Source organism: Methylophaga sp. F-2 (genome assembly GCF_056859315.1).
In genome coordinates, this window is the sequence record NZ_JBSXOF010000020.1 from 57,672 (window position 1) to 173,014 (window position 115,343).

General features: G+C 43.3%; 104 protein-coding genes and 1 pseudogene (1 of these 105 only partly in view). 87 read left to right on the plus strand and 18 right to left on the minus strand.

Features of this window, described 5'->3' with window-relative positions:
• The first annotated feature begins 224 nt into the window (after nt 1-224).
• The 3 genes from AC13DA_RS14030 to AC13DA_RS14040 all read left to right on the plus strand — a co-directional run bounded on the left by AC13DA_RS14030 (nt 225) and on the right by AC13DA_RS14040 (nt 4,436).
• The gene (locus tag AC13DA_RS14030) at nt 225-2,504 is read left to right on the plus strand and encodes a TonB-dependent receptor (protein WP_284450498.1); all 2,280 of its coding nucleotides are present in this window, start codon (nt 225-227) and stop codon (nt 2,502-2,504) included.
• A gap of 81 nt (nt 2,505-2,585) precedes the next feature.
• Nucleotides 2,586-3,266 (plus strand): Fe2+-dependent dioxygenase, encoded by a 681-nt coding sequence (locus AC13DA_RS14035; RefSeq protein WP_284450499.1) that lies wholly within the window; start codon nt 2,586-2,588, stop codon nt 3,264-3,266.
• Nucleotides 3,267-3,287: 21 nt separating this feature from the next.
• Complete coding sequence (locus AC13DA_RS14040; protein WP_284450500.1) at nt 3,288-4,436, plus strand: alpha-hydroxy acid oxidase; 1,149 nt, start codon at nt 3,288-3,290, stop codon at nt 4,434-4,436.
• Here the strand turns inward: AC13DA_RS14040 and AC13DA_RS14045 are convergent.
• Genes AC13DA_RS14045 through AC13DA_RS14060 form a run of 4 tightly spaced genes read right to left on the minus strand, consistent with a single transcriptional unit; the run spans nt 4,410 to nt 7,793 of the window.
• Entirely contained in the window at nt 4,410-6,629 is a 2,220-nt protein-coding gene (locus AC13DA_RS14045) for a PilZ domain-containing protein (RefSeq protein ID WP_284450501.1), read from the minus strand. The genes AC13DA_RS14040 and AC13DA_RS14045 overlap by 27 nt on opposite strands.
• Before the next feature lie 7 nt (nt 6,630-6,636).
• Entirely contained in the window at nt 6,637-6,906 is a 270-nt protein-coding gene (locus AC13DA_RS14050) for a BolA family protein (protein WP_284450502.1), read from the minus strand.
• Nucleotides 6,903-7,202: a YciI family protein gene (locus AC13DA_RS14055; RefSeq protein ID WP_284450503.1), complete on the minus strand. Its 300-nt coding sequence runs from the start codon at nt 7,200-7,202 to the stop codon at nt 6,903-6,905. Before AC13DA_RS14055 ends, AC13DA_RS14050 begins: the two co-directional genes overlap by 4 nt.
• 12 nt (nt 7,203-7,214) lie before the next feature.
• A complete protein-coding gene (locus tag AC13DA_RS14060) occupies nt 7,215-7,793 on the minus strand; it encodes a septation protein A (RefSeq protein ID WP_284450504.1) in 579 nt (192 codons plus the stop codon).
• A gap of 53 nt (nt 7,794-7,846) precedes the next feature.
• Here AC13DA_RS14060 and AC13DA_RS14065 point away from each other — a divergent pair, with 53 nt between their 5' ends.
• From AC13DA_RS14065 to clpB, 4 genes are all read left to right on the plus strand, one after another.
• The gene (locus AC13DA_RS14065; RefSeq protein WP_284450505.1) at nt 7,847-8,680 is read left to right on the plus strand and encodes a PHP domain-containing protein; all 834 of its coding nucleotides are present in this window, start codon (nt 7,847-7,849) and stop codon (nt 8,678-8,680) included.
• A 30-nt stretch (nt 8,681-8,710) separates the two neighbouring features.
• A complete protein-coding gene (locus AC13DA_RS14070) occupies nt 8,711-9,334 on the plus strand; it encodes an L-threonylcarbamoyladenylate synthase (protein WP_284450506.1) in 624 nt (207 codons plus the stop codon).
• A gap of 4 nt (nt 9,335-9,338) precedes the next feature.
• Nucleotides 9,339-10,001, plus strand: a complete 663-nt coding sequence (locus tag AC13DA_RS14075) for a lysophospholipid acyltransferase family protein (RefSeq protein WP_284450507.1) — start codon at nt 9,339-9,341, stop codon at nt 9,999-10,001.
• A gap of 69 nt (nt 10,002-10,070) precedes the next feature.
• Complete coding sequence (gene clpB, locus AC13DA_RS14080; RefSeq protein ID WP_284450508.1) at nt 10,071-12,656, plus strand: ATP-dependent chaperone ClpB; 2,586 nt, start codon at nt 10,071-10,073, stop codon at nt 12,654-12,656.
• A 60-nt stretch (nt 12,657-12,716) separates the two neighbouring features.
• Here the strand turns inward: clpB and cynS are convergent, their stop codons facing one another.
• The 4 genes from cynS to AC13DA_RS14100 all read right to left on the minus strand — a co-directional run bounded on the left by cynS (nt 12,717) and on the right by AC13DA_RS14100 (nt 17,210).
• Nucleotides 12,717-13,157: a cyanase gene (gene cynS / locus AC13DA_RS14085; RefSeq protein WP_007144563.1), complete on the minus strand. Its 441-nt coding sequence runs from the start codon at nt 13,155-13,157 to the stop codon at nt 12,717-12,719.
• A gap of 47 nt (nt 13,158-13,204) precedes the next feature.
• Nucleotides 13,205-14,047 carry a formate/nitrite transporter family protein gene (locus AC13DA_RS14090; protein WP_007144564.1) on the minus strand — a complete coding sequence of 281 codons (843 nt, stop codon included), beginning with the start codon at nt 14,045-14,047 and terminating at the stop codon, nt 13,205-13,207.
• A 191-nt stretch (nt 14,048-14,238) separates the two neighbouring features.
• Entirely contained in the window at nt 14,239-16,344 is a 2,106-nt protein-coding gene (locus AC13DA_RS14095; protein ID WP_284450509.1) for a putative bifunctional diguanylate cyclase/phosphodiesterase, read from the minus strand.
• 35 nt (nt 16,345-16,379) lie between these two features.
• A complete protein-coding gene (locus AC13DA_RS14100; protein WP_273178930.1) occupies nt 16,380-17,210 on the minus strand; it encodes an SDR family NAD(P)-dependent oxidoreductase in 831 nt (276 codons plus the stop codon).
• Between the two features lie 114 nt (nt 17,211-17,324).
• On the opposite strand from AC13DA_RS14100, the gene AC13DA_RS14105 reads away from it, so the two are divergent.
• Nucleotides 17,325-18,158: a CheR family methyltransferase gene (locus AC13DA_RS14105; RefSeq protein WP_273178928.1), complete on the plus strand. Its 834-nt coding sequence runs from the start codon at nt 17,325-17,327 to the stop codon at nt 18,156-18,158.
• On the opposite strand, the gene AC13DA_RS14110 is transcribed toward AC13DA_RS14105, so the two are convergent.
• Nucleotides 18,155-18,832, minus strand: a complete 678-nt coding sequence (locus AC13DA_RS14110) for a DUF4126 domain-containing protein (protein WP_284450510.1) — start codon at nt 18,830-18,832, stop codon at nt 18,155-18,157. The genes AC13DA_RS14105 and AC13DA_RS14110 overlap by 4 nt on opposite strands.
• Before the next feature lie 58 nt (nt 18,833-18,890).
• Here AC13DA_RS14110 and AC13DA_RS14115 point away from each other — a divergent pair, with 58 nt between their 5' ends.
• The 9 genes from AC13DA_RS14115 to AC13DA_RS14155 all read left to right on the plus strand — a co-directional run bounded on the left by AC13DA_RS14115 (nt 18,891) and on the right by AC13DA_RS14155 (nt 30,993).
• Nucleotides 18,891-19,649: a Nif3-like dinuclear metal center hexameric protein gene (locus tag AC13DA_RS14115; protein ID WP_007144569.1), complete on the plus strand. Its 759-nt coding sequence runs from the start codon at nt 18,891-18,893 to the stop codon at nt 19,647-19,649.
• Between the two features lie 6 nt (nt 19,650-19,655).
• The gene (locus AC13DA_RS14120) at nt 19,656-21,014 is read left to right on the plus strand and encodes a YihY/virulence factor BrkB family protein (protein WP_284450511.1); all 1,359 of its coding nucleotides are present in this window, start codon (nt 19,656-19,658) and stop codon (nt 21,012-21,014) included.
• Nucleotides 21,011-22,240: a bifunctional phosphopantothenoylcysteine decarboxylase/phosphopantothenate--cysteine ligase CoaBC gene (gene coaBC, locus AC13DA_RS14125; protein ID WP_284450512.1), complete on the plus strand. Its 1,230-nt coding sequence runs from the start codon at nt 21,011-21,013 to the stop codon at nt 22,238-22,240. The genes AC13DA_RS14120 and coaBC overlap by 4 nt, the downstream gene beginning before the upstream one ends.
• Complete coding sequence (gene dut, locus AC13DA_RS14130; protein WP_007144572.1) at nt 22,212-22,667, plus strand: dUTP diphosphatase; 456 nt, start codon at nt 22,212-22,214, stop codon at nt 22,665-22,667. The genes coaBC and dut overlap by 29 nt, the downstream gene beginning before the upstream one ends.
• Nucleotides 22,668-22,685: 18 nt before the next feature.
• Nucleotides 22,686-25,490: a phosphomannomutase/phosphoglucomutase gene (locus AC13DA_RS14135; protein ID WP_284450513.1), complete on the plus strand. Its 2,805-nt coding sequence runs from the start codon at nt 22,686-22,688 to the stop codon at nt 25,488-25,490.
• 15 nt (nt 25,491-25,505) lie between these two features.
• On the plus strand, nt 25,506-26,405 hold the full coding sequence (gene argB / locus AC13DA_RS14140) for an acetylglutamate kinase (RefSeq protein ID WP_284450514.1): 900 nt from the start codon (nt 25,506-25,508) through the stop codon (nt 26,403-26,405).
• On the plus strand, nt 26,402-27,019 hold the full coding sequence (gene slmA / locus AC13DA_RS14145) for a nucleoid occlusion factor SlmA (protein WP_284450515.1): 618 nt from the start codon (nt 26,402-26,404) through the stop codon (nt 27,017-27,019). The genes argB and slmA overlap by 4 nt, the downstream gene beginning before the upstream one ends.
• Entirely contained in the window at nt 27,016-27,456 is a 441-nt protein-coding gene (locus AC13DA_RS14150; protein ID WP_284450516.1) for a hypothetical protein, read from the plus strand. Before slmA ends, AC13DA_RS14150 begins: the two co-directional genes overlap by 4 nt.
• 213 nt (nt 27,457-27,669) lie before the next feature.
• Entirely contained in the window at nt 27,670-30,993 is a 3,324-nt protein-coding gene (locus AC13DA_RS14155) for a retention module-containing protein (RefSeq protein WP_284450517.1), read from the plus strand.
• A gap of 67 nt (nt 30,994-31,060) precedes the next feature.
• Here the strand turns inward: AC13DA_RS14155 and AC13DA_RS14160 are convergent, their stop codons facing one another.
• Genes AC13DA_RS14160 through AC13DA_RS14190 form a run of 7 tightly spaced genes read right to left on the minus strand, consistent with a single transcriptional unit; the run spans nt 31,061 to nt 38,005 of the window.
• Nucleotides 31,061-31,462: a type IV pilin protein gene (locus AC13DA_RS14160; RefSeq protein WP_284450518.1), complete on the minus strand. Its 402-nt coding sequence runs from the start codon at nt 31,460-31,462 to the stop codon at nt 31,061-31,063.
• A complete protein-coding gene (locus tag AC13DA_RS14165; RefSeq protein WP_284450519.1) occupies nt 31,455-31,748 on the minus strand; it encodes a hypothetical protein in 294 nt (97 codons plus the stop codon). The genes AC13DA_RS14160 and AC13DA_RS14165 overlap by 8 nt, the downstream gene beginning before the upstream one ends.
• Before the next feature lie 10 nt (nt 31,749-31,758).
• The gene (locus tag AC13DA_RS14170; protein ID WP_482945990.1) at nt 31,759-35,400 is read right to left on the minus strand and encodes a pilus assembly protein; all 3,642 of its coding nucleotides are present in this window, start codon (nt 35,398-35,400) and stop codon (nt 31,759-31,761) included.
• Nucleotides 35,401-35,404: 4 nt separating this feature from the next.
• The gene (locus tag AC13DA_RS14175) at nt 35,405-35,929 is read right to left on the minus strand and encodes a pilus assembly PilX family protein (RefSeq protein ID WP_284450584.1); all 525 of its coding nucleotides are present in this window, start codon (nt 35,927-35,929) and stop codon (nt 35,405-35,407) included.
• Nucleotides 35,926-37,017 (minus strand): PilW family protein, encoded by a 1,092-nt coding sequence (locus tag AC13DA_RS14180; protein WP_284450583.1) that lies wholly within the window; start codon nt 37,015-37,017, stop codon nt 35,926-35,928. Before AC13DA_RS14180 ends, AC13DA_RS14175 begins: the two co-directional genes overlap by 4 nt.
• On the minus strand, nt 37,014-37,475 hold the full coding sequence (gene pilV, locus AC13DA_RS14185; RefSeq protein WP_284450582.1) for a type IV pilus modification protein PilV: 462 nt from the start codon (nt 37,473-37,475) through the stop codon (nt 37,014-37,016). Before pilV ends, AC13DA_RS14180 begins: the two co-directional genes overlap by 4 nt.
• On the minus strand, nt 37,472-38,005 hold the full coding sequence (locus tag AC13DA_RS14190) for a GspH/FimT family pseudopilin (RefSeq protein WP_284450581.1): 534 nt from the start codon (nt 38,003-38,005) through the stop codon (nt 37,472-37,474). The genes pilV and AC13DA_RS14190 overlap by 4 nt, the downstream gene beginning before the upstream one ends.
• Before the next feature lie 289 nt (nt 38,006-38,294).
• Between AC13DA_RS14190 and flgB the strand changes: the two genes are divergently transcribed.
• The 61 genes and pseudogenes from flgB to AC13DA_RS14495 all read left to right on the plus strand — a co-directional run bounded on the left by flgB (nt 38,295) and on the right by AC13DA_RS14495 (nt 105,567).
• Entirely contained in the window at nt 38,295-38,699 is a 405-nt protein-coding gene (gene flgB / locus AC13DA_RS14195) for a flagellar basal body rod protein FlgB (protein WP_007144586.1), read from the plus strand.
• A gap of 5 nt (nt 38,700-38,704) precedes the next feature.
• Entirely contained in the window at nt 38,705-39,118 is a 414-nt protein-coding gene (gene flgC / locus AC13DA_RS14200; RefSeq protein WP_007144587.1) for a flagellar basal body rod protein FlgC, read from the plus strand.
• Nucleotides 39,119-39,131: 13 nt separating this feature from the next.
• Nucleotides 39,132-39,809 (plus strand): flagellar hook assembly protein FlgD, encoded by a 678-nt coding sequence (locus tag AC13DA_RS14205; RefSeq protein ID WP_007144588.1) that lies wholly within the window; start codon nt 39,132-39,134, stop codon nt 39,807-39,809.
• Between the two features lie 11 nt (nt 39,810-39,820).
• Nucleotides 39,821-41,176 carry a flagellar hook protein FlgE gene (flgE, locus tag AC13DA_RS14210; RefSeq protein ID WP_007144589.1) on the plus strand — a complete coding sequence of 452 codons (1,356 nt, stop codon included), beginning with the start codon at nt 39,821-39,823 and terminating at the stop codon, nt 41,174-41,176.
• Nucleotides 41,177-41,228: 52 nt separating this feature from the next.
• Nucleotides 41,229-41,972, plus strand: coding sequence for a flagellar basal-body rod protein FlgF (flgF, locus tag AC13DA_RS14215; RefSeq protein WP_284450580.1), 744 nt, complete (start codon nt 41,229-41,231; stop codon nt 41,970-41,972).
• Between the two features lie 47 nt (nt 41,973-42,019).
• Nucleotides 42,020-42,805: a flagellar basal-body rod protein FlgG gene (gene flgG, locus AC13DA_RS14220; RefSeq protein WP_007144591.1), complete on the plus strand. Its 786-nt coding sequence runs from the start codon at nt 42,020-42,022 to the stop codon at nt 42,803-42,805.
• Nucleotides 42,806-42,938: 133 nt separating this feature from the next.
• Complete coding sequence (locus AC13DA_RS14225) at nt 42,939-43,646, plus strand: flagellar basal body L-ring protein FlgH (protein WP_284450579.1); 708 nt, start codon at nt 42,939-42,941, stop codon at nt 43,644-43,646.
• Between the two features lie 12 nt (nt 43,647-43,658).
• Entirely contained in the window at nt 43,659-44,750 is a 1,092-nt protein-coding gene (locus AC13DA_RS14230; RefSeq protein ID WP_007144593.1) for a flagellar basal body P-ring protein FlgI, read from the plus strand.
• A gap of 2 nt (nt 44,751-44,752) precedes the next feature.
• Complete coding sequence (flgJ, locus tag AC13DA_RS14235; RefSeq protein WP_284450578.1) at nt 44,753-45,727, plus strand: flagellar assembly peptidoglycan hydrolase FlgJ; 975 nt, start codon at nt 44,753-44,755, stop codon at nt 45,725-45,727.
• Between the two features lie 27 nt (nt 45,728-45,754).
• Nucleotides 45,755-47,191: a flagellar hook-associated protein FlgK gene (gene flgK, locus AC13DA_RS14240; RefSeq protein WP_007144595.1), complete on the plus strand. Its 1,437-nt coding sequence runs from the start codon at nt 45,755-45,757 to the stop codon at nt 47,189-47,191.
• Between the two features lie 9 nt (nt 47,192-47,200).
• Nucleotides 47,201-48,106 (plus strand): flagellar hook-associated protein FlgL, encoded by a 906-nt coding sequence (gene flgL / locus AC13DA_RS14245; RefSeq protein WP_007144596.1) that lies wholly within the window; start codon nt 47,201-47,203, stop codon nt 48,104-48,106.
• A gap of 38 nt (nt 48,107-48,144) precedes the next feature.
• Nucleotides 48,145-48,915, plus strand: coding sequence for a glucose-1-phosphate cytidylyltransferase (gene rfbF / locus AC13DA_RS14250; RefSeq protein ID WP_284450577.1), 771 nt, complete (start codon nt 48,145-48,147; stop codon nt 48,913-48,915).
• Entirely contained in the window at nt 48,912-49,988 is a 1,077-nt protein-coding gene (gene rfbG, locus AC13DA_RS14255; protein ID WP_482945991.1) for a CDP-glucose 4,6-dehydratase, read from the plus strand. The genes rfbF and rfbG overlap by 4 nt, the downstream gene beginning before the upstream one ends.
• On the plus strand, nt 49,985-51,631 hold the full coding sequence (gene rfbH / locus AC13DA_RS14260; protein ID WP_284450575.1) for a lipopolysaccharide biosynthesis protein RfbH: 1,647 nt from the start codon (nt 49,985-49,987) through the stop codon (nt 51,629-51,631). The genes rfbG and rfbH overlap by 4 nt, the downstream gene beginning before the upstream one ends.
• 3 nt (nt 51,632-51,634) lie before the next feature.
• Nucleotides 51,635-53,155, plus strand: coding sequence for an N-acetylneuraminate synthase family protein (locus tag AC13DA_RS14265; protein WP_284450574.1), 1,521 nt, complete (start codon nt 51,635-51,637; stop codon nt 53,153-53,155).
• Entirely contained in the window at nt 53,152-54,969 is a 1,818-nt protein-coding gene (locus AC13DA_RS14270; RefSeq protein WP_284450573.1) for a thiamine pyrophosphate-binding protein, read from the plus strand. The genes AC13DA_RS14265 and AC13DA_RS14270 overlap by 4 nt, the downstream gene beginning before the upstream one ends.
• A 34-nt stretch (nt 54,970-55,003) precedes the next feature.
• Nucleotides 55,004-56,140, plus strand: a complete 1,137-nt coding sequence (locus AC13DA_RS14275) for a class I SAM-dependent methyltransferase (RefSeq protein ID WP_284450572.1) — start codon at nt 55,004-55,006, stop codon at nt 56,138-56,140.
• Nucleotides 56,141-56,144: 4 nt separating this feature from the next.
• Complete coding sequence (locus tag AC13DA_RS14280) at nt 56,145-56,825, plus strand: HAD family hydrolase (RefSeq protein ID WP_284450571.1); 681 nt, start codon at nt 56,145-56,147, stop codon at nt 56,823-56,825.
• A complete protein-coding gene (locus AC13DA_RS14285; protein WP_284450570.1) occupies nt 56,822-57,706 on the plus strand; it encodes an NAD-dependent epimerase/dehydratase family protein in 885 nt (294 codons plus the stop codon). The genes AC13DA_RS14280 and AC13DA_RS14285 overlap by 4 nt, the downstream gene beginning before the upstream one ends.
• 84 nt (nt 57,707-57,790) lie before the next feature.
• The gene (locus tag AC13DA_RS14290; protein ID WP_284450569.1) at nt 57,791-58,873 is read left to right on the plus strand and encodes a radical SAM/SPASM domain-containing protein; all 1,083 of its coding nucleotides are present in this window, start codon (nt 57,791-57,793) and stop codon (nt 58,871-58,873) included.
• A 96-nt stretch (nt 58,874-58,969) separates the two neighbouring features.
• Nucleotides 58,970-59,782: a hypothetical protein gene (locus AC13DA_RS14295; RefSeq protein ID WP_284450568.1), complete on the plus strand. Its 813-nt coding sequence runs from the start codon at nt 58,970-58,972 to the stop codon at nt 59,780-59,782.
• A 70-nt stretch (nt 59,783-59,852) separates the two neighbouring features.
• Nucleotides 59,853-61,760 carry a B12-binding domain-containing radical SAM protein gene (locus AC13DA_RS14300; RefSeq protein WP_284450567.1) on the plus strand — a complete coding sequence of 636 codons (1,908 nt, stop codon included), beginning with the start codon at nt 59,853-59,855 and terminating at the stop codon, nt 61,758-61,760.
• A 5-nt stretch (nt 61,761-61,765) separates the two neighbouring features.
• On the plus strand, nt 61,766-63,715 hold the full coding sequence (locus tag AC13DA_RS14305; protein ID WP_284450566.1) for a glycosyltransferase family protein: 1,950 nt from the start codon (nt 61,766-61,768) through the stop codon (nt 63,713-63,715).
• Nucleotides 63,712-64,590 (plus strand): SDR family oxidoreductase, encoded by an 879-nt coding sequence (locus AC13DA_RS14310; RefSeq protein WP_284450565.1) that lies wholly within the window; start codon nt 63,712-63,714, stop codon nt 64,588-64,590. The genes AC13DA_RS14305 and AC13DA_RS14310 overlap by 4 nt, the downstream gene beginning before the upstream one ends.
• Complete coding sequence (locus AC13DA_RS14315; protein WP_284450564.1) at nt 64,559-64,912, plus strand: cupin domain-containing protein; 354 nt, start codon at nt 64,559-64,561, stop codon at nt 64,910-64,912. Before AC13DA_RS14310 ends, AC13DA_RS14315 begins: the two co-directional genes overlap by 32 nt.
• A gap of 16 nt (nt 64,913-64,928) precedes the next feature.
• A complete protein-coding gene (locus tag AC13DA_RS14320; RefSeq protein WP_284450563.1) occupies nt 64,929-66,341 on the plus strand; it encodes a putative sugar O-methyltransferase in 1,413 nt (470 codons plus the stop codon).
• Entirely contained in the window at nt 66,286-67,518 is a 1,233-nt protein-coding gene (locus AC13DA_RS14325) for a DegT/DnrJ/EryC1/StrS family aminotransferase (RefSeq protein WP_284450562.1), read from the plus strand. The genes AC13DA_RS14320 and AC13DA_RS14325 overlap by 56 nt, the downstream gene beginning before the upstream one ends.
• 1 nt (nt 67,519) lies before the next feature.
• Nucleotides 67,520-68,500: a radical SAM/SPASM domain-containing protein gene (locus tag AC13DA_RS14330; RefSeq protein ID WP_284450561.1), complete on the plus strand. Its 981-nt coding sequence runs from the start codon at nt 67,520-67,522 to the stop codon at nt 68,498-68,500.
• On the plus strand, nt 68,497-69,225 hold the full coding sequence (locus AC13DA_RS14335) for a class I SAM-dependent methyltransferase (RefSeq protein WP_284450560.1): 729 nt from the start codon (nt 68,497-68,499) through the stop codon (nt 69,223-69,225). Before AC13DA_RS14330 ends, AC13DA_RS14335 begins: the two co-directional genes overlap by 4 nt.
• Nucleotides 69,226-69,668: 443 nt before the next feature.
• Nucleotides 69,669-69,815 (plus strand): annotated as a pseudogene (locus AC13DA_RS14340) (DapH/DapD/GlmU-related protein); the annotation flags it as partial.
• Nucleotides 69,816-69,836: 21 nt separating this feature from the next.
• Nucleotides 69,837-70,541, plus strand: coding sequence for a WbqC family protein (locus AC13DA_RS14345; RefSeq protein ID WP_284450559.1), 705 nt, complete (start codon nt 69,837-69,839; stop codon nt 70,539-70,541).
• A gap of 9 nt (nt 70,542-70,550) precedes the next feature.
• Complete coding sequence (locus tag AC13DA_RS14350) at nt 70,551-72,083, plus strand: glycosyltransferase (RefSeq protein ID WP_284450558.1); 1,533 nt, start codon at nt 70,551-70,553, stop codon at nt 72,081-72,083.
• Nucleotides 72,076-73,011: a sulfotransferase family protein gene (locus tag AC13DA_RS14355; protein WP_284450557.1), complete on the plus strand. Its 936-nt coding sequence runs from the start codon at nt 72,076-72,078 to the stop codon at nt 73,009-73,011. Before AC13DA_RS14350 ends, AC13DA_RS14355 begins: the two co-directional genes overlap by 8 nt.
• Nucleotides 73,008-77,519, plus strand: coding sequence for a glycosyltransferase (locus tag AC13DA_RS14360; RefSeq protein ID WP_284450556.1), 4,512 nt, complete (start codon nt 73,008-73,010; stop codon nt 77,517-77,519). The genes AC13DA_RS14355 and AC13DA_RS14360 overlap by 4 nt, the downstream gene beginning before the upstream one ends.
• A gap of 116 nt (nt 77,520-77,635) precedes the next feature.
• A complete protein-coding gene (locus AC13DA_RS14365; RefSeq protein WP_284450555.1) occupies nt 77,636-78,430 on the plus strand; it encodes a flagellin N-terminal helical domain-containing protein in 795 nt (264 codons plus the stop codon).
• A gap of 189 nt (nt 78,431-78,619) precedes the next feature.
• Nucleotides 78,620-79,411: a flagellin N-terminal helical domain-containing protein gene (locus tag AC13DA_RS14370; RefSeq protein ID WP_284450554.1), complete on the plus strand. Its 792-nt coding sequence runs from the start codon at nt 78,620-78,622 to the stop codon at nt 79,409-79,411.
• Between the two features lie 90 nt (nt 79,412-79,501).
• Nucleotides 79,502-79,900 carry a flagellar protein FlaG gene (locus AC13DA_RS14375; RefSeq protein WP_007144615.1) on the plus strand — a complete coding sequence of 133 codons (399 nt, stop codon included), beginning with the start codon at nt 79,502-79,504 and terminating at the stop codon, nt 79,898-79,900.
• A 52-nt stretch (nt 79,901-79,952) separates the two neighbouring features.
• Nucleotides 79,953-81,311 carry a flagellar filament capping protein FliD gene (fliD, locus tag AC13DA_RS14380; protein ID WP_284450553.1) on the plus strand — a complete coding sequence of 453 codons (1,359 nt, stop codon included), beginning with the start codon at nt 79,953-79,955 and terminating at the stop codon, nt 81,309-81,311.
• 31 nt (nt 81,312-81,342) lie between these two features.
• Nucleotides 81,343-81,741 (plus strand): flagellar export chaperone FliS, encoded by a 399-nt coding sequence (fliS, locus tag AC13DA_RS14385; protein ID WP_007144617.1) that lies wholly within the window; start codon nt 81,343-81,345, stop codon nt 81,739-81,741.
• A 2-nt stretch (nt 81,742-81,743) separates the two neighbouring features.
• Nucleotides 81,744-82,046 carry a flagellar protein FliT gene (locus AC13DA_RS14390; protein WP_007144618.1) on the plus strand — a complete coding sequence of 101 codons (303 nt, stop codon included), beginning with the start codon at nt 81,744-81,746 and terminating at the stop codon, nt 82,044-82,046.
• Nucleotides 82,047-82,167: 121 nt separating this feature from the next.
• Complete coding sequence (locus tag AC13DA_RS14395; protein WP_284450552.1) at nt 82,168-83,649, plus strand: sigma-54 dependent transcriptional regulator; 1,482 nt, start codon at nt 82,168-82,170, stop codon at nt 83,647-83,649.
• Nucleotides 83,650-83,778: 129 nt separating this feature from the next.
• On the plus strand, nt 83,779-84,966 hold the full coding sequence (locus AC13DA_RS14400; protein WP_284450551.1) for a sensor histidine kinase: 1,188 nt from the start codon (nt 83,779-83,781) through the stop codon (nt 84,964-84,966).
• Nucleotides 84,963-86,348: a sigma-54-dependent transcriptional regulator gene (locus tag AC13DA_RS14405; protein WP_284450550.1), complete on the plus strand. Its 1,386-nt coding sequence runs from the start codon at nt 84,963-84,965 to the stop codon at nt 86,346-86,348. The genes AC13DA_RS14400 and AC13DA_RS14405 overlap by 4 nt, the downstream gene beginning before the upstream one ends.
• A gap of 42 nt (nt 86,349-86,390) precedes the next feature.
• The gene (fliE, locus tag AC13DA_RS14410) at nt 86,391-86,726 is read left to right on the plus strand and encodes a flagellar hook-basal body complex protein FliE (protein ID WP_007144622.1); all 336 of its coding nucleotides are present in this window, start codon (nt 86,391-86,393) and stop codon (nt 86,724-86,726) included.
• 30 nt (nt 86,727-86,756) lie between these two features.
• Entirely contained in the window at nt 86,757-88,445 is a 1,689-nt protein-coding gene (gene fliF, locus AC13DA_RS14415) for a flagellar basal-body MS-ring/collar protein FliF (RefSeq protein WP_284450549.1), read from the plus strand.
• A complete protein-coding gene (gene fliG, locus AC13DA_RS14420; protein WP_007144624.1) occupies nt 88,445-89,455 on the plus strand; it encodes a flagellar motor switch protein FliG in 1,011 nt (336 codons plus the stop codon). Before fliF ends, fliG begins: the two co-directional genes overlap by 1 nt.
• The gene (locus tag AC13DA_RS14425) at nt 89,442-90,134 is read left to right on the plus strand and encodes a flagellar assembly protein FliH (protein WP_007144625.1); all 693 of its coding nucleotides are present in this window, start codon (nt 89,442-89,444) and stop codon (nt 90,132-90,134) included. Before fliG ends, AC13DA_RS14425 begins: the two co-directional genes overlap by 14 nt.
• Nucleotides 90,127-91,551, plus strand: a complete 1,425-nt coding sequence (gene fliI, locus AC13DA_RS14430) for a flagellar protein export ATPase FliI (RefSeq protein ID WP_482945992.1) — start codon at nt 90,127-90,129, stop codon at nt 91,549-91,551. Before AC13DA_RS14425 ends, fliI begins: the two co-directional genes overlap by 8 nt.
• Before the next feature lie 27 nt (nt 91,552-91,578).
• Entirely contained in the window at nt 91,579-92,025 is a 447-nt protein-coding gene (gene fliJ / locus AC13DA_RS14435) for a flagellar export protein FliJ (RefSeq protein ID WP_284450548.1), read from the plus strand.
• A 153-nt stretch (nt 92,026-92,178) separates the two neighbouring features.
• Entirely contained in the window at nt 92,179-92,457 is a 279-nt protein-coding gene (locus tag AC13DA_RS14440; protein ID WP_007144628.1) for an STAS domain-containing protein, read from the plus strand.
• 39 nt (nt 92,458-92,496) lie between these two features.
• On the plus strand, nt 92,497-92,859 hold the full coding sequence (locus AC13DA_RS14445; RefSeq protein ID WP_007144629.1) for a response regulator: 363 nt from the start codon (nt 92,497-92,499) through the stop codon (nt 92,857-92,859).
• Between the two features lie 4 nt (nt 92,860-92,863).
• Entirely contained in the window at nt 92,864-95,020 is a 2,157-nt protein-coding gene (locus tag AC13DA_RS14450; RefSeq protein ID WP_284450547.1) for a chemotaxis protein CheA, read from the plus strand.
• Nucleotides 95,021-95,023: 3 nt separating this feature from the next.
• A complete protein-coding gene (locus tag AC13DA_RS14455) occupies nt 95,024-95,530 on the plus strand; it encodes a chemotaxis protein CheW (RefSeq protein WP_007144631.1) in 507 nt (168 codons plus the stop codon).
• Nucleotides 95,530-96,312: a ParA family protein gene (locus AC13DA_RS14460; RefSeq protein WP_284450546.1), complete on the plus strand. Its 783-nt coding sequence runs from the start codon at nt 95,530-95,532 to the stop codon at nt 96,310-96,312. The genes AC13DA_RS14455 and AC13DA_RS14460 overlap by 1 nt, the downstream gene beginning before the upstream one ends.
• Nucleotides 96,299-99,067 carry a methyl-accepting chemotaxis protein gene (locus AC13DA_RS14465; protein ID WP_284450545.1) on the plus strand — a complete coding sequence of 923 codons (2,769 nt, stop codon included), beginning with the start codon at nt 96,299-96,301 and terminating at the stop codon, nt 99,065-99,067. Before AC13DA_RS14460 ends, AC13DA_RS14465 begins: the two co-directional genes overlap by 14 nt.
• 33 nt (nt 99,068-99,100) lie before the next feature.
• Nucleotides 99,101-99,937 carry a CheR family methyltransferase gene (locus tag AC13DA_RS14470; RefSeq protein WP_284450544.1) on the plus strand — a complete coding sequence of 279 codons (837 nt, stop codon included), beginning with the start codon at nt 99,101-99,103 and terminating at the stop codon, nt 99,935-99,937.
• Nucleotides 99,934-100,572 carry a chemoreceptor glutamine deamidase CheD gene (gene cheD, locus AC13DA_RS14475; RefSeq protein ID WP_284450543.1) on the plus strand — a complete coding sequence of 213 codons (639 nt, stop codon included), beginning with the start codon at nt 99,934-99,936 and terminating at the stop codon, nt 100,570-100,572. Before AC13DA_RS14470 ends, cheD begins: the two co-directional genes overlap by 4 nt.
• Nucleotides 100,573-100,579: 7 nt before the next feature.
• Complete coding sequence (locus tag AC13DA_RS14480) at nt 100,580-101,647, plus strand: protein-glutamate methylesterase/protein-glutamine glutaminase (protein ID WP_284450542.1); 1,068 nt, start codon at nt 100,580-100,582, stop codon at nt 101,645-101,647.
• Between the two features lie 39 nt (nt 101,648-101,686).
• Nucleotides 101,687-102,859, plus strand: coding sequence for a methyl-accepting chemotaxis protein (locus tag AC13DA_RS14485; protein WP_284450541.1), 1,173 nt, complete (start codon nt 101,687-101,689; stop codon nt 102,857-102,859).
• Nucleotides 102,860-102,929: 70 nt separating this feature from the next.
• On the plus strand, nt 102,930-104,330 hold the full coding sequence (locus AC13DA_RS14490; RefSeq protein ID WP_284450540.1) for a flagellar hook-length control protein FliK: 1,401 nt from the start codon (nt 102,930-102,932) through the stop codon (nt 104,328-104,330).
• A gap of 43 nt (nt 104,331-104,373) precedes the next feature.
• Nucleotides 104,374-105,567: a methyl-accepting chemotaxis protein gene (locus AC13DA_RS14495; protein ID WP_007144639.1), complete on the plus strand. Its 1,194-nt coding sequence runs from the start codon at nt 104,374-104,376 to the stop codon at nt 105,565-105,567.
• 53 nt (nt 105,568-105,620) lie between these two features.
• Here the strand turns inward: AC13DA_RS14495 and pyrF are convergent, their stop codons facing one another.
• Nucleotides 105,621-106,313, minus strand: a complete 693-nt coding sequence (gene pyrF, locus AC13DA_RS14500) for an orotidine-5'-phosphate decarboxylase (protein WP_284450539.1) — start codon at nt 106,311-106,313, stop codon at nt 105,621-105,623.
• Between the two features lie 110 nt (nt 106,314-106,423).
• Between pyrF and tgt the strand changes: the two genes are divergently transcribed.
• The 4 genes from tgt to secF all read left to right on the plus strand — a co-directional run bounded on the left by tgt (nt 106,424) and on the right by secF (nt 110,809).
• A complete protein-coding gene (tgt, locus tag AC13DA_RS14505; protein WP_284450538.1) occupies nt 106,424-107,530 on the plus strand; it encodes a tRNA guanosine(34) transglycosylase Tgt in 1,107 nt (368 codons plus the stop codon).
• A 79-nt stretch (nt 107,531-107,609) separates the two neighbouring features.
• A complete protein-coding gene (gene yajC / locus AC13DA_RS14510; RefSeq protein WP_007144642.1) occupies nt 107,610-107,945 on the plus strand; it encodes a preprotein translocase subunit YajC in 336 nt (111 codons plus the stop codon).
• A gap of 48 nt (nt 107,946-107,993) precedes the next feature.
• Nucleotides 107,994-109,847: a protein translocase subunit SecD gene (gene secD, locus AC13DA_RS14515; protein ID WP_284450537.1), complete on the plus strand. Its 1,854-nt coding sequence runs from the start codon at nt 107,994-107,996 to the stop codon at nt 109,845-109,847.
• Nucleotides 109,848-109,858: 11 nt separating this feature from the next.
• Nucleotides 109,859-110,809 carry a protein translocase subunit SecF gene (gene secF, locus AC13DA_RS14520; protein WP_273178816.1) on the plus strand — a complete coding sequence of 317 codons (951 nt, stop codon included), beginning with the start codon at nt 109,859-109,861 and terminating at the stop codon, nt 110,807-110,809.
• A 28-nt stretch (nt 110,810-110,837) separates the two neighbouring features.
• Here secF and AC13DA_RS14525 read toward each other — a convergent pair whose 3' ends face one another.
• The gene (locus AC13DA_RS14525) at nt 110,838-111,092 is read right to left on the minus strand and encodes a hypothetical protein (protein WP_273178814.1); all 255 of its coding nucleotides are present in this window, start codon (nt 111,090-111,092) and stop codon (nt 110,838-110,840) included.
• Nucleotides 111,093-111,374: 282 nt separating this feature from the next.
• Here AC13DA_RS14525 and AC13DA_RS14530 point away from each other — a divergent pair, with 282 nt between their 5' ends.
• From AC13DA_RS14530 to AC13DA_RS14550, 5 genes are all read left to right on the plus strand, one after another.
• Nucleotides 111,375-112,181, plus strand: a complete 807-nt coding sequence (locus AC13DA_RS14530) for an ABC transporter substrate-binding protein (RefSeq protein WP_273178812.1) — start codon at nt 111,375-111,377, stop codon at nt 112,179-112,181.
• A 22-nt stretch (nt 112,182-112,203) separates the two neighbouring features.
• On the plus strand, nt 112,204-113,157 hold the full coding sequence (locus AC13DA_RS14535; RefSeq protein ID WP_007144647.1) for a glutaminyl-peptide cyclotransferase: 954 nt from the start codon (nt 112,204-112,206) through the stop codon (nt 113,155-113,157).
• 95 nt (nt 113,158-113,252) lie between these two features.
• On the plus strand, nt 113,253-113,789 hold the full coding sequence (locus AC13DA_RS14540) for a hypothetical protein (RefSeq protein WP_284450536.1): 537 nt from the start codon (nt 113,253-113,255) through the stop codon (nt 113,787-113,789).
• Nucleotides 113,789-115,132, plus strand: a complete 1,344-nt coding sequence (gene mpl / locus AC13DA_RS14545; protein WP_284450535.1) for a UDP-N-acetylmuramate:L-alanyl-gamma-D-glutamyl-meso-diaminopimelate ligase — start codon at nt 113,789-113,791, stop codon at nt 115,130-115,132. Before AC13DA_RS14540 ends, mpl begins: the two co-directional genes overlap by 1 nt.
• 2 nt (nt 115,133-115,134) lie before the next feature.
• On the plus strand, nt 115,135-115,343 hold the beginning of the coding sequence (locus tag AC13DA_RS14550) for a UbiX family flavin prenyltransferase (protein ID WP_284450534.1). Its footprint extends 400 nt past the window's final position; the window shows 209 of its 609 coding nt (coding positions 1-209); its start codon is at nt 115,135-115,137; the stop codon falls past the right edge of the window.

Consider the following 115,343-nt stretch of genomic DNA (forward strand, 5'->3'; position numbering starts at 1 on the left):
TAATATGTAGTTCTAATGTTAAACAACGACGGGTGCTTGTCTAGCTTAAAGCTAACTGGTGTCAATAAACATCAAGCGTAAAAGAGCTGCTTTTATTTGCTAATAACAGGAAAAGATTTTAAATCTAATTGAGAATGTGTTGCATTTAGATTTAGTTAAAGGTAAAGTTTCGTTCCTTCTGGCGTGACAACGCGTTTGGTTTATCTTTACTAAATACGAGCAATATGAAAAATAAATTCCCCTCACGACGTCCTGTATTAAATAAATCGGTTCATCCTACGATCACCGCTTTTTTATTATCACTCCCACTCTCACCGGTTGTTATGGCTGATAATAGTGCTACTGATAACGAAATTGATCTGGATAGTATTAGCGTTGTGGGTGAGAAAGAGAACCAGTTTAATACCGAATATTCATCCTCAAATAAATTCACCGCCCCGCTGTTGGATACACCAAAAACGGTCAACGTTATTCCAAAAGCCGTTATTAGTGAGAAAGGGGTGACTACGCTTGAAGAGGCATTACGTACTGTGCCAGGTATTACTTTTGGCGCTGGTGAGGGTGGTAATCCCTTAGGTGACAGACCCTTTATTCGTGGCATTGATAGTCAGAATAGTATTTCGGTTGACGGTTTACGTGACATTGCAGCTGGTTCACGTGAAATGTTTAACGTAGAACAAGTGGAAGTGATAAAAGGTGCTGATTCAGCATTCAACGGCCGTGCAGGTGCTGGTGGGAGTATCAATATTGCGACCAAGCTTCCAAAAGCCGAAAACTTTAAGCATGCTGAAATTGGTTTAGGCACAGATAACCATTTCCGCAGCACTATTGATGTGAACCAGTTTTTTGATAATGGTGTGGCGTTTCGTTTAAATGCGATGGGGTTAAAAGAAGATATTCCTGGCAGAGAAGGACCAGAGAATAAACGCTGGGGTATTGCACCTTCTGTGACGCTGGGTTTGGACACACCGACACGAGTGACACTGGCCTGGTATCACCTAGAAACAAATGACATTCCTGATGGCGGCGTACCTTATAACTTGCCTGCTACTTTACCTACTTCAGGATCTGTGACGCTGCATCCAACCACCGGCGGAGACAGAAACAATTGGTATGGAATGACGCACCGTGACTTTCGTGACGAAACCACCGATCAGCTCACCGGTATTGTGGAGCATGATTTAAACTCTGACACCACCATCAAGAATACATTCCGTTTTGCGAAGTCCAAACAAGACTACCTCTGGACACTGCCAGATGACAGTCAAGGCAATGTGGCTGATGGTTTAGTCTGGCGTCGTGGTAATGCTAACTTTAGTAAAACAGAAACCGTACAAAATGCGACCGAGCTGAGCGGAAAATTTGACACCAGTTTCATTCAACATAGCTACACCACAGGGATAGAGTTATCTCATGAAAAATCTGAGGTAAAACGTACGGCCGTTACCTTTAACAACGCCTATGTTAATTGTGGTCAAGATGCCATTGATGCTTTTCTGTGTACAAGCCTAAGCAATCCTTCACCGAATGATCCGTGGTTATTTGACTATACCTTGCCTGAGCCGGCTAAATACAGAACAAAAACGGCCTCTGCCTATGTGTTTGATACTATGGAATTATCTCCTCAGTGGTTGCTAAATGGTGGTGTGCGTTTTGACCATTATGACTCGACTTATACCGGGGCTTCAGCGGCTACCGTGTCGCGTATTGATAATTTATGGAACTATCAATTAGGCATCGTCTTCAAGCCAGTAGAGAGCGGCAGTATCTATGCTAACTACTCAACATCAAGCACCCCTGGTAATTCTTTCCTCGGCCAAGGTCGTGAAGCAGGTTCTATTGACCCTAACGGGCGACGTGCACCTACTAATGCGGATCAACTCAAACCAGAAAAGACCCGTGCTTACGAATTAGGCACCAAATGGAATTTTGCAGATGATCGTTTATCGCTTGGTGCTGCAGTATTCCGTAATGAAGTAACAAATGTTCGAATTCAGGATCCAAACGATGCTTCACTGGCTGAAATGGGCGGAGAAAAAGTGGTCAATGGTCTGGAGCTGTCTGCGACAGGGCAATTAACACCTAAATGGGATGTGTTTGCCGGTTATACCTATATGGATAGTGAACAAAAAGATCTGGGTTTGAGTGGCGGTGTGCCCGCCGCCGGAACGGGTAAAGCGTTTCCTAATACGCCGCGCCATAGCTTCACTTTATGGACGAGCTATGAAGTCACGCCTAAGCTGACGTCTGGCATTGGCATGATTACGCAAAGTGAAATGGTCGGTGGCTACACCTTTAATGGTGATGCGCTGATTACCAGAGCTGTGCCGGGGTACACACGTTTTGATGGCATGGTGAACTATGCCATCAGTGAAAAGCTGGAAGCACAATTAAATGTGTATAACCTGCTTGATAAAGAGTATTACTCCTCTTCTTATACGACACATTATGCAACGATCGCAGCGGGTCGTTCTGCGGTGGCTACCTTGAAACTCGATTTCTAAACGCCACATTTAGTTATACTCTCTATAGCTTTGCCATCATCATGATGGCAAAGCTTTTTTGCTATAAGGGTGTCACTTATTATGCTTATTCCTATTAAAGGTCTGTTGAGTTCAGAGGAAGCTGAAAAATGTCGGCAGGCGCTGATGCAAGAGGCATGGAATGATGGGCGGCAGACGGCGGGGCATGTCGCCATCAATGTGAAAACTAATTTGCAGTTAAGTCGAGACAGTCAGGTTGCTCAGCAGATTGGCGATCTGATTCTTGACCGCTTGGGGGCTCATCCTCAGTTTATGTCTGCCGTCTTACCAGCGAAAGTATTACCGCCCTTGTTTAATCGGTACGAAAGCGGCGGCGCCTATGGCAATCATGTTGATAACGCTTTATTAACACTGCCTAATTCAAGTATTAAATTACGCAGTGATGTGTCTACCACAGTCTTCTTCAGTGAGCCTGAGCAATATGAAGGCGGTGAGCTGGTTATTCAGCATAGCTATGGTGAGGAACGCGTTAAGCTCGCAGCAGGGGATGCTATTGTTTATCCGGCAAATAGTTTGCACCGGGTTGAACCTGTCACCGAAGGCATCCGCCTGGCCGCTTTTTTCTGGTCGCAAAGTTTGGTGGCAAGCAGTGAACAGAGACAGATGTTGTACGAGCTTGATCAAAGCATCCAGACTTTGATCATGGATCATCCTGAAAGTGAGTCGATCGCCTCGTTAACCCATCTTTATCACAATCTGTTACGTCACTGGTCACAGACATAAAGTTGAATGGAACAATCCCCTATGGCTGAGGAAACCAAGCATATTCTGCAAGCTGCGTTATCGGCTATTCCGGCCAGTATCAGACGTGCGGTTGATTATGAAATCCTGGCAAAAGACTTTATTGCCGATGATATTTGGGCTTATATTCAGGATGGCGCAGATAAACCCGGTCAGGACCAAATAAACCGCCAGGCATTTGAACGCTGGCAATGGTTGCCTCGTCGTTTACAGCCTATTCATCAGGGCAGTGCTGAAAGTCATTTATTAGGTCAGTTACATGCCTACCCGATGTTGCTTGCACCTATTGCTTATCATGGTTTAGTGCATCCGCAGGGCGAGTTGGCGATGGCGCAAGCTGCAGCAGCATTACAAACAGGCTTGGTAGTCAGCTCTTTAGCCAGCAGACGATTGGAAGATATTGCGGAGACGTTTTATGCCACTGCAGCAGAAATGCAGATTGAAGCTGCCCCGTTATGGTTTCAACTGTATTGGCAAGCGGATATTGAGCAAAACAAACAACTGATTGAACGCGCCGTTAAGGCGGGCTATCAAGCTATCGTCTGGACCGTGGATGCCCAATACAAGCGTTCAGAATTTCAATTACCTGAGGGCGTGACTGCTGTTAATTTAGTGTCAGATTCTCAGGAAAAATACACCAGTCATGTGCTGGATAAACACATTGTGTTTCAATCCAGCCTGGCCCAACAAGAAACCGATTGGGCAACACTGGATTGGATAAAACAACAGACCTCACTGCCTGTGATCGTTAAGGGACTTTTAGCCCCGATTGATGTTTTAACGGCTCAACAAAAAGGCGCTGATGCGGTGGTGATCTCAAATCATGGCAGTCGGGTATTGGTGGATGCGGTCTCCCCCCTAAGTGTTTTGCCAGACATTAAAAAGGCATTAGGTAACGATGCAATGCCACTGATTGTCGACAGTGGTATTCGCTCTGGTAATGATATTGCTAAAGCACTGGCATTAGGCGCTGATGCCGTATTATTGGGACGCCCGCAATTATATGCGCTTGCGGTTGCAGGCAGCCTGGGTGTGGCTCATCTGATACATTTGTATCGTGCCGAGTTAGAAATGACTATGGCACAACTGGGCTGTGATTCTGTTGCTGCGCTTAGCCCTGATTATTTATGGGATGTGCTCCGAAGCAGATGAGTTTGCATACACTAGCTGAATTAACGGTGTAATGTCAGTCAGTTCAGCGATAGCGAATAATTCACTGAGCTGCTGGCGAATGCGTTTTATACGATGGGCTTGTTTACTACGCTGCTGATTCAGTTGTGGTAACAGATCAGTTTGTTTATCAGCTTCCCGACGACTGATTGGGCTGATATAACATTGAAAGGCATAAAATTGCTTAGCGGTCAGTGCCCGCTGTAGAAATCGATCTTTATCGTGTTGTGCAATAAATTGGTGATCAAACATCCATTGCCATTGATCCTGGCTATTTCCGAATCCATATAGCGCTGTATTGAGCGACTCCCCCTCTTTTGCTTGAAAGTTTTTAACTTGCTCATGAAGTTCTGCCAGGTGAACTTCCATCGATAACCAAAAGTTATCTGATTGCTGATGCGCATTGTTGAGTTCAGTGCAGCCAACGATATAGATGCGTCTTTGGCCTGATTCATCAGCACCTAAAAATAAAGGAATCGATTCTGCTGTGTCGAGAAGGGAAGGTATGAACAAGCGACTTTCATGGCCTTGAAGGAGATCATCCTGATTTTGCTTCAATTGTTGCTGGTTGCTGGCAATAACGTGGTTAAAAAACTGGTCCTGACTCGAGGAGCAGTGTTCCTGAATACGTTCAAAGCCGAGTTGATAACGATTTTTCCAACGTTTCTTATTCTTAAGTTGATACGGGATGCGTTGCAAACTGACTTTTTTAGTCTGGCTTTGCCAACGAGGAAAGTCCACATAAACCACTTTATCCAGACTTACCTCAATACTGAGTGGCAATGTGACAGATAAACCATGACTTGAAACATCAATGCTGGTGGTTTCCCATTGTTGTTCATTGATATGAATGGCAACTGGGGTGCGAATTTGATAGCGCTGAACTTGACGTTTAATGATATGACTCAACGCATAAGGTGTCGGTAAGTCATTTAATTCCCATATAGGAATGTCATAGCATTCGGGTTGAGCCACGATTCCTTTTTGGGCATCAGCAATATACGGTGTAAGTGATTGTTGTAAATCAATCAAATGAATGGCGTATTGTGGGCGATTCAGATTATTGGCTAACTGTTGAGCATAGCCTGGCATCTCTTCTTTTAAAGCACTTATTGAGGTCGTAGACAAGATTTCGTCAATCTGGATCGGACTTCTGAGCATCAGAAACAGCTGTTGATGATTGATTGCGGCATTGTGGAGTAACGCAATGACTTGCTTTTCTGATTTTAATGGCGAGAAACATACCTGTTTTTTATCCATCAAAATCAGTAGTTTTTCTTGTTGTTTTTGATCGGGTGCCGGCAGACTTTCAATCAGCGTGCTCAGGCTGGTTTGCCATTGTTGTGTCTGCCATTCTGCTTCTACACCGCAAAAAATAGCCTGATAATCTGGGTAGTCAGCATGTTGTACTTGCCATAATACCGGGTACGCAAGGTGATTGACCCAAAGGCGCCGATAAAAGGCTTTCTGTAAATTGAGTACCTCATACTCGGTATCAATATGCCGTTGCTTGGCTTGCTGCTCAATGAACCCAGACATCCACTGAGTAAATTCAGTGTCGGTATTTTCCTGGGTCAGGATCAGTGTTGAATAGGCTTCATCGTGCTCCAGCTTTAATATGATGTAGCGCTGAGCAGAGAGGAATGACAGTCGGTGTTTTTCTGATAGTTCACTGAACTCAACACTGACTGAGTCACCCTTGTGCAATGTGTAACTGCGTTTTAACGTGACCCGTATCGCCGTTAAGGAGATATTGACGGTGTGGCCGCTGTATAAAACATCGGCGATACGAAGTTTGACCGGCGTACTGAAGTTGAGTCGTTGTTCTGTGCGGGAGAAATTTTCATCCAATATCAGACGTTGAATGGTTGGTTTATTCTTTTCTACTGATTCTTCGAGTGTATTTGTTTGCTCTAGTTGTTTGATGGTCTTCAATACAGCTTCGTAGACAGCTACTGTATAGCGCCCCTGAGTACGATTCATCAGTTGTTTAACCAGCAGATAAGCTCTGTCATCAAGATAGTGGCGACGACCACCAAACTCGTAGGCCTGACACTCACCGCTGACTTTACCTCTTAAATCAATAATTCGCAGACAGTCTTTATTCAGACGCTGTTTCTCTAATCCCTGCAAAAAGGCTTGGTTTTTTTGCTTAAGATCAGCGTGTTCTGCCATGTCGGTATTATTGAGACTGATATTCGGCAGGCGTTTTTGCCTGAATGCTTAAGGCATGAATTTTCGATTTCATCAGCGCTTCGACCTGCTCAAAAACGAGACGATGACGTTTGATAAGGGACAAGCCTGTAAAGGCGTCGCTGACAACCAGCAGGTTATAGTGACCACCACCTGTATTACCGGCATGACCAGCATGTTTATCACTGTCATCCTCAATTTCAATGACTTCAGGGGCGAGTGTTTGCAGTGCTGTTTTGATTTCGTCAATGGTACTCATGGTAAGACTTTTTTAAAGGGTTTTACGGTGACTTTAGCGTAGACCTCGGCATCAATATACGGATCATCCGCTGCCCAGGTTTGTGCTTGTTCCAGACTATCAAACTCAGCCACGACCAGACTGCCGCTAAAGCCAGCATCGCCAGGCGCTTCACTGTCAACGGCAGGATGAGGACCTGCCAGAACTAAACGCCCCTGATCCTGTAATGCCTGAAGACGTTCTAAATGAGCGGGTCTTGCAGTAAGACGCTTGGCAAGACTGTGAGGGTAATCTTCACTAATAATGGCGTATAACATGATTGTTAGTCCCTATTTTTTCACTTCTACAGCGTGTTTTGCCAGATAGATGGATTGAGCAACAACAAACACAATGGTAAGACCCAGCATGCCAAATAATTTGAAGTTGACCCAGGTCGCTTCATCAAAGTTGAAAGCGACGTAAAGGTTGACCAAACCGGATAAAACGAAAAAAGCGACCCAGGCCAGATTCAAACGGGTCCATATTTTTGCCGGCAGTTGAATATGATCCGCCATCATTCGTTCTAAGAGCGATTTATCCGTGAACAGATAAGCCCCAATAAAGACTAATGCGAATAACCAGTTGACCGCTGTCGGTTTCCACTTAATAAAATCTGGATTGTGTAACCACAATGTCAGCCCGCCCAATACCAAAACTAAGGCCAGGGTAATTAAATGCGCACGTTCCACTTTTCTGAACAGCAACCAGGTAATACACACCTGTAATAAGCTGACCACAATCATGACCGCTGTGGCGACATAAATGCCTTCTAATTGGTAGGTAACACCATTAAATGTGTAGTCTCCGCCGCCAAACTTATAAGCAACAAAAAACAACACAATAGGCAGGAAATCAAAGAATAATTTCATTTCATTTTTTCACATCAAGCAGGATGACTGCATTCTATCGTAAAATAGTACTTATGACTCAGTTTGACTTACATACCCATTCCACAGCCTCTGATGGCTCACTGTCGCCTGAAGCCCTAGTGGCTCGCGCTAAACAACAAGGTGTCACGCACCTTGCGTTGACCGACCATGATGGAACAGAAGGTATCAGGCTGGCTATGGCAGAGGCTCAGCTGCAGGATGTGGTTTTGATTCCAGGGGTGGAAATTTCCGTCAGCTGGAATGGTGCCACAGTGCATATCGTGGGACTGCAGATAGATATCGATAATGAAGTTTTACAACAAGGTTTATCAGCATTGCGAGATTATCGCCGTCAGCGTGCGATAGATATTGCGACTCGATTAGATAAAGCCGGCATTCATGGTGCTTATGAAGGCGCCAGCCAGTATGCCTCTGAAACGATGCTTGGTCGGGTGCATTTTGCCCGCTTTTTAGTCGAAAAAGGCTACGCAAAAGATATGAAAGATGTCTTTAAGCGTTTTCTGGTTCGTAATAAACCGGGTTATGTCACGGGGCATTGGGCCAGTCTTGAAGATACCGTCAACTGGATTACCGGCGCAGGCGGGCAGGCCGTTATTGCTCATCCTGCACGTTACAAAATGACCGCAACAAAACGCCGGAAACTCGTGGCAGAATTCAAAGCATTGGGTGGTTCCGGAATCGAGGTTGCCTCTGGTGCGCAGCATCCAGAGGAAGTCAGAACAATGGCAAGGTTAGCAACCGAATTTGATTTGTTAGCTTCAGCAGGTTCAGACTTCCACAGCCCAGATAATAGTTATACTGAACTAGGTAAAATGACGGTGTTGCCGCCAAATGTGACACCCATCTGGTCTACATGGGTGAATTAAGCCCTTAATCTTTATAAGTGTGATTTTTATATGAGCCAGTTTTTTCAAATACATCCAGACAACCCTCAGGTAAGACTGATCAAACAGGCTTGCGAAATCATTCGTCGTGGTGGGCTGATTGTGTATCCAACGGATTCAGGCTATGCATTGGGGTGTCAGATTGGTGATAACGATGCAATGGAACGTTTGCGTCGAATCCGTCAGTTAGATGCCGAACATAACTTCACGTTGGTGTGTCGTGATTTATCAGAACTCTCGACCTATGCGAAATTCAATAATGCGGTGTTTCGTTTATTAAAAGCCTATACGCCAGGACCATATACCTTTGTTTTACCGGCGACCAAAGAAGTGCCTCGCAAGTTACAGCACCCCAAACGTAAAACCATTGGTTTACGTATTCCGGAACACACAATTGCGTTGGCACTGCTGGAAGAACTGAATGAACCCCTAATGAGTTCAACCCTGATTTTGCCAGGCGATGATATGCCCATGACGGATGCCGAAGATATTGTCGATGCCATTGGTAAACAGGTGGATTTAATTATTGATGGCGGTGCCTGCGGTGCCGAGCCAACCACCGTGGTTGAATTTGTCGATGACTTACCTGAAGTCACCCGACATGGTATGGGAGATACAACCCCATTCGAGAGCTAAGCACATGTGGGTAACGCTTATTCTCTTATTAGTCTTTTTTGCTGTCTGTCTATCTAAGTCACGCGCTGACTGGGGTGGTATTTATGTGAATTGGCTGGATGGTCTTACCCGTATTCTTTGTAAAGTGTTACATCGCCATCCCGGTCTGGTTTTACCCTTGCCTGAACACGGTCCTGCGATTGTTGCTGCTAATCATGTTTCTGGCCTCGATCCCCTATTATTAATTGCGGCTAGCCGTCGACCATTACGGTTTTTAATTGCGGCTGAAGAATATCATCGGCCTGTACTTCACTGGATTTTCAAAGCCGCTGGTTGTATTCCTGTTGATCGTCAAGGCCGGGCTGAACAAGCACTTCGTGCAGCGAGACGGGCTTTGGAACAGGGAGAAATCATCGCCTTATTTCCGCATGGTAAAATTCATTTAGATACCGACCCACCAAGAGCAATAAAAGCAGGTGTCATTCGCTTGGCAATATGGACAAAAACGCCAATTTATCCGGTGCGATTGGATGGGATTACAGCGCAAGGACAGGTGTTACTCGCGCCCTTTGTTCCCAGCCATGTTCAGATCCGTGTTGGCAAACCTATATCACCTTTGCAGGAAATCGATGAGCTTAAAGCTCAATTAACAAGCTATATCGAAACGTTGCAAAAACATCCGCATTAGCTCTCTTGATTTTTATCGAGGCTTCCCCCATTTCTGTATTAACTTACTTTTTCAGGGGAAATACCTCGTATGCAAATAGATAAATTAACCAGTAAATTCCAGGAAGCGCTCGCGGCTGCCCAAAGTATGGCTGTAGGGCAAGATCATCAGTTCATCGAACCCGTGCATTTAATGCTGGCTTTACTGCAACAACAAAATGGCAGTGTGAAACCTATTCTGGCTCAGAGTGGTGTTAATGTTGCGGCTTATCAAGCTGATTTAGACCAGCAGTTATCACGACTGGCTCAGGTTGAAGGTGGTAATGGTGATATCCATGTTTCACAAGATTTAAGCCGATTATTGAATCAAACGGATAAGCTGGCACAGCAACGTCAGGATCAATATATTTCCAGTGAACTGTTTGTATTGGCGCTGGCGGAAGATAAAAACCAACATGGTGAATTACTTCGCAAACATGGCGGTAACAAAACAGCGATTAATGCCGCTATTGATAAAATTCGTGGAGGGGAGCGAGTGACCGATCTAAACGCAGAAGAGCAACGCCAAGCTCTGGAAAAATACACGATTGATCTAACAGCAAGAGCTGAAGCGGGCAAATTAGACCCGGTGATTGGTCGTGATGATGAAATTCGTCGCACTATTCAGGTCTTACAGCGTCGTACCAAAAATAACCCTGTCCTTATCGGTGAACCTGGGGTGGGTAAAACCGCGATTGTTGAAGGGTTAGCACAGCGTATCGTCAATGGCGAAGTACCGGATGGTATGAAAAACAAACGGGTTTTAGCTTTGGACATGGGCTCGTTGATTGCCGGTGCCAAATTCCGTGGTGAGTTTGAAGAACGCTTGAAGGCGGTTTTGAATGATCTATCGAAACAAGAAGGTCAGATCATTCTGTTTATCGATGAAATTCATACCATGGTTGGGGCCGGTAAGGCTGAAGGCGCAATGGATGCCGGAAATATGCTCAAACCTGCGCTGGCACGTGGTGAGCTTCACTGTATCGGTGCCACAACCTTAAATGAGTATCGCCAATATGTAGAAAAAGATGCTGCGCTGGAACGTCGTTTCCAAAAAGTGATTGTCGGCGAGCCTACGGTGGAATCGACGATTGCGATCTTACGTGGTCTGGCAGAGCGTTATGAAGTGCATCATGGGGTGGATATTACGGATCCGGCGATTGTTGCCGCAGCGACGTTGTCTAACCGTTACATCACAGACAGAAAACTGCCTGATAAAGCGATTGATCTTATCGATGAAGCAGCGAGTCGTATTCGTATGGAAATTGACTCCAAGCCAGAGGTACTGGATCGGCTTGAGCGTCGTTTGATTCAATTAAAAATTGAACGCATGGCACTGAAAAAACAAAGTGATGATGCTTCCAAAAAACGGCTTGAAACGCTCGAAACTGAGATGAAAAAACTGGCCAGAGAATATACCGATCTGGAAGAGGTCTGGAAGTCTGAGAAAGCGTCGTTACATGGCAGTCAGCACGTGAAAGAAGAGCTGGAAAAAGCGCGACTGGAATTGGATGCTGCCAATCGTAGTGCCGATTATGAAAAAATGGCCAAACTACAGTATGGACGTATTCCAGAGTTGGAAAAACAGTTGAAACTGGCAACAGAAGCCGAAATGCAGGAATTCACTTTACTGCGTAATAAAGTCGGTGAAGAAGAAATTGCTGAAGTCGTCTCTAAATGGACGGGTATTCCTGTATCAAAAATGCTGGAAGGCGAACGTGACAAATTGTTGAAAATGGACGACGCCTTACACGAAACCGTGATTGGTCAGGATGAAGCGGTCACTTCAGTGGCCAATGCGATTCGTCGTAGTCGGGCAGGTCTGTCTGATCCCCATCGTCCTAACGGATCATTCTTATTTTTAGGGCCAACCGGAGTAGGTAAAACGGAGTTGTGTAAATCTCTGGCTAACTTCTTGTTTGATACACAGGATGCGATGATTCGCATTGATATGTCAGAGTTTATGGAAAAACACTCGGTTGCACGTCTGGTTGGTGCACCGCCTGGCTATGTGGGTTATGAGGAAGGTGGTTATCTGACAGAAGCCGTCAGACGCAAACCTTATTCAGTGATTTTGTTAGACGAAGTGGAAAAAGCCCATCCGGATGTCTTTAATATTCTGCTTCAGGTACTGGATGATGGCCGTTTGACGGATGGACAAGGGCGTACTGTGGATTTCCGTAATACGGTAATTGTGATGACTTCGAACTTGGGATCGAGTGTTATTCAGGAAATGGCGGGTGAAGAAAATTATGACGCGATGAAAGCCGCGGTGATGGAGATTGTGTCACAGCATTTTCGTCCGGAGTTTATTAACCGTGTGGATGATGTGGTGGTGTTCCACCCATTACAACAAGCACAAATCCGTGCGATTGCCGAGATTCAGTTATCACATCTGCGAGCAAGATTAGCAGAGCGAGATATGAAACTGATGTTATCCGATGAGGCATTGGACTTGATTGCCTCGGAAGGCTTTGACCCTGTGTATGGGGCAAGACCGCTGAAACGGGTGATTCAGCATGAGATTGAAAATCCACTGGCGCAGGATTTATTGTCAGGTAAGTTTTCTGCTGGTGATACTGTCAACATTGAAGTTGAAGCGGATAAGCTGGTGTTCAAAGAGCTCAAACTTCACTAAAACCTGGGCAAAAAAAGAAGGGAGAAAACCGTAGTTTATCTCCCTTCACCAAGGGGTAATCTACCAGGCTTTATAGGGTAAAAATTTACCATTCATGGTCACGACAACACGATCACCTTTGGGGTCGTGTTCTCGTTCTACGGACATATTAAAATCAATGGCACTCATAATGCCATCACCAAACTTTTCCTGAATGACTTCTTTCAGGGTGGGGCCATATACCCCAACAATTTCATAAAGACGATAAATCAACGGATCTTTAGGCACACTCTCATCCCAATTTTTGATTGGGTAGGCCTCAAGAGCTGTTTTGACTTCTGCTGGTAACTCCAGAAGTTCGCATAAAGCACGTGCTTTTTCTGCTGGCATGCTATTCATTCCCAGACAAGCTGAGGTGGTCCAGACTGTAGACATGCCGATGACTTCGGCAATCTTTTCCCACTGTAACTGCTTATTTTCTTTCGCCACCATAATGGCTTGTGTCATTTCCAGCTTATTCATTATGTTCCTCGCGTTTTTGGAATTAATTCATTTTCAGTAGATGAAGGTTAATTTGCCGTCACTTTGTTATCGGGCTTAATCACACGGCTACGGGTTGGGCCTGGTTTTAGATGGGTGGCATAGAGCACCATGCCCGTTAACAGCAGACCGCCAACTAAATTGCCTAAAATAACGGGGATTTCATTCCAGATTAACCAGTCAGCAATGGTGATAGGAGCGCCCATCATCATGCCAAGTGGGAATAAATACATATTCACGACAGCATGCTCAAACACCAGACCAAAGAAGATAAGAATGGGCATCCACATCGCGATAACTTTACCGATCACATCTTTTGACAGCATGGCACCGACCACACCGACAGATACCATCCAGTTACATAAAATCCCTTTAACAAATACCGTTAACCAACCTGCGGCTCCATGTTCAGCAAAGCCGAGGGTTCTGGCTTCAGCTGCTTTGGCAATGGCTTGTCCAGCCGCACCGGGCTCCGTGGTAAATGCAAAAGTCCAGGCAATGCCGATCAACACTGCTGTTGTTAAAGCGCCTAGTAAATTACCCAAAGCAACCAGTCCCCAGTTTTTTAGTAAGCCATTGAATGTTGCCCCTGGCCGTTTATCAAATAAGGCCAGAGGCACCAGAGCAAATACACCGGTTAATAAATCAAAGCCCAATAAATTGAGAATACAAAACCCGACGGGAAAGATTAAGGCGCCGACAATGGGAATACCGGTTTGGACGGCAGCCGTAACCGCAAGAGCCACAGCAATAGCTAAAATGGCGCCAGCCATAAATGAACGTATTAATACGTCACGGGTGGCCATAAATAATTTTGACTCACCCGCATCTACCATTGTTTTTACAAACTCACCTGGGCTTATATAAGACATAACCGCTATTTCTCCACACAATCACGATGATAAAAAGATAAGACTAAATTGGCATTTATTATGCCAATTTTAAAATTAATTATTTATCAATGGGTTATTGGTTTTTTTTGGAGAGAGGGTGATACGTTTTTGCACCATATTGAATGTTTTGATCCTGCATGGTGCAGGAAGACATCCAGTCGTGATGCCGTTTAATGTGTTCCGGATAACAAGTCTTGTTGAGGTTTGCCGATATAAAAACCTTGTGCAAAGTCGACGCCGTAGTTCTGCAGGATAGTAAGAATGGCTTCGTTTTCGACAAATTCAGCAATGGTCTTACGTCCTAAGCCTTTGGCGACATCTATCAGTGCCTTAACAAACAGCTGATCATCCGCATTGATATCCAGATTTTTGATGAAAATACCATCAATCTTGATAATGTCGATGGGTAATTCACGCATATAGTTGAATGAAGCAAAACCAACACCAAAATCATCCAATGAAAAACGACAGCCCAGCGCTTTTATTGCTGTCATCATCAGTTTTGCCTGATACAGATTGGCAACCGCAACAGTTTCAGTAACCTCGAAAATCAAGGCACTAGGATCGACATCAAAGCGCTTAATTAATTTTTTAAGGTATGGCAATAAAACGGGTGTATCAACAACCGCGCCGGACAGGTTGATAGCAAACTCCACTTTTGAGCCTTGTTTCTGCAATTCACCTAATTTTTTTATGCTGTGGTGCAGTACGTAATGATCGATACTTTGTATCAGTCCAACTTCTTCAGCAATCTCGATAAACTTACCTGGTAAGGTGATTTCCTGGGTTTCAGGGTTTCGCATTCTGACCAACACTTCATAATGCTGGATTTCATTATTACTCAGGTTAAGAATGGGTTGGAAATATAAAACAAATAGATGATTCTCCAAGGCTTCTTCGATTTTCTGTTTCCAGTAAACCCTTTTTTGTAGCTGTTCACGGCTTTGATCATCGAGCGAAAAAATATGATAACGACCTTTGCCGTTAGCTTTAGCCCGATACATGGCTAAATCCGCAAAGCCCATCAGCTCGTTGGTTGTGGCATCTTGTAGAGGATAATTGACGATACCGATGCTGGCGGAGATTGTATGACGCACAGATGCATAGTTCAGATGAATGGTTGAAAGCTCAGCCAGTATCTTTTCCGAGAGTGTAATCGCACCGGCCTCGTCACTTTCTGGCATGATGACGGCGAACTCATCACCACTTAAACGTGCAACAAAGTCAGTAAAACGGGTGATTCTATTGAGTGCTTTTGCAACTAGCTTGAGCGCTTCATCACCAGCTCGGTGACCGCTGGTATCATTAATATCCTTAAAGCGGTCGAGATCCAATAACAAAAGTGTGCTGTTGTGCTGATAGCGAATCGCCGTTTGCAATGATTTTTCAAACTCTTCAGTAAATTTTCTTCTATTACATAAATCGGTTAGAGGATCATGTTCAGCCATCCATACGATACGTTTTTCTGCTGCTCGAGTTTGAGTGTTATCCAGTCCTACTGAGAGGATCATGGTTTCTTCGTTATTCCTTTCTACGCGCGAATGAAACCAGGAAATTTGTTTTAAGCTACCTGCTTTATCAACAAGTTCGGCTTCTTGCTGGGCGATCTGAATATTACCAATTAATAGTTCTTTCAAAATATTATTGGTTTCAGACCAGTGACCAGGAGGGAAGAAGCGAGCCACATCCGATCCTTCCACTTCTTCACGACTAAATCCCGTTAACTGCTCTCCATAATGGTTGAACAAGTGAATCACCTGTTTATCATCGGATGTCATTACGATCATCTGTGCCGTATCAACAAGTTGAGTGATGAAGTCGCGTTCGTTCTTTAGTGCTTGATGTGCTCTAAAAACAGCTTTATTGCGCTGAGAAACTTTGTCTTCCAGAGCCTCGAGTATCGTTGCCAGATTACATAGCTCTTGTTTCAGATTGACAATGGCATGGTCTGAATTGTTTTCATTAACAGACTCGCATTGTTCGCGGGCCTCAATAAATTTTTTACTGGCAACCAAAGGAACGGAGAGGGTGAGTTGACCTATGTCATCGAAGCTCGATTGAATAGAACGAGTGAGGTGACGTGATAGAAATAGGATAAGGAATAAATAACAAACAGAGCTTATTGTCGCTGCAATCCATTTGATATGTGAGACAGTCGGGAAAAGATAAGGTATCAAAAAGAATGCGCTAACAGTGATAACAGCGGATAAAACACTGCCTGCCAGAATGCGGTTTCTGGTGATGATAACCGTGTTTGAATGTGTGGTATCTCTCATAGTGACAGCTTATTCATCATGCGCATCCTTTCAGGCTAGCTATCTGAAACCTTTCGGCACAACCAGTCTAATACAGCAGCCGGTAGCAGTCTCTTACTATATGCAAAAAGATAAGTAGGAAAAGTGACGTAGTAACGCCTTTTGGGTTTTTTTGCCTCTAGCGCATGGATACATTTTTTAACAACGGCATCTGCAGGTAGAGTAAAAGGCGCTGCTGGGCCTTTTTTCTTGAGCCTCGCTTCCATCGCTTGATAGGTTTCCTGATGGGCACTGTTTGTTTTATCAATATGCTGAAGATACTTCGCATAGGCGTTATCACGAAACCGGCTGGTTATCGGGCCAGGTTCAATCAAACTGACATCGATATTCGTGCCATGAAGCTCTATCCTTAGCGTATCGGCCAAGCCTTCTATAGCGAATTTACTGGCGTTGTATGCACCACGGTAAGCCAAAGCAACTAGTCCCAATACCGAGCTGTTATAAATAATGCGTCCATAACCTTGTCGCCGCATATGTGTGATAGCGAGGTTAGTAAGCTGTTGTGTACCAAATACATTCGTTTCAAACTGTTCTTTTAAGGCCGTTCGCGATAAGTCTTCAACAGCACCAGGCTGTCCAAAAGCGGCATTATTAAACAGTCCGTCTAATTGATTATTGAGATAGATTAATGCTTGCTGAAAACCTGTGCTAACGCTGTTTTCATTCGCCAAATCCATGATGATGGTGTAAATACCATGTTGCTCAAGTGATGTTTTATCGCTGTCATTACGGACGGTGGCGACGACTTTATAACCACGCTGATGTAATGTGATTGCAGCACATAAACCAATGCCACTTGAGCAACCTGTGATAAGACATGTTTTCATTTGATTAATTTATCTTTCCTAAACTATTTGTCACTTTATCGGATGTAGGGGTAAATGTTTAAGTATATTGTCCGATATGCTATATATTCCTTTGATACTTAACCCTGGGACACTATGCAGACGCAAGAAATAACGGATATTGATTACCAACGCTTTAAGCGTTTCTTGGAAGATGCCTGCGGCATTCTTCTCGGGGATGGCAAGCAATATCTCATTGTTAGCAGGCTGACACGACTGCTCCGTGATGAAAATATCGCTAGTCTGTCGAATTTAATTTCGGCTGTTGAGCGAGGACAGCCTCATCATCTGCGTGATGCCGTTATTGATGCGATGACTACTAACGAAACCTCGTGGTTTCGTGATGTTCAGCCATTTGAAACATTAGGTCAGGTCATTTTTCCAGAATTAGACAAACTGCGTAGTAGCTCACTCAGAATCTGGTCAGCGGCATGTTCATCCGGTCAGGAACCATACACTATCAGCATGATGTTAAGTGAGTACTGTCGTAAATTCCCATCTAACAGAATCGCTTCCAGTCAGATTATCGCAACAGATATTTCAAGCTCAATGCTGGTGCAGGCTAAAAAAGCTGAATATGAAGATGTGGCGGTTGGCCGGGGCTTATCCGATCAGCGTCGTCAGCAATTTTTCACTAAACAGGGTGATCGTTGGCGTGTAATAGATGAGGTTAAACAACGGGTTAGTTTCAGACCTCAGAACCTGCTGCAAAGCTTTGGTACATTAGGCAAATTCGATATTATTTTTTGCCGAAATGTACTGATTTATTTTTCTGCTGATCGAAAAAAAGACATTCTGCAACGGATGGCACAATCGTTAAATAAAGGTGGCTATTTATTCCTGGGAGCATCAGAAACGATCAGTGGTTATACCGATGCCTTTGATCTTGTTCGCACACCACATAGTACGGTTTATCGCAAAAAAGATTAGTGCGGATCGTGTTCAATTTTCTTGACCGGTGGGGTCGTCTCAGTTGGAATTGGCTCAACAGGATTGCTCTCAGTCGGTTTTGTTAGTCCCAGCCATGCGCCAACTTTCTGAAAAATCGCTTTTAGTAAGCGCCACAATCTTGGTAAAAGCCAAATCATCAAAACAACAAACACCACCAGTGCAATCAAAAATAATACCGGATGGTGAAGCGCCGTCCATAATCCAGCAATAACTAATAAGTCTTCGCTGATGGATGCTGCCCAGTTTGTAACAGGCTCAGGAGAGGTATTAATCAATAAGCGACTGCCTGCCTTAGTTGCATGGCTGCCAGCGGCCAGTGTACCTCCTAACAACGCTGCGGTTAGTTCCACTGCCGGGCTGACATCGCCAACCGCGCCTGCAGCTAACATCGCCCCTGCTGGAATTCTGATGAAGGTATGCATGGTATCCCAGCCGGAATCGACGCCTGGAATCTTATCAGCAAAAAATTCAACACAGTACATAAAGCCTGCTGCCGCCATCACCATGGGATCGGTGAGCAGCTGGAGTTCATCAGGCAATACAATATTGCCGGTCGTGCCCATATAGCCGAGCATAAATATGGTCGCGTAGAGATTGATCCCGCTAGCCCATGCTGCTCCCATACTGAGTGCAATAATATTGACTGCTTCCATTGATTGCTCTCCATTTTGTTATAGTGATGACTTACTTAAGCCATAGGGATTTGAGTTGATGATAACCCGAACTGAATTTCTCGCCTATATCAATCATGTTTTGGAACCTGAGCGTTTTAATGATTACTGTCCCAATGGTCTTCAGGTTGAAGGTCGGGAAGAGATTACGACGCTGGTTACTGGCGTGACAGCATCAGAAGCCTTGCTTGAAGAAGCGATTGAGTTAAATGCCGATGCGATATTGGTTCATCATGGTTATTTCTGGCGGGGAGAGGATGCCCGTATAATCGGCATGAAACAGCGCAGATTAAGACTGTTGCTTGAGAATGATATTAATTTAATTGCCTATCACCTGCCATTGGATGCGCATCCGACGCTGGGCAATAATGCACAATTGGCTGAGTTGTTAGGCATCGAAGTCGATGGACGTATTTCTGGCATGGGAGAGCCGGCAATTGGCTTATGTGGTAGTTTGCCGGAGCCCTTATCGTTATCTGCATTCAGCAGTCATGTTCGGCAAAAATTAAAACGCGATCCTTTAGTGATACAAGGGCATGACCGACCGATTACCACGGTTGGTTGGTGCACGGGCGCCGCTCAGGGGTATCTACAGTATGCTGCTGAGCTTGGGCTGGATTTGTACATTAGCGGTGAGATTTCTGAACCAACTGTACATATGGCACGTGAATTAGGCATTAACTACATGGCTGCCGGCCATCACGCGACAGAGCGATATGGGGTGAAAGCCATGGGAGAAATGCTGGCAGAACAGTTTGATATCGTTCATCATTTTATTGATATAGATAATCCGGTTTAGGTACTCATGTTGAATTCCGTCTTAAATACTTATCAGCAACAGCGTCATCGTGTTCAACGTTTTTTTGACAGCACATTGTGGGAAGACCTGCCCGAGGATGCTTCACCCTTATGGCGGTTTTGGGTTAATGCGATTCGCGTGACTTATATTATGGTTCGGGAGTTGGCGACGGGTGAGCTGAATTTGCGCGCTATGAGCTTGGTGTTTACAACCATTCTTTCTTTGGTGCCACTCATTGCCGTTGCGTTTTCGGTTTTAAAAGCCTTTGGTGTCCATAATCAAATGGAACCTATGCTGTTGAGCCTGCTGGAACCATTGGGCGATCGCGGCCCGGAAATTACCGAAAATATTATTCGTTTTGTCCAGAATGTGAAGGTCGGTGTTTTGGGATCTATTGGTGTGGCTATGTTGTTCTACACCATCATCGCACTGGTTCAGAAAATTGAGAATGCGTTTAATTTTGTTTGGCGCGTAAAGCGTTCACGCTCATTAGCTCGACGTTTTACTGACTATCTTAGTGTTGTGATGATTGGACCAGTGTTGATTTTTTCTGCACTTGGACTCGTGGCAACCGTTGTTAATCATGAATTCGTCAAGCAGTTGAGTAGTATCGAGCCATTTGGGACCTTGCTGGTCATCGGTACTAAGTTATTACCTTATTTAATGATTATTACGGCATTTACGTTTTTATATAAATTTATCCCAAATACCAAGGTAAAATTCAGCCCGGCATTGATCGGAGCATCAGTTGCCGGTGCCTTGTGGATTGGCGTGGGTACGGTGTTTGCAAAATTTGTGGCTTCCTCGTCCAACTACACGGCGATCTATTCGAGCTTTGCGATTTTGTTTTTCTTTATGATTTGGCTGTATCTGGCTTGGTTTATTTTGTTGACAGGTTCTCAGGTTGCGTTTTATCTGCAGCATCCTAAGTTGGTGAGATTGGCGGGGAAACCATTAACCTTAAGTCCACGTTTACGTGAGCGTGAAGGTTTGTGGTTGATGACGGTGATTGCAAGACGATTTTGCCAAAATTTGCCGCCGCTCACCATACAGCATCTGGAAGAGCAAACGGGACTGACCAATAATGCCTTACAGGACTTACTCAGTAGTCTTGAGAAAGGTGGGTTTCTTGTTGAAGTCGCTGGTGATGAAACTCGATATGTACCTTCATCTGATATCGCCACCATTAAAGTGGCCGCTTTATTAAATTGTTTACGTACGGCGGAAGAGAATAGTGCCTATCACGTTAAAGGTGTTCTGGATAAAGACGTGAACAAGTTACTGAAAGACATTGGTGATGCTCAGGCTGAGGTATTAGGTGATCTAACGTTACGTGAGCTTGCTATGAGGAAAGAGGGAGAATGAGCGACGTCTCATCATTAAATGGTAAGAAGATTGTTATTGGTGTCACCGGTAGCATTGCCGCTTACAAAGCAGCAGATTTAATTCGACGCCTGAAAGATTTTGGCACCGAGGTGCGTGTCATGATGACAACGGGCGCGGCTGAATTTATTACACCGCTGACATTGCAGACCTTAAGTGGTCACCCTGTGGCGATGACCTTGTTAGACGCCGACGAAGAGTCAGCAATGGGACATATTGCATTAGCACGCTGGGCTGATTGGATTCTGATTGCCCCTGCCACGGCGGACTGTCTTTCCAGACTGGTTTCTGGTCGTGCTGATGATATTCTTGCAGCCGTTTGTCTGGCAACAGAAGCGCCGATTGCCGTCGCACCGGCAATGAATAACAAAATGTGGTCAAACGCAGCAACGCAGAGCAATTTAGCATTATTAAAACAACGTGGCGTCAGTGTGATTGGTCCAGCCAGCGGTAATCAAGCTTGCGGCGAACAAGGCGAAGGTCGGCTGCTGGAACCATTAGATATTATCTATGAATTAGACCGTTTAATGGTACCGGGACTGTTGGCTGGGAAACAGGTGGTAATTACTGCCGGCCCAACCTATGAGCCGATTGATCCTGTGAGATTTATTGGTAACCGTAGCTCTGGAAAAATGGGCTTTGCTATCGCGCAGGCTGCTAAAGAAGCCGGGGCGAAGGTGACTATTATCGCCGGGCCGGTTCAATTAGCCACACCTACAGCGGTAAGACGTATCAATGTTGAAACGACAGAAGAAATGGCCTTAGCTGTTGAGGATAGTCTCGATGCGTGTGATATTTTTATCAGTTGTGCGGCTGTTTCTGATTATCGTCCCATTCAGGTTCAGCAAGAAAAAATTAAAAAAAACTCAGAGCAGTCGATACAAATAGAACTTGAACCGACGATAGACATTGTGTCTACTGTGACAAATCGACACAATAAGCCATCATTTGTCGTAGGATTTGCAGCTGAAACACAGAATTTAACGGAATATGCAAAATCCAAGTTAGCACGAAAAAAACTCGATATGATTGCGGCTAATTTGGTTGGAGAAAATCAGGGGTTTGCTGTGGATGATAATGCGTTGCATATTATCTGGACCGACGGCGAGCAAACATTGCCACTGATGCCTAAAACGCAGCTGGCAAGAGAACTAATGACATTAATAATAAAAAGATTCTATGCAAAAAATTCAATTAAAAATTCTTGATCCAAGACTGGGCGACAGCATTGCTCTTCCTGATTACGCAACGTCAGGTTCTGCAGGGTTAGATTTGCGAGCCTGCCTTGATGAGCCCGTCACACTGGCGCCTGGTGAAACCGTTTTAATACCTACTGGCCTTGCTATTCATATTGATGATGCCACGCTGGCTGCTGTGCTGCTGCCACGATCAGGCTTAGGCCATAAGCATGGGATTGTGTTAGGAAACCTGGTTGGATTAATAGACAGCGACTACCAAGGCCAGGTGTTTGTTTCATGCTGGAACCGTGGCACAGATAAATTTGAAATCAGTGTGGGAGAACGTATTGCGCAAATGGTTTTTGTTCCCGTTGTACAGGTAGGGTTTGAGAAGGTCGATGAGTTCACCTCGTCGGAGCGTGGCGCAGGTGGGTTTGGACATACTGGACGTCAGTAGTAGTCAAAGGGGATTGGCATGGCCATGATGGAAAAGCTGGGAAGCAAGTTTGTTAGTGTTCTTTTGCTACTGGTTATGCTTTTAGGTGTCAGTGCTGCAGTTGTTTTCATCAATACGCAAGCCAATACCACTCAGCAAAATACTCAGCGTGAGAAGAGTCAACAAATTGTTAATGCTGTCATAGCGAGTTATCAGCAACAAATTAAAGAATGGCAGCAAACAGCACTTAGCCTTGCCGAGTTAACCGAAACAAAGCAGCTCGCTAACACCAAGAATATTTACGATGTTGATGATTGGAAAAATCTGGCCAACCGTTTTTTTCCTTCAGCTAAGGCCATTTGTTTAATCACCAGAGAATATGATGCGCCAACAAATGAAGGGTGTTTGCCCATTTCTTACGTATCACTGAAAAGTTTGAGACAAATAACTACGCAGACGCAAGCTGATGTTGCGATGATTATGCAAGATGGAAAAGCCGATCATATTTTGCTGGCGGCGAGAGTACCTCTTGATGATAAGCAGCAATATGCAGCTGTTGCGATTGCTTTGAAACCAACGGATATTCAACTGATTAACCCAGGGCTGGTACCTGACGCATATATTGAGATCAGCCAAGGGGATTTACCAACAGGTCTTCTTACCACAATAGGTGACAGTCAATATAAACAAGCCGAACCCGTTATATCTCAACCCATACCTAACTCTTACTGGCAAGTGAAGCTGTGGTCGGTAACCACGAGTGCTGGAACACCATTATGGTTGTTTCTCGCGCCTGTTATGATTTTGATTGTACTGATATGGATGCTCAGAGATTGGTGGCAAACGAAATTATTACACTCTGATGCTAATAGATTAGAAGAACAGCTCAGAGACCTGCAAGAAGTTAAGCTGAAAACAAAGTATCCATTAGTTTTCAGTGAGTTGTATGGTGTCAGAGAGCTGATCCAACAACTTGCTATACCAGAGAAGAAACGGGCTTTACCTGTTGAAGAACCGCTTAACACATTTGTCATTGATGAAACTGAAACACTGGAACGAAGTGAAACACTTGTTGAAACGCCGCCAGAGGTTCGGGAAGAGAGTGAATCATACGATAGTGACGTGATTGATTACGACAGGCCATATGAGCAAGAATCCTTCGTTGATGAGGACTCTACCGCCCCTGAACAACACGTATCGAGTCTAAGTCTGGATGAAACCGTGGCGAATAATTCAGATTTACTTGAGCTTAAGCTGACGGATGATGAAACACCAACAGACGATGTAGAAACTTCTGTTTTTATTGAGCCTGAATTTTCAGCAACAGAAAAGTTGTCACTTGAACCTGAAATCGATCTGTCTTCAGAGCCTTATGATGAAACAAAAGAAATTTTTCACGAAGATACTCAACAGAGTCTCCCGGCAACAGAAAAGAAACTGGAATTAAATCCACCCTCAGCACAACATCTGCCAGATGAAGCTATTTTCCGAGCTTATGACATCCGTGGGATTGTGGGTGAACAGTTAACTGTGCCTGTGATGACATTGATTGGCCGAGCGGTTGGTAGTCAGATGATCGCTCAAGGTGTCACAGAGTTAGTGGTGGGCCATGACGGCCGGCTAAGTAGTCAGCCGCTGGCAAAAGCATTTATGCGTGGCGTGACCAATACCGGCTGTAACGTTATCGACCTAGGTCAAGTTCCCACTCCGGTTGTTTATTTTGCTTGTGAGTATTTAAAAACACGTTCAGGAGCGATGATCACCGGTAGTCATAATCCGGCTAATTACAATGGCATTAAATTGGTCATTGCAGGTAAGACGCTTGAAGGCGATGAAGTCCACGCACTCTATCGGCGTATTAAACAAGGTGCATTTGAGACCGGCCGTGGGAATATTACGGCGAATGATGTGACGGAAGCTTATGTTCAACGGATCAAGTCAGACATTAAACTCGAACGTAAACTAAAAGTTGTCGTAGATTGTGGCAACGGTGTCGCCGGTAAAGTATTACCAAAAGTACTAAAAGAAATTGGTTGTAATGTCATCGAGTTATTCTGTGAGGTCGATGGCCGTTTCCCAAATCATCATCCGAATCCGGGGGAACCCGAAAACCTTAAATCCTTGATCTCAGAAGTGAAGTCTACAGGTGCGGAACTGGGTATTGCTGTGGATGGGGATGGGGATCGTCTTGGCGTGGTAGATACAGAAGGAAATATTATCTGGCCAGATCAGTTGATGATATTGTTTTCACGAGCTGTTCTGGAGAAATCCCCTGGCGCCACAGTCCTTTATGATGTAAAAAGTACGAGTTTGCTTGAGGGCGTGATACGCTTTGCTGGTGGTGAGCCAATGATGGTGCCATCCGGACATTCTGTTATCAAAAACAAAATGCAGCAGTATAATGCCGCACTGGCTGCTGAAATGAGTGGACATTTCTTCTTCAATGACCGCTGGTATGGCTTTGATGATGCGACTTATGCAGCTGCAAGGCTGGTTGAGTTATTATCAGCAGATCCCATGACTCGAACGCCTACTCAATTGTTTGCTGAGATTAGTCAACGTGTTTCCACTCCAGAAATTATGGTGAATATGCCATATCCTGAAGCGAAACGTTTCATGACCACACTTCTCAGTAATTTCAATGCCGAAGGTGGTGATATTTCTACTGTGGATGGTATCCGCGTGGATTATGCTGATGGTTGGGGACTAGTGCGAATCTCAAATACACTTCCTGCTTTAACCTTAAGGTTTGAAGCGACAAATGACGTTGAATTGGAAAGAATTAAACAGTTGTTCATTGAACAAATGCAACAAGTGAAACCCACGCTAACATTAAAACTATAATTTAAGACGGATAGAATGAGTTTAAACACACAACGTGCTACCCATATTGCTCAGGTATTAACTGAAGCGCTGCCGTATATCCAGCGCTTTTCTGGCAAGACACTGGTCATCAAATATGGCGGTAATGCCATGGTGGACGAGGCATTAAAAAATAGTTTTGCCAGGGACGTGGTCTTACTCAAGGCAGTAGGAATCAATCCTGTTATTGTTCATGGTGGTGGTCCGCAAATAGGTGAATTACTGCAGCGTGTTGGTAAGCAGAGTGAATTTGTTAACGGCATGCGTGTCACAGATCGTGAAACCATGGATATTGTTGAAATGGTGTTAGGCGGTCAAGTTAACAAAAGTATCGTTAACTTGATTAATAATCATGGTGGCAGGGCCGTCGGGCTGACAGGTAAAGATGGCAGTTTAATTTTTGCTGAAAAACTACATGTTTCAAGTTCTTCTGATATTAAAGCATCGGAATTAATTGATTTGGGCCATGTTGGTAAAGTAGCCAGTATTGATACCAGCGTCATTGATATGCTGATTCATAGTGACTTTATTCCTGTTATTGCCCCAATTGGCGTAGGTAAAGATGGTGAGTCATACAATATAAACGCTGATTTAGTAGCGGGTAAAATTGCTGAGGTGCTCCAAGCAGAGAAATTGATTTTGTTAACAAACACCACTGGTTTACTCGATGCTGATGGTCAGTTGTTAACTGGTTTAAATGCTAAACAAGTCAATGACTTAATTGACGAGGGTGTTATATACGGTGGTATGCTGCCAAAAATTGGTTGTGCTCTAGATGCTGTTCAGTCGGGTGTGACAACTGCACATATTATCGATGGACGTGTTCAACACGCAGTATTGCTTGAAATGTTTACTGACGAGGGCGTGGGTACCTTGATTCGTGGAGGTGGTCGATGACTGAAGCAGTACCAACCAGTAGAGCTGAAACCAAACGTTCACGTCGTCAGGATATTCTAGAAGCACTTGCTTCTGAGTTAGAACAGAGACCGGGAGAACGGATTACAACCGCCAAACTTGCTGCAAGCTTAGGAGTATCAGAAGCTGCTTTGTACAGGCATTTTCCGAGCAAAGCGAGAATGTTTGAAGGTTTAATTGGTTTTGCTGAAGAAACAGTTTTTGGTCTGATTCAACGAATTTTACAAGATGAGCAAAATGCGTTGAATCGGATTGAAAAAATTATGACGCTTATGCTTGGCTTTTCTACAAAAAATCCAGGAATTACTAGTGTTCTAATGGGAACGGCTTTAACTGGTGAGACAGAACGTTTAAGACAACGCGTGAGTCAATTTTTTGACCGTCTGGAAATGCAATTCAGACAGATCTTGAGAGAGCGTGAGCTGACTTTGACACAGGCCGGAGGTCGACCTGTCAATGAAACTGCGAATTTACTACTCGCTGTTGTTGAGGGGCAAATGCAACAATACGTCAGAAGTAGCTACAGACAATCTCCTCTGATTGGCTGGGAACAAAAGTGGCAGTTATTAACAAAAATGCTTGAGGTTTATGCATGATAAATGTTTGTCTGGTCGGTTCTGATATAAAGAAGGAACTTGCTCTATTGCAGAGCCAGCATAACATTACGACAAATGCAATTTACGAAACTTCGTTTGAAGCATTACTGGATGCTATTGAAAAATTGAGTCCAGATGTATTAGTGATCTCCGATCAAACTAACCAGCTTTCAGCCGATGAGTTATGTTTTTACGTCAGTTTAAGGCTATCGAAAACAAAGACCATCATCATTACTGACAAACCTGCCACATACGAACAATTAAAGCTATCAGGCTTTACATGCCGAGGCTTTGTTGCATTCGAACAAAGACACGCAATTGTCAGAGCAGTAAGAGTCGTTCATGATGGGGAAGCCTGGATTCCGAGGAAATTAGTGACAGATGTGCTTGATAAACTGGCCAAAGAAGAAAAGCGACATAACCGCATTAATAACTAATTCTTTAATTCTCCCTCCATCATGGTACTAAATTTGCTTAGTTGAGGAACTTGCTAACGAAATGAGTATCACAAAAATGTGAACTCATTCACATTTACTGATGTGTTAGTACCAAAGTACAGTAGATCAAATGAGGCTCTCACGGCAATATTACGCCATGATGAATAAGTTACGCGTTCTGGTCTTCCCAGTTCAGCGATTAGGGGAATAAATATGGCTACAGAAATTGGTGTTGTAAAAGCGCTTATCGGCGCTGTAACAGTCACCTCCACGGATGGCTCTGTGAGAACATTACAAGTGGGTGATGTGGTTTATGCCAATGATTTAATTTCAACAGGTGCCGAAGGTGCTATTGAGATTGAATTTGCTGATGGCAGCGTAATGGATCTGGGTCGCAGTTCTCAAGCACTTTTAGATGCTGAAGTATTTGATCCAACAAATACGGATGTCGAGGATAATCAACAAGCCGTTACTGACGATGTTGATGCCATACAGCAAGCGATTTTAGAAGGTCAAGATCCTACTCAAGTAGGTCAGGAGACTGCTGCTGGTGCAGGTACTGCTAATGGCAACGAAGGCCATGATGCGGTGTTTATTGATTATCTAAATCCTGAACAAATTCCTGAAGCAGGTTTCGACACTATTGGCGTTAGTAATACTTTCGACTTCCCTGAGGCTGATTTACTTTTTGTTGATAATGGTGATCCTGAACAATCGGATATACCTCCCGTTACGCCTCCTTCTGGCGATATTGTTATTGAAGCCCCATCTAGCTTGGTTTCTGAAGGTGGTCTGCCTGAAGGACAGTCTGGTGGTTCTGCATCATCAACCCAAACTATCAGCCTGGATTTGGGCGGAAGTGATTTAAGCAGTATTTCGCTATCGACATCCGGAAATACGACAACCTTGTTAACCCTGGACGGTCAAGCCATTGACACTGCATGGGATAGTTCTACCGGCACATTGATTGGCTACATAAGTGGCACAGACTCAACTGATGCAAGTAACCAGATTTTTACAGTCACACTAAGTGACATCTCGAATAATCAAGCTTCATATACAGTAGAGCTTCTTAAACCTATTCGTGATGTTGATGGGGTTGCTGAAAATATTAATATTAATGTCAATGTCAGCAATAATGCTGGCGAGTCATCTTCTGCAAGTTTTGATGTAACCGTTCAAGATGATAATCCTGTTGCTAATCCTGCTCAGGAATCCATATCTGTCGGTCAGGCGGTTAATACAAACCTTCTTTTAGTTCTTGACGTCTCAAACAGTATGAATGAGACCACTGATTTTCAGGGGATGACAAAACTGGAAGTCATGATCAAGTCTAGCCTGAACTTAATTGAACAGTACGAAGCGTTGGGCGATGTCATGGTCAACTTAGTGACATTTAACAATGGTGCTGAGAATGCAACAAATATTTGGGTCGACACAGCTACCGCGAAAGACATCATCAACTCGCTCTCTGCGAGTGGAGAAACCAACTATGACGCTGCCTTAGCGGAAGCCGTTGATGCCTTCAATGACCCAGGTAAGATAGATGGTGCACAGAACATTGCCTATTTTATGTCTGATGGTGCGCCTAATGAAAGTAATCAAACAGATGCTGATGGGAATTATATCGGTGTTGGTATTGACAGCAGTGAACAACAGGCGTGGGAACAGTTTCTAGCTGACAATGATGTGACATCTTATGCTTTAGGAATGGGCGCTGATGCTGTAGCTAATGAGCTTGCGCCCATTGCTTATGATGGTGTTAAAGAAGCAGATGTTCCCGTCATTACCGTCACCGATTTTTCTCAACTTGCAGATGCATTATTGAAGACTGTGACCGGCAACAGTGTCTCGGGCGACCTACTTGACGGTGGTTTTCCCTCAAGTGCCGGAGCTGATGGTGGTTGGATTAGTCAGATCTCTATTGATGGTGTTGACTATACATTCGATCAGATAACCAATACAGCTTCAGCTGGCAGTTCTGCAGCAAGCTTTGATACAACAACTCATGTCTGGACAATTACTACCGCTAATGGCAGTGTCTTAACGGTAGATATGGACAGTGGTGAATATACATACAATGTTGGTGATTCTGCCAGTGGTAGCTTCTCAGAAGAGATCACCTATACCGTTACTGATGGCGATGGTGATACTGCCAGCAATACATTCACAGTCGATGTCGATGTTGATCTATCAACATTGGTGGTGAGTGATGATTTAGTCATTACTAATCAGGACTCTGTTGATATCCCTGACTGGGCTTTATTTGCCAATGACAGTGGTGCCGATGGTGAAACGTATACCCTGACAGACGCGACATCGACTACAGATACTGCCTCTGTGAATGGCAACAGTGTTACTTTCAATGATACAGACAGTAATGGCGGTAGCTTTAGTTATCAGAACCAAGCTGGTGGTCAGACAGACTCTGCGAATGTTTCTGTTACACACGTCAATGGCAGTATCCTTGAAGGTTCATTTAGGGATGAAATTCTGATCGGTGGCAATGATGTTGATTTTATTTCTGGCGGCGCTGGAAATGATGTACTGATTGGTGGAATAGGTGGTAGCTATGACGCTGGCTCAAGAACAGTGACAGCTACTGTTGAGTCAGGAGCCACTGGTACGGGTAATAATCAATTTTCATTTGCTTTAACTGCGTCAGCAATTGCAGCTGCTGCCGGATTATATGTAACTGAAATTCGTATCTCGCTTGCTGACTACAATGCTATTTTTGATCAGGTTGGTCAGGATAGTTATAAATTTACTTTAGGTGATGGTTCGACTATCTCTAGCGATGATATTCAGATGGTTACCGATGGTGACACTAATGAATTAGTGATCCAGTTTAAGCCTGGTACTTTTACCCATGAAGATACTCTGACTTTTGGTATTGATACTGATGGTCGAGGCATGACCACTGGCGATGATTTTGGCAGACAGGAAGTACCTTTTACCGTCTCTTTTAATGATGGCACAAGCCTAGATGGTACATATGAGCCTGATACGACTAATGGTGGTAGCTCAGGTACAGTTCAAGACAATCCCACGGTTACGGAAACATTAGATGGCGGAGCTGGTGATGACATCCTCGTTGGTGGTGACGGTGAGCATATTCTCCTCGGTGGTGAAGGTAACGATACGCTAGTTGGCGGTGGTGGCAATGACATCTTAACCGGTGGTGAGGGTGCTGATTTATTTGTTTGGCACAATGGTGATCAAGGAACTGCAGCTACACCTGCTAATGATATTGTGACTGACTTCAATGGAACTGAAGGTGATAGCTTAGATCTTTCTGATATTCTTCAGGGAGAAGAGAGCAATGATATCACCGACTATATTTCTGTCGCTGAACAAGGTAATGACGTTGTGCTTTCTCTAACACCAGATGGTGATGGCGGTGATATGACGCAGACAATCACCTTACAAAATACCAGTATTGATCAACTGGTAGGCAGTGATGCGTCAGGTATGTCTAACGCAGACATTATCAACTCTTTGATTACTAGCGGTCAGATTCAAGTAGATCAAAGTTAAGTCAGGATTTGAGAAGAATAAAAAAGCAGACATTAGTCGGCTTTTTTATTTGCATACTGAATAACAGTTACCAACAACCGACAGGACCAGTAGCACCTGTTTGAGTAATTGTTAGAGGTGTGCAGTTAGCATCATTAGCTTGAGATCCCTGAGCCGTTGCAACTAAGGTATAAGCTGTCGCTGTTGGAGCAGGGTTAGCTGCAATAATGTAATACGCTGTTCCCGTCTTAGGCGATTGATTAAAAGGTAGAGTGTTATCAGCACCTGCATAAGTGAAGTTTTCTGTGTAATAGCGCTCCATATAACTCGCCAATTCCATTAAGTCAGCTTGAGCATTAGCTCGTCGAGTTTGCCTGACTTGCTCTTGATAGGATGGATAGGCAATGGCAGCCAAAATACCGAGAATGACAACAACAATCATCAATTCGATGAGTGTAAAACCATTTTCTCTATATATTGTTTTATTCATTTAATAACCATATTTCAGTGATATAGGGGGGCTCGCCATCAGCACCACGACTCGTGTTAAAACCTATAGCTGTGTCTTCATTCACAATAGGGCCTTTTTCACCTTGTGGCGCAAGACCATGCACAACCGTATTATGGTCGATAAGATACTCTTGATTAGAAATCACTAATCTATCTGAGGATAGCGATGAGTCCGTTACTGTTCCACTCTGACTAAAAGTCTGTGCAAATACTGACATTGGTATTAATAACACAGAGAGGATGGTTAAATAATTTTTTTTAAACATACATATGTCCTCAATCAGTCAGTTGTATCCAAGATCGTCTTCCTATTGCATCCTGACTCGCAGATTCTTCTTCTAAAATAAGTTCGCCTGTCTCGGCATCGCTCATAAACTTCACTTCGGTAGAACCAGAACCTGGAACTCGTCTACTGATTTTGGGGGGAGAAATAATGCTATCATAGCCTTTACCTGCGACAACTGGCACCTCAGTATCTGGCTCACCGTCACCATCAGTATCTATATAGAGATCATTTGCATCAATAACGCCATCACCATTGATATCCAGTGGCTGATAGTTCAAAGGTAGTCCTGTGTAATAGTCTAATTCCATTAACCAACTACTACCACCAAAGTCACATGCATCTTCTGAGGGAACCAGTGACGTAAAGATCACTTTTTCGTCTCTGATAATGGCTTCAGAAACTTGTCTTTCACCACTATTTTCACCGGAAGAGGCACTCACTAAGTCAACATACCAGCCTCGGTCATCACTGGTAGCCGTACCCCAGTTGATAATTTTATCTGATTCTGAGGCTGATATTGTTCGATAGTTAGTGCCTAAAATCGTAAATTCAGCCATTGTTCTCTTATTAAGTTGGTCTCGAGAAAAAGCATAACGTGTATAGGATGATGTATCGGCATCATATACTCTCGGATCCCAAATTGCGTAAAAACTTTGTGTAACCTGGTCAATAGGGGTATTGTCGCCAACTTCAAAATATTTACCGGTACCAAATAAAAGTAAATAGCCATTTTTCTCGTTGTGTAACTCTACTTTCAGTGGGGTTGTAATTGGTTGAATGTTGTCTTTATTACAGGTTGTTCCGAAGCAGGCCGAATATAAAGGCAGTGGTTTATTGGTATCAGCATCTCTGTAAGTAAAGTCCCAGTCATTCTTATCATTACTTCCTATTTCAACGCTCCATACATTACCAAACATATCACCTGCATAAATAAGATCGGTGGTTCCATCCTGGTTTGTATCTATAGCCGTTGGTGTGGCGATACCATTAGGTCGAAATTGTTGAGTTGGATCCTCATTCTTGCCCGTTTGCGTATCAAACTTCCGAATTAGGTTACCCGTTTCTAAATCTACGATATAGATATAACCATTTCCATCTTCACTATCATGGCTAGCGTTATTTGCACTGCCATCAGCGTCATTATCAAAAATATTGTTGTAGCCGCCACTAAATAAGGCCGCCCATTTACCGTTATTCAAACGAACAATATTTGCCTGTCCCATGGTGTATCCCATATCGGGATCATTTTTATCGGTAAACTCCCACAAAACATTGTTTGCCGCTTCTGTTTCGTTTGAAAACGTCGAAGGGTCGGTGATATCTAATGCAAAATAGCCTTGACCTCCAGCTCCAAGCCCTGAAACAAGTACAGTATGCCAACGGCCATCAAAAAAGGCATCGACAACTGTTGGACTGGCATCAACGTAATATTTGTGTGAGTAGCTGGGGGATGATAATTCTTTCAAGTTGTCATAGACACTATTGGGCACATAGGCAAACTTTTCAACTCCAGAATCAGCATCAAACGCATGCAACATCCCATCATTCGCCCCTACATAAATCATAGCGGTTCGGTTCAGATAGGTGCTTACAAACTCAGAATATAGGACAGAATCTTCTGGCTCATCATCTTCTGATCTATTGCCCCATTGATCGTAATAATCTGATCTAGGAGGACCAAGTAACACTGGAGAGGAATTAATAATATCGCCAAGTAATTTAGTTCGTGTTCTATAGATACCCTCAGATTTACTCTGTTCTTTCGATTGGTTACCACGAAGATAATTCAATACATCTTCGCTGCCTAATAATAATTTTTGACTAGAATTCAATGCATTCCAGTCAAATGCATATCCATTATTACCATCAGAGGTAAATATCACTCGTTGATTAGCACTTGGAATTTTATTAGCAGCATCCCACAGTTCTGAAGGCAATAATTGTCCATCGTCGTCGAAGCCAAAGGCTAGTAATCGCCCCGTCCAATCTCCACTGTTAAAACGGGCTTGATAGACTTTACTATCACTAGTTATGGCACCAGAGTTAACGGCAACCGCTGCGGACGACGAAGTTCTAGATGTGATATTTTGTAAAATGCCAGCAAGTGATTCGGCAAACTCATCAGGATCAGCAGCACTGAAAAAATTACCATGACTATTGACTGCAGCATGCCATAAATCATCTATTTTTGCTGGGTTTGAACTTCCCGGGTCAGGCCATGATTTGGTCGGAGGGGTGGCTGAAAGCGCGTCTAAATCATTCTCTGGATCGAGTGAGCCTTTGACCCCGAGCCCCACGGTGAATGTGACCATGTGTTGCCAAAATGCTGGATCTTCCGTGTTGGTTGGTACTTCATTTTCTAAGTCTGTCCGAAGATCCCGTTTCCAGTAGTGCATGGCTGTATCAGCCAGTGTATTTGACCATGAGTCAGAGAAAGGGGGAGATGCAATGTACGTATAATCGTCATCATTGGGACCACTGATGGTGGTGCCGTTGCTATTATCGACATTTCCAAGTCCTGGGCTTCCACCATTCCAGTAGCCATCTGTAGTGAGAATATGATAGCTCTGACGACAAGTCAGGTGAGCAGAGGAGTCATCAGTACCTGGGGTTGCTCCCCATGGTCCTCTGTTGTCGGTTCTTTCGAAGTATTGGCCTACGCTGTCTGCAGCAGACCTGAGTGGTGTACCGTTATTATTGATTACATGATCGTAGAGGTTATCGAAAAATGCTGTCCTATTCGTACCACTAAATTTTCTAACACCTTTGATGAGGGCTCTGTTACTGCTTACACCATCGATAGTGCGGCTACCCTCGTTTATTGCAGCAAAACCGACACGTGAATTTTCAGATTGGGTGGCAAATGCACGGCCTACGCCAGCTCGAGCTGTCAAAATTCTTGAACGATAATATTGAAACCAATTAGCAAAGTTTTGTATTTCTTCATCACGAGTTCGAGTCGTACCGTTTGGACTAGTGAAGGTTGTACTGGCAGAAGTGGCGTCGGTAATTCTGACTCTTGTGTAGCGGGAGCGATCCAACCGTAGAGCCTCTGAGTCTGAAGCACTTCCATTATATTTATAGTATGTGATGGGCCAAAAACTATGGTTACCATTGCATGGATCGCCATAAGCACTACCAAGGCTACTGCCATGTTTGAACCAGCATGCATATTGTGTTTGTTGGTTTTTTAAGTTGATGCTTCCACGAGAAGGATCGGCCGGATTATATAGCGCTGCTGATGGATTGGCATTTCCCATACTGGAGCCATCAGCCTTGCTCCAAGGAACGTAAGTCACATCAGGATTGTAGAACACAGCATTATTGGCGGATGAGCGTGAGAAGAAGTTGTGTACGTTGTCATCATCAAAATTTGCAATTTGGTTGCTGTATGTCGCGCCGCCGTACAAATTAGATGGTCTCGGAAACAGGTAGTTTCCATAATGTACGTTCTCATCAGGCATGACTTCCCACTGCATGGAGCCTGAATCATCGAGTGTAAACATGATATTCGGAGCAACCACACCACCGAGATAAAGTGGCACATTACTGATGTTGAGATTAGCTGCTGAAGATGTCAGCGAGTAAATACTTAATAATACGAGCGCTGTGAAAGAGGATAATTTATTCATATTTTTACCTCATACGAACGACAGACTGTAAAAGGACCACGGATTGCACTGAGCCACCCACACCGCGGGCAGTAACGCGGTAGAACTTAGCGCCACCTTGTTGCTGGTCACGAGGCTTATTACCGTTACTATTTCCGGGTTTTATAATTTCTTCAATGACATAACGTGGTGGGTTGACAGCACCTTGTGGTTGGGTGGCGGCTGTGCCATTTGCAGCCCACCAGGCGGCATTACGTTGAAGCCACCAAGGGGTCGCATCTGTGCCGACAGGATCCATAGATTGCTTGGTCCAACACCCGGGGGCACCAGTATCGGAACAAATTGGCAGATTAACCCAGTTTAAGACGGTACCTTCACCGGCTCGTAATGCCACTTCAGCTGCTTTAAACGCTATATCTCTGTCAATTTGATTAGCTGCCATTTTTTCTTCCATGATGCCTGTACGCATGGCGAAGATACCTATCATGGTGAGTAATAACAGCATAATAAGACTGACAATCAAGGCCGCACCTGACTGCTGGGTTTTCATAATATACGGTTCCTGAGCGTTATCGTTTTGGTAAAGACTTGCCTTAACCTGCCGTCATTCGGGGTGATGACATTGCCCTCAAGGGTATAAGCGGCGTTCCCTAATGCCACATTATCATTTTGTTGAGGGTCGATATTGATCATGACTAAGGAGATGCGAACACTAATCACCTGCTCCCACTCAGCCACTGCATTTGCTTTGACATATTGGTCTACACTACCGTTATTACTGGTATCGACACCATACTCCACCTGCATCTGTTCGACACCTTCAATAAGTACATCGGGAGCTTTTCCCAGCACCATCTGATAAAGAGAAGGGTAATTGCTGGGGCCATTTCGAATAAAAAAAGTATGTGTAGTGATGGTATTTAACCAGCCCTGACTTAGGCCAGATAGTCCCAAGTCAACTCTACTATTTCCAGGAGTACCGATACCTGTTTCATGTTGAAGATTGCCGTCTACAGAGGGATCGTTGGTCACCTGAAAAATAACGCTTTTTTCGCAGTCAGAAGCAATCACGATATTGGCACAGTCACCGGGCTTCGCCTCTGTCGCCGGATCACATTTATCCAGAGGATTATCCTGTGGAATTTTAACTGGAGCAGAGGGACCTACACTGCTATCGAAATGACTCACTTCAATAAAGACATTGCTCACTGTACGTAAGGTAAATACATCACTACCTGCTATCGCTTGATTGATTCCAGCAGGTAATGCGGGAGACCAGCCACCGTTATTATCGGCTTCGTGGCCTAAGACTGGGGCACCCTTCATGTCCCAGAAATAATTATTTGCCGTGTTCAGATTATTGACTACAGTTCTTCCTGTACCCCCTGAATTTCTACCTGTAACCCCTCTATCCCCTGTAGGAATTGAATTGCAACCAACGTAACCGGCTCGGTCTAAAAGCGATGAAATGTGATGAATTGCATAGCGTCCATCTTCTTGCATGCGCGCTTTCATATCTTGTACACGATAGGTTTGACGCGTACTAACGAATAACTCTATTACCCCAGCAATCAGTAAAAGGCCTATGACGAGTGCCACCATCAATTCGACGAGAGAAAACCCTTTTTCTTTATTCATATTGCACTTTCCAGAATCATTGTCGAGGTCGCATAGTCACCATAATTAGTATTGTCATCACCAATTTGAATATCTGACCACCTCACCGTAATCGTACAAATGAAGGGCTGGTTCACAAGAAAGTTGCCGCACACAATTTGTCCCTCACCAGCAGGAAGATAGGCTGCTAAAGCCGCTCGCCATTCTCGAACATCCGTATCAGAAACACTATTGCCAGCTGGCGTGGCCCCATTAAAAAGGATGTCATAATTTTTAGCATAGGCTGCCGTGGTATTGGCTTTCATGCGTTCTAGTATGCTGCCAGCAAGAATATTGGCCTGGGTTTTGAGGCCTGCGGTTGAGTTAGCCTTCAGGGTGGTGACTTGTAAATGTGCCATACCAAGTAAACCTATAGCTAAGACAAATACTGCCACCATGACTTCTAGTAAGGTAAAGCCTGTTTGTTGACGTCTCATCATGGGCAAACATTCCCGATAGAAATTCTGCTACTACCAGACTGGTTCACGGTAATAATTCTTTCATTGCTGCCTGTCGAGCAAAAAGTGATATTGCCATTTGGAAAACCTAATGTGGAGAGAATTTCACCTGTCGGCATAAACCGAAATCCACTGCCTGTATTCCCAGCAGCGACTGACGTAACGTTGTCCAAGGCATTTTGTTGGGAAAGAAAGCAGTCTTGATTCTCTGCACAAACGGCCCCAACATCTCCAAGCGACTCATCAGCATCCCAGTCAGTAAATACATTCCAGCCACTACTCCAGTCACCATTCGTAATTGGTAGCATGGTGACTTGAATGCCTCTTCTGATGGCTTCGCTGCGTGCCAGTTGCATGGTGCCCATAAAATCATTTGCTGTGGTGATAAGACGGTGGTCTCGAATCATTTGAGAAAAACTCGGGGCAGCAATAGCTAATATGATGGCGGCGACCGCGAGAGTTACCATCAATTCAACTAGAGTAAATCCTTGATTAAATTTGTCTTTTACCACTTTATTCAGCCCTCTCCATGGGATCGGTTTTAGCCTTATTTATTTTCTCAGTCAAGTTTCAATCAATAGACTTTGTGGGGCTTGTCTCATATTTGAAAAAAAACTGTGAATATCAGTCATATCGTCGTTTTTAGTGTAACAACAAGGCGGCAATAGGGGGAAATCTTTGCCGCTAATTTCGACCACTACATTGCCGAACTCATGGTGACTTATCGGCAATTCATACAGTTAGTTTAGTTGGCACGTTAAATGCTGAATGACAATTGTAAATGAGGATGGAGGCGTATAAATGCCGATTAATTTTGATAGTGCAATTGGAATTCATGCTGATGCATTACGCGTGCGTTCACAGCGTGCTGAGCTACTTGCCACCAATATGGCCAATGCCGATACGCCTAATTATAAAGCCCAAGATATTGATTTTAGGGAAGCTTTGAATAATGCGATGACGGGGTCAGCGCCTGGTCAATTAAACACGACTAATCAAAAACACTATTCCACAAACCCGGAATCTAATGGTTTGATGGGACCGATTCAATACCGGGTAGCAACACAGGATTCTTTAGATGGCAATAGTGTCGATGAAGAAGTGGAGCAGGCACAATTTATGCAGAATGCTGTTCAGTATCAGGCCAGCCTGCAATTTTTGGGTGGTAAGTTCAACTCGCTGACACGGGCACTGAAAGGAGAATAGGCACTATGTCGTTATTTAATATTTTTGATATTGCCGGAAGCGGTATGAGTGCTCAGTCTCTACGTCTGAATACAACGGCAAGTAATCTCGCCAACGTCGATAGTGTCAGCAGTAGCATTAATCAGACGTATAAAGCCAGACAACCTGTGTTTGCAACCGTGTTGGATAATGCTCAAGAAGGTTATAAGCAGGGCGCTGTTCAAGTTCAGGGCATTGTCGAAAGTCAGGCTCCTGTCAGGCAGGAATATAACCCGAGCCACCCAATGGCAAATGAAGATGGCTATATTTTCCACTCAAATGTGGATCCGATTACCGAAATGGCAAATATGATGTCCGCGTCACGTTCCTATCAAAACAACGTTGAAATCGCGAATACCTCAAAACAATTGCTGTTAAGAACATTACAGTTAGGGCAATAAGGAGGGGTGAGAGATGGCTGTGAGCGGAATTAACGATAACAACCCGTATGCATTCTTGAACTCGACTAGTTCAACAGAAGAAAAAAATAAAGATGCTGGCACACTGGGGATGGAAGATTTTATGTCCCTGATGACAACGCAGTTAAAGTATCAGGACCCGATGAATCCCATGGAAAATGGTGATTTTCTTGGGCAAATAGCGTCTTTTGCTCAGGTAACAGGCTTATCTGACTTGCAGGATTCTTTTTCTACTTTTGCCAATTCGATGCAATCTAATCAGGCATTGCAGGGATCATCATTAGTTGGGCGAACAGTGCTAATCCCCTCATCAATAGGTAACTTAACAGCAACAGATGGTTTATCCGGTCGGATAAATGTTGCCGATCCTGTTACAGATTTGAAAGTGAAAATTTATGACGAGGCGGGTGTTGTAGTACGTACTATCGACATGGGCTCAGCCTCAGGTTATACCGATTTCACTTGGGATGGCTTTGATGATAATGGTGAAGCTATGCCGGAAGGTGTTTATCAATTTAAAGCCTCGGGTACGGTTGATGGCTCCAATACAGCTTTTGCTACCGGTGTTTTAGCTCAGGTGTCGAGCGTATCAATCAGTTCGACCGATGGATTGATAGTGAATCTGGCCGGAATTGGTTCGGCGTCATTTAGTGAAGTTGTTGAAATTCTTTAGGAGAATATCTTATGTCATTTAGCACAGCTTTAAGTGGTTTGAATGCGGCAACAGCCGATCTAAACGTCAAATCAAACAATATTGCTAACGTCAACACGACCGGCTTTAAGATGTCTCGTGCAGAGTTTGGTGACGTTTTTGCCGTTTCAGCCTTTGGATCAACCAATCAAACAGCCATTGGTAGTGGTGCTGTATTACAAAATGTGGCTCAGCAGTTTAACCAAGGCAATCTTGAGTTCACGGACAATTCGTTAGATTTGGCGATAAGTGGACAAGGCTTTTTTGCCTTAGCTCCCGAACTCGACAGTGGTGAGGTTATTTACACTCGGGCAGGTGAGTTCGGTGTTGATAAAGATGGATATATTGTCTCAAATGAAGGTTGGTATCTAAGAACTTTCCCTGTGGATGAGCAAGGTAACATTTCAGCAACCAGTATGAATGCGACATCGCCTATTCAATTACCGGCATCTGTTGGTGCACCTGAAGCGACTACAGAGTTGAAAATCGCCACCAATTTACCCTCTACATCTGATGGGATTATTGATAGTGGTACTGGGGGGATTTTAGCCATCGACCCAACCGACGATACAACCTACAGCTATACAACCTCAGCAACAATTTATGATTCACTCGGTAATGAACATATCGTGACTACCTATTACCAGCATATCGATGAGGCGGCATTAGATGGCGGTGTCCCTGTGGGTGATAACCAATGGCAAATGGCTGTTTACGTTGATGGTGGTGAAGTCAAAGGTGGTACGGATGGGGTTCCCTATGCTCTAGAAACGGATGCCCGTATTAGTTTTAATGCTGATGGCACATTGAATCAGGTTGATGCTGATCCAAGTACTGCAGGTATTGATCCCATTGCTCTCACCTTCACTGATGGTGGGGCGACTGAGTGGATGAGTGGTGCCGAAACGCAAACAATTACATTATCGCTTAACGGCTCAACCCAGAACTCTGGCAGTTTTAATGTGGGGGCTCTCACTGTTAATGGTTTCCCAACTGGTCGTCTGACTGGGGTGGATGTGAGTGAAGAAGGCTTAATCAGAGCTAACTATAGTAATGGTCAAGCGATCCCTATCGGGAAAATTGCTATGGGTAACTTTGCTAATCCTCAGGCGCTGAACAAAATTGGTAGTACTGCCTGGAAAGAAACCACAGATTCTGGCCCGGTCATTGCAGGAGAAGCTGCAACAGGTAGTTTTGGTCAAATTCAGGCGGGTGCATTAGAAACATCCAATGTTGATTTGACGGCTGAGCTGGTGGGACTGATTACTGCACAACGTAACTTCCAGGCTAACTCTAAAGCGATCGAGACAAATAACGCCATTACTCAGACCATTATCAACCTGCGATAACGTTTTTCTTTAAAAGTGCGCTGTCTCTGACAGCGCATTGAGGGCAGAAATAATGGACCGTAGCTTATATATCGCCATGAACGGGGCTCAACAGACTATGTTGGCCCAAGCAGCTAACGCCAATAATTTGGCAAATGTGAATACCACTGGTTTTCGGGCGGACTTTGAACAGTTTAGAAGTATGCCGGTATTTGGCGAAGGTTTACCTAGCCGTGTTTATTCAATGCTGGAGCGACCACAAACCGATTACCAAACAGGGTCTATTCAATCTACTGGACGTGATCTGGATATTTCTGTTCAAGGTGAAGGCTTTATTGCTGTTCAGGGTAAAGATGGTCGTGAGGGTTACACGCGTGCTGGTGATCTTCATGTGACGGAAGCGGGACAATTGGTTACAGGTACCGGTCTTGCCGTGATGGGTGAGGGGGGGCCGATAGCTATTCCCCCAGCCCAAACAATTGATATCGGCAGTGATGGAACGATTTCTATCCGTCCTATAGGCGAAGCGGCAAATGCACTTGCCGTATTAGACCGGATTAAATTAGTCAAACCAGATTTGCAACAAGTGTTTAAGGATTCAGATGGCCTTATGCGGATGCAGGATGGTTCTGAAGCACCTTTAGATGCGACGGTCACAGTTGCCTCCGGTACTTTAGAGGGCAGTAATGTCAATGCGGTAGGTGCTCTGGTTAATATGATCGAGTTGCAGCGACAGTATGAAATGCAAGTCAAAATGATGGATACAACACAAGAAAACAGTGCAGCATCGGCACGTTTAATGCAGATAAGTACTTAAGCAATTAGCGTTAACACGACGATTGCATAAGACTTCAGGAGACGATTATGAATCAGGCTTTGTGGATTGCCAAAACTGGCCTAGATGCCCAGCAAACACGTATGTCAGTTATTTCCAATAATCTGGCTAACGTTAATACAACCGGGTTTAAACAAGACCGAGCGGTGTTTGAAGATTTGTTATATCAAACAATAAGACAGCCAGGGGCACAATCTTCAACAAGTACACAACTGCCATCAGGCTTGATGATTGGTACAGGTGTCAGAACGGTTGCGACGGAAAAATTACATACTCAAGGTAATATTATCCAAACTGAACAAGCATTGGACATTGCCATTAATGGCCGAGGCTTTTTTCAGATTTTAATGCCAGATGGAACGCTGTCTTATACACGTGATGGTACGTTTCAACTTAACTCTGATGGTCAGGTTGTGATGTCGAATGGTAACCCCTTAGAGCCAGCTATTACGATTCCAGCAGATGCACAAAGTATTACGGTAGGGTCTGATGGTACGGTAAGTGTGACTCAGCCTGGTACGGCGACACCAACGATTGTCGGCAATATTGAGTTAGCCGACTTTGTGAATCCGACGGGTTTGCAACCAATAGGTGAAAATTTGTTTCAGGAAACCGGAGCAAGTGGCACCCCCATTACCGGTACACCTGGGTTGGATGGGTTTGGTCAGACCGTTGGCGGAGCGCTGGAAACATCGAATGTTAATGTAGTAACAGAGCTGATCAATATGATTGAAACTCAGCGTGCGTATGAAATGAATTCAAAAGCCATTTCTACATCTGATCAAATGCTGCAGTACGCCAGTCAGAACCTTTAGTCATAGCTTCGGGCTACTTGTTGTCCCCCACCAAGTAGCCCTTTTCTTTTTCACCTTCTTGGTTTTTCATTTTTTTTGGCATGAACTCTGCTTCACTTTCTAGGTGAAGTACGTATTTTTTCGGAGTGTCAAAATGAAGACAATTGCCCCATTTTTAGTGTTTATTGCTGTGGCAATGTTAACCGGCTGCTACAACAATGAGGTTAAACGAGACCCTGCATTTGCTGCGGTACGTCCAGCTCCGATTGAGCCGCAAGATAATTATGACGGTGCCATTTTTGACGCACGCAATAATATTTCCCTGTTTGAAGATTATCGTGCGAGACGCGTAGGCGATATTTTGACGGTGAAGTTGGAAGAACAGACTGACGCTGAAAAAGAGACGGAAACAACAGTGGATAAGTCGAATAATAATTCCATTGATAATCCAACCTTGTTTGGAACAACACCACAATTTAATCTCCCCGGCCAACTACCGTTAGCTAATACAAAGGATAACAACTTAGCTTTCGGCTTGAATTCAAACAGTGCGTTTAAAGGTGCTGGCGATAGTGATCAGAATAATAAATTGACCGGCAATATTAGTGTGTCGGTGGTTGAAGTATTACCCAATGGCAACATGGTCATTCGAGGTGAGCGAGTGATTACCATAAATCAAGGTAATGAATACATACGTTTGTCAGGGATGATTAGTCCAAGAGATATCGAGGCAGATAATTCTATTTCGTCTATTCGCATTGCCGATGCTCAGATTTCTTATGTGGGGGATGGCCCGACTAATGATGCCAATGTGATGGGCTGGTTAAGTCGATTCTTTGTTAGCGCATTGATGCCTTTTTAAAGGGTAAAAGTTATGAAGTTCAGAGTATTTATTGCATTCGCATTATTAGTGAGTTCAGGCCTTGCCTGCGCCGAACGGGTTAAAGATCTGGCCTCCATTGCTGGCGTGCGTAGTAACCAATTAATTGGTTATGGATTGGTGGTGGGTCTCAATGGCACGGGCGATAAGACAAAGTTCACCGGACAAAGCCTAAGAAACATGTTAGTGGAAATGGGGATTAATATCCCACCGGGCACTGACCCTAAAAGTAAAAACGTGGCGGCCGTGTCTGTACATGCCGATTTACCGCCGTTTGTTAAGCCCGGTCAAACCATTGATATTACTGTTTCCTCATTGGGTGATGCCAAGAGTCTTCGCGGTGGCAGTTTATTAATGACGCCATTAAAAGGGGCTGATGGACAAATTTATGCCATGGCACAAGGCAATTTAATTGTCGGCGGTTTTGGCGCTGATGCTGCTGATGGTTCAAGGTTAACGGTCAATATTCCCAGTGCCGGGCGGGTACCGAATGGGGCAACAGTTGAGCGAGCCGTCAGAAATGCATTGAATGTTGGGGATTCTATTATTCTTAATCTACACAGTCCCGATTTCACTACGGCCAGTCGATTAAGTGATGCCATTAACCATACATTAGGCAAAAATACGGCGTTTTCGATGGATGCGTCTTCGGTCAAAGTGAACGCGCCGCGGGATCCTAATCAGCGTGTTCCATTTATGTCCTTAATCGAGAATTTAGAGTTGAATCCAGGTGAAGCGCCCGCCAGAGTTGTGGTCAACTCACGTAGTGGCACGATTGTAATTGGGCAGCATGTGCGGGTGAGCCCTGCTGCAGTGACGCATGGTAATTTATCGGTCACTATCTCGGCTAACCCAGAAGTCAGTCAGCCAGAACCTTTTTCGCAAGGACAGACGGTTGTAACGCCTAACTATAATATTAATATTACGGAAGAAAATAGCCGGATGTTTGTCTTTAATCCTGGGGTATCGCTCGATGAAATTGTACGTGCGGTTAATCAGGTTGGTGCGGCGCCTGGTGATTTAGTGGCTATCCTCGAAGCATTGAAACAGGCCGGCGCACTTAAGGCTGACTTAGTGGTTATTTAGCGATGGCTTATGAGTCTAATATTGCCCGGTCAGCAGTTGACTTTCACGGCCTGAACCAACTACGCGAACAAGCGGTAAAAGAGGTGGATAGTCAGCAAACGTTGAAGCAGGTTGCCGGTCAGTTTGAGTCACTATTTATCAATATGATGCTGAAGTCGATGCGTCAGGCAAGTCTAGGTGACGGGGTATTTGACTCATCCCAAAGCAAAATGTATCAGGATATGGCTGACCAACAACTGGCTTCTGATTTATCTATGCGTGGTGGGCTCGGACTACAGGAAGCAATTATCCAACAGTTGGGGAGTTATCAGCTCCAGTCAGCTCAGCCAGCCAAAACGGGCCAGAGCTATAGTTACGACACAGTAACGATAAGACCTGCTCTTGCTAAAAAAGTAAACGAGCTGATGTTAAAGCAGATACGTGATATTCACGCTGAAAACATCGACACAGATTCGACAACAGAATTGAAAGATATTGGTGCCGTGGTCTTTGACACACCTCAAGATTTTGTAAAAACACTCTGGCCTTATGCACAACAGGCTGCAGATAAAATTGGTGTTGCACCTGAGGTAATTTTATCTCAAGCGGCTTTAGAAACAGGCTGGGGCAAGTATGTTCTCAAAGATAAGGCTGGAGAAACAAGTTTCAATCTGTTCAATATCAAGGCTGGTAAAAGTTGGACTGGTGATAGTGTCAGTAAAGTGGCACTCGAATATCGTGATGGTAAGGCTTATAACGAAGCGTCTCAGTTCCGCTCTTATGAGTCATATCAGGATAGTTTCAATGACTATATTGAGTTTCTGCAAACTCAGCCTCGCTACCGTGATGCATTAAAACACACGGGTAATGCTGATGCCTTTGTTGAACAATTGCAAAAAGCCGGCTTTGCAACCGACCCTAATTATTCCGACAAAATTAAACGTATTATGAATAGTGACATTCTGGCACGAATTTCGCTGGAGTCAGACCATGCATAATCACGCTGACGAGTTAAGGAGCATGCCATGAGTCTACTAGGGATTGGGACATCGGCATTATTAACGGCCCAAGGTAATTTATCGACGACCAGTCATAACATTAGTAATGTTAATACTGAGGGCTACACACGCCAGCGTGCTGACCAAGCGACACGTACACCTGATTATAAAGGGGATATCTATTTTGGTACGGGTGTTCAGATAACGTCCGTCGAACGTGTATATGACACTTTTCTCGCGAGTCAGGTCAGAACTTATACAGCGCAGGAAGCCGCCCAGAGAAGCTATCTAAGTTATTCTCAACAGGTGGATGATCTGCTCGGCTCAGAAGACTTGGGCTTGAGTACAGGTATCAGTCAATTCTTCAATGCGGTGAATGAGGTAGCAAACGATCCGACATCGATCGCTGCCAGACAATTAATGCTGACTCGTGGTGAGTTGCTAGCAAATCGTTTTAATACCATGGATTCGCAGCTGACTCAGCTGGATGAGCAAGTGGATTACGATATTACTGTTGCTGTAGATGACATCAATAATTTATCGAAAAGTATTGCCGAGCTAAATGCTGCGATCACTGCTGCTAGTGGTGCTGGTGGTACGCCAAACGATCTGATGGATAAGCGTGACAAACTGATTACGGATCTTTCAGAGATCGTCTCAGTGAACGTGATCGAACAGTCGAATGGTACAACAAATATTTTGATTGGTAATGGGCAAGCCTTAGTCGCTGGTACGAAAAGTATGACTCTGACTACGGTGACCGATACCTCAACGACCCCACCAAGATTAGGCATTGGCTATGGCGATAGCAGTACTAATATCACTAGTCAATTATCAGGTGGCACCTTAGGTGGGGCTTTGGAGTTTCGTGACACGATTATCGATGATGTCAGAGCTGAACTTGATGTGTTGGCTCAAGCGGTGGTGGAAGGTTTTAATGCTGTCCATAACAATACAACCAATATTGCCAATGGTGGGCAGGGATCGGTTGATTTAGATGGTAATGATGGCGGAGACTTCTTTGACCCGGCAAATATTACCGCCGCCACTATTTCAGTGGCAATAAGCGATCCTCGTGCCATTGCCGCCTCATCAAAGTTTGATGCGGCAACAGGCACCGTGAATATTTCTGGCTCAGGTAATAATGAAAACGCATTAGCTTTGGCTAACTTAGAGACAGATAAAACATTAGTAACTATCGCACCTGGGGTGACTCGTTCGCTATCAGAAGGGTATGCCGTGTTGGTTTCAGATGTGGCCACACGTACACAGCAAGCGGAAGCCAGTCAGGAAACACAACTTGCGTTGTTACAACAAACAGAACAGCGTTTTGATGCGGTTGGTGGGGTTAATCTGGATGAAGAAGCTGCACAGCTCATCAAGTTTCAGCAAGCCTATCAGGCTGCTTCTCAGATTATTATCGTGTCCAACACGATTTTTGATTCGCTGATTAATGCTGTTTAGGAGATTATCATGAGAATTTCGACATCCTATATTCAACAGCAAAGTGTGGACACCATGCTTGCCCAGCAGAAACAGCTGGCCGATACGCAGTTACAAGTCTCCACCGGCCAGCGAATTCTAAGGCCTTCTGATGACCCGGTAGCCGCGGTAAAGTCACTCAATTATGAGCGTGAAGTCAGCATTAATGAGCAGTATCAGGCGAATGCAGATGTGGCGAACAATAAGCTCAATGCGGCTGAAAATGCCTTAACCAGTGCGACGGATATTGTTCAACGGATTCGCGAACTCGCAGTTCAGGCGCTGAACGATACCAATGATGCTAATGCCAGAACAGGTATTGCGGAAGAAATTGATGAGTTGAATAAATCGTTGGTCAGTCTGGCGAACACGACCGATGCTAACGGCGAGTTTTTATTTTCTGGTTATCAATCTTTCACACAAGCATTCGATACCACAACATTTGCCTATGGTGGCGATAGCGGTCAACGCAGTATGCGTGTAGGAAGTGATTACTCAGTCGAAGCAACTTTTCCCGGAGATGAGCTATTTGTTATCACTAACGCTGATAGTTCAACACAAGCCATTTTTCAGACGATCGATGAATTTTCAACCGCGCTAAAAGCTAATACTATCGGTACAGCACCTAATAATGGTGAATTCTTAGATAATATGTCGACAGCCATTGATTCATTAACTACAGCAAGAACCGCTGTTGGCGCTCGAATCAATTCTATTGACCAGCAACGCAGCATTAATGAAGACAGTCTGACCAGCCTTGAAACCAGTCTGACTAAATTAAAAGACTTGGATTATGCGGAAGCCATTTCACGTTTAAACTCGCAAACGACCGGCTTACAAGCGGCTCAACAAGCCTATGTCAAAGTGCAAGGACTGTCCCTGTTTAACTTTTTATGAAACACTGACATAACACTAACTATTGTCAGTTATAAAATATGAAGGCAGTGATTCTGGCTGGTGGCTTAGGTACTCGAATTAGCGAAGAGTCTATAAATAAGCCAAAACCAATGATAGAAATAGGTGGTAAACCTATTCTCTGGCATATTATGAAAATCTATTCACATCATGGTGTGAATGATTTTATTATCTGTTGCGGTTACAAGGGCTATTTGATTAAAGAGTATTTTGCGAACTATTTTTTGCATATGTCGGACGTCACCTTTGATATGCAAAATAATAAAATGCATGTACATGAAGCTCATGCCGAACCCTGGAAAGTGACGTTGGTTGACACAGGCGATGATAGTATGACCGGTGGTCGTATCCGTCGGGTTGCTGACTATGTAAAAGATGAAGATGCCTTTTGTCTGACTTATGGTGATGGAGTTGGCAACATTGATATTACGGCGAGCATACAGTTCCATCAACAACATGGAAACTTGGCTACAGTCACAGCAACCTATCCTCAAGCAAAATTTGGTGCATTGGACATACACGGTGATCGGGTAGTGAACTTTCAGGAAAAACCGAAAGGTGACAATGGGATGGTCAGTGGTGGTTTTTTTGTGTTATCGCCCAAAGTGATTGATTATATTAGTGATGATCGAACTAGTTGGGAGGGGCGCCCACTGCAAAAGCTGGTGGCAGAGCAACAGCTACGTGTTTTTCGTCACGAAGGTTTCTGGCAACCCATGGACACGCTTCGTGATAAGCAATACCTTGAACAGCTCTGGAAGTCTGATCAGGCACCATGGAAAGTCTGGTGATTGATCCCTCTTTCTGGCAAGGAAAATCTGTTCTGGTTACCGGGCATACTGGGTTTAAAGGAAGTTGGCTCAGTCTATGGTTAAATGAACTGGGGGCTAACGTCACGGGTTATGCTTTAGCTCCGGCGACAAATCCTTCCATGTATGACTCACTTGCTCTGGATGACGAGTTGGACTCGATAGTTGCCGATATCAGTGATCTGGCTACTTTAGCTGTGACCATCAAGACATCACAGCCAGACATTGTCTTTCATTTGGCAGCACAATCATTGGTTAAACCTTCCTATGATGATCCCGTAAATACCTATCAGACGAATGTGATGGGCACAGTTAATGTGCTGGAAGCAGTACGACATTGTCCTTCTGTTAAAGCTGTGGTGATCGTCACCTCTGATAAATGTTACGAAAATTATGAGTGGTCATGGCCTTATCGTGAAAACGACCGACTGGGTGGGCATGATCCATACAGTAATAGTAAAGGCTGTGCAGAGCTGGTCACGGATTCATACCGTAAATCCTTTTTTGCCGATAATAAAACGGCCATTGCAACGGCACGTGCAGGTAATGTTATTGGCGGTGGTGACTGGTCTGACTATCGATTATTGCCAGATTTGATTAAGGCAAAACAAAACACACAACCATTAGAAATCCGGCATCCCGCCGCGATTCGTCCTTGGCAACATGTTTTAGAGCCATTATCAGGGTATCTGCAATTGGCACAGCAGTTGTGTGAAAGCGGCGTCGATGTAGCAGAAGCCTGGAACTTTGGTCCGGTACAGGAAGATATTAAACCGGTCCATTATCTTGTTGAACAAGCACAGAAAAAGTGGTCCAGCTTTGAATGGTATAGTCCGTCACAGAATGAACATCATGAAGCCAATATACTCATGCTGGATTGTTCTAAAGCACGACAAAAACTGGGATGGCAACCTGTCTGGCGAATCGATGACGCTTTATCAAAAACGTTTGACTGGTATGATGCCTTTTATTCCGGAAAAGAGATGCGTGAATTCAGTTTGCAACAGATTCAGCAATTTGTTCAGGCAGCCAATCCTCAGTTATTCAAAGCATGAATCCATTACATACACCTCACACTGAATCCTCATCGATCGCCTTAACTAGTGGCGATATTTGTGTCGTTAATAAAACGGGAATGTCACCGACGTTATGTGTTGTGGTGGCTATAGAAAATGCCACTATTGAATGTTATGAAATACTGGTATTCAACGATGATGTCTCAGACCTTGATATATTTGTTTTTGACGATGACAGTGTTAATGGTTCAGCGCGATATGTGGACTTACGCTTTCCACTCTTTGTCGGTTCACTTGATGTGGCTAGCTATCAGGGCAAAATTTCAACATTAAATCTCGAAAGACTTTTACGGGCTTTGGTGCAACGCCAGGTAAAACGTTACAGTCAAACGAAATTTCTGCACAAAGACTTTCTGCCTGGAAGCACTGCTGTTCCAGTGTCTGGCAAGGTCATGGATTCTGATGATATCGAGCACCTGGTTGATGCCTCATTGGATGGCTGGCTGACTACCGGTCGGTTTAATGCCCAGTTTGAAAAAGCGCTTGCTGAATTTATTGGTATCAAACATGTGCTGACAGTGAACTCAGGTTCCTCAGCCAACTTGTTGGCATTAACTGCGCTGACGTCACCGAAGTTAGGTGATAAAGCATTACAAAAAGGCGATGAGGTCATCACTGTCGCGGCAGGGTTTCCGACTACGGTGAATCCTATTTTACAAAATGGTTTAGTGCCTGTTTTTGTTGATATTACTCTGCCTTCCTACAATATCGATGTCAGTCAGCTTGAGGTCGCGTTATCAGATAAAACACGAGCCATTATGATGGCCCACACCTTAGGCAATACCTTCAATATTGACGCCGTTGTGGCTTTTGCCCGACAGCATAATCTGTGGTTAATCGAAGATTGTTGTGATGCTTTAGGCACCACCTATTCACCCGTTACTGAACTGACGGATTATCGTGGACAAGTAATTGCGTTAGATGAGCCCCGTCATGTGGGCACCTTTGGTGATATTGCGACGTTGAGTTTTTATCCGGCTCATCATATAACGATGGGAGAAGGTGGCGCGGTCTATACCAATAATGGCCAACTGAAATTGATTCTGGAGTCATTTCGTGACTGGGGCAGAGACTGTTTTTGTGAGCCGGGCCAGGACAATACCTGCAAAAAGCGCTTTAGTTATCAACTAGGGCAGTTGCCTTGTGGTTATGACCATAAATATACCTATTCTCATCTTGGTTATAACTTAAAAATCTCTGATATGCAGGCGGCTGTGGGTTTGTCACAGTTAGCTAAAGTCGCCGGGTTTATTGAAAAAAGAAAAGCCAACTTCCAACGTCTTTACGCAGGTTTATCTTCGCTACAGGATTATTTGCTACTGCCTGAAGCAGAGAACAATGCTGATCCGTCGTGGTTTGGTTTCGCTATTACCTTAAAGCAGAGTAATCGAGCGGACTTTATTCAGTATCTTGAACAACATAAGATCGCCAATCGATTAGTATTTGGCGGTAATCTCATCAAACAGCCTTATTTCGAACAGCAAAGCTATCGTAAAGTTGGAGAATTAACGGTCACCGATCATGTCATGAATGATTCATTATGGCTCGGCGTTTTCCCAGGACTATCTGATGAGATGATTGATTACATGATCGATACCATCCAATCTTATTTCAAAGTGTGAATGATGACGGACAAAACAACGATGTATCAAAAGTTATTCGCGCTGGAAATGGCCAACAATCACCAAGGTGATATAGCCCATGGCAAACAAGTCATTCAGCAGATGAAACAGGTGTGTGATGATTTCCCTTTCCAGTTTGCCTTTAAACTGCAGTACCGTAACCTGAAAACCTTTATTCATCCCGATTATCGCGATAGACAAGACATTAAATATGTTAAACGATTTCGTGATACGGAACTTGATGAAACCCAATTACTAGAACTAAAACAAGCGATTGATGATGCGGGTTTTATTTCCATGTGTACGCCTTTTGATGAAGATTCTGTTGATTGGATTGAGCAACATGGTTTTGACATATTAAAGATCGCGTCCTGCTCTCTGACAGACTGGCCGTTACTAGAGCGCATTGCCCAATCCTCTTTGCCATTGGTGATGTCTACAGCCGGTGCCACGATGGAAGAGATTGAAAATGTCGTGCAGTTTTTCCTGCATCGCCACAAACAATTAGCGGTGATGCACTGTGTTGGTGAATATCCAACGCCACGACAAAATCTACAATTAGGTCAAATTGCCTTATTAAAACAACGTTTCCCTGAGGTGACTGTAGGTTACTCAACTCATGAAGATCCTAATGAAACCGAAGCGGTCAAAATGGCGGTGGCGATGGGGGCACAATTGTTCGAAAAGCATGTTGGGGTAGGTGAACTCAATGCTTACTCGGCGAACCCTGAACAAGTTAGACAATGGTTACTCTCAGCTCAAGAAGCCTATGCCATGCTTGGCCTTGAGGGGGAACGTGTTGCCGTCACCGAGACAGAATTAAACACCCTCAATTCACTACGACGTGCTGTATTTGCCAAAAAGGATCTCGCTGCCGGGAAAGCCTTACATACAGAAGATTTTTATCTGGCTATTCCAAGTCAACCTGGTCAACTATTAGCCAATGATTTATCCAAGTACAAACAGTTTGAGTTAAAAACAGCTGTTAAAGCTAATGAGCCGTTGTTATTGGAAAAGCTTGAAATCACCGATACACGTGACATGGTTTCCGCTTCATTATCTAAAGTATGTGCTTTATTACGTGGAGCCGGCATTGCCATTGCTGACGGTGTGAACTGTCAGCTATCACATCATTATGGCATTGAAAAATTTGAAGAAACGGGCGCGACTATTATTGATGTGGTCAATCGTGAGTATTGTAAAAAGATTCTGGTATTACTGCCTGGACAAAATCATCCGGTGCATGCCCATCACAAGAAAGAAGAAACCTTTAATGTGCTGGCGGGTGAAATGCAGCTGCAACTAGGTGATGAATTAAAAACGATTAAAGCGGGTGAGATGGTAACTGTTGAACGCGGAGTTAAACATGCTTTCAGTAGTGAAACCGGGGCGATATTTGAAGAATTGTCGACGACACACTTTACCGATGATTCTTATTACGATGATAAAACCATTAACCAAAACAGTCGCCGCAAAACTAATCTGATCTTTCGTGCTGACTGGCTAACTACGGAGTGGGCATGAGCCAACAACGCGTTGCTGATTATATTTTTGCCCGAGTTGCCGAATTAGGCGTTAAAGAGGTTTTTTTATTGCCCGGTGGTGGGGCCATGCATTTGGTGGACGCGCTCGGACAAAATCCTGATATTAAATTTATACCGACTCACCACGAACAAGCCGCAGCGATAGCGGCTGAAGCCTACTCTCGTGTGAATGAAACACTCGGCGTGGCGTTAGTTACTACCGGGCCGGGTGCGACCAATGCGTTGACTGCCGTAGCAGGTGCCTGGATTGAGTCTGTGCCTTTGTTGATAATCTCAGGACAGGTGAAACGGGCTGATATGAAAGCCGACAGTGGTGTAAGGCAAATGGGGCCTCAGGAAGTTGACATTATCTCGATGGTTAAACCCATTACCAAATATGCCATCACCGTTGAAGAGCCAGAGAATATTGGTCTTTATCTTGATAAGGCTTTACATGAAGCGATGACAGGGCGAAAAGGCCCTGTCTGGCTGGATGTGCCTTTGGATGTGCAAGCCAGTTTAATTGAGCCGGAAGAGCTAGCCCGGGATGAATCGAATACAGACACTGAGTCAGACTGTTCACTTGAGCTGGATGAAGTTATTCAACTCATTCAGCAGGCAGAGCGTCCTATTATTCTAGCAGGTCATGGTATCCGTCTATCAGGTGCGGCTGAAGCATTCAAACAGCTCTATGAGAAAACCGGTATTCCGGTATTAACGACCTGGAATTCACTGGATCTGATTCCATACGAACATCCATTATGTGCCGGCCGTCCCGGTTCTGTGGCACTCAGACCGGCAAACTTTGCCGCCCAGAATTGTGATTTATTAATCAGTATTGGCGCGCGTTTGGATAATGTGGTCACCGCCCATAATCCGCAGAACTTTGCTCAATATGCCGACAAAGTGATTGTCGATATTGATGCGCCTGAATTAAAAAAACATCAGTTGCCAAAAGCAAGATTGATTCAGGGCAATGCCAAAACTTTTATCGAACAACTGAATACTGAACTACCAGAGCTTAAAACTGACTATTCGGATTGGATTAATAAAATAGCCGATTGGAAACAACGCTATCCACGCTGTGATGGTGAAAAATTTCCAGAGCAAGGTGATATCAGTCATTATCATTTTATTGATCGTTTATCTGCTCTCACTAAAGTCAATGAGTTGATTATTACGGGTAGCTCAGGGCTGGCGGTGGAAGTCTTCTACTCTACCTTTGTGAATAAAACCGGCCAACGAATTTTTCTTACCTCTGGTTTAGGTTCGATGGGCTATGGTTTGCCCGCGGCGATTGGTGGTTGTCTCGCGTCAGGCAGAAAGCCCGTTGTCTCGGTAGAAGGTGACGGAAGCTTGCAGCTCAATCTGCAAGAATTAAGTACCTTGAAGTCACTTAACCTGCCTATTCGAATGTTTGTGATGAACAATAATGGCTATGCCTCCATTCGAAATACTCAGCGCAATTATTTTGACGCTCGATATGTTGCTACAGGACAAGAAGCGGGCTTACTAATTCCAGATTTAGTCAAACTCGCGGAAGCGATTGGCCTTGACGCTGTTCGTATTGAGGATGCCAGTGAACTCGATGAAAAAATCCAATATGTATTGAATCATCCAGGCCCGATTCTTTGTGATGTCACGATTATCAAAGACGAAGCTTTATGGCCAAAAGTATCAGCTATTCCACAAGCTAACGGTTCAATGATCTCTATGCCGCTGGAAGATATGTCACCTTTGTTATCCATAGAGCAGCTTCAAAAAGAAATGTCAGTTCCTGTTTCTCCTAATTCAATCTTGGTTGAACGCCGTTAGTGATGTTGTTTTCTATTCAAGAATCAAAAAAAACATGAGTTTACACTGTCGAGTTTGTGATACGGCACTTAGTGCCACTCCCTCGCTTAGTTATTGTGGTATGCCAAAATCTGCCCAGTATTTTCCTGATGAATTCAATGCTGGCAATGATTCTGGTGTCGATTTGCATGTATATGAGTGTGGCGCCTGCGGCTTGATCCAGCTAAGTGCTGAGCCTGTCAGTTATTATCGGGAAGTCATACGAGCGACATCCGTTTCGTCTGAGATGGCCGCTTTTCGCCATGATCAATTTACCGACTGGGTTGAAAAGTACCAACTGCATCAGAAAAAAGTGTTAGAAGTTGGCTGTGGCAGAGGTGAGTATTTAGAGATCTTGGTACAAACAGGTGTTGATGCCTATGGTGTTGAATATGGCGAACTGGCCTCAGAGCATTGCCAATCTCTGGGACTAAATGTTGAAAGGCTATTTCTTGAAGACCGGCTTACCAGAGTTGCTGCTTACCCGTTTGATGCTTTTGTCATGCTCAACTTTTTAGAACACTTGCCATCTCCTGTTCATTCCTTACAAGCGATTGCTGACAACCTCAAAAGTGATGCGATTGGACTTGTTGAGGTACCAAACTTTGAGATGATAATGGAGCAGGAGCTTTTTTCAGAGTTTATACCTGATCATCTGGCTTACTTTACTAAAGAAACGTTGATAACTACGCTCAATTTAGCAGGTTTTGAGGTGTTGTCTTGTCAGGCGGTATGGCATGAATACAATCTTTCAGCTGTGGTGAGAAAACGTGCCAGCAAAAACCTAAAGCGGTTTGAATTGTTTCAACATGATCTAAAGCGACAACTCGATTACTACATCAACTCTTATCCCTCCAATTCTGTTGCTATATGGGGGGCAGGCCATCAGGCTTTGGCCATTATGGCGTTGGCCGATCTCAGTGGCAAGATTCGTTTTGTAGTGGATTCAGCTACATTCAAACAAAATAAATTAACACCAGCTACCCACATCCCTATCACCGCCCCAGCAAAATTAGAGCAGGAACCCATCTCGGCCATCATTATCATGGCAGGTAGTTTTTCGGATGAAATTTACACGATTCTGAAAACGATGAGATTGAATAATCCTGGTATTGCCGTGGTTGATGGTGCCAAGTTGAAAATTCTGGAGTAATGCAGTGACTGTACTGAAGAATAAAAAATATATTTTCTTTGATTTTGATGGCACGTTGGTAGATTCGGCTGCCTGTATCCTATCGAGCTATGAATTTGTGATGCAGACTTTTGATATGAAGCCCAAGGTCAAGATTGAACAAGGCATTATCGGCCCTCCCCTTCCTGAGACGATGAAAATGCTTGTGGGTGACGTTTCTGAAAAAACATTGAGTGAAATGACTCACTGCTTTAAGGAAAGGTATGACGCCATAGTTGAAAAAGAGACGCTTTCCTATTCTGGTATTGAGGCTGTTTTAAATCAATTGAAAGCCTGTCATAAAAAACTATTTGTAGCCACGAATAAGCGAACAGAGCCGACCTTTAGTGTGATAAACGAACTTAACTGGAATAGTCTGTTTGAATCGATACAATGTGTCGATATGTTACCCACAGAACACCAGAGTAAAACCAAGTTGTTATCAAATATGTTGCACGAGTACGAGGTAGAACCTTCCCAAGCTGTATATATTGGTGATCGCACAGATGATCAGATCGCAGCATTGTCAAATCAGGTTGATTTCGTTGCCGTGGCATGGGGATATGGTGATTGGTCAGGTTATGACGGCGTCTGTCTGTCGCAAGTAAATGCTCTTACTTCTTTACTTGAAGACGACTTAGCGGGAAGTCGAGAAAGCGAATTTTGAAGAAAGTATTAATTACTGGCGGCAATGGTTTTATTGCGAGAAGTCTTGCTCGTGAATTTGTAGAAAAATACGATTTAACAGTCTGCTCTAGGAATGAGCTGGACTTACTCAACGCTAATCATGTTTCAGAATTTCTTCGGCATCATCATTTTGATGTCATCATCCACACTGCTACCTATGATGCTGCTCCAAAGGGGTCAAAAAAGGACCCTTCGATGGTTCTCGAATACAACTTGAGGATGTTCACAAATCTTGTTCGCTGTGAGCATGACTATGGCAAACTGCTTTATTTTGGTTCCGGTGCTGAGTTTAGTCGCCCTCACTGGATACCAAAAATGCGTGAGACGTACTTTGATCAACATGTGCCTGAGGACCAATATGGTTATTCGAAGTACTTAATGACCAAAATAGCAGAAGCAAAAAGCCAAATTATCAACTTGCGTTTGTTTGGTGTGTTTGGGGAGCTAGATGATTGGCGTTATCGGTTTCTTTCAAATATTTGTTGTCACGCACTAAAAAACCAATCAATTACCGTGCAGCAAAATGCAAAAGTAGATTTTCTTTATATCAATGACTTGAGCAAAATCGTCCAGTGGTTTGTTGAGCATCAGCCACAACACTCTGTATACAACATTTGTTCTGGAATGGCTCATGAATACGCTGAGTTAGCAGCGAGTGTTGCGAAACTCACTTTATCAGAAGAAATCGATATTGTTATCCAGAATCAACATATTCGTCACGAGTATAGTGGCGATAATGGTCTTCTTTTAAAAGAAATACCGGATCTAAAATTAACACCAATACAAACTTCGCTGAGTTCACTTTTTCAGTGGTATCAAGCGCACCAAGATGAAATTGACCCACGTCAATTTCATTATTGAATTAATGTTAAGATGAATCTAGTCGATATGATTTACATTCAATGATTATTTCTAATCAATCAACTCCAATAGCGAGAAGAAAATATGCTTACACCAGCTGAAAAAGCGAAAAGGAGTGATCTTCGAGCAAGAAAGCCCTACATCGCAGATAAACTGGCGAATATCAAAAATATGGAAGAGCGGGGAGAAATCAGTCCCATCATCAGGCTGGAAAAAAGTTACTTGTGTAATTTCCAATGCTCACATTGCTCTGCTGAGTACTACATGGATAGACATTTAGAAAAAGTGCTTCATGTTCAGGATGAGCGTGAAAAAATTGATTTAGCGTTTATTAGAAATTTATCAAAACAAGCCGATGAATTAGGTTTAGCTCGTTTCGTTATCACTGGTGGAGAACCCCTAGTGATGCGTGATCTGGATGAAGTGGTTGAAGCGATAGATCCGGATAAACATTATGTCATTTTAGATACAAATGGCTGGTTTTTAGATGATGCAAAAGCCCAACATCTCAAGGCTATTGGTGTGGAGAAAATTCAACTTTCTCTAGATAGTTTTATAGAAGAAGAGCACGATTCATTCAGAAATAAAAAAGGCTCGTATAAGCGAGTGATGCGGGCGATTGATGCCTCATTGAATGCCGGCCTGAACTTGCTGTTATCAACCGTACTTATTAAAGGTCGTGCTCACACACAAGAATTTATTGATTTGTGTGAGTTCTGTACAGAAAAGGGTGTGGGGTTATATGTATCCTATGCGAAGCCAACTGGATCGTGTACAGAACACCCTGAGTTTGTCATCACTAAAGCAGATGCTGATCGTGTAAGAGAGCTTGAGAAAAAATATTCTGTATTCACCCATATGACACCCTCATACGGCTCATACAAAGGATGTATCACAGTAAAGGGCATAATTACGGTGACATCAACAGGGGAGATTACACCTTGCCCTTACATTGATTTTTCCATAGGTAACTTAAAAGAGACGCCATTGAAAGATATTTTGGAGCGAGGTATGCGAAATCCATGGCTTGGCCCCCATCGCCCTGATTGTTTAATTGGTGAGGATGAAAAATTTATTCGTATTCACACAGAAAAAACAGCAAACGCCAAATTTCTGCCACTTCCTTGGGGAGAAGGTTTCTCAGATAACGACTCCTTGTTTGATTAATTTATCTTGTCTGTTTAATCAGACTCTTATGACCATAGGTATGAAGTTTGCTTAGGATTAGTAGCAAAAAAGACGTTAGTCTAATCGGAATAGGTAATGACCATATTGAATTCTCAACTCTCACCACAGTTTTCAGATACCGAAGAATGCTTCGATGTTTATGGTCGATGTCTTCCTGGCAGCATACGAGCTCAAGCCCATAAAAAAACAAGACGTTACTTTATCTTAGATACACCGGAAATTGATTTACAGCAGATATACAATCGCCATCAAAGTGTTTTTGACATCGAGAAGGTGTTGGCATTTTCGGCCTTTGAGAATAAAGTAAATGCTATCAAAGCCTCCATTGCTAAGCATTCGAGCATGGAAAACATACTAAATGGACCAGGGATTCCTTTTATTCTTCCTCAGCTTCATCAGAATGATATTGGGCAACAACTGGAACAGCGTTTTTTGCCAGCCATAGCCCAACTTTTTGCGGATTACCTTCCCGACTCTGACTTTACTAATCATGTTGAAGAGTCTTTAGTGGCTAAACTCACACCAGCTGCATCTGGACGGCAGCAGTATTTACTTAACAAGGTAAGAGAATCTGCAGTTGTAGGGATGTATTTTCCTTGCTTTTTAGGCTTTTCTGTTGAGGCCGCGAGGCAGCAAATTGAATTATTTCCTGAGAATTTTCTTTTGTCCGGAGCCTATGACACAACAGCAGCTTTTATTTCGGTGCCAGAGTTATTGTTCAGGAAAGATGGTTATCCTCCGCTATTATGGTTAGCTGGTATGGAGACGGATAATCCCAAAGCGAATTATCATTTTGAAGCGTATGGTTATAACTTAACGTTTAATAAGCGACCTCATTTTAATCAGGCGGCAGAATATTGGGCTTCTGGTATCACTGTGCTGGAATGAAAACAAAATTAACTCTGATAATAATAAACAGTAAAACACATATTTTGCTGCACTACGAAAGGCAATGGCTATGAAAGTATTATTTTCGAATCCTCCATGGTACAAAGAAGCCACACCAGAGACGCCTGGCTGGCGAGGCGTAAGAGCTGGTTCCCGCTGGCCACATACTTTTCAAGTGCATTCGCACACAGTTGTAGATGGCATCATTCAGGAACATATCGGAGGCTATTTACCCTTTCCTGTCTGGCTAGCTACTGGCGCAGCCTATGCGAAGCGAGAAGGGTTTGAGACAGTTATTCGTGATTCGCTTTCAATGGGTGAAACATTTGATAGTTTCTATCAGTTCATCAAAGAAAGCCGACCTGACTTCATCGTTATCGAGAGCTCAACCCCAACTGTAAAAACCGATCTCAAGATCGTGAGTCGGATCAAGACGCTGCTTCCTGACGTCAAAGTAGCGTTTACAGGACTTCATACCGAGTTTGAAGATGAAACGTTTTTGGAACAAAACCCGGTTATCGATTTCACCATTTATGGTGAATACGAAACAACCGTAATCCAGCTTTTGTGCGCGCTCAGAGACGACCGCTCATTGGAAGATATTCCTGCGTTGATATACAGGGATAATGGAAAAATACATCGAAATGAAGCTGAAAAGGAATCAGAACAAGAAGTGTCTGAGACTATCGAAGTAAGCCAGGTGAAAAAAAATGAGTATGGCAGATTGCCAGACCTTTCCACTATGCCTTGGGCTGAACGTGAAGGCTTACCAAACCTGAATTATTTTGATGGTGTATGTGGACTTGAGCGCCCTCAATTGCAGTTAATGGCTACACGTGGTTGCCCTTACGGCTGTATTTTTTGCGCATGGCCGCAAATGTTATTCCGTAGTCCTCGTTATCGCATGCGCACGACTGACGATGTCATAGAGGAAATTAAAGCAAACCTAGAAAAGGTGCCTTACAAGAGTATTTATATCGATGATGATACGGTAAATATCAATAAAAAGTTTGTACTTGAGCTAGCCGCTAAGATGAAGTCTTCTGGTATTGGTAATCGTATCCCATGGTCAACGATGGGTAGAGCCGATTTGATGGACAGGCAGACATTGGAAGCGCTCAAAGATGCCGGGTTATTCAGTATTAAATACGGTGTAGAGTCAGCTGAGCAGGGAATTCTAGATGAAATTGATAAACGGATGAATGCCGAAAAAAATATTGAGATGATCAAGCTGACATCAGAGCTAGGTATTCGCGTGCATCTCACGTTCACATTTGGTTTGCCTAGTGATACAGCTGAAACCATTGAGAACACGATTGATATGGCCTGTGGCTTGCCAGCTGATACCGTTCAGTTCTCTATCGCTACGCCATTTCCAGGGACAGAAATGTATCGTCTTTACGATGAAAAAGGTTGGATCGTTTCCAAGGATTGGGATGATTACAATGGGTCAACTGTAGCGGTCTCAAGAACAGAAAACTTCACTGCAAAAGAGCTGGAGGCTTATGTCAAAGAGGCATATAGACGTTTCGATCAAGCTCAGGTAGAGAGAGCGTTTCCGGCAGAAGAAGTCACCATAAAACTGAAACAAACTCTTAGTCATCTAAACAAGGGCGACAGCGTAGTTGTTATGCAGTCCTCACGTGTACACCTTACTCGTTGGATCATTACCTCTCTTGCGAAGTTAGGTCTGGATGTACATGTCTTAACACCTGTGCGATTTAAAGATGAATTTTCCCCTGTGCTATCAGAAGATAAGATTCATGCTTTCTCTGGTAATAGTCATTTCCTTTGTGACATGCTCAAGCCTGAGTTGGACGTGCTGAGAAGCGATATTAACTTCAAAGGTGCATTTATCCCATACACATTTGAGAATCGAGATGGGTATCAAGAGGTAGAGAGTGTCGCTTCATACTTGGCAGGCAACATTACAGCTGGTGTGAGTCGGCGTGGTCAGATTTTTTCGTATAACTCATGAGGGTGTTGGCCATTGGAGCATTATGGGTTCCATATATACGAGAAAATTGGTTTGATGCACTTCAAGCAGTACTGGGTGAACAAGTTATTTGTGTCAATGCAGCGCCACTGTTGGTAAACAAAGAGCGTTATTCGACTCAGCCTGAGAGTTTTCATTGTGCCTATATTTATGACTTAATTCGTCGTGAGCCTATTGATTACCTTTTCTTCTATCATGATTGGATTTTTGCTGATTACCCAGATATGTTTTTTGAAAAGATACGTTCAGCAGGAATCAAGATCGTTACATTTCTTCCAGATGATGAGCCAGAGGTTTGGTACCAAAGAAACACACAGTTTGATCATCATTACGATGTGATTGCCTCTCACTCATCTCGTGGTGTAAGTAGAAGAAAGCAAAGTGGCTGGACAGATAGGGTGATATACCTGCCATGGGGCTACAATCAACGTCAATGCTATCGCTTGGATGACTCTCCGAAATCGATTGATATTGTCTTTTTCGGTAAACATAAAGTGAATGAACTTGATGACAAATCCTATTTAGAAGATGGACAGCAACGAGAAAAAATTCTTGAAGAACTAGCAACGCTTGCTAAGTCCCGTGGCTGGCTTTTTAAAATATTCGGCTATGGATGGGATAAACATCCAACACTTTCTGAGTATGCTGGTGGTGTGCCATCGCAGGAAGAGATGGTTAAAATCCTTAATTCAACAAAGATTGTTTTTAATCCTGCTTGGTCATCGGATGGGACTAATGCTGTTCAAACAAAACTTCGTCATTTCGAGGTGCCTGGCTGTGGAGCTTTCCAAATTACCAATACTAATTCGGAACTTGCAGAGCTTTATGAGCCGGATAAAGAGATCGTTTTCTATGACAATGAGCAAGCTTTATTCTCCAAAGTAGAATATTTCCTCGAAAATAATAAAGAACGAGAACAGATAGCCGCTGCGGCTTACCAGCGGAGTTTGGCTGAACATACATTGGATCATCGTGTGGGCGCGCTCTTTGACACAATGGAGAAGCTCTACCCACCAGAGAAGCAAACTTCATCACCATTACCTGACGTTGATGTTATGTCGATTACTTCACAGCAAGCATTGCAGACATTTCACAAGCAAATTAAAGATAAGACTGTGCAGTTTAGCGATGACCAGTGGATTCATATTCAAGCCGGCAGGTTTGACAAGCTCACGGTGTCCTACTCTACGTTAAGTCCTTTTTTAAAGCGGTTTCCTGATCAGATACTCGAAGTCAGTAGTTATATTGATTTTGAAGGTAATCTCACCTACAACCCGCTCCAACCAAAATTGGTTGAAAAGCACTCGACCTTGCTTGATGGCGCTGTTGACGATGAAATTCTCTTTCCACTTCTAGGTGATGAGAAGACCACAATCCTTCTCGGAATCAAGAAAAATGCCAAGATACATTTGTTAATCAACTATATTGTGCCAGGGCATAAACTTGAATCATTCCTGGATTATTTCTTTGATACAAGCAGTCAAGAGGAGCTGGCGACCATACCAACAGGGCGTATCATCACTGAAGCTGTAATTTCAGTGCCAGAATATTTGAGTTCTGCCTTTCCCTATATTGATAACTTTGAGTACGTAAAAAGGTTAAGAAGGTTACTCCCTGTTTTTGCTGAACAAAAAATGAGAGTGGTCATTTATGGTATCTCTGGAATGGGGCAGACCACACTCGATCTCATCAGTAATATCACTCCTAATCTGCAAGTTATAGGAATTGTGGACCGTTCGCTAAAATCGAGTGAGTTTATGGGGATCCCTGTCTTTGCAATGACTGAGTTAGAGCAGGTTGATATGGATATTCTCATTTTGACAGCTGGCGCTTCAGGACCAAGTATTTATCAGGATATAAACTACTTAGAAGGAAATGTATGCATCCTACCGTTATACGACCTAGCTCACCCCGTATGGAGCACAATGGGGCTATGAGTATTTTGTTAACGGGCGCCACAGGTTATGTCGGCCAACACATTAAAAGGGCATTTGATAGCGAATGGAAGATTTTAGGTGTCAGTCAGCATGGTGATATCGACCAAAATATAGCCGCTTGTGATTTGTCTGATGAAAGTGCGGTTTATGAGCTGGCACAAGCAGTCTCCCCTGATGTGATTATTCATGCGGCGGGTGATAAGAATATACAGCGATGTGAGCGTGATCCGAATCTGGCTTATCAGGCGAATGTGCAAACAACGCTCAATCTGATTAAAGCATTTCCTGAGGCAAAAATAATCTATATTTCAAGTGATTATGTGTTTTCAGGTGACCGAGGTGGATACAGAGAAAGCGATCCTATTGCTCCTCTGACAGTTTATGGTAAAACAAAGGCCTCAGCTGAATTGAATGGCTTAATCTTGAGCGACCGATTTTATGTTTTAAGACTAAGTGCACTTTATGACGGTGAAGCGACCTTCTTGAGATTTCTTCGAGAGCAGTTACAAAGCGGTAAAGCGGTCGACTGTTTCGATGATGCCTTCTACTCACCCACTTTTTATAAAGATTTCTTGAACGTTTTAGATAAACTCGTGATGACGCCAAAACTATCTAATCGGGTCTATCACGTCTGTGGACAGAGAATATCGCGATTTTTCTTTGCTAAGTTATTTGCCAGAAGTGCTGGTTTTGATGATGAATTAATTCTTCAAGCCAGTCGACTGCATGGTGAAGTGCCATTTTTATTCGGTGATTTGTCGTTAGAAAATACCATGACCTGTGAGTCACTTGATGTCACCATTGGCACACATCATGCGTACCTGAACTCATTGGAGGTACTCGATGAAAATTCTATCGCCGTATCAAACCTTTGAAGATGAACGGGGTATATTACTTGGGCTCTTGAATGAAGGTAATTGGGAGGAATTCAATTACCTAGAGACCAAATCTGGTTTATCTCGAGGCAATCACTATCATAAACTCACTAGAGAATTTTTCTTCATTATTGAAGGTGAAGGTGAAATACACATACAAGATGAGTTCGGGCTAGTGACAGAACATTCTTTTAAATCCAAAGATTTGTTTGTTATAGAGCCGGGTGAAAATCATACCTTTTATTGTAAGTCTGACACAAAATGGATCAATGCATTATCTAAAAAATTTGATAATCAGGCTCCTGATATTCATAGAAGATAAATTAGGAATTTAGAGAATGAAGTATGTCGTATTTGGAGCTGGATCCTGTTCTGTAAGAATTGAATATCAGTCGATTCAATTAGGTTTTAAGATTCTATGTTATATCGATAATGACGAGTCCAAATGGTACAAGAAACGTCTGGGTCTTGAAATTCTCCCTCCACAGGAGGTACTTGAAAAAAATTACGACAGAATATTAATTGCCAGTGAAAATCATCATGAAAAAATGACAGAGCAATTAGTCGCGATTGGTGTTGAGCGAGAAAATATTCTGATCTTCAGTCATTTAAAGAGAGAAGATATTCAAGGTGGACGTTACTTGAATTATCGCCATGATAACTTTGAAGCCAAAACACAAACTTTAGACAGTTGGATTGAGACATTTGAGCTTGGCGATGTTATTTCAGATGACTACTCACATGTGACAATGGAAACTAAAAGTCACAATGCAATCATTTCTGATTTGGTAAAGGCTTACGAATTAGCAAAGAAAAATGCAAAAGATATATCCGCACCATATCAAATAGGTCAAAATTGGGAGCAGTTCCTTAAAAATACGCGACCAGAATTCTATCGCTCTCTCAAGGAAAATAAGTCCAATTTGGCACCATTGTTAGCTAATTTTTTTCGTAATGATTTGAGCACAGGTATTTTTGGTGGCAAACAGGGGTTCGATGATTATGTGAAACATCCTGATATGTCAGCTGGTTTCAGAAGCTTATTTAATATCTGGGCATATAGCTTGGGCGAGGCACCTATCAAGGAGCTAGATTCGCCGAAAGTCGGTAATCCTTACGGTCATCTTATTGAAGATTCTCTTGTCCACCCAAATAATTTTCTCAACCATTACCGAGGTCGCTACATTAGTCAGTTAGTAGGTGAACTCGCTAGACCGGTGATTGCTGAAATTGGTGCTGGCTACGGTGGGCTTGCCTATTATTTAAAGAAATTCAGTCAGTCATGTTGTTACATAAATTTTGATTTGCCTGAAAACTTGCTCATTTCTTCATATTACCTATCAATCATTTACCCTGACTTGAAGACGCATTATTACACTGGAGAGGAAGATTTAAGAGACTTGATCACCGAATATGATATTGTGCTTTTACCACACTTTTGTTTACCTCAGTTACCGGATCTCTCGATCGATTGTTTCATCAATACTATTAGCCTATCTGAGATGAGCTTTGAAACAATAAATGAATATCTCGAACAAATTCAAAGAACAACTAATCGCTACTTTTATCATGAAAATCTCATTAATAATGGTCAAGCCTATACTTATTATCCAATCGATTGTTTTCCAGAGCTAAAAGACTTTCAGTTGTTAGCTAGACAACCTTCACGTTGGCCATTTTTTTCAGCAGCTTCACATGAGCACTGTCATATTGAACAATTATTCCTTCGTAAAAATGCGTCAGCCATCTGAGTGTAATCTGTCAGATATGGAGAACCATAGACCTTACTTAGCATTCGGTACCCCTGATTTTACGGAACATGAAATTGATGCTGTAACTAGAGTGATGCGAACAGGTTGGGTTGGAATGGGAAAAGAGACTTTAGAGTTTGAGAAAGAGCTTGCGAGTTATCTTGGTGTTAAGCATGTTGTATCCGTCAACTCGTGCACATCAGCATTATTTTTATCACTGTTGATTAGTGGGGTTGGAGAAGGAGATGAGGTGATTGTCCCCAGTCTGACATGGTGTGCTACCGCAAATTCTGCGATGTATTTGGGAGCTAAAGCAGTTTTCTGTGATGTTGATATCGAAACCATGTCAGTTACCGCCGAATCTATTCTTGCTAAGGTCACTCCTAAAACTCGTGCAGTTATCATTGTACATTATGGTGGGTTGGCCACTGATGTTGTGAAAATTCGCCAGTTTCTTCCCGAATCCATCCGCATTATAGAGGATGCAGCTCATGCTATGGGGGCTCGATATAGTGAAAATGAATATGTGGGATCATCTGGAAATTTAACCTGTTTTAGCTTTTACGCGAACAAAAACCTATCTACAGCTGATGGTGGCGCCATTGCGCTCAATGATGACAACGTTGCTGAAAAGCTTAGAAGACTTCGGATGAGTGGTATGGGCTCTAATGCTTGGTCCAGGTATTCTTCTCCCTCTTTACAGAAAATGGAGCTTCTAACAGAGCTTGGTTATAAGATGAACTACACAGATCTACAGGCAGCGATCGGCAGGGTTCAATTGAGCCGTCTGAAAGAGATGACGAGTCACCGTCATAACTTGGCACACTATTACAAAAAATGTTTGGACCAAGCTGGTATTAAGGTAGCTTTTCAGCAAGATGTATTTAGTGATAAACACGCAGTTCATTTATTTGTGGTGCGTTTTTGTCAGAAACAATTCCGACTGACGCGAGATGAACTGTTTAAATATTTAAGAGAGGCGAACGTTGGGGTCAGCATCCATTATTTACCTTTGCATATTCAGCCTCTCTACTCCCAAATGAATGAATCTTTACCTGTTACTATGAGATTATCTGAGGAAATCATGACACTACCAATGAGTGCTCGCATGACATTTGAGGATATAGATTATGTCGTCGGTACTCTCGATTCCATCCTAAATAGAAAGAATACATAAGATGAGTGTTGAGAATTTAAACACCGAATATGGCTTTGGCGGACGCTTATCATCAGTATTTCCCTCACAGATTCTGATGGACATTACCGAAGTGTGTAACCTCGCTTGCGTACACTGCCCGCATCCCAGCTTTAAAAATTCAGCACACTATGCCGGACGATTCCTAGATGTCGAACTCAATGAAAAAATGATTGATGAAGTCAAACATTATGGTAAAGGCAGCACTCAATATATCCGGTATGCCAGTAATGGCGAGCCTTTGGTTCATCCTGAAGGGTATGACATGATTGAGTCTGCCGTAAAATATTCAGGGGTTTATGTCACGCTAACGACCAATGGAACCATAATGAATGAAAAACGCACGCAGAGGCTTCTCGATGCGGGTGTACACATGATAGATATCAGTATTGATGCATATAGAGAAGAAACTTATAAAGCTATCAGGGTTAACGGTGATTTAAATGTGACACGTGATAACGTGTTGAGACTATTAAAATGGGTCAAGGAGTCAAAATCACAAACAAAGGTTGTAGTCAGTTTTGTCGAACAGCCCAATAACGCCGATGAAGTATCTGATTTTGAGAAATTCTGGTATGACGCCGGCATTGATAGGGTTGTCATCAGAAGGATGCATTCTTGTTCAGGCGCATTAGGAGAGCTTGCAACTCAACGTCGAGAAATTCAATTAGATAAGCCACGAAAACCCTGTTTGTATCCATGGGAGCGAATTGTCGTTAACGCAAAAGGAGAACTTGCTTTTTGCCCCTCTGACTGGGTGCATGGTTCAACGATACAAGATTATCGAGATACATCCATTAATGAAGTCTGGCAAAGTGATTTCTATAAGGCGCTAAGACAAGCCCATTTAAATAATGAATATTCTAGACATTCGTTTTGTGGAAATTGTCCTGATTGGGCTTCGACACGTTGGCCTCATGAAGGTCTTAGCTATGCAGACATGATTACGGAGTTTCAATCATGAGGCATGATTGGCAGTTGACGGTTTCAGCAAGTGATCAAATTTCGGATGCTGTAGAACTTATCCCTGGCTGGACTTCACAAGAACAACTGATGAGTTTATTTAACTTGACGTTAGCAACGGCTCATCTTGACGGCGATGTCATTGAAGTGGGTTCATGGTGTGGTAGATCTGCAATTGCGATTGGATTTGCTATAAAGCAACTAAAGAATGCTCACTTGCATTGTGTTGATCTTTTTCCAGCAAAAAGAGATTGGTATAAAAACGCTGATGGTAGCTACTCATTCAAAGTTCAGGTTAAGGAAAAGCTCGTAGAGGCTTACCAGGACCAGACTGTTTGGGCTGAACCTTTTCATCAAGAAGTCTTGCCTGTTTATGAGATTCATGAAGAAAGTGAAGAGATATTTCGCCACAATACAAGGCATTGCGGATTAGGTAATTATATATCTCCACATAAAGGTAATCTGACCACTTTTCTGGAGTCTGTATCGCCTGAATTTAAAGTTCGTATGGCTTTTATTGATGGGGATCATAGTTATGAATCGGTTTGCTCCGATATTAGCCTTATTGAAACGAGACTGGTGAGTGGTGGATGGTTATGTTTTGATGATGCTTTTTCTAGTTATGATGGTGTAGATAAGGCGATACGTGAAAAAATAATAAAAAGTAATCAGTTTGATGTTTATCAACAATTAACTAGAAAGTTATTTGTTGCCAGAAAGCGTTGAAAATGAAAAATCGACAAGACCTGATCAACTCTAAGTTATCTGATAGTGAAAAAGCTTATTTTTCAGACAACCATGCAACAGTGAAGGAGAGTGTTGTTGTAAGAGGGATGATGCCCACAATAGTTAATCCGTATGCCTCTACTTTGATGATCGGTATCAATACCGTTCTTAACTCTGATAACAATGCCGCCTTTGTGCCTATTTCCCATCCAGTAAAGTTTGCATTAGGAAGAAATGCAAGTATACAAATCGGTGACTCATGTGATTTGAACGGCTGTTGTATAACGGCTTATGAAAGCGTTGTTATTGGTGACTATGTTCAAATAGGTCCAGCGACATGGATTACAGATACTGATCTACATTCATTATCTCCAAGCGTACGGCGAAGGCAGTTGAACGGTGAAAAAACCGATGCTAATGAGGTGAAACGTCGTCCTGTAAATATTGGGAATGATGTGTGGATTGGGGCAGGTGTGACAATACTCAAAGGTGTTAACATTGGGGATGGGGCTGTCATAGGTGCTGGAAGTGTTGTTTTAAAAGATGTGCCACCAATGACCGTTTTTGCAGGGAATCCTGCTTCACTTGTAAGACAAGTTGAGGAATAACTCTTGAGGGTTGGCATCATTCAGTCTTGTTATATCCCATGGCGCGGTTATTTTGATTTTATTGATTCTGTTGACCTATTTATTTTTCATGATGATTTGCAGTACACAAAGGGGGATTGGAGAAATAGGAATAGAATAAAAACACTAAAAGGGATGAGCTGGCTTACGGTACCAGTGCATTATTACAAAGTAGAACAGCTGATATTGAACACAGAGATTGATTATTCAAGACCTTGGCCAAAAAAACATCTTGCTCAAATACAAGCAAACTACCGATGCGCTCCCTATATAAGCGACGTCATAGACATAATGTCTACCACTAATATACGTAAATTTCAGACAATTAGTGAGCTGAATATTTTTCTCATTAAACAAATTTGTCATTACCTAAATATTACAACGCCTCTGATTTTGTCTTCTGAGTTGAAGGTAAATGGAAAAAAAACAGAACGCTTGATTGAAATACTAAAAAAAGTTAATGCCAGTACTTATCTGAGTGGCAGATCAGCTGATGATTATCTAGAGAAAAGCATGTTTATAGAAAATGGGATTAGCTTAGAGTACAAAGCTTATGATTATCCAGAGTACGGCCAACTTTGGAATGGTTATCATGCAGGCTTATCAATAATAGATCTCATTGCGAATCAAGGCCCGGGCGCGCGAGACTTTATATCCAGTCTATCGCCAAATCAGATTATCATTCCCTGAAAACAATAAATGTTGGTACAAGACAACACTTCAATGAACTCCTTCGATATTCAACTCACTGAGCAAGCGCGTAAAGATATATTTGAGCAAAATCACCCTGATCTTAAAAATATCATTGTGAAGCTTCTGTCAGATCAGTCATTTGATGAAATCACCCTACATGAACAGGTAAATTGGCTTTTTGATAGTTTCCAAGCAGTAGTTAATTATGGTTTAAATAATGCTGAAGTAGTAAAAAGTTTGGTTGAATATCATGCTGGACGAATTTTTTCCTCACCAGAGCTTAATTTATCTGATGCATGCAGACTCTTAGAGGCCATTCATGGCCTGAATTGGGTTGGTGCTGTTAGTTTGTTCGATATGCGTGGATACAATAGAGCTGGTGTTCAGCCTTTCTACCACTATCTCAAGCAAACACAAAACAGATCAAAAATATGCACGAGCTTGCATCACCAAAACCAAGCAGAGAATTTAAATATTGTATATATGATTCATTATGCTGATGTGAACAGGGGCAATGCCTTGGGGCCCATGATGAAAGATTTAATCATCAATCATACCCAGCAGAGTGTGTTTAATATTACTTGTTTTTGTGTTCAATGGGCTGATCAACGCTATATAGATGAGTTAGTTAGTGCTGGAGTCAGGGTAAGGGTTATTCCTCAAGAAATCAGTTATAAAAGACTGGATGAGCTAAAACAAGTTTTGGGAGAGTTCAATCCTGACGTCATTATTTCTGATGTAGCTTCGCCTGTTGCAACTTGGTTGTATAGCCAACGAGTGGCTAGGCTTCAAATGTATCTTGATCCAGGATATCCCCATTGGAATATCCCTGAATTAGACTGGGTGTTATTACCAGGAAAATCATTTCAGTCAGGATTTGATATTCCAAGAAATCGTGCGAGCAGTGTTCGGATTACTATTACAGATCAGGTTTTTCCACACATTCAAGATGCAAGCATTAATATTTCAGATGACTTCGAATATAGTTTTGGTTTGTTTACTCGCCTTGTGAAAGTGAATAGTGAGTTATTACATATTATAAATGAGTTAATGGAGATATTGCCTGAGGCAAAGCTACTTATTGTTGGTAGTGGAAATAGTGATTTGATTACTAACTGGTTGTCTGACTCACGCTTTACGGCACGTGTAACGTTTATAAATTACATGGTTGAGTTGCAATGCTACAAAGACAAAGTAAAGATTTTTCTTGATACCTTTCCGTTCGTCGGAGGGTTGGCTTGTCGTGAAATGATGTCTTATGGCATACCTGTCGTATCAATGCTTGCTGGTGAGTGGGATGAGCTGTTAAAGGAACAGAGAGATTTGACAACGCTAGCCAGTTCACATACTGAATACATACAAATTGCATGTAAGTTATACAGTGACCACACATATTATGACGAGGCGCGCAAGAAATCATCACAGCTTGCAAATAAACATAATGATCCTTCAATAATGATAATGGATATTGAAAATGGCATTAAACAAGCCATTGCTAGTCTAGATTTGCGAGAACTGAAACAAAAACTCAATGGATAAGATGCAAATAGAAAAGCCAGTTTTTATCACAGGGTGTGGTCGCTCAGGGACAGGACTGTTGTTTGATTTATTAGGACAACATCCAAGTTTAGTTAAGACCATGGGATATCCTGATGGTGAGGACCATTTGGGGTGGGTGGAGCATGGGAATTGTGTCATGGCAGGTATTGGTAACCACACAGCCCCACAGTTTGGAACTGGAATTAATGGGTTTCAGGTCTGTTTACCAATGTCAGAGAATGATGTTACTGATAAGACAATTACGCGTATGCATAAGTACTATTTTGATTCGGTTCTAAATGGTAATACCTCGCTACGGGTAATTAATAAACAACCTCATCTCTCGAACAAGCTTCATTACCTTCTCAAGATATTTCCAGATGCAAAAATTATCCACATAATTCGGGATTGTCCTGCTGTGGTAGCTAGCTGGAAAGCTATCATGAATGCTATTAATAGTGTGATGTTGTATCTTCCTCCTAATGAAGAGAACCCATGTTTTTGGTTAATGCCTCGGCCAGAAGGTAAAACTGTAAGGGAGCTACTAGATAAACATCCACATATCTATCCGGGTGGGGACGGTGCTGTTTTTATTGATTATTGGTGCAAAGTGAATAAAGCAATTCCAAATGAGATGAAGACGTGCCCCAGTCAACTCTTGACTATTCGATATGAGGACTTAATTGAAAATCCAAATGAGATGTTAGAAAAAATCGATGATTTTTGTGAGTTGGCGCCATATGAGTATGACGTGAAAGATGTTCAGAAAGATACAGCAAAGAAGCATAAAACCTTGGTTGATGAGGTATTAGCAGAGAAGATACATGTGAATGCAATGGCCGTGAGGAAAATGTACGGCTACCTTTTGTCTGAAGTTAAAATGCCATACAGTTTATACATTCCTGAATCTAATAGGCACCAGCAATGAATGGTACAAAAATAAGAGTTATTACTTATTTAGCCAACCACCCTTCATTTTTAGTCGCTATACATTGTTTTTTTGAATCATGGCGGACTAACTCTGGTATTAACCCAGAAAATATCTCCCTTACACTTTATACGCTTAAAGATATATCAAAGCAGCAGCAATTATATCTTCATCATTTAGAGCAAATGTATTCGATTGAAGTAAAGATTGTACCGCCACAAAATTACGAGGTATTTGGCGACTATTGGCCATTATCTATATTAAAGGTTAGTTTTGATGACGATATTGTTATTCTTGCTTCTCCTCACATGTTGGTTGCAACTGATAGTGCCTCTATTCTGTTAGAAAGTCAGCAGGGTAATCGCTTAATCTTATCTCGTTATGCAGAAAGTAAGGTAACAACGGGTGAAAAACTATATTCACCGAGGTTGATAATTGGTACTTCAGACTTGTTTGCCATACTTCGAGATGAGTTTGTACCAGAGCTCGAGTTAAGCTTGCCATTAATTGCTGATGATTTGGAGAGTAAAAGTCCATCACTATTCCTATCAGAACTTTTTACTCGTGTTTGTCAAAGAAGTGTTGTCACAACCAGAGCTTTAGAGTGGTTTGAGCTGTGTGACTTTTTCTCAAGTGACTCTAAAGTAGAGACTTTAGAGTCAGAAAAAAGCAACTTTTATTTGGTTAGTGATAGTACGCATCTTGAATTCACTCAGAGCCAAATTTTCTACAGCAGAAGTCACCTAGACAAATTCATAGATAATTCCGAGCCTGAGGGTCCATGGCGTGCTTACCATAAAGTGCTTAAATCACTTTGGAACAATATTAAAATTAAGCATGAGACAGACGTCTCAAGGCTGAGCTTCTTCAAAACTACATCACAACCCTACTATATTTATGTCGGGGATATGGGGTTTAGTCAGAAGTCGGCAGGAATGCGTGCTCTTTACTTTTTATGTCACGCTCTCAACGAAAAAGGTGCTGAGGCATACCTGGTTGGACATGTAGAAACTAACAATAAGTTAAGAACACCATTATTGAGTGAGCAGCAACTCAACAAACACATTGAGCAAAATAGATTACCCATCGTTATCTACCCTGAAGTGATTAGCGGTAATCCACTACAATTACCGTTTGTAGTGAGGTGGTTGCTTAATAAACCTGGTTTTTTAGCAGGTGACGAGGCTTTATCTGATAGTGAGTTGATATATGCCTTCACCAGTGACTATATTCCTAAGGGGCGCTCCCTTCCTCTACTCACTGTACCTGTCGTTGACAATAATATTTTTAACAATAAAAACAACCCCGATGATAAGCATCGAGAAGGTCGTTACTTTTACGCTAATAAATATTTTCTCAAAGGTGGCGTTTTAACTCCAGATATCGGTGATGCAAAAAGCCTCGGCCAAGACGTTAAAGTTACACACCATGAGCTTGCCGAAGTCTTTCGGAAAGCTGAATTACTATTTTGCTATGAGCCTTCTGCTATTATTAGGGAGGCATTACTCTGCGGCTGTCCCGTAGTGATGATTCCTAACCCTCTTCTTGAAGATAACTTAAGTCATCCGATCGCTGGTCATGGTATTGCCAGCTTTCCAAATGAAGTAGAAATTGAGCGCGCTAAGCAGACAATCCATTTAGTAGAAGAACAAAACAATGATTTCCTGCAGTACTGCTGGGAAGGGATTGAAGAGTTCATTCGGACTAGTCAACAACTGCCACTTTCGGTCGAATTGAGCGACCAAATATGGTACGAAAAGACTAAAAAATTTCTTTCATCAGTATCTTGCAATAAACAAGTTATACCAGAGTATGAGCTAGTTGTATCTGCAAAAAGATGGCTGTCAAACTCAAACTTTGCTACATCACAAGTTTCACATCTTGCCGAGCGTATGGTGAACCAGTGGCAACAACAACCGAGTTTTCACTTACTGCTCATTGTTAATCCTGCTGAATTACAAGCACTCTCTAACACGATTGAGTCTCTTGAACAGCAGCTTTATCAGGCCTGGGGTTTGACCATCCTAAGTAATATTCCTGCTCCCGATGCTTTTTCCGATGTGCCTGAGAATATTGAGTGGGTTCAGATCACCGGTGCAAGTCTCAATGAAGATATTGAATATGCTGTTTCAGCCGCTCAGCTTGATTGGATTATGCAATTAATTCCTGGTGATAAGTTAGCGCCACATGCTTTATTGAGCTTTGCTGATACGATTAACATAGAGACAAAAGCGCAGTTTATCTATAGTGATGAAGTAGTCGATGAGTCTAAAGCTGATATTTGGTTCAAACCTGAGTTCAATCTTGATTATTTAAGGTCCTATTCATACTTAGGGCGTTCGTTTATTGTTAGTAGGGAAGCCTTTGAACAGGTCGGTGGTTATTCAAACTTGGCTTATGTGCACACCACGGATATGGCATTTAAGGTGTATGAGCAGAGTCAGCAATCAGCGTTTTCTCACATTCCAGATGTATTGCTCACATCAGTTCCATTAGACGTTAATAAAGAGCTATTGGCCGAAAATGAATGGTTGACTCGCCATGCACATCTAAACAGGCTTGGTGTTTCTGCAACGATATCGAACCCTAAAAATAAACCGCGATTCCAGACGGTCTACAGCACGAAAAACCAGCCGAAAGTTTCTATCATCATTGCTCATCATAATCACGTTTCCTTCCTTGCCCGTTGTTTGGAAGAGTTAGAGCTCAACACGACCTATATCAACTATGAAGTGGTTGTTGTAGATGTCATGAGTGATATCGAAGATATTGAGGATGTTTATGCTGAGATGTCGGAAGCGTGGGGCGAGCGGTTTGTAGCAACACGTTTTGATCAGAAAAACTACTCTGCAGCCATTAATCATGGTGTGAATATAGCGAGTGGTGATTTTGTTGTTGTGATGTCATGTTTTGCTATGGCTGTGAATGGCAATTGGTTGAACGAAATGATGCCATTAATGACAAGAGAGGATGTGGGCATTGTTGGTGCTCGTATCCTTGATGATGAAAACAAGATTATTCATGCAGGTGGCGTGTTCGGTATCACTGACGATGTGATAGGTCTATTTCAAGGTCTGGATATTACGGAACCGGGCTATATGGAACGAGCGCATTGTATTCAGCAATATTCATCAGTTTCAGCAGCCTGTTTTGCTATTGAAAAACAGACTTTTATCGAAGCTGGCGGCCTGTGTGAAAACGTATTTTCAGATACGCGTTACTCGGTAATGGATTTATGCCTCACAATTCAGCAGCAGGGTAAAAAAGTTATCTGGTCACCTTATGTCACTCTGTTTCAGGATAAAAAGTTGGCTGAACAGTCAAATGGCGTGGCTGATTACCACCCACTTAGAGAAGATGTATTGGTCGAGAAGTGGTCTCAATTATTCACTCATGATCCTTTCTACAATGACAACCTGAGTTTACGTTCCCGTTTTTTTGCACCTGAGGTAGATATTCAACGGCAGTGGGACCCACGATTTCATGACAAAACACGCGTAGTTGTATTTCCTATCAATGGTTCAGGCTCGGGTATCTACCGAATGATTGCGCCAATGCAGGCTTTGGCAGAACGAGGTGATGTAGAACTCACATGGATGCCATTTCATGAGTTTAAAGAACAGCCCTTATTGCCAACTTTATACGAACTAATAAGGCTGGAGCCAGATGTGCTTTATGTGCAACAAATGTTGAGTGACGTGACCTACGAATTTCTAAAACAAGTCAAAGCGCACACGCAAATCAAAATTGTTTTTTCCTTAGACGACTTGGTCACCAACTTGCCAAAAATGAGTGATAGAAAAAAACTGGTTTTCCGGGATATGCGTTCAAGGCTCAGAAAAACACTTGCCTTATGTGATCACACCATTGTCTCGACTCAACCATTAGCGGATTTATGCCGTCAATATACGGACAATGTCACAGTTATTCCTAATCGGCTTGAAAAACAGCGCTGGTTAAATCTAGCGTCATCAGAGAAAAATACTCATAAAAAGCCCCGAGTAGGCTGGGCTGGGGCAAATCAGCATTCTGGCGATTTGGCCTTAATGACTAATGTGGTCCAATCATTAGCAGATAGAGTAGATTGGGTTTTTATGGGCATGTGCCCACTTGAACTCAGACCCTACGTCAAAGAATTCCAACCATATGTGTCATTTAATCAATACCCCCAGGCTTTAGCCGAACTTGATTTGGATCTGGCTTTAGCGCCTTTAGAGGAACACCCTTTTAACGAAGCGAAAAGTAATTTACGCCTGCTTGAGTATGGCGTTATGGGCTGGCCAGTCATTGCCAGTGATATCTATCCATATCAGCAAGATGGCGCGCCAGTGACATTGATTCCAAATGATGAGGCGGTATGGATAGAAACTATTCTTGCCGCTTTAGCCGAACCGGAGAAAATTGCCGCTCAAGGACGGCAGCTTCAAAACTGGGTACGTCAAAAATTTATCCTCGAAGATCACTTGGATGAGTGGTTGACTGCATTTAAGTGCATTAAAAACAATTAGTTAAATGTTTTTATGTTAGCCGATTAAAAAACTGGTACGCAAACTGCTTTACTCCCATCGAGTCTGATAACCCCTTGTGGTCACAGGCAAATAATATTTGAAATGGGAGAATTCAAATGCCATTAATCGTAAATACTAACCTTGCGTCGCTTAATGCGCAGCGGAACTTAACCAAATCGCAAGGTGATCTTAATACCGCTTTACAACGTCTTTCTTCTGGTCTTCGTGTCAATAGTGCCAAAGATGATGCCGCAGGCCTATATACAGCCGAACAAATGACTGCTGATATTCGCGGCGCGAATCAAGCGGCCAGAAATGCTGCCGACGGCATTTCATTTGCTCAGGTCGCTGAAGGGGCTTTGGCTGAAATCACTAATAACCTACAGCGGATTCGTGAAATTGCTGTGCAATCTGCTAACGGTACTGTCACAGATAGAAATGGTCTTCAAGCTGAGGTTACTCAACTTGAATCGGAAAATAAACGGATTATTGATACAACACAGTTTAATGGACAAAAAGTGTTAGGTGGCTTGACGTTAACATTCCAGGTCGGCGCTGATGCTGTTGATACCGTTACCGTGACGGCAACTGCCGCCACTACAACAACAGCCGATGTTTCAACATCAGCAAATGCTTCGACGGCATTGGGTACGTTAGATACTGATATCAACAGTCTTAGCCAATTACGTGCCACGTTCGGTGCGATTCAAAACCGTTTTGAAGCCGTTATTTCCAACTTACAAAGTCTGTCTGAAAATACCAGTGCTGCCCGTAGCCGAATTATGGATGCCGACTTTGCCGAGGAAACAGCAAAATTAACGCGCGCTCAAATTTTACAGCAAGCGGGTACTTCTATCCTTGCGCAGGCGAATACCTTGCCTCAGAACGCGTTATCCTTGCTTCAGGGCTAAGCTGAAAAAAGTAAAATGTGAACTGGGTCAGACTTTTGCAAAGTCTGACCTATTTTTTTGTAAATTGTCTTAAAGAAAATCTCACTCCCTGCCGCTAATGTTTTCGGAGGCGGTAAAAACTAGAAAATTCATAGTTTGTCCGCCATGTATAAAGCGAGCATAGCTCGACCCTATGAGGGAGTAAATCTCATGGCATTAGTAGTCAACACAAACATTGCATCATTAAATGCACAACGTAACTTAAACAAATCTCAAAGCACTCTGAATACATCTTTGCAACGTTTATCTTCTGGTTTACGTATCAATAGTGCAAAAGATGATGCGGCTGGTCTTTACACTGCACAGCAAATGGAAGCGGATATTCGTGGTGGTAATCAAGCAGCTCGTAATGCAGCTGACGGTATTTCTTTAGCTCAGGTAGCTGAAGGTGCTTTGGCTGAAATCAGTAATAACTTACAACGTATCCGTGAAATCGCTGTGCAGTCTGCTAACGGTACTGTTACAGACCGTGATGGTTTGAAAGCAGAGGTGACTCAGCTCGAGGCAGAGAATACTCGTATCATATCTAGCACTAAATTCAATAACACTGCTGTATTGGGTGCACTTAGCACTGCGATACAAGTAGGCCAAGATGCAGGTGATACTGTAGCCATTACTTCAAGCGCTTTAAGTTTATCTGCAGTGGATGTTTCAACTTCAGGAAACGCATCTTCAGCGCTTACTACACTTGATGGATATATCAACACCGTGAGTAGTGCTCGTGCAACATTCGGTGCGATCCAAAACCGTTTTGAAGCTGTAATCTCAAACCTACAAAGCTTTACTGAGAATACCAGCGCTGCGCGTAGCCGTATTGTTGATGCCGACTTTGCTGCTGAGACTGCTGCTTTAACTAAAGCGCAAATTCTGCAACAGGCTGGTGTGTCAATCGTATCGCAAGCTAACGTTATTCCTCAGTCAGCGTTATCACTGTTGGGATAATAACAAAAGGATGAAACGCATGAGCCTGGTGGGTAAACTACTCTCCAGGCTTTATGCCGTTTACAAAGTATTTAGATTAGGAGGAAGACAATGGCTAATAATGATCTGTTAGTGCAATCTGCCCTTCAATCAGTGCAAAACAATGTTACTAGTCAGTCTAAACCGGTTACGCAATCTGTTCAGACTGAGACTGTTACTGAATCATCTGTTCAATCTCAAGCTTTCCAGAACCAAGCTGAGAAGCAGAATAGCCAGCAGCAACAACGTACAGACGATTTGCGTGATAAGGTGGCTCAACTCAACGATTATATGCAGAACATGAACCGAAACCTGCAGTTTAGTGTCGATGACAGTAGTGGGGATACGGTGATTAAAGTGATTGACTCAGAAACTGAAGAGGTGGTCAGACAGATCCCTTCAGAAGAGATTCTTGAGGCAAGACATGCTGCGGAAAAATATCGCGGTATATTGTTAGAAACAAAGGCTTGATTGGCTCAAAACTTGCTGCAATTTTGCAATTAAGTTTAGGCGGAGAATTGACATGGCGACAGTATCATCATTAGGTGTTGGAACAGGGCTCGATCTTGAGAGTATTGTCAGTGGCTTAATGGATATTGAACGTCAACCGCTCGATAGGCTCAAAAGTAAGCAAAATATCATCAACGCACAAATCAGTGCTTATGGTTCTTTCAAGAGCAAACTTGATACCTTCCAGACAGCAATGGCATCACTGGGAAGCGCATCAAGCTTTAAGGTCTTTCAAGCTAACTCGCAAGATGAAGACTTATTTACTGCCACTGCAACCAGTTCAGCAGCTTCAGGTTCGTATAATATCGATGTGACCCAGATAGCGACACGAGATAAACTGGCTTCATCCGCATTTACTGATTACAACAGCACTGTGGGTGAAGGTACGCTAACGATTAGTGTCGGAGCTGAGAGCTTTGATGTTGCAATAGATTCCAGCAATAGTTCTCTTGCTGGTATTCGTACTGCTATTAATAATGCTTCTGATAACACTGGTGTGACTGCATCAATCATTACAGACGATAGTGGTGCCAGACTTGTGCTCACTTCTAATGAGACCGGTACAGAGAATGCTATTAGTGTTTCTGTGAGTGGTGACAGTGATGGTAATGACTCTGATGCATCAGGGCTGTCTGCTTTTGTTTATAGCTCGGGGGGAACGCAAAATCTTTCTTCGATTTCTTCAGCGAAAGACGCGATTGTAAGTATTGATGGATTTACTGTCACTAGTAGCTCAAACTCGATTGCTAATGCTATTGATGGTGTCACGTTGAATGTAAAAGATGTGGGCAATTCCACATTAGACATTACGCGTAATGATGAAGCGATTCTTGAGTCAGTTAATGAGTTTGCATCCGCATATAATGCATTGATGACTGAAATTAAATCTCAACGAAGTGGGCAGTTAGAAGCTGACAGTACGCTGCTAACGATAGAAAGTCAGATACGTAATGTGTTTAATTCAGGTGCCAGCATCACTGGTTCAAGCTTTAGTTATTTAATCGAAGCGGGAATTTCATTGGATAAAAATGGCGTGATGACGGTGGATGAAGATAAAGTCAATGAGGTGTTAAGCTCTGACTTTAACTCATTTGCGAACCTGTTTTCAGCTGAAGGTGAAGGTTTCGCTAATCGTTTAGAATCTTTAGCAGATACATGGTTACAAACAGATGGACTGATTGACTCCAAGGAAGAAGGGCTCAATTCGCGTTTAAAAAGAATGGATTCGCAAAAAGAGCAAATGGAATCACGTCTTGAAATGACTGAAACACGCTTACGAGCTCAGTATGCAGCCATGGATACATTGGTCAGCAGTTTACAATCACAGGGCAATTATTTGATTTCGCAACTATCCGCGATGAACTCAAATTAAGTAGAATGATTCTTATATTAAGGATTGGAGTATGCAGGTAATGGTGAATAAAAAAGCGATGGAAGGGTATGGTCGTGGTGCCATAGAGTCTGAAGTAAATTATGCTTCACCCTATCGAATTATTCAGATGCTGATGGAAGGAGCACTAGCTCGCGTCGCGACTGCAAAAGGCTGTATTGCCCGCAATGAAATTGCTGAAAAAGGACATCAGATTTCATGGTGTATTCGGATTGTTGAAGGATTGAAAACCAGCTTGGATGCTGAAAAGGGTGGGGAGATTGCTGTCAATTTAGACTCTTTGTATGACTACATTACAAGGCGTTTACTTGAAGCCAATGTGAGTAATGACGTAGCCATTTTGGATGAAGTCACCAAGTTACTTGAAGAGATCAAAGCAGGCTGGGATGGTATCCCACCTGAATTTCATTAGTCATGGCTGAGATAACACAAGTCAAACAGCTCTTAACATTGACTGAGGCGATGAGCTCAGCAGTAGAAGCTGAAAAATGGTCTGAGTTGTCTACACTGACCCAGCAACGTGCAGAATTATTAGAGCAAATCTTTCCTTTTGATAATTCAGATGAACAGCCAGAAGCAGAGGCTTTGATCGAAAAAATCATCTTATTAAATCAAAATATTGAAAAACGTTGTCGTGATGCAAGGCAATCAATTCAAGCAGAATTAGGTCAGTTTAATAAAAATAAAAAAGTGGCGGCAGCCTATCAATCAAGTTAGCAACAGAATTCGTATTTATTTTATACCGTCATAATTTTGACAATACCTGCTAGAAAATGCTTAACTCCAATTACCTATGGCTTATGGCCTGTTCAGAATCAAGCGATATGATGGAGTGCGTATGAGTGCAAATAATGTATTGGTCGTAGAAAGTGATAATGACCGATGCGAGATGTTGAGCACACTCATTGAGTTTATAAACTGCCAACCGATAGTAATACGTGAACCTGATCTTTGGTTTGAGCATGTGGATGCTTTAGATGATGTGGTTATGGCTATCGTCGGAGACTGTGGTGGTCACAATCAAACCAAACAGTTGCTTAGGGAACTGGTCAATCATGAAGCGCGTGTGCCCGTATTCACTCTCGAGTCTATTGCAGGCGAATCAATAAGCTTTCCTGGCACCATTGGCGCGATTCGTTATCCGCTAAAATATCCACAGTTGAGTAATGCCCTGCAACAGGCCACCATTTATCGTGGTATGACAACGGAAGTCTCTGCCGATACTAATTTATTCAGATCACTTGTTGGCAATAGTCGTTTAATAAAAAATGTTCAGCGGATGATTGACCAAGTATCTGATTCTGAAGCGAATGTACTCATTCTGGGCGAATCTGGTACAGGAAAAGAAGTCGTTGCCCGTAACCTACATCACTTTTCATCTAGAAGAGATAAACCATTTGTGCCAGTAAATTGTGGTGCGATTCCTGGAGAATTATTAGAGAGTGAGTTATTCGGCCATGAGAAAGGCGCCTTTACCGGGGCAATAACATCAAGAAAAGGGCGCTTTGAAATGGCTGAAGGCGGCACCTTATTTCTGGATGAAATAGGTGATATGCCATTACCTATGCAGGTAAAGCTGCTTCGTGTGTTACAAGAGCGAACCTATGAAAAAGTGGGAAGCAATAAAACACAAACAGCCAACGTGCGTGTGATCGCTGCAACACATCGTAATCTTGAAGAGCATATTGCTGATGGGCGTTTCCGTGAAGATTTATTTTATCGTCTCAATGTTTTCCCGATTGAAATGCCGGCATTACGCGATAGGCCCGAGGATATACCTTTACTTATCAATGAATTGATTAAACGTATTGAGCATGAGAACAGAGGTACAATCCATCTTACTCCTTCTGCCATTACCTCCTTGTGTCGCTATCCCTGGCCTGGCAATGTGCGTGAATTAGCCAATGTCGTTGAACGTTTAGTTATTCTCTACCCTTACGGGACGGTGGATTTTGATGATCTACCTGATAAATACCGGTTGGAAGGGGATGACCTCCCAGAAGAAATCACAGCGATCATCACCGCTAGTCCGAAACAAGATATACCAAGAAATATGCCTGAGGTCAGTATTGAGGATAAACAGCCGTCTAAGCTATCTTCTCAAACAGATAGCCTGCATAGCCTCTCAGATGAGATGGTGCTGCCAGAGGATGGGATTGACCTGAAAGAGCACCTGGCAAACCTCGAGTATTTATTGATTAAACAAGCGATAGATGATGCTGAAGGTGTGGTTGCCCACGCGGCTAATAAATTAAAAATGCGAAGAACTACCTTGGTAGAAAAAATGCGTAAATACGGTATCCAGAGAGATACGGAATAGTGTTATTGCTGAATGTCGGACTTTTGACGTTTATTTGTTTAACTTATTGATAATTAATTAGATTTAATTTGGGCATGGTAATTGCTCAAGCTCTAATACGATGCAATAGTGCATGTAGGAGCAAGAAACATGAATCTGAAATTATCGGTGGGTGATGATTTACAAAAATCGCATTACCAAAAACAACCCTTTTCAAGAGACATTGATCTCAGCACTATTTCTAATGTCAGCCATATATCGGCTGAACAGACTAAAAAAGCCTCATCTCAGGCTGACCAATTAGCAAATCGCCATAGTCGTTTACTCGCGGTTCTTCCTGCTGGTGTCGTTGTATTGGATGGCTCTGGCTTTATTCAGGAAGCGAACGAAGCGGCTGTATCCTTACTAGGCGAACCGCTCTCAGGTGAACGCTGGGTCAATGTGATTGAACGCGCTTTTGATCCCAAGCCCAGCGATGGTCACGATGTTTCACTGAAAGATGGCCGTTTAGTTCATATCTCAACCAACCCGCTGGGTCATGAACCAGGACAAATCATTCTATTGCAGGATGTGACTGATACCCGAACTTTACAAAGCAAAGTGTCACATTTACAGCGACTATCCACCATTGGCGAAGTTACTGCAAGACTTGCTCATCAAATCAGAACGCCATTATCTTCTGCGATGCTTTATCTGTCTCCATTACTCAAAGAAGGGGCTGACGAACAAGTAAAACAGCGGTTTGCATCACGGGTGAAAGAGAGTCTCTCTCATATGGAGCAATTGATTCGTGATCTCTTATCTTTTTCACGTGGAAATATGGCTGCCCCCTCACCAGTAGCTCTGCAAGAGTTATTGAGCCAACTTGAGCAGCAGTTCTCCGCTCAAAATGATGTGGAAAGCAGTGATGTCAGACTGACCATTTCGAATCATGTTAATGATGGCTATATCTATGGCAGCCAATCTGCATTAATTAGTGCAATTACGAATCTTCTTAACAATGCACGTCAGGCATGTGAGCCGCATGGACATATTGAAGTAAAAGCAGATTACGCCATCAACGAAGACGATGAGCAATGTATCAGCATTAGCGTTAATGATAATGGTGAGGGCATGTCTGCTTCAGTGCTGAACCAGGTACTGACTCCCTTTTATACCACTCGTTCGAATGGCACAGGCCTCGGTTTGGCTGTCGTTCAGTCAATAGTGAAGGCCCATAGAGGTCACTTAACAATTGAAAGCGAGCCTAAAAAAGGCAGTTCGGTGACCATGTTTTTCCCTCTTTATACATCATCAAGTTCATCATCAGATGAAGTCACGCAGGAGGTTGCGTTATGAATCCATCTAATATTTTAGTGGTTGAGGACGATGCGAATCTTCGTAGAGCATTATGTGACACACTTGAGTTAGCAGGATACCGTGTGACCGGAATGGAGCATGGGCAATCAGCATTAGATAAAATCGCCAGTGAACCTGTCGGTTTATTGCTAAGCGACTTGCAAATGTCACCTATGGATGGGCATACCTTATTAAAGCGGGCAAAAGCCATGATGCCGGATTTACCCGTGGTCATGATGACAGCTTATGGCACTGTACAAAGTGCAGTAGATGCTATGCATCAAGGCGCTTCTGATTATCTATTAAAGCCATTCGAAGCGGATGAGTTATTGCAGCGGGTGCAACGCTATATTAGTGATCTTGGAACAGAAGAAGATGATATGGTGGCTCACGCTCAGGCATCTAAAGAGCTGCAAGCTATCGCCAAACGGGTGGCGGACAGTGATGCTACGGTCTTAATTAACGGGGAAAGTGGCACAGGTAAAGAAGTACTAGCCCGTTATCTTCATATACATTCAGCAAGAGCTTCTGCCCCCTTTGTTGCCATCAACTGCGCCGCTATCCCTGAAAATATGCTGGAAGCCACCTTGTTCGGTTATGAAAAAGGGGCCTTTACCGGTGCCAGTCAAGCCTATGCTGGTAAATTTGAGCAAGCAAACCATGGCACGATTTTGTTAGATGAAATTTCAGAAATGGATTTATCTCTGCAAGCGAAGTTATTGCGTGTATTACAGGAACGTGAAGTTGAACGGATTGGTGGTAGAAAAGTCATCCCACTTGATGTCCGGGTACTCGCCACTACCAACAGAACATTACGCGATGAGGTAAAAGCGGGTCGTTTTCGAGAAGACTTATTTTATCGTCTTAATGTGTTCCCACTTGAAATTTCACCACTTAGAAAACGTATAGATGACATTTTGCCACTATCTAATCGATTACTGGCTCGCCATGCCAGTCACAGTCGACGCGTAGCGCCCTTGTTGGACGAGGCAGCACAATCCCGATTGTTGTCTCACTCATGGCCAGGCAATGTCCGTGAATTGGATAATGTGCTTCAGCGTGCCTTAATACTGCAATCAGGCCAGTCAATTACGGCTAAGGATATTATTTTTGAGGCAGTCTCTGGTCAGGAGTTGGATCATACTACGGTGAAATCAGACGTTTTGCCTGTTCAGGGAGATAATAAGCCCGTGCTAGAAGGTTATGACCTTCGTTCACAGGAGCAGCGTCATATTCTAGACATGCTGGAAAAATATCAAGGTAGTCGAAGACTTACAGCTAAAGAGCTGGGAATCAGTGAACGGACTTTACGCTATAAGATTGCCAAATTCCGTGAGCAGGGGGTGGAAATCCCCGAAAAACTTGGCAAGAAGTCTGCATAGAGCAACTAACAGCGTCATTTTTTAAGCGGAGTTCAGAGAATCATGATCAAAGCTATCGATCCGAATCAATTACTTACCCAAATGCGAGCTTTGCAAGCCCAGGCATCACCTGCAACTCAACCACTTTCCGCCGATAATGCTGAAAGCAATGGTCGGGTTGATTTTGGCAATGTGATGAAACAAGCGATAGGTGAAGTCAATAATTTGCAAAAAACATCAGGCGACTTAAAAACGTCGTTTGAACTTGGCGATCCGAATGTCAACCTGGCTGACGTCATGATTGCATCAGAAAAAGCGAGTGTGGCTTTTGAAGCTACCTTACAAGTCAGAAACAAGCTGATTGAGGCTTATCAAGAAGTTATGCGCATGTCGATTTAGTCGGCGAACATTTCTGAGTAGAGACAATATATGGAAAACGCACCTGCTACTACCGGCCCTCAAGCTAATATGCCGGCAGCCCGACCAACGACGGCTTTGGGCGCCATGCAAGCTAATATTTCACGACAACCTGTAGTTAAGCAGGTTCTATTTTTATTAGCTATTGCTGCCAGTATTGCTGTCGGTGGTTATGTGCTGATGTGGTCACAAACGCCGTCTTATCAAGTGCTGTTTGGCAATATGGCACCGGCGGAGTCTTCTGAAGTTGTCGATGTTTTGCAGCAAATGAATGTGGATTACAAATTAGATCCAACCACTGGGGCGGTGTTAGTACCGGCGGCTGACCTGCAGACGTTGCGTATGAAGTTGGCTGCAGAAGGGTTGCCCAGAAGTGCGGCATTAGGCATGGAAATGCTCAATCAGGATCAGGGTTTTGGTACCAGCCAGTTTATTGAGCGGGCTCGTTATCAACGTGCCATGGAAGAAGAGTTATCCCGTTCTATCGCTGAACTGAATAATGTCAGAAGTGCACGTGTGCATTTAGCGATTCCCAAACAGTCTGTTTTTGTGCGTGATCGTAAAGATCCCACCGCATCTGTTGTAGTGCATCTATATGCAGGCAGAACATTGGATCAATCCCAGGTCGCTGCCATCACACATATGGTCGCATCCAGTGTGCCAGATATGAAAAATGCCGATGTGACGATTGTTGACCAGCGCGGTAATTTGTTAACGCAACCAGAACGGGCTGCCGGTGTTGCGATGAGTGATACTCAGCTTGAATATACCCGTAAAGTTGAGCAGATCTATATTGACCGTATCGAGAATATTCTGTCTCCCATTGTTGGGATGAGCGGTGTTCGTGCTCAAGTCGTGGCAGATATTGACTTTACAATGTCTGAACAAACGCATGAAAGTTATAATCCAGATATGACAGCCGTCAGAAGTGAACAGCTTCAGGAAGAAGAACGTGTTGGCAATGGTGGCCCGTTTGGTGTGCCAGGAGCGCTCAGTAATCAACCGCCTGGTGGTGGTGTTGCGCCTGAACAAGCGGCCCCAGATAATGCGGCAAATGGTGAAGAGACAACAACGACAACCACAACACCTGGCTCAAGCAGAAAAAGTACAACACGTAATTTTGAACTAGACAGAACGATCAGCCATACCCGCATGGCGCCTGGCAATGTTAGAAAACTAAGTGTAGCTGTACTTGTTGACGAAAAACGTAGCGTTGATGCGGAAGGCAATGTGACCTCTCAGCCGCTGTCAGAGTCAGAAATGACACGCATTAATGCACTTGTAATGGATGCCATTGGGTTCAGTAAAGCACGTGGCGACAGTTTAAATGTGGTGAATGCCCCATTCATGGCTCCTGAAGCGGTTGAAGCCTTGCCAGAAAAACCTATCTGGGAAGAACCTTGGGTTTGGAATTTAGCAAAACAAGTCGGTGGAGCACTGGTGGTTCTGTTCCTTATCTTTGGTGTTATCCGTCCCGCATTCAGAGATATGACCAAAGTACCTGTGTCTGAAAATGATGACGAAAATTTATCGCCGGAAGAAGTTTTAGCCAGAAGTAGCAAGAGTGGTGAAGAGATTGCTAAACTGACTACTGGTTCGGAGAAGATGGAAGAACAACTATCTAATGTCCGAAGTTTAGTGCAACAAGACCCTGCGCTCGTAGCGCAAGTAGTCAAAAACTGGACGGCGGGTGATGCCTAATGGCAGAAGAAGTCAGAAAACTAACAGGCACGGAAAAAGCAGCTGTTTTTCTTCGCTCTATAGGTGAAGAGGAAGCGGCAGCAATACTGAAGCATATGGGGCCGAAAGAGGTGCAGAAAGTCGGTCAGGCCATGGCGACGTTACAAAACGTGACGCGCGAAGAAGTCCAATCAGTCTTAAACAGTTTTGTGACCACTGTCGAACAAGAAACTGGCCTTGGTATTGGTTCTCATGATTATGTTCGTAAAATGCTGGTGGGTGCATTAGGTGAAGACCGTGCTGGCAGTTTATTAGATCGTATTTTATCTGGCAGTAACACCAATGGTCTGGAACAGCTCAAATGGATGGATGCCAGAGGGATTTATGAAATCATTCGTCTTGAGCATCCGCAGATCATTGCCATTGTATGTTCTTTTCTGGATGCGGATCAGGCAGCGGGTGTCTTGTCTTTATTTCCTGCAAGGGATCAGGCGAATGTGATATTGCGTATTGCCACGCTTGATGGTGTTCAGCCTTCTGCGTTGACAGAGCTCAATGAGATTCTGGAAAAACAATTCAGTGGTGCAGCAGGCGCACAATCAACGATGGTGGGCGGTCTGAAAACAGCGGCAGATATCCTTAACTTTGTTGATGGTACTTCTGAAGCGGCCATCATGGAAAAAATCAAAGAGAGCGAGCCCGATCTTGGACAAAACATCGAAGATCTTATGTTTGTCTTTGAAAATCTTATCGATGTCGATGATCGTGGCATGCAAACATTGATGCGTGAAATTCAGACTGATCAATTGCAGCTGGCACTAAAAGGTGCTGATGACGCATTGAAAGAGAAATTCCTACGCAATATGTCACAACGTGCAGGTGAAATGATGCGTGATGATTTAGAAGCGATGGGGCCTGTTCGTTTAAGCGATGTAGAAGCAGCGCAAAAAGCCATTCTTGCTACAGCACGAAGCTTGTCTGATAAAGGCGAAATTATGCTAGGCGGAGGTGCAGGTGATGACTTCGTCTGATGACACGCTTGTTACCAAACAAGCTGATGTCTTATCTGCGGATGAAATTGCTGATGCTATAAAACGCTGGGAAGCGCCAAGAATGGTGGCGGTCACGGATGTGGATGATAAGGATGCTCCGCAAGTGCTTGATGTGAAAGCCATTGAGGCATTACAACAACAAGCACAGGAAGAAGGCTACAAAGTTGGCTATGAAGAAGGCCACCAGGCTGGTTTTGCCGATGGTCAGCAAGCAGGACTGAAAGATATTCAGTTGCAAGTCGAAAAGCTTCAGCAGATGCTTAATACCTTACAACAGCCACTGACAGAATTGGATGAGATTCTGGAAAAAGATTTAGTTAACCTGGCTATTACCATGACGCGGCAGCTAGTTCGCCGGGAGTTAAAGCATCAACCAGAACACGTTATTGGCGCAATGCGAGCGGCGCTTGAAGCCTTACCGATCAGTGATCGTCAACTCAAAATTTATGTTCATCCTGACGATCTGCATATCATCCAGAAAGGGTTATCTTTAGAACACGATTCAGACAAATACCAATGGATAGAAGATCCTTTACTCACTCGCGGTGGTCTGCGCTTAGAAACCCCTGATACCAGCGTCGACGCCACGGTTGAGTCCAGGCTGAACAGCATCATCAATAAAGTGCTTGGTGATGAAAGAGATGCTGACAATGAGTAATATTGAGCGTCAGTCCCGATTACAAAATAAGTTGATGCAATATCAACAACGATTGGATTCGGATGATGAGCAGAGTGTTTTAATTGAAGGACGTTTGACCAGGATGGTTGGATTAACGCTCGAAGGCGTTGGCTTTCAGGTGCCCATTGGCAGCCGCTGTGAGATTATTGGCAAAGGACAAAAGCCCATCGAAGCAGAAGTGGTCGGATTTTCAGGTGAAACGACCTTTTTGATGCCCACAGGCGATATGCGTGGATTAGTGCCTAACGCTAAAGTCAGACCTGTACGAAGTGATTCACAAGTACCTGTAGGTGAAGCCATGCTGGGCCGGGTAGTGGATGGTGCAGGTAAACCACTCGATGGTAAAGGTCCTTTAAGAGTTCATGACAAGGTGCCTTTACACGGTGAACCGGTTAATCCGTTGGCGCGATCGCCTATTCGTCAACACCTCGATGTTGGGGTACAGAGTATTAATGCCTTGCTTAGTATTGGCCGAGGGCAGCGTATGGGGCTGTTTGCGGGTAGTGGTGTTGGTAAAAGTGTGTTGTTGGGCATGATGACACGATTTACTGAGGCCGATGTTATCGTAGTTGGCTTGATTGGTGAACGTGGCCGAGAAGTAAAAGAGTTTATTGAAGATATTCTCGGTGAACAAGGCATGGCAAGATCCGTTGTTGTCGCTTCACCCGCTGACCATTCCCCCTTAATGCGACTGCATGGTGCCATGCTGGCAACCAGCATTGCTGAATACTTCCGGGATCAAGGTAAACAGGTTTTATTATTAATGGATTCCTTGACTCGTTTTGCTCAGGCGCAGCGTGAAATTGCCTTGGCGATTGGTGAGCCACCCGCAACGAAAGGCTATCCACCATCAGTATTCTCATTATTACCACAATTGGTTGAACGCGCTGGCAATGGAGCTGTTGACGGTGGAGCTATTACGGCTATCTATACGGTATTAACGGAAGGTGACGATCAGCAGGATCCTGTGGCAGACGCGGCTCGGGCCATATTAGATGGGCATATTGTTTTATCTAGGCAGCTAGCCGAGTCTGGGCACTACCCAGCGATTGACGTAGAAGCATCAATAAGTCGTGTCATGCCTCATATTGTAAGTGAAGAACACTTAAAACAAGCACAGCAATTCAAGCAGATTTACTCAACTTATAGACAAAACCAAGATCTTATTAGTGTAGGCGCCTATAGTAAGGGTAGTGATCCTGCCATTGATGAATCCATTGCCATGTTCCCAGCGTTAAGGCAATTGTTGAGACAAGGCATGAATGAAGCGGTTAACTGGCAACAAAGTGATCAGCGATTGAAGCAAGTACTTGAGTTAAGAAATCAATTACAAAACCAACAGCAGAATGTGGCACAGACACCGATGCTAATGGATGGTAATACTCGCCGTTTTTAATATTATTGCTCAGCGTGGAGTTGATAAATGAGTCGTAGTCGAAAACTTGATCCTGTTATCGAAATGGCTCGGAAAGCAACAGAGTCCGAGTTACAAAAACTTGGTCAACAAAATGCCTTACTTCAACAGGAGCAATTCCAGTTGGATGATCTCCTTCAATATCGGGCCGAGTATCTCTCGCGCTTTCGGCAAGCAGATCCCATGGTGATGACTGCAAAAAAAGCACTCGATCTGAGAAGCTTTTTAGCTAAATTAGACCAAGCTATTCTTAGTCAGGAATCACAAGTCAAATCAGCCAATGAAAAAGTCCAGCGTCAGCAAAAAATGTGGTTGCAGGCCAGAAATAAGGAGCAGGCTATTGATGCCTTAATGGCACGGTATGAAGCCACAGAGCTCAAAAAACAATTAAAAAGAGAACAAGTCGAAACGGATGAGCATACAAACGGTGTATGGCTGAGAAACCGAAATAAATAAAATGAATACCTAATTTTCAATAGTTGCAAAATTAAGATAATTTTTTTTGAAAAGAGGCCGATACCAGTAAAACATGTAAAAGGCATAGTGAAGATGAATCAGCCAAGATAAAGCTGAGACGCTATAGCCGAGGGAAATAGAAGGAATAGAAAAATGGCTGACTCGATTTCCGAAATAAACTGTGCTGAATCGGTCACGATCGCACAGGTTGCAGATATATATGCGCAGCTGTTAATGGCGATGGCTGAAGGCCAGGCTATTCAAATTAATTTAGGTCAAATTGAACGTATCGATACAGCGGTCATTCAACTTTTCTATGCGTTCTATCGTGATGCTCAACTTCAGGGGCTGGTTGTCATTTGGTCAAATCCCAGTCAACTTTTTTGTGATGCTGTCGATAGATTAGGTATCAAAGCATTTTACGCACAATAAAATATAAAAAACTAATATTAAAGAAGGAGCTTTTTTGTTATGGCTAATATTCTCGCAGTCGATGATTCTGCCTCAATGCGGCAAATGGTCACCTTCACTTTGCAAGGTGCCGGACATAAAGTCACCGTAGCAGATGATGGTAAACAGGCCCTGGATATAGCTCAAAAACAGTCTTTTGATTTGGTCATTACTGACGTCAATATGCCGGTAATGGATGGCTTGACTTTAACCCGTCAATTACGCCAATTATCCACGTTTAAGTTTATTCCTATACTCGTACTAACAACTGAAGCCGGACCAGAAAAGAAACAAGAGGGTCGTGCTGCTGGTGCAACAGGCTGGCTGATTAAACCGTTTAATCCTGAACAGCTGTTAGCGACGGTGAAAAAAGTCTTGGGTTAATCATATGAGCATCGACGTCTCCCAGTTTCATAGCATATTCTTCGAAGAAAGCTTCGAAGGTCTCGATATTATGGAAAGTGGCTTGCTTAGCATGTCGCAGGGAGAAATCGATGATGATACGGTCAATGGTATCTTTCGTGCCGCACACTCCATCAAAGGAGGGGCTGGCACCTTTGGCTTTAGCAATATTTCTGAGTTTACACATGGATTAGAGACCCTCCTTGATCAAATTCGTAATGGCGAACGCGAAGCAACGGATGATGTGATTGAAACATTACTTTCAGCTGTAGATACACTACGTGAAATGTTAACAGCTGTTCAAGATAGTTCAGAGGTAGATACAGAAAAAGTCAAACAAGTATCAAAGGCGCTTGAGCAAATTTTACTAGGTTCAACGTCTGATGATGTCGACAAGGTAATGGATGAGGTTTCTGATGCGGATGTGAGCGCATCAGAGCCACTAACTCAAACGTGGCTGATTAAGTTCAAACCTCTATCTCATATGCTCCAGACGGGAAATGAACCTATTCGGATGTTCCGTGAATTAGCGGAGTTGGGGGCGTTATCTGTCGAGGTGAATGAGGAGGAGCTACCTCCGTTTACCGATCTTGATCCTGAAATCTGTTATTTGAGTTGGCAACTGACTTTATCGGGTGACGTTGATGAAGCAGCGATAAACGAAGTCTTTGAGTGGGTGGATGGTGATTGTGAGCTGAGTATTGAGCGGCTTGAACAAAATGTGCCTGATATCGAGCCTGCTCTGTCGGCACATGAATCTGAACAGATTGATATCCATGAGCCCATGATTCCTCCTAGTTCACTGACGGAGGGTGAAACAGTCGAACCCGAAGTTCCATCGCCAAGTGCAACTGAAGCCCAACTCAAAACATCAGCTGAGATTGATCATCTCACACCGAAAAAAAATGAAGTTTCGCCTAAAAAGAAAGCCGTGACTCCGGATGCTTCTATTCGTGTTGGCACAGATAAAGTTGACTCACTGGTTAATCTTGTTGGTGAGTTAGTGATTACTCAGTCAATGCTGGGGCAGATTGGTGAGAATTTTGATATCAACATGCTACCTCAGTTGATTGATGGTCTTGAACAGTTAGAACGTAATACCCGTGAGCTACAAGAAAGTATCATGCGAATTCGCATGTTGCCTATTAGTTTTGTCTTTAACCGTTTCCCTCGGCTGGTGCACGATATGACCAGTAAGTTGGGAAAACAAGTCGAGTTAGTTCTGAGCGGAGAGCAAACTGAACTTGATAAAACAGTGATGGAGAAAATAGGTGATCCTTTGGTTCATCTGGTGCGTAATTCATTAGATCACGGCTTGGAGACACCCGAAAAACGTCGAGCTGCTAATAAATCTGAAACCGGCACGCTAAAACTTAATGCCTACCATCAGGGGGGCAATATTGTCATTGAAATAAGTGATGATGGGGCCGGTCTAAACGAAGACAAAATTTTAAATAAAGCGATCGAGAAAGGTTTAGTTGATCCGAACGAAACACTCCCCCCAGAAAAAATACACGAACTCATTTTCTTACCAGGATTTTCTACAGCAGACCAAGTCAGCGACTTATCTGGTCGTGGGGTTGGAATGGATGTGGTTAGAAAAAATATTAATAGCTTAGGTGGTGCTGTTGAGGTCAAATCGGAATCTGGTATTGGTTCTACATTTACTATTCGATTGCCATTAACCTTAGCCATTATGGATGGTCAAATTATCCAAGTTGCCGATCAACGGTACATTATTCCATTGATTTCGATTATTGAGTCAGTTGAAGTCGAAGCGGGTAGAGTCAACAGAGTAACGGGTAAAGGCGAGCTCTATAAAATACGTGATGAGTATGTGCCAATAATCAGGCTGTCGAATGTTTTCAATGTAGAGGGTGGCATAGAGGATTTGCAGGCTGGCTTACTGGTGATTGTTGACTGTGAAGATTATAAGGTGGGGTTATTTGTCGACGAGTTGTTGGCACAGCAACAAGTGGTTATCAAAAGCCTGGAGACCAATTTCCGCAAAGTTAAAGGTATCGCTGGTGCAACGATTCTAGGCGATGGTGCCGTCGCTTTGATTCTGGATATTCCAGGATTAATGGCAATGCATAGAGAACCTTCTCAGGTCAGAAAGAACTCATCAGGAAAGGTGGCTTGAGCGATGTCTGAAATCACTACAGAAAACGAAATACTCGATATTCTTGATGTTGTTGATAGTGTCGATGATGGTGCGCAGCAATACCTCACATTTGAACTTGCAGATGAGCACTATGGCGTTGAAATTCTACGGGTTCAGGAAATTAAAGGCTGGGATAATGTGACGCCGATTCCAAATACGCCTGCTCATGTTTGCGGAGTGTTGAATCTTCGTGGCGTGATTGTGCCAATTGTTGATCTGAGATTGTTATTTCAAATGCCTTTTAATCCATACACAAAAACAACAGTGGTTGTCGTTTTGAAAGTAGAAGGTATCACTGATCGTGTTGTCGGTATTGTGGTTGATGCGGTATCAGAGGCGCAGAACGTGGACCCTCAAATGATTTCAAACGCACCTGACTTAGGCACTGTCGTCGACACCAGTTTTATAAAAGGCATCACCAGTAACGATGAATATATGCTGATGTTATTGGATATCGATAAATTACTCAGTGTAGAGCAGGTAGGCTGATGACTACTGGCCATGTTCGTGTAATTGCCATTATGAACCAAAAAGGCGGGGTGGGGAAAACCACTACCACCGTTAATCTTGGGCACGCACTTGCTTTGCAAGGCAAACAAGTGGCGTTGATCGATATGGATCCTCAGGGACAAGTGGCGACAAGCCTGGGCCTGGATAATCAGCAACTAGGAATTGATGTTGTTTTACTTGAGGGTGAAGCGATTGATGTCGTCAAGCACCAGGCACGAGATAAGTTGGATCTAGTACCAGCGGGACCGCGCTTGAATGAGTTTGAACATATCAACGAGGGTGGTGTTGAACGTGGTCACCGACTACGAAAAGCAATCGAAGAGTCCTCGTTATCGGCTTATGATTTTGTCTTAATAGATTGCCCACCCTCTTCAGGGTTACTTGGTGTCAATGCCATGTTTGCTTCCAGCGAACTTATCGTTCCAGTGTCAGGGGATTACCTGTCACTACAAGGCTTATCTCGTATGATGCAAATTTTAAAACGGTCAGAGGAAATTTCAGGACATCGCATTCGACTTTGGCTGGTTTCGACCCGTATGCAATTGCGTCGGAAATTGACTGCTGAGGTCCGCAAGCGAGTGCTTAAATATTTCCCAGGCAGGGTGTTATTTACCCCTATTCGTGAAAACGTTGCACTAGCAGAGTGTCCCAGTTTTGGTAAAACAATTTTTGATTATCGGAAAAAAAGTGCTGGTGCGGAGGATTACTTCACTCTGGCCAGCGATGTATTAAACAGGAGAGCGGCTGATGGCCAAGAGTAAAAACGTCATGGGTAACGACCCGCTCGCCTGGTTAACGGTTGATAGTCAAACGTCGACTCAAAGTGTGCATGCTGATGAAACTGAACAGGCGGCTGAGGTTGATTCATCTACCGAGACTGAACTTCCTGAAAAAACACCTATTGAGTTAGTGGAGGAGAGTTTTACTTTCATCGCCGCTAAAGGTGAACTATTGGTTGCTGATTTTTATAGTGAACTTTTTGCATCACAACCACAGTTACAGCGCTTGTTTAGTGGTGTGTCACAACAGGGGCAACAGAAAAAATTATTAGCAGCGATAGTACTGTTGGTACAAAACCTGCGTCATCCAGCTCTACTGGACAGTTATTTGACAGAATTAGGTAAACGCCATGTTTCATATGGCGTGAAAGAGGCGGATTACCAAGCCGTTAAAAATTGCCTGCTCACTGTGCTGGAAAAATATGCTGAATCTGCTTGGTCACAAGCTGTTGCTTCAGCCTGGAATGAAACACTGGATAGCGTTATAAAAAAAATGACGACGGACGAAGAGTCCGTGGAGGAGAGAGACATGGCTGTTAATCAAAAAGCTGATAAAGAAATCCTAAATAGAGCCAATGCGCTTGATAATGCGGTAACGGCTGTGATGATGATTGATAGAGATTTCACTATTACGTACGCCAACCAATCAACACTAAACATGTTGGGTGAGCATGAAGAAACCCTAAAATCGGTCTATCCTGGATTCTCTGTCAAAGGTCTGGTTGGCAGCAACATTGATCTTTTTCATAAAAATCCAGCTCATCAAAGGCAGATGCTTAGTAATCCTGATAATCTGCCACATCAGGCTGACATTAAAGTGGGACCACTGGCTTTTAGACTGAATGTCACAGCAATGATGGATGAAGAAGGCAACTACATTGGTAATATGCTCGAATGGCATAACGTCACTGCAGAGAAGCTGCGAAATGCTGATATTCATGGCCAGTTTGATGCCTTGAATAAAGTGATGGGCGTCATCAGTTTTGAATTGGACGGTACCATCATCGATGTGAATGATAATTTTCTCAAAGTAGTGGGTTATAGTCGAGAGGATGTCGTAGGGAAGCATCATCGAATGTTCGTTTCGCCTGAATCTGCTCAAAGCGTCGAATATGCTGAGTTCTGGGCAAAATTAAACCGTGGCGAATTTGATAGTGGTGAATATAAACGGGTTGCCAGAGGTGGCAAGGATATTTGGCTACAAGCTAGTTACAATCCTATTCTGGATATTAATGGCAAACCTTTTAAAGTCGTTAAATTTGCAACGGAAATTACAGAAACAAAATTGCAGCGCGCCAATTTTGAAGGTCAAATTTCTGCCATTAACAAAGCAATGGGTGTAATCAGTTTCGATATGGACGGCACCATTCGCAGCGTGAATGATAATTTCCTCAATGCTGTCGGTTATCAGCGTGAGGAGGTTGTGGGTAAACATCACCGTATGTTTGCTACACCTGAGTTAGCGAAAAGTCCTGAGTATGCAGAGTTTTGGGCAAAACTCAATCGTGGAGAGTTTGACGCCGGGGAATATCAACGTGTAGGAAAAGATGGAAAAGATATCTGGTTACAAGCCAGCTATAACCCCATTTTTGATCTAAATGGTAAGCCTTATAAAGTGGTTAAATACGCTTCAGATATTACTGATCAAAAACACTTGCAGTTTGCCGTTCAACAAGCGTTATCAGCGACATCCACCGTGATGAATGCATTGGCGCAAGGTGACCTCACCAAGTTAATGGATGGTGAGTTTGAGGGCGAGTTTGCGCTACTTCAGCAAGCGGTGAATGGTTCAATTACAAAAATTTCATCCATTGTGCAGGACATCATCGAAGCGTCGATCAGCATTTCTTCTGCAGCGAGTGAAATTTCACAAGGTAATACTGATTTAAGTCAGCGAACAGAGGAACAAGCTTCCTCACTGCAAGAAACCGCAGCGAGTATGGAAGAGCTCACCAGTACCGTCAGACAAAACTCCGATAATGCTCGTCAGGCTAACCAGCTTGCCGTGGATGCAAGGAGTAAGGCTGAAAAAGGGGGAAGCGTCATTCAGGAGGCCATTCAAGCGATGGCGGCAATCAGCACTTCCAGTAAGCGCGTTGCAGATATTATTGGTGTTATTGATGAAATCGCCTTTCAAACTAACTTGCTCGCATTAAATGCCGCTGTAGAAGCGGCTCGAGCAGGTGAACAAGGCCGTGGATTTGCCGTGGTTGCGTCAGAAGTACGTAACTTGGCACAGCGTTCAGCCGCTGCGGCAAAAGAAATTAAAGAGTTGATTAATGACAGTGGTGAAAAAGTCAGGGAAGGTTCTGTTTTAGTCAATGAATCTGGCAAAACCTTAGAAGAAATTGTCGAGGGAGCGAAAAAGGTTGGGGACATTATTTCTGAAATCGCCGCTGCCGGTATAGAGCAAACATCAGGTATCGAGCAAGTTAATCAGGCAGTGACTCAGATGGATGAAATGACGCAGCAAAATGCAGCGCTAGTAGAGCAAGCGGCGGCGGCGAGTGAATCCTTAGATGAACAAGGGAAGCATCTGGAAGAAATGATGATGTTTTTCAAAACAGATTCTGATGCGGCATCCCCCAAACAACGTGCTGTATTAGCTGATGCCGCGGCACCAAGAAAAGAAGTAAAAGCCATCAAAGCAAGGCCGGAGTCGATGGCGACAGCAAAAACAACAAGTCGTCAGGTGATGTCAAATCATCAAGAAAGTGATGAGTGGGAAGAGTTTTAAGGCCAGCGGGTCAGGTTCTGGAGCTGTATTCTCATGGATAGAACTGCGCGGGAATTTGAGTTCTCGGACAGGCATTTTTCTAAAATAAGTGCTTTCGTAACCGCGCACACCGGAATTTTATTGCCACCGGCAAAAAAAGACATGGTGTATAGCCGGTTATCGAAACATGTTCGGAAATTGTTTCAGGGAAGCTTTGACACGTTTTGCGATGCTATCGAAAATGGTGATGATGAAATAAAAGAGCTATTAATCAATGCCATTACAACCAATCTGACAGCTTTTTTTCGGGAAAAGCATCATTTTGATTATTTAAAACAATATGTTTTTCCAGAGCTAATGCTCAAAAATAAAACGACTAAAAGAATACGTATCTGGTCTGCTGGATGTTCGACTGGAGAAGAGCCTTACAGTTTAGCTATATGCTTACATGAGTTTTTCAATGACAAAAAAGACTGGGATGTAAAAGTTCTGGCAACCGACTTAGATGCCAATGTTCTAGAGCAAGCTGCGTCGGGTATCTATGCCATTGAACGTCTCACCCAGTTCTCAGAGAATGAAAAAAAATCTTGGTTCACCCGAGGCAAAGTGAATACTGACTTAGTGAAGGTCAAGAGTTTCTTACAGAATTATATTGTTTTTAAAAGATTAAACCTGTTACACACCTTCCCAATGCGAGGGCCATTTGATGTGATATTTTGTCGAAATGTCATTATTTATTTTGACAAAGCCACTCAAAGAGATTTATTCCATCGATTTGCTGAAAAGATACTGCCCGGTGGTTATATGTTTATAGGGCACTCAGAAACGCTATTTAACATTAGTGAACAGTTCGTTTCTGTTGGAAACACAATATACAGACGACAGTCATGATGGCTTTACTTCCTGTTCTACCAGCTGCAATAAAGGGGTTTGAAGACGTTAATCGTTACTGGGATAGCTACGCTCAAGCCTGGGTTGCAAAAATTCTACCTGGACAACTCTATGTGAGTTGTAGTGATGATGAGGTGATTTCAACAACCTTGGGGTCTTGCGTTGCGGCTTGTATTCGTGATCGAATAAAGGGTATTGGTGGCGTAAATCACTTTATGCTGCCATGGACAGAAAATGCGCCAAGTGAAACATGGAAAGGCATGGCAACACGTTATGGCAGTTTTGCCATGGAGTCTTTGATAAATGAGATTTTAAAGGCTGGTGGCGAACGCTGTAACTTAGAGATGAAGGTTTGTGGTGGGGCTCGCATCATAAACGGAATATCGAATGATATTGGTCGTAAAAATAGTGACTTTATTCTTAGTTTCGCTCAAACCGAGGGCATCCCTCTGATTGCTTATGATCTTGGAGACATTCATCCTCGAAAACTGATGTATTACCCCAGCACCGGACAGATGTATGTCAAACGTATTCAACAACTTCACAATGATACTGTTTACCAGCGGGAGTCTCAGTATCATGAACAATTAAAAGCCGCGCCCCAGAGTGGTGGCGTAGAGTTATTCGACAGGTAGGGAAGGAATGAAAAAGATTTCTGTTATTGTCATTGATGATTCAGCTTTAGTCAGAAAGCTACTATCAGAGATCCTCAATTCCGACCCTGAACTGGAAGTAGTTGCGACAGCTGGAGACCCTTATCAGGCTAGAGAAAAGATTAAACAGTTTAATCCAGATGTGTTAACGCTGGATGTTGAAATGCCAAAAATGGATGGGGTGACATTTTTACGTAATCTGATGCGGTTGAGGCCAATGCCTGTAGTTATGGTGTCAACACTGACAGAAAAAGGCGCACAAATCACCCTTGAAGCAATGGCCTTGGGTGCATTTGATTTTGTAGAAAAACCCAAATTGGATTTATCTCAAACTCTGGCCACCTACTCCGATGAAATTATCAGTAAAGTGAAAGCAGCGGCGGGCGTTCAACCTGAACAATTGAACCAAAAAGCGATGCTGCAAGTAGATGAGCGTTTAACAGCCGATGCGATTATTGCTAAGAGTTCAAAAAATATTCCTTTAAAAACCACTGAAAAAATTGTTGCCATTGGGGCTTCCACTGGCGGAACAGAAGCAATAAAAACAGTCTTGTGTGCATTGCCAGCCAATGCGCCAGGTATTGTGATTACACAACATATCCCTGCGAGCTTCAGTGCGCCTTTTGCGGACCGTGTGAATAAAATGTCGGTGTTGAATGTCAGTCAGGCAGAAGATGGTGAGCAAATACTGCCTGGACATGTATATATTGCCCCAGGAGACAAACATCTTTTAGTTGAGCGTAGTGGAGCTCGTTACTATTGTCGATTGAATGATGGTCCCGCAGTATCACGTCATAAACCCTCAGTTGATGTTCTCTTTCGTTCGGTTGCTCAAAATGTTGGAGCAAATGCGATTGGGATTATGTTGACCGGAATGGGCGATGATGGCGCTAGGGGCATGATGGAGATGAAAGAAAATGGGGCGAGTAACATTGTTCAGGATGAAAAAAGCAGTGTTGTCTGGGGTATGCCCGGCGCGGCCTACAAGCTGGGGGCGGCGGAATTGATGCTACCGCTGGATAAAATTGCTCAAGAGATCATGAAACAGGGTCGATAATGTTCGATACATACGCGAGAGTTAATTAAGGACGATATGATGAAAAATCCGTTTGATAAAAAACATATTATTGCTTTCCTATCGTCCATAGGGTTTGTTATAGCCGCCTTATTTTTCGTGAACTGGCTGGCGGCGTTATTGGTTCTATTTGCCTCTGTTTCAGTATTTTTTTTATTGCGTGAGAATGTGTCAGTTCAAATGCAGACAGCGGTTGCTACGACACAGCTATCATCGGCGGATATCGATGATTTAAAAAATGAAGTAGTCGGTGATATCACGCTTCAGATCGAAAATATACGTGCAGAGAATGAGCAAATTTCTGCATTGTTGACAAATGCCGTGCAATCTTTGGGTGATAGTTTCCAAGGTTTGAATGAACAAGCTTCAAATGAGGATGATATGCTTCATAGCTTGGTTGATCATAGAGATGGTCAGCAAGGTCTGTCTGAGTTCATAAAAGAAACCGAATCGGTTATGAGCTTTCTTGTGCAAACCTTGCTAAAAAATTCAGATGATAGCCGTTTGGTAATGGATAAACTGGATGAAATTAATCAGAGAGTAGACGGCGTAATTTCTTTGCTAGACGACGTAAAAGATATCGCATCTCAAACAAACTTATTAGCCCTAAATGCGGCGATAGAAGCAGCAAGAGCAGGAGATGCCGGGCGTGGATTTGCTGTTGTTGCAGATGAAGTCAGAAAACTATCACAAAAATCTGATGACTTTAGTGATGAAATAAATAAAATCACTATGCAGGTTAAGTCAACCATTGACGAGGCAAGTGATGTCATTTCTGAGTTGGTCTCTGCCGATACAGATTTAGTAATGAACAGTAAAGCCAAAGTAGCAGAAATGACCACTACCATGTCAGCACTGAATGATAAAACGCAATCCGTGATATCTGGTACGAGTGAGATTAGTCATCAGATATCTGGCCTGGTAAACCAGGCGGTAACATCACTTCAGTTTGAAGATATGTGTCATCAGTTAAGCGAACATATGGATAAGCGTTTAAATACAGTGTCAGCACTTATCAATGTAATTAGTGAGATCCCCTTGTCATCGGATAGCGATGCTGATCTAGCAGCATGTCAGCAGAAATTTCTAGAGGTCAAAAAAACAGTAGCTGAACTCCAGAATAAAATAGATGAAACAAAACACAAATCGGTCTCACAAAAAAGTGTCGATGCCGGAGATATCGAACTCTTCTAAATACTGGCACATTGCTTGCTCCTAACTCCATGAACAGGTCGATAACGACGATAGAGTAGGGAGAGGCGTTATGCCACAAAGTGTTTCTATACAAACCGATAGTGTTGTCAGCACTAAGCCAGCACATACCAAAGAAGTATCGAAGGATAACTCTTTCTCTGAAACGCTTGATAAACATATCAATACAGCAGAACAGAGGTCTACCGAGTCAAATAAGTCGCAAACAAAATCAGTTGAAAGCCGCGATAATAAGGCGACCGATAAAACGGAAAAGGATGAGTCTGTCACAACAGAAGCGGACAAAAAGACGGAAAAAAGCGACAACGATGACGGCAAGAAATTGCCGTCTGAGGACAAGGTCAGTGATAAAGATACTGATACTAAAAATGATGCGGAATCACCTTCCGAGGATTCTGACATAGCAGCTTCGCAAACAACTTTTGTCGTTGTCCAATCGCCAGAAACAAAAGTACCCGTAACCAGCAACGATGAAGTTAATGTCGCGGCCGAAGGTGACGCTGCCGTAAAAAAATCAGTGACGGCGCCGTCTGTCACATCAACTTTAGAACCTCAAAAACAATCAACATCATCTACTGAGGCTAACTCAGAAACCAATGCGCTTAATAAAAAACAAGCTGACGCCAGCCTGGTTACGGTAACGGAGACAGAAAAAGCGGTCATTAAACAAACTCAAAATTCGACAGATGAAAAAGTGCCCAATTTTGCCAAGGCACTGCAGTCGATGAATGAAGCTGACGGCAAAACCAGTGAAATTCGTGCCGACATCATGGATGCTATTAAAAGACAACGCCAAAGAGGTGATGGTGAGCAGGTTACTAATGTTAGGAATATGATGGCAGCACAAGCCGAAAACAAAGATAAAACAGATGTTGACCTGCTTGGTATTCGTGCTGATAAAACAATTCAAGAGCGGATAGTAGGTAGTACATCGGCTACTGCGACCTCTGTGAACATTAGCGCAACATCATCACAGACAGGATCCACTTCAACACCAAGCACGTCTGTGGTCAGCCTGCCCGTTCAGCCGAATATACAAAGCTCAGCATGGTCACAAGTGATGAATAGCCGTGTCATCTGGATGGCTAAAGAAGGTATTCAGCAGGCTGAGTTGAAAATGAACCCGGCTAATTTAGGTCCAGTTGAAGTAAAACTCCATGTACAAAATGATCAGGCCAGTGTAACTTTTCTCGCACAACACTCCACAACAAGAGATGCGTTGGAACAGGCTTTGCCAAAATTACGAGATAGCTTTGCAGAAAATGGTATTCAGCTGACGCATGCTGAGGTGGGGCAGCAACAGCATCAACAGCAACGAGAAGATCAGCCACAGCAAACACAGAATTCTCAGAATTTTACTCAAGCCCGTGGTCAAAGTGACGATATAATGACTGAAGCCGAGGAAACGCTAGGTTCTGCTAGAGAAGAAAGTGGTCTTAGTTTGTACGTCTGAGGCATAAAATAATAATATTAAGTTCAATCCGGGAGAGACGGACGTGTTCAAACTTGAAAATTTCTCTTTGAGAAAACGCATGTATATCATTGGTGGTCTTGGTGTGGTTGCCTTATTGGGACTACTGCTGCTTGAAGGCTATATGTATCACTCTGGTATCAAGGAAATAGAAGCACTGTACATTGCAGCAATGTATGTTGTGGTAGCAAGTATTTTAGTGGTGGCTATTGCCCACTACATCGGTCGATTCGGTGACAAGCGCGCGATGACCTTAGTTGGTGCAATTCAGAACATCAAAAAAGGTGATTTGACTCATAAAGTAGCTATCTCTGGAAAAAGTGATTTTAGCTGGATGGCATTTGAACTGGACAGTGCCAGAAAAAATGTTGCTAACCTGGTTCACACTTTAGTTGGTGGTGTAACTCAGCTCACGTCAGCTAGTCAGAATATGCAAGCTATCAGTAAAGAAACGGTTGATGGCGTATTACGCCAACAGTCAGAAACGACACAGGTGGCGACAGCTATGAATGAAATGACCGCTTCAGTTCAAGAAGTGGCGCGAACAGCTTCCAGTGCGGCAGAAGCTGCTCGAAATGCAGATACAGAAGCTAAAGCAGGTAAGCAGGTGGTAATGGAAACCATGCAAGCCATCGACTCCCTAGCTACCGAAGTTGAAAAAGCGGCAGAACAATTGAGCAGCCTGGAATCAGATATCGGCAATATCGGTGCAATCGTTGATGTCATTCGCGGCATTACTGAACAAACCAACTTACTTGCATTGAACGCAGCTATTGAAGCTGCCCGTGCAGGTGAACACGGTCGAGGCTTTGCGGTGGTCGCCGATGAAGTCCGCACGCTGGCTGCCAGAACACAATCATCTACTCATGAAATAGAAGAGATGGTTGAACGCCTGCAGCAAGGTGCTCAGGTAGCGGTAAAAGTCATGAACGAAGGTCGTGAGCGAGCAAAACACAGTGTTGAAAAAGCATCCAGTGCTGGTGCTGCTTTGGATTCAATCACTGCGATGATTTCCACCATGGATGAAATGAGTGCACAAATTTCTAGTGCAGCGAATGAACAGTCTTCAGTGGCTGAAGATATCAACCGTGGTATTGTGAATATTAGTCAGGTTGCTGAGCATACCGCTGAGGGGGCGAGAGAGTCTTCTATTGCTGTAGAAACATTGAGTAATCTGGCGACGCAGTTACAAGAAGCGGCAAGTAAATTTAAAGTATAAATGTGCTTTAAAATATAGAGATAAAAAAGCCCGGTTTACCGGGCTTTTTTTATTCAGAGAAGACTTTTTTCAATATCTGCCAACGCCTGCATTGGATCACTTGCCGCGGTAATTGGTCTGCCAATCACCAGATAATGGCTTCCAGCTTCTATTGCTTGTTTTGGTGTCATAATCCGATGTTGATCTCCAACATCACTACCTGCAGGACGAATACCCGGCGTGATTAATTGGAAAGCCTCGCCTAGATTTTCACGAAGCGCACTAGCTTCCTGAGCAGAACATACGACGCCATCTAAGCCGCTGCTTTTAGCCATTTTTGCCAAACGAATTACCGTATCAGACATCTTACCGCTGAGACCAATTTGCTCAAACGTAGTTTGATCCATACTGGTAAGCAAGGTAACACCAATCAGAATTGGTTGAGTAGAAGCGCTGTCAACAGCTTCTCTGGCTGCTTCCATCATCGCTGCACCACCTAAAGTATGTACATTGAGCATCCAGACACCCAGATCAGCAGCGGCTGCACAGGCTTTGGCAACGGTATGAGGAATATCGTGATATTTCAGATCAAGAAACACATCAAAACCGCGGGAGACTAGGTCAGTGACTACACTTGGACCAGAGCGGGTAAATAACTCTTTCCCTACTTTTACGCGTGCACGCTTTGGATCAATTTGATCGGCCATCTGCAGGGCATCATTGGCTGTAGCATAGTCAAGGGCAACAATAATTCTCGGGTCTGACATTGATTTCTCCAAACTGACAATGACCGGGATCCTACCTCAATTGCGTCAGTTTCGCCGTTAATATCAAGAAAATGTTATTCTGTCCGGCGTTTTTTGCTGAGATTAAATGAATGAAATTTGATTTACTTGCGCAGGACGGCTTTGCCCGTCGGGGACGATTAACGTTTGAACGGGGAACAATAGAAACCCCTGCGTTTATGCCTGTTGGTACCTATGGTTCAGTAAAGTCGATGACACCCGAAGAGGTGAAAGCGACTGGTGCTGAAATAATATTAGGCAATACATTTCATTTAATGCTGCGCCCTGGGACAGAGATTATCTCAGCCCATGGTGATTTACATGACTTTATGCAGTGGCAGGGACCTATCCTGACTGACTCCGGCGGTTTTCAAGTGTTTAGTCTGGGAGAGCTACGAAAAATTACTGAGCAAGGTGTTCATTTCAGTTCACCAGTGAATGGCAGTAAGGTCTTTCTCGGACCAGAAGAGTCAATGGCGGTACAGCGCGCTTTAGGCAGTGATATCGTCATGATATTTGATGAATGCACACCGTATCCTGCTGATGTGGATACCGCAGCAAAATCCATGGAGTTATCACTTCGGTGGGCAAAACGCAGTAAAGAAGCGCATGGCGATAATCCTTCAGCATTATTTGGCATTGTGCAGGGAGGAATGCATGAGCAATTACGTCAAATATCCTTAGACGGACTAATGGAGATTGGTTTTGATGGTTATGCGATTGGTGGCTTATCAGTGGGTGAACCGAAAGAAGATATGCTGCGGATACTCGACTTTCTGGCGCCGGTGATGCCACAGGATAAACCCCATTACCTTATGGGCGTAGGACGTCCCGAAGATTTAGTGGAAGGTGTGATGCGGGGCGTAGATATGTTCGACTGTGTCATGCCTACCCGTAATGCACGCAATGGCCATTTATTTGTGCATCAGGGCGTGATTAAGATTCGTAATAGCCGCTTTAAGTCGGACACTAAACCATTAGACCCCTATTGTGATTGTTACACCTGTCAGAACTATAGCCGGGCCTATTTGCATCATTTAGATAAAACCGGAGAAATGTTGGGGCCGAGACTGAATACCATTCACAACCTTCATTATTACCAGACATTGATGAGTGGTCTGAGGCAGGCAATAGAAAACAATACACTCACGCAATTTCGTGAGGAGTTTTATGCCCTCAGAGAAACTGAAATTGTTTAAAACGGTTCAATGCTATCGAACACCCTGTCAGCTGTGGCATAATCGGTTTCTTTTTTCTTGTTGATTTTGAGGATTAACGATGGACTTTTTTATCTCTCCAGCTGCCGCTGCTGATGCAGCAACGACAACAGCAGGTTCTCCAGGCCTGATGGATTTTGCTTTTCCCATTATTCTGTTAGTGCTGTTTTATTTCATGCTGATCAGACCTCAGCAAAAACGTGCAAAAGAACATAAAGCAATGCAATCTGCCTTATCAAAAGGCGACGAAGTGGTAACAGACGGTGGTTTGATGGGGAAAATTATTGAAATTACCGATAATGCGATCACTGTTCAAATTGCTGAAAATGTTGAAGTAAAAGTACGTCGTGAATCAGTCAATGCTGTTTTACCCAAAGGTACATTGAAAAAACTATAAGGTCTTGCCATCTGAAGGATGGCTTGAAGTAAAAGTCAGGAATGAATTATGAACCGATATCCACTGTGGAAAAACTTACTTGTTCTTATTGTGTTATTAGTCGCAGGACTATATGCACTCCCTAATTTATACGGGGATGACCCGGCAGTGCAGATTTCTGCTGGTAGAACTGCCACGGTGGATTTGGCTTTAGCAGATAAAGCGGAAAAAGCACTTAAAACGGCTGGCATTGAATATAAAGGCGCTCAGCTTGAAGATGACAAGTTACTTATTAGATTAACCTCTGCAGACAATCAATTAAAAGCTAAAGACGCTTTAAGCAAAGCCTTAGTAGGCGATTACATTATTGCGTTGAATCTGGCTTCTACTACACCGCATTGGTTAGCGTCTCTGGGCGCAGAACCGATGAATCTTGGCTTAGACTTGCGTGGTGGTGTTCACTTTCTTATGCAAGTGGATATGGACGCCGCTGTGAAGCAAAGCCTTGATACTTATGGCAGTGATATTCGTTTATCACTTCGTGAAGAAAAAATTCGTTATAAACAAATCAAAGTAGAAGGTCAGAAACTGATTTTGGTGTTACGCAACACCGAAGACCGAGACAAAGCTGAATCTTTGATTCTGAAAAACTTCAATGATCTTCAGGTCACAGTATCTGATAATGAGGCTACCCCTGAAATCATCATGAATATGTCTGAAAAGAGTATTCGTGAGACCAAACAACTCGCCTTACAACAAAACATCACTACATTAAGAAATCGTATTAATGAGCTGGGTGTGGCAGAGCCAACGGTGCAGCAGCAGGGGGATGACCGAATCGTCGTTCAACTGCCTGGTGTGCAGGATACCGCGCAGGCGAAGAAGATCCTGGGAGCGACAGCTACCCTTGAGTTCAGACTGGTTGATACAGAGCATGATGTTAAAGATGCGGTGAATGGACGCATTCCACCGAACTCAGAACTTTATTACAGCCGTGATGGACGTCCTTATTTGCTGGATAAGCGCGTCATGCTGACGGGTGAGCATGTGATCAATGCGGCATCAACTTTAGATCCGCAATCTGGTACCCCAGCTGTTTCTGTCACCTTGGATGGTAAAGGTGCGAGAGCATTTAGTAATGTGACCCGCGATAATATCGGTAATCCAATGGCGGTGGTTTTCATTGAGTCAAAAATGGAAACAAAAGAGATTGATGGTGAACTGGTTTCTGTCAGACGTCAGGTGCCTGAGATTATCAATGTCGCCACCATCCGCGATCAACTCAGTAAAAAATTCCAGATTACTGGTTTAGACAGCACAACAGAAGCGCGTGATTTGTCGCTGCTGTTACGGGCGGGTGCTTTAGCGGCTCCGATTGAAATTGTCGAAGAACGGACTGTTGGACCAAGCATGGGGCAACAGAATATCGAACAAGGCTTTGAGTCAGTCATTATTGGTTTTGTACTGGTGCTGGTATTTATGCTTGTCTGGTATCGCGTATTTGGTTTATTTGCCAACGTCGCTTTAGCCGCGAACCTTATTTTCATTGTGGCATTACTCTCGTTATTACAGGCAACACTGACCTTGCCCGGTATTGCTGGTATCGTGCTGACTGTGGGTATGGCGGTTGACGCTAACGTACTTATTTATGAACGTATTCGTGAAGAGCTACGAAATGGTAATAGCCCTCAAGCCAGTATCAGCGCCGGTTATGATAAAGCGTTCTCTACCATCGCTGATGCGAATATCACCACCTTGATTGCAGCCATTGTGTTATTTGGCTTCGGAACGGGCGCGATTAAAGGTTTTGCTGTGACATTATCACTCGGCATTATCACTTCTATGTTTACGGCCATTATGGGAACACGTGCTTTAGTTAACTTGTTCTATGGTCGTAAAAATAAACCTAAGCTATCAATTTAGGAATCATGTTCATGCAGTTTTTTAATAAACAAACGCATATCAAATTCATGTCGAAACGCTGGTTTGCCATAGCGTTTTCAAGCATATTACTTATCGTGTCTATAGGCTCATTGGTGACACAAGGTTTGACCTTTGGTATTGATTTTACTGGCGGCACCATGATCGAGCTGGGTTATCAGGAGCCAGCTAACTTGGATAAGATTCGTTCAAGTCTCCAAAATGGTGGTTATCCGGAAGCAGTCGTGCAGAATTTTGGTTCAATCCATGATGTTCTCGTTCGTTTACCTATCGTTGAAACCGAGAACATGGCGGAGATGAGTAATAATGTCGTTTCCTTATTACAAGTTGATTCTGGTAGTCCGATCGATGTTCGTCGTGTCGAGTTCGTTGGGCCTCAAGTCGGAGATGATCTGACAGAACAGGGAGGCTTAGCGGTTTTATATGCCTTAATTGGTATTCTGATTTATGTGGCATTCCGTTTTGAATATCGCTTTGCGATTGCGTCAGTCGCTGCCTTGGTGCATGACGTCATTATCACCTTAGGTTTCTTCTCAATTACCCATGTCGAATTTGATTTAACGGTGTTGGCTGCCGTTCTGGCCATTATTGGTTATTCATTGAATGATACGATTGTTGTTTTTGACCGGGTGCGTGAAGGGTTCCTTAAAATCCGAAAAGCGACATCAGAAGAAGTGATTGATACCTCTCTGAACGAGACGTTGAGCAGAACCTTAATGACATCATTCACAACGTTATTAGTGGTGTTTGCTTTATTTATCCTGGGTGGTGAGGTGATTCATTCATTTGCTGAGGCATTATTGCTGGGCATCATGATTGGTACCTACTCCTCAATCTATGTGGCGAGTTCTGCTGTACTGTTTATGGGGGTGAGTAAAGAGGATTTACTTCCGCCAGTGAAAGACAGCGATCAGGAAATTGGCGAAGACGGTAGTCAGGTCTAACAAAAAAGCCCGAGAAATCGGGCTTTTTTTATGAGTGAGTATTTTGGTCGTTAAAACGTAATTCTTTGCTAATCGTTACAGTGGATGGTTTAGAACGGCGCCGTGATTGAATGGGCACCACTTTTCCTGACTGTTCTGCTTCATCTCGTATGGCGGCTTGCTCTTTTGTTTCGATAGACAATATTCGTACACCACTACAGTCACAACGGAAACTCATGAAGGTGACAAACTCTTCAAGACTTTCCTGTGTTTGTTGAACCTGAAGGCGATATTGCTTATTCATAAAAAACTAACCTGTTGTGATAATCAAGCTATCGACCTTCATTTTGATTTCTTGAATATAAAGCTTTGCTCATAGAATGGTTGATTTAAACCAATAATGGCTGCCATCAACAAAACAGGAAAAACTCCTAAGGTGTAACGGCCTGTTTTACTGACACAATAGTGTGGATGGTTGAACTTTCTAAATGAGAAGTGCTCTACAAGATTGAGGAATTTGCTGATTTAATCAGCTTCCTGATTCTGTATGGTGGAAAATAAGAAGCAAAATAAAAATGGAGAGATTATGAGTAAGTTAAAAAAGCTGGGCCTTATGGTTTTATTTATCTGGCCACAAATTATCTTTGCCAACCCAATTAATGTCACTCTTCATTATATTGGTCCAACAGATGGGCAGGTTTGGGCTGGGGTTCAGCAAGGACTCACGGAGGCTAATCTACAGGGACAGTTTTTAGGACAAAACTATCAAGTCAAAAATGTCACCGAACAAGAACTTGCTGCTCTGCCAGAATCTGAAATAACGGCGGTACTGGTTGGAACAGATGCTAAACATATTCTCGACGTTGCCAAAATGAAAAAATTAGCCCATGTACCTGTGTTTAACCTGAGCTCTGATGCTGATGGATTACGTCAGGCATGTTTATCGAATTTATTGAATATCCCTTTGAGCAAACAAATGAAAGCTGATGCACTCGCTCAATGGCAGGCAAAGAATCCTGATACATTGGTGACGGCTCATGCATGGCATCATGATTTTGTTAAGTTTGCTGCTTCACAATTGAATAAACGATTCACCAGAAATCACAAAACACAAATGGATGATGATGCTTGGGCTGGTTGGGCAGCGGTGAAGATGTTGTCAGATACTGTTGCCAGAACGCAAAAAATTGATGCTGCAGGAATGTTGAACTACCTCAAGAATGACTTGTCATTTGATGGGCAGAAAGGGGATACCGCGACATTCAGAGAAACAGGGCAATTACGTCAGATTGTTTTACTGATTGACAAGGACGATAACATTGTCGCCGAAGCACCATTGAGAGGTGTAAAAGGTGGTTTAGATAGTCTTGGAATGGTTACCTGTAAAAAATAATTAGAGAGAAGAAGGAAACATGATGAAATTAAAAAATATATTATTAGCCACATTGATTATGGCCAGTACAACCGTTTGGGCTGAGCCATCACACCGTGTTTTTGTCACTAATGAAAAAGACAATACGGTCAGCGTCATTGATACAAAAACCAATGAAGTGATAAACACCATTAATATTGGGGAGCGGCCAAGAGGGATTGGTTTATCACCGGATCAAAAACAACTCTACGTTGCTATTAGTGAAGAAGGTGCGATAGCCGTTGTTGATTTAGATACGCTGAAAGTGGTGAAAAAGCTGGAAGCGGGAGACGATCCTGAAACATTTGATGTCGCACCGAATGGCAATATTTATATATCTAACGAGGATGATGCTCAAGCCAGTGTTATTGATCCGAAAACAGGCAAAATCATTGAAGTCATTCCTGTTGGTTTGGAACCCGAAGGTGTTGCCGTTTCACCTGATGGTAGCTTGGCACTTGTTACTAGTGAATCCACTAATATGGTTCATGTGATTGATACGGCTAAACATAAAGTGGTAAAAAACATTTTAGTTGCTGCCCGTCCTCGTGGTCTGGCATTTAACAGTGACGGCTCGTTGGCTTACTCAACCAGTGAAGTAGGTAATGAAGTGACGATTATTGATACAAAATCATTATCAATTATCAAACAGGCTTCTATCGACTTACCTAACTCCAAGCCTATGGATATTGCTGTTAGCCCAGATGATAAAACCATCTATGTAACAACGGGGCGTGGTAACTCCGTCGCTGTTTTAGATGCTAAAACACTGGAAATGAAAGCAAATGTACCTGTTGGTAAACGTGTATGGGGCTTGGGTATGACGCGTGATGGCTCACGTTTATACACAGCTGATGGTGTTAGTAGTACCGTTTCTGTCGTGGACACAGCTACAAATAAAACAATTAAAACGATCGAAGTGGGCAAATTCCCATGGGGTGTCGTTGTTGACGATTAATATTTTATTAATATGTCGACAAAAAAACCCGGCTATTTTGCCGGGTTTTTTTATATCTCTTCGAAAAAAATCATTAAATACTTTGTTCCGTTTAAGTGACACGTTATTATGCCGTGATGATTAAAGTGATTCTGCGGTTTTTCCAGGTTTGTTTATTTCAGGCAAGTCCGGCCGATATTCCGGCATCTTCAATATTACTGAACTTTAGTGTTGTCACGTATTTTATCGTCGGCGTACTGGTTAGCCATATTGATCATAGCTGGACGATTAGCTTGGTGGCAGCACTGGCTGATACTGCCATGCTGGTTATCGTTACTAAAGGCTTATTATTTATCCGCGGATTGCCTTCTCGCTTCGAGCAAACCTTAACAGCTATGGCAGGGACTGGTGCATTAATTGGCATTATTAGCTGGCCAGTCTTTGTATTATTTCGACAGGTAGAGCCTCATAGTCAGCTAACCAGTATTATCTTATTACTGGTACTTATTGTTATTTTCTGGAGTTTATTTGTTGTTGCACATATCTTCAGGTATGCACTTGATATCCGACCAGGTTTAGCAGCGGTTATAACGACGGTTTATACCATTGCTTCGTTGATTGTGGTTGGACTCACTATTTCAGGAGTTGCGTAATGCATATTCATATACTGGGGATTTGTGGCACGTTTATGGGCGGACTGGCCATTTTAGCCAGAGAGCTTGGCATGACAGTGAGTGGTTCAGATGCCAATGTGTATCCACCGATGAGTGATCAGCTTGCTGCCGCAGGCATTGATGTCAGGGAAGGATACAAACCTGAACATTTAGAGCCTGCCCCTGACTTAGTGGTGATGGGCAATGCCATGTCACGAGGTAATCCGGCCGTAGAGTATGTGTTAAATAAAGGTCTTCCCTATGTTTCTGGTCCACAGTGGCTGAATGAACATGTGCTGCAAGGGAAATGGGTGTTGGCTGTTTCTGGTACACATGGAAAAACAACCACCAGTAGTTTATTAGCTTGGATTCTCGAGCATGCCGATATGGCGCCTGGTTTCCTTATCGGCGGGGTGCCTGATAATTTTGGCGAAACAGCTAGACTCGGTAAAACGCCTTTTTTTGTAATTGAGGCAGATGAGTACGATACGGCGTTTTTTGATAAGCGTTCTAAATTTGTCCATTACATGCCCAGAACGTTGATTATTAATAATCTTGAATTTGACCACGCTGATATTTTTGATGATTTGGCCGCTATTCAAAAGCAGTTTCATCATTTAGTTCGAACTGTGCCTGAGCAAGGTTTGATTCTTTCGCCACAAGAGAAAGCAATTGAGCATGTCTTCAATATGGGCTGTTGGACACCACGTCAAACACTGGGCGCTGATGGGGATTGGCAAGCGACATTATTGAAGAATGATGGTAGCGAGTTTGAAGTACGCCATGGTGAAGCCACTGGCCGCGTTGTATGGGATATGCTCGGTCAGCATAATGTGAGTAATGCCCTTGCGGCAATAGCGGCAGCTCATCATGTTGGTGTCACCATTGAACATGCTTGTGAGGCCTTATCAGTGTTTGCCGGTGTTAAACGACGGCTGGAATTGAAAGGCGAAATTAATAATATTCGGGTGTACGATGATTTTGCTCATCATCCGACCGCTATTGCCACCACTATCGCCGGGTTAAGAGCTAAAGTAGGGAACCGTCGGCTGATTGCGGTACTTGAGCCTCGCTCTAACACCATGAAAATGGGCGTGCATCAGGAGACATTGGCTCAGTCTTTAATTCAGGCAGACAGAGTGTTATTGCTTCAGGATGCTGATTTGAAATGGTCACTAAAACAAGTCACAGAAACATTGGGCGATCATGTCAGTGTATTTGATTCTGTCGACGCTATCGTTAAAACAATCAGCAATGAAGCACAGTCTGGTGATGAAATTTTAGTGATGAGTAATGGTGGCTTTGGCGGTATTCACCAACGGATTTTAGAGGCGATTGCCTAATTATGTTAGATCAGCAGCAGATCGCATTAGCCATTACAGGCGCTTCAGGTGCACCTTATGCAAAGCGTTTACTGGAGGTGCTGTTACAACAAGGCCTCACTGTGCATTTAATGATTTCCACTGCAGGCAGAATCGTGCTTGCTGATGAGCTTGATTGGAAATTACCCGCTCGGGCCAGTGATGTTCAAACGAAATTAGTTCAAGAGTTTAA

Excerpts from the sequence above, each read along its gene's own strand:
- AC13DA_RS14275 (WP_284450572.1), top strand. The coding sequence starts at position 55,004 with ATGAGTTTACACTGTCGAGTTTGTGATACGGCACTTAGTGCCACTCCC.
- AC13DA_RS14065 (WP_284450505.1), top strand. The coding sequence starts at position 7,847 with ATGACTCAGTTTGACTTACATACCCATTCCACAGCCTCTGATGGCTCA.
- AC13DA_RS14290 (WP_284450569.1), top strand. The coding sequence starts at position 57,791 with ATGCTTACACCAGCTGAAAAAGCGAAAAGGAGTGATCTTCGAGCAAGA.
- AC13DA_RS14270 (WP_284450573.1), top strand. The coding sequence starts at position 53,152 with ATGAGCCAACAACGCGTTGCTGATTATATTTTTGCCCGAGTTGCCGAA.
- AC13DA_RS14205 (WP_007144588.1), top strand. The coding sequence starts at position 39,132 with ATGGCTGTGAGCGGAATTAACGATAACAACCCGTATGCATTCTTGAAC.
- AC13DA_RS14375 (WP_007144615.1), top strand. The coding sequence starts at position 79,502 with ATGGCTAATAATGATCTGTTAGTGCAATCTGCCCTTCAATCAGTGCAA.
- AC13DA_RS14075 (WP_284450507.1), top strand. The coding sequence starts at position 9,339 with ATGTGGGTAACGCTTATTCTCTTATTAGTCTTTTTTGCTGTCTGTCTA.
- slmA (WP_284450515.1), top strand. The coding sequence starts at position 26,402 with ATGACTGAAGCAGTACCAACCAGTAGAGCTGAAACCAAACGTTCACGT.
- AC13DA_RS14330 (WP_284450561.1), top strand. The coding sequence starts at position 67,520 with ATGAGTGTTGAGAATTTAAACACCGAATATGGCTTTGGCGGACGCTTA.
- fliI (WP_482945992.1), top strand. The coding sequence starts at position 90,127 with ATGAGTAATATTGAGCGTCAGTCCCGATTACAAAATAAGTTGATGCAA.
- cheD (WP_284450543.1), top strand. The coding sequence starts at position 99,934 with ATGATGGCTTTACTTCCTGTTCTACCAGCTGCAATAAAGGGGTTTGAA.
- fliG (WP_007144624.1), top strand. The coding sequence starts at position 88,445 with ATGGCAGAAGAAGTCAGAAAACTAACAGGCACGGAAAAAGCAGCTGTT.
- fliS (WP_007144617.1), top strand. The coding sequence starts at position 81,343 with ATGCAGGTAATGGTGAATAAAAAAGCGATGGAAGGGTATGGTCGTGGT.
- AC13DA_RS14070 (WP_284450506.1), top strand. The coding sequence starts at position 8,711 with ATGAGCCAGTTTTTTCAAATACATCCAGACAACCCTCAGGTAAGACTG.
- pilV (WP_284450582.1), bottom strand. The coding sequence starts at position 37,475 with ATGATGAGACGTCAACAAACAGGCTTTACCTTACTAGAAGTCATGGTG.
- AC13DA_RS14445 (WP_007144629.1), top strand. The coding sequence starts at position 92,497 with ATGGCTAATATTCTCGCAGTCGATGATTCTGCCTCAATGCGGCAAATG.
- AC13DA_RS14400 (WP_284450551.1), top strand. The coding sequence starts at position 83,779 with ATGAATCTGAAATTATCGGTGGGTGATGATTTACAAAAATCGCATTAC.
- AC13DA_RS14355 (WP_284450557.1), top strand. The coding sequence starts at position 72,076 with ATGGATAAGATGCAAATAGAAAAGCCAGTTTTTATCACAGGGTGTGGT.
- rfbF (WP_284450577.1), top strand. The coding sequence starts at position 48,145 with ATGAAGGCAGTGATTCTGGCTGGTGGCTTAGGTACTCGAATTAGCGAA.
- AC13DA_RS14350 (WP_284450558.1), top strand. The coding sequence starts at position 70,551 with ATGTTGGTACAAGACAACACTTCAATGAACTCCTTCGATATTCAACTC.
- AC13DA_RS14165 (WP_284450519.1), bottom strand. The coding sequence starts at position 31,748 with ATGTTTAAAAAAAATTATTTAACCATCCTCTCTGTGTTATTAATACCA.
- AC13DA_RS14310 (WP_284450565.1), top strand. The coding sequence starts at position 63,712 with ATGAGTATTTTGTTAACGGGCGCCACAGGTTATGTCGGCCAACACATT.
- coaBC (WP_284450512.1), top strand. The coding sequence starts at position 21,011 with ATGAGCGACGTCTCATCATTAAATGGTAAGAAGATTGTTATTGGTGTC.
- cynS (WP_007144563.1), bottom strand. The coding sequence starts at position 13,157 with ATGAATAAGCTGGAAATGACACAAGCCATTATGGTGGCGAAAGAAAAT.
- AC13DA_RS14525 (WP_273178814.1), bottom strand. The coding sequence starts at position 111,092 with ATGAATAAGCAATATCGCCTTCAGGTTCAACAAACACAGGAAAGTCTT.
- AC13DA_RS14450 (WP_284450547.1), top strand. The coding sequence starts at position 92,864 with ATGAGCATCGACGTCTCCCAGTTTCATAGCATATTCTTCGAAGAAAGC.
- AC13DA_RS14110 (WP_284450510.1), bottom strand. The coding sequence starts at position 18,832 with ATGGAAGCAGTCAATATTATTGCACTCAGTATGGGAGCAGCATGGGCT.
- AC13DA_RS14425 (WP_007144625.1), top strand. The coding sequence starts at position 89,442 with ATGACTTCGTCTGATGACACGCTTGTTACCAAACAAGCTGATGTCTTA.
- AC13DA_RS14100 (WP_273178930.1), bottom strand. The coding sequence starts at position 17,210 with ATGAAAACATGTCTTATCACAGGTTGCTCAAGTGGCATTGGTTTATGT.
- AC13DA_RS14090 (WP_007144564.1), bottom strand. The coding sequence starts at position 14,047 with ATGTCTTATATAAGCCCAGGTGAGTTTGTAAAAACAATGGTAGATGCG.
- AC13DA_RS14335 (WP_284450560.1), top strand. The coding sequence starts at position 68,497 with ATGAGGCATGATTGGCAGTTGACGGTTTCAGCAAGTGATCAAATTTCG.
- clpB (WP_284450508.1), top strand. The coding sequence starts at position 10,071 with ATGCAAATAGATAAATTAACCAGTAAATTCCAGGAAGCGCTCGCGGCT.
- dut (WP_007144572.1), top strand. The coding sequence starts at position 22,212 with ATGCAAAAAATTCAATTAAAAATTCTTGATCCAAGACTGGGCGACAGC.
- AC13DA_RS14390 (WP_007144618.1), top strand. The coding sequence starts at position 81,744 with ATGGCTGAGATAACACAAGTCAAACAGCTCTTAACATTGACTGAGGCG.
- AC13DA_RS14050 (WP_284450502.1), bottom strand. The coding sequence starts at position 6,906 with ATGAGTACCATTGACGAAATCAAAACAGCACTGCAAACACTCGCCCCT.
- AC13DA_RS14265 (WP_284450574.1), top strand. The coding sequence starts at position 51,635 with ATGACGGACAAAACAACGATGTATCAAAAGTTATTCGCGCTGGAAATG.
- fliF (WP_284450549.1), top strand. The coding sequence starts at position 86,757 with ATGGAAAACGCACCTGCTACTACCGGCCCTCAAGCTAATATGCCGGCA.
- flgC (WP_007144587.1), top strand. The coding sequence starts at position 38,705 with ATGTCGTTATTTAATATTTTTGATATTGCCGGAAGCGGTATGAGTGCT.
- AC13DA_RS14135 (WP_284450513.1), top strand. The coding sequence starts at position 22,686 with ATGGCCATGATGGAAAAGCTGGGAAGCAAGTTTGTTAGTGTTCTTTTG.
- fliE (WP_007144622.1), top strand. The coding sequence starts at position 86,391 with ATGATCAAAGCTATCGATCCGAATCAATTACTTACCCAAATGCGAGCT.
- AC13DA_RS14230 (WP_007144593.1), top strand. The coding sequence starts at position 43,659 with ATGAAGTTCAGAGTATTTATTGCATTCGCATTATTAGTGAGTTCAGGC.
- AC13DA_RS14300 (WP_284450567.1), top strand. The coding sequence starts at position 59,853 with ATGAAAGTATTATTTTCGAATCCTCCATGGTACAAAGAAGCCACACCA.
- AC13DA_RS14465 (WP_284450545.1), top strand. The coding sequence starts at position 96,299 with ATGGCCAAGAGTAAAAACGTCATGGGTAACGACCCGCTCGCCTGGTTA.
- AC13DA_RS14035 (WP_284450499.1), top strand. The coding sequence starts at position 2,586 with ATGCTTATTCCTATTAAAGGTCTGTTGAGTTCAGAGGAAGCTGAAAAA.
- AC13DA_RS14320 (WP_284450563.1), top strand. The coding sequence starts at position 64,929 with ATGAAGTATGTCGTATTTGGAGCTGGATCCTGTTCTGTAAGAATTGAA.
- AC13DA_RS14045 (WP_284450501.1), bottom strand. The coding sequence starts at position 6,629 with ATGGCAGAACACGCTGATCTTAAGCAAAAAAACCAAGCCTTTTTGCAG.
- AC13DA_RS14175 (WP_284450584.1), bottom strand. The coding sequence starts at position 35,929 with ATGAAAACCCAGCAGTCAGGTGCGGCCTTGATTGTCAGTCTTATTATG.
- AC13DA_RS14395 (WP_284450552.1), top strand. The coding sequence starts at position 82,168 with ATGAGTGCAAATAATGTATTGGTCGTAGAAAGTGATAATGACCGATGC.
- argB (WP_284450514.1), top strand. The coding sequence starts at position 25,506 with ATGAGTTTAAACACACAACGTGCTACCCATATTGCTCAGGTATTAACT.
- AC13DA_RS14115 (WP_007144569.1), top strand. The coding sequence starts at position 18,891 with ATGATAACCCGAACTGAATTTCTCGCCTATATCAATCATGTTTTGGAA.
- AC13DA_RS14055 (WP_284450503.1), bottom strand. The coding sequence starts at position 7,202 with ATGTTATACGCCATTATTAGTGAAGATTACCCTCACAGTCTTGCCAAG.
- flgJ (WP_284450578.1), top strand. The coding sequence starts at position 44,753 with ATGGCTTATGAGTCTAATATTGCCCGGTCAGCAGTTGACTTTCACGGC.
- AC13DA_RS14440 (WP_007144628.1), top strand. The coding sequence starts at position 92,179 with ATGGCTGACTCGATTTCCGAAATAAACTGTGCTGAATCGGTCACGATC.
- pyrF (WP_284450539.1), bottom strand. The coding sequence starts at position 106,313 with ATGTCAGACCCGAGAATTATTGTTGCCCTTGACTATGCTACAGCCAAT.
- AC13DA_RS14490 (WP_284450540.1), top strand. The coding sequence starts at position 102,930 with ATGCCACAAAGTGTTTCTATACAAACCGATAGTGTTGTCAGCACTAAG.
- AC13DA_RS14315 (WP_284450564.1), top strand. The coding sequence starts at position 64,559 with ATGAAAATTCTATCGCCGTATCAAACCTTTGAAGATGAACGGGGTATA.
- AC13DA_RS14060 (WP_284450504.1), bottom strand. The coding sequence starts at position 7,793 with ATGAAATTATTCTTTGATTTCCTGCCTATTGTGTTGTTTTTTGTTGCT.
- AC13DA_RS14155 (WP_284450517.1), top strand. The coding sequence starts at position 27,670 with ATGGCTACAGAAATTGGTGTTGTAAAAGCGCTTATCGGCGCTGTAACA.
- rfbH (WP_284450575.1), top strand. The coding sequence starts at position 49,985 with ATGAATCCATTACATACACCTCACACTGAATCCTCATCGATCGCCTTA.
- AC13DA_RS14180 (WP_284450583.1), bottom strand. The coding sequence starts at position 37,017 with ATGAATAAAGAAAAAGGGTTTTCTCTCGTCGAATTGATGGTGGCACTC.
- AC13DA_RS14030 (WP_284450498.1), top strand. The coding sequence starts at position 225 with ATGAAAAATAAATTCCCCTCACGACGTCCTGTATTAAATAAATCGGTT.
- flgK (WP_007144595.1), top strand. The coding sequence starts at position 45,755 with ATGAGTCTACTAGGGATTGGGACATCGGCATTATTAACGGCCCAAGGT.
- AC13DA_RS14040 (WP_284450500.1), top strand. The coding sequence starts at position 3,288 with ATGGCTGAGGAAACCAAGCATATTCTGCAAGCTGCGTTATCGGCTATT.
- AC13DA_RS14160 (WP_284450518.1), bottom strand. The coding sequence starts at position 31,462 with ATGAATAAAACAATATATAGAGAAAATGGTTTTACACTCATCGAATTG.
- tgt (WP_284450538.1), top strand. The coding sequence starts at position 106,424 with ATGAAATTTGATTTACTTGCGCAGGACGGCTTTGCCCGTCGGGGACGA.
- AC13DA_RS14370 (WP_284450554.1), top strand. The coding sequence starts at position 78,620 with ATGGCATTAGTAGTCAACACAAACATTGCATCATTAAATGCACAACGT.
- AC13DA_RS14405 (WP_284450550.1), top strand. The coding sequence starts at position 84,963 with ATGAATCCATCTAATATTTTAGTGGTTGAGGACGATGCGAATCTTCGT.
- mpl (WP_284450535.1), top strand. The coding sequence starts at position 113,789 with ATGCATATTCATATACTGGGGATTTGTGGCACGTTTATGGGCGGACTG.
- secF (WP_273178816.1), top strand. The coding sequence starts at position 109,859 with ATGCAGTTTTTTAATAAACAAACGCATATCAAATTCATGTCGAAACGC.
- AC13DA_RS14150 (WP_284450516.1), top strand. The coding sequence starts at position 27,016 with ATGATAAATGTTTGTCTGGTCGGTTCTGATATAAAGAAGGAACTTGCT.
- flgL (WP_007144596.1), top strand. The coding sequence starts at position 47,201 with ATGAGAATTTCGACATCCTATATTCAACAGCAAAGTGTGGACACCATG.
- AC13DA_RS14170 (WP_482945990.1), bottom strand. The coding sequence starts at position 35,400 with ATGAATAAATTATCCTCTTTCACAGCGCTCGTATTATTAAGTATTTAC.
- AC13DA_RS14470 (WP_284450544.1), top strand. The coding sequence starts at position 99,101 with ATGGATAGAACTGCGCGGGAATTTGAGTTCTCGGACAGGCATTTTTCT.
- flgG (WP_007144591.1), top strand. The coding sequence starts at position 42,020 with ATGAATCAGGCTTTGTGGATTGCCAAAACTGGCCTAGATGCCCAGCAA.
- AC13DA_RS14530 (WP_273178812.1), top strand. The coding sequence starts at position 111,375 with ATGAGTAAGTTAAAAAAGCTGGGCCTTATGGTTTTATTTATCTGGCCA.
- AC13DA_RS14295 (WP_284450568.1), top strand. The coding sequence starts at position 58,970 with ATGACCATATTGAATTCTCAACTCTCACCACAGTTTTCAGATACCGAA.
- AC13DA_RS14105 (WP_273178928.1), top strand. The coding sequence starts at position 17,325 with ATGCAGACGCAAGAAATAACGGATATTGATTACCAACGCTTTAAGCGT.
- AC13DA_RS14120 (WP_284450511.1), top strand. The coding sequence starts at position 19,656 with ATGTTGAATTCCGTCTTAAATACTTATCAGCAACAGCGTCATCGTGTT.
- AC13DA_RS14325 (WP_284450562.1), top strand. The coding sequence starts at position 66,286 with ATGAGCACTGTCATATTGAACAATTATTCCTTCGTAAAAATGCGTCAG.
- flgE (WP_007144589.1), top strand. The coding sequence starts at position 39,821 with ATGTCATTTAGCACAGCTTTAAGTGGTTTGAATGCGGCAACAGCCGAT.
- AC13DA_RS14480 (WP_284450542.1), top strand. The coding sequence starts at position 100,580 with ATGAAAAAGATTTCTGTTATTGTCATTGATGATTCAGCTTTAGTCAGA.
- AC13DA_RS14535 (WP_007144647.1), top strand. The coding sequence starts at position 112,204 with ATGAAATTAAAAAATATATTATTAGCCACATTGATTATGGCCAGTACA.
- secD (WP_284450537.1), top strand. The coding sequence starts at position 107,994 with ATGAACCGATATCCACTGTGGAAAAACTTACTTGTTCTTATTGTGTTA.
- flgB (WP_007144586.1), top strand. The coding sequence starts at position 38,295 with ATGCCGATTAATTTTGATAGTGCAATTGGAATTCATGCTGATGCATTA.
- fliD (WP_284450553.1), top strand. The coding sequence starts at position 79,953 with ATGGCGACAGTATCATCATTAGGTGTTGGAACAGGGCTCGATCTTGAG.
- AC13DA_RS14365 (WP_284450555.1), top strand. The coding sequence starts at position 77,636 with ATGCCATTAATCGTAAATACTAACCTTGCGTCGCTTAATGCGCAGCGG.
- flgF (WP_284450580.1), top strand. The coding sequence starts at position 41,229 with ATGGACCGTAGCTTATATATCGCCATGAACGGGGCTCAACAGACTATG.
- AC13DA_RS14455 (WP_007144631.1), top strand. The coding sequence starts at position 95,024 with ATGTCTGAAATCACTACAGAAAACGAAATACTCGATATTCTTGATGTT.
- yajC (WP_007144642.1), top strand. The coding sequence starts at position 107,610 with ATGGACTTTTTTATCTCTCCAGCTGCCGCTGCTGATGCAGCAACGACA.
- AC13DA_RS14485 (WP_284450541.1), top strand. The coding sequence starts at position 101,687 with ATGAAAAATCCGTTTGATAAAAAACATATTATTGCTTTCCTATCGTCC.
- AC13DA_RS14095 (WP_284450509.1), bottom strand. The coding sequence starts at position 16,344 with ATGAGAGATACCACACATTCAAACACGGTTATCATCACCAGAAACCGC.
- AC13DA_RS14460 (WP_284450546.1), top strand. The coding sequence starts at position 95,530 with ATGACTACTGGCCATGTTCGTGTAATTGCCATTATGAACCAAAAAGGC.
- AC13DA_RS14360 (WP_284450556.1), top strand. The coding sequence starts at position 73,008 with ATGAATGGTACAAAAATAAGAGTTATTACTTATTTAGCCAACCACCCT.
- fliJ (WP_284450548.1), top strand. The coding sequence starts at position 91,579 with ATGAGTCGTAGTCGAAAACTTGATCCTGTTATCGAAATGGCTCGGAAA.
- AC13DA_RS14225 (WP_284450579.1), top strand. The coding sequence starts at position 42,939 with ATGAAGACAATTGCCCCATTTTTAGTGTTTATTGCTGTGGCAATGTTA.